This is a genomic window from Pseudomonas sp. B7 (assembly GCF_016735645.1).
Classification (GTDB): Bacteria; Pseudomonadota; Gammaproteobacteria; order Pseudomonadales; family Pseudomonadaceae; genus Aquipseudomonas; species Aquipseudomonas glycinae.
Genome location: NZ_JAERRE010000003.1, coordinates 57,672 through 166,793, shown reverse-complemented (window position 1 = coordinate 166,793; position 109,122 = coordinate 57,672). Strand labels below are relative to the sequence as shown.

Sequence of the window (109,122 nt, the reverse complement as noted above, 5' to 3'; positions counted from 1 at the left end):
CCGCTGGCGGCCAGCACAAACACGCCCGAGCAGATCGACAGCAAACGGGCGCCGCGTGAATGGGCATCACGCAATGCTTCAAGCAAGGTGTCCGGCACCGGCGCATTTCGGTCGCGCCAGCCGGGAACAATGATGGTGCGCGCCTGCGCCAACAACTCCAGCCCACCGTCGGCGAGCACCTGAATCCCGCCCATGGCGCGCATCGGGCCTTGATCGACGGCGGCGATGCAGTGCTCGTACCACGGGAAATCGAACTCCGGCCGGGCCAGGCCGAAGATCTCCACGGCGATGCCGAACTCGAAGGTGCAGAGGCCATCGTAGGCCAGAATCGCGACCAATCCAGGTGAATCAGGCATTTGGCGGAAAATTCCCGGTGAGTGTCTTGTGCGCCACTGTAGCGGCAAGCGACGGCCCGATAAAGTCTGTTCATCCCCACCGACAAAGGAGTGATTCAACATGCCCAGCCTGGTTCGCGAAATTCCTGCAGCGCCTTCGGCCATTGCCCTGATGCATTTCAGCAACCGTCTGACCTTTGAAACCGATTGTTCCGACGTCTTCAGCAGCCAGCAGGCTGGTGAGATCGATTTTGTGCTGGTCGATGTGCGCGGGCCGCTGGCCTTCGAGCGTGGTCATGTGCCGGGAGCGATCAATATTCCGGGGCGTCTGTTGACGGCAGAAGGGCTGGCGAACTACCCGAAAAACACACTGTTCGTGGTTTATTGCGCCGGTCCCCACTGCAATGGCGCCAACAAGGCCGCGGTGAAGCTGGCGGCGTTGGGTTATCCGGTCAAAGAGATGATCGGCGGGGTGACCGGTTGGCTGGATGAAGGCTTTCAGTTGAGCGTTACGGCACCGCGAGTCGCCACTGCCCCGATCGCTTGCGATTGTTGATAGCCAGAGAGTTGCCGCTTCGGCGGCACTTTTGTCGGCTTTGTCCTACAACCCGCGCACTGCTCTGACGCACACTTTTCCCAGGTGATGGCACTCGCCGATTTTCTGTAAGTATTTGTCGCTTAAAAACAATTTGCCCCGTGCGCGCCGCCATAGACTGCCGGCCACTTCGGTTTTTTTGCGCTGTACAGCCCAAGGCCGAACCTGACAATCGAAAGCTGCCAATAAAAGCCTCCGCACACGGGAGTAATAAATGAAAAAGCTGGTTATGTTCGGTGCCCTGGCACTGTCGATGTTGTCCCTGACCGCCGTGGCCGAAGACGCCAAGCCGATCCGTATCGGTATCGAAGCCGGTTACCCGCCATTCTCGATGAAAACCCCTGACGGCAAACTGGCCGGTTTCGACGTGGACATCGGCGATGCGCTGTGTGAGCAGATGAAAGTCAAATGCACCTGGGTCGAGCAGGAATTCGACGGCCTGATCCCGGCGCTGAAAGTGAAGAAGATCGACGCGATCCTGTCCTCGATGACCATCACTGACGACCGCAAGAAAAACGTCGATTTCACCATCAAGTACTACCACACCCCGGCGCGCTTCGTGATGAAGGCAGGCTCCGGCGTGAAAGACCCGCTGACCGAGCTCAAAGGCAAGAAAGTCGGCGTGCTGCGCGCCAGTACCCACGACCGCTACGCCACCGAAGTACTGGTGCCGGCCGGCATCGAGCTGGTGCGTTACGGCTCGCAGCAGGAGGCCAACCTGGACATGGTCTCCGGTCGTATCGACGCGATGCTGGCCGACTCGGTCAACCTGAGCGACGGCTTCCTGAAAACCGACGCCGGCAAAGGCTTCGAATTCGTCGGCCCGACCTACGAAGACGCCAAGTACTTCGGCGGTGGCGCCGGTATCGCCGTGCGTAAAGGCGATACCGAGCTGGCGGAAAAATTCAATACCGCCATCAACGAAATCCGCGCCAACGGCAAGTACAAGCAAGTGCAGGACAAGTACTTCGACTTTGACGTATACGGCCATTAATACGCCGTAGAAAAAAGTGGCCCCGTTGATGCGGTGGCCACTTTTTTTTCGCCCGTGATTTATCCTGTCAGCACATTTTCAATGCGGTCACTGGGTAGCAGCGACCACAGTATTTCCGGAGTTACCATGCAACGCATCGACCATCTTCTGCCCTGGAGCCATCTGGGCAGCGAACGTTCCCTGAGCGTGTTCCGTTACGGCGCCGGCCCGCGCAAGGTCTACATCCAGGCCAGCCTGCACGCCGATGAACTGCCAGGCATGCGCACCGCGTGGGAACTGAAAAAGCGCCTGGCCGAACTGGAAAGCAACGGCCAGTTGCAAGGCGTGATCGAACTGGTGCCGGTGGCCAACCCGATCGGCCTCGATCAGCATCTGCAAGGCAGCCACATGGGCCGTTTCGAACTGGGCAGCGGCAAGAACTTCAACCGCTCCTTCGTCGAACTCAGTGCGCCGGTGGCCGAGCGCATCGGGAGTCAGTTGGGCGGTGATGCCCAAGCCAACATCGCGCTGATCCGCCAGACAATGGGCCAGATACTCGACGAACTGCCGGACCCGGCCTCGCAACTGGAAGCACTGCACCGTCTGTTGCTGCGCCACGCCTGTGAGGCCGACATCACCCTCGATCTGCATTGCGACTTCGACGCCGCAATTCATATTTACGCACTGCCGCAGCACTGGCCACAGTGGCAGTCCCTCGCCGCACGCCTGAAGGCTGGCGTGGCGCTGTTGTGTGAAGACTCCGGCGGCAGTTCGTTCGATGAATCCTGCTCCTCGCCGTGGTTGCGCCTGGCCCGGGCCTTCCCGAACGCGGCGATTCCACCGGCCAACCTCGCCACCACCCTGGAGCTGGGCAGCATGGGCGACACCCGCGTCGATCAGGCTCAGGCCAACTGCGAGGCGATCCTGGGCTTTCTCGCCGAACAGGGCTTCATCAGCGGTGAATGGCCAACAGCGCCGGAAGAATGCTGCGAAGGCATGCCGTTCGAAGGCACCGAATACCTGTTCGCCCCGCATCACGGCGTGGTGAGTTTCCTGCGTGATGCCGGCGAGTGGGTCGAGCGCGGCGATGCGCTGTTCGAAGTGGTCGATCCGTTGAACGACCGCGTGACCACCGTGCGCGCGGGCACCAGCGGCGTGTTGTTCGCCATCGATCGCGGACGCTACACCCAGCCGGGCATCTGGCAGGCGAAGGTGGCGGGGCGTGAGCCGATTCGAGTCGGGAAACTGATCAACGACTGACACCCTATCCTCCGGATCACAGTGTTAGGCTCTCCCCCGAACCCTGCACTGTGTGAAGGAAGGCTTATGTTGAAGGTGTTTGCGCTATTGACGCTGCTGGCGTCCACTGCCGTTCAGGCTCAGACCTCGCTGCAAAATGATCTGCCGCTCAACTACCTGGCCCAGGTGCACCCGGACACCGAATCGCGTCCGCTGGTGATTTTCCTGCATGGCTATGGCAGCAACGAAGCAGACTTGATCGGTATGAAATTTCAGCTGCCCAAGCAGTACAACTACCTGTCGGTGCAGGCACCGATGGCATTGGGCGAAGGACGTTATCAGTGGTTTCGCAAGAAAGGTGAAGGTGCCTACAACGGCGAGACTGATGATCTGAAGGGCAGCAGCCAGAAACTGCGGGCCTTTATCGCCGCAGCGGCGCAGAAATATCACGCGCAACCGGAGAAGGTGTACCTGATCGGTTTCAGTCAGGGCGCGATGATGACTTACGAGGTCGGGTTGCGGCAGCCTGCGGCGGTGGGGGGCATTGCGGCGTTGAGCGGGCGGGTATTGCCGGTGCTCAAGAGCGAGCTGAAGTCAGAGCAACAGCATCCGCCGCTGGACATCTTCATCGGCCACGGCACGGCGGATGACCGGGTGCCTTACAGCGGTGGCACCGAAGCCGATGCGTTGTTGCAGAAGCTGTCGTACAAACCGCAATTTCATGCCTATCCCGGCGTCGGCCACAGCATCAGCACGGCCGAGCTTCGGGATTTGAACGACTGGTTGCAGCAACTCAACCCGTAAAGATCATTTTTCCTTGAGGATGGTTTTCACCAGCGCTTCGTGACCGCTCTTGTCGCTGGCCCGGGAAATCACCTGGACCAGCGCCATGCGCGTGCCGGAACCGGCCAGCAACGTGGTGTTGAGGGTCTGGCCGCCGCCCTGGGTGGCGGTGCTGTCGACCTGACGCAGACCCAGGCCATTGCCTTTGCGGGTCAGGCTCTTTTCACTGAGCTTGTTGAAGTCCGGCAGGGCCTTGCGTTGGGCGTCGATGAAATCGGAGACGGTGCCGTCCAGAAACGCACTGTCGTTGTCCTTGACGTTTTTGCCTTCGGGAATCTGGTTTTCGGCGACGATGACTACAGTCTTGGTGGCGTCGTTGCTGTACATGGTGCCCTTGGCGCCGGTCGGACCGGCCGGCAGCGGGTCGCCGACAAAGCCCTTGGGCAGGACAAAACTGAATTTGCCATCGAGCATCGAGACTTTCTCGGTGACAGCCTTCTCTTTGGCCTTGGCTGCCTGAGCATTGATGGCGCCGAAACCGGCCACCGCCGCCAACAACAGGACGACGGCTTTCTTGCTAAGCAATGACATTCGAATCTCCGAGGGATGGTCGCGCTTGGGCGGCGATCATCCCATGGTGGCGTTGGTGGACTCCAGTGCGGAATGTCAGGCCGGGCAGGAACCGCTCGTCGGAACTGTCATTTCTGTCAGGTGCCAACGCTTCCCGCGATTTTGAACAATGAATCGATGCTTATCGGTTGGCGGTAGGTACGGGGGGGGAATTGCCATGTCAGGTTCAAAATTCGTCATCAACAAAATTGAAGAAGTGGGTTATCACACCTTTATCCACGGGATTGCGCCCACCTCTGAACCTACACAAATAGAGGCGTACTACCTCAGCGGATCCGGCACATGGGAATCGCTGGGGAGCCATTTGAACTACGAAACTCAGAATTTCAATATGCAGGCCACCAATACCCCTTCAGGTGGTGGAACGTTCCCGGTGGTCGTTTGCCAGGAAAGCGACGGGCTTCCACCCAACCCATCGAGTTCTGATTATTACCTTTTTGAATTCACCGATTTTGGAAAGCGGAAATAGAGCTTCTCTCCGAATGTCGCGACCCTGAAATTACTTAAGGTGCCGTTCAGGTAAATCAGCGTGAAGTCGCTGCCGTGCGCTGCGCATTCTTCGTCGAACTCATCACCAGTCGTTTTGTAAAAATCAGCATCCCCATCGAAACCCCTACAGCCATCGCAAACCCCCACCACCCAAATCCCGGCAGCGCAATCGCCAGCACCAGACAAAACGCCGAAAACGAATACATCCCCGTCGCCGTCGCCCGCAACAACGCGGCGGTAAACGCCGGGCCACGGGTCTGTTGGGAAAACACCGCCATCACGCTGCCGAGCACCGGGAACACCGCGAGCAATCCGCTCCAGCGCTCGCCCACCGTGCTGGCCAGCATCGTCACCACCAGCGTCAACGCGGCCCCGGCGATCATCCGCCAGACCAGTTTGTCTGACTTTGGCCCCGGGCCGCTGACCAGCGGTTGCACTTTTGGAAACAGGTACGGTGCGGTAAGAAGGGCAGTTGCAGCGGCGGCAATCGAGAAGGGCAGAGAGGCTGGTATCACCGACAGAATCAGCGCCAGCACGCCCCAGACTGATAAGGAAACCAGCAACGCCAACGGCCAGTTCGCCCGCTGCGCCACCTGCGCATAAGTGATGCAAAACGCGATCATCGCAAACATGGCCGACAATGCCGCCACCGCCGATTGCGCGGCAAACGCCGGGCCCTGCTCAATGGCGAGGAAAAACAGAATCGGCCCGACCACCACCGGCAACCCCGACAGCCATCCGGCGACACTCGGGCCCCAACGCTTGCCCGCGAGGGAAATCAGCAGCAGGAAACCGGGAATCAGCAGCAGTTTAAGGATCAGCACGCAGGTGTCTCCGTCGGGGGCAGTGGGGCCACGTTAGCATTGTCATTGGCGGATTGCTGCATATGTATGCAAAACATGTATACAAAATAACAGACGTGATAGCGGACTATGCTGTGAGTGTCAGGGTTTACCGGAGTCGATACCGCGATGAGCAATACACCGAAGTGGTTGCGTGGATGCTGCGGGATCGGCTTGTGGGCCTTGCTGCTGACACCTACCTGGGCCAGCTGGCAGGACGCAGTCCCCGGCGCACAGATCATCGGCACCGGCGATTTCAGTGTGTTCGGCTTCGACGTCTACAACGCCCGGTTGTGGAGCGCGGCGCGACCGCTAGCCGACGGCCAACCCTTTGCCCTTGAGCTGATCTACCGACGCTCCATTTCCCGCGACGATCTGGTAAAGGCCAGCGTCGACGAGATCAAGCGTCTGGCCGGTTCCTCCCTCAGCCCGGTGAAATTGGCCGTGTGGCAAACCCAGATGCAGCAATCATTTGTCGACGTGCAGGCCGGTACGCGGATCACCGGAGTGTATTTGCCGGGCCAAGGCGCGCGGTTCTTTGTCGGGCAGCAGTTGCAGCATGAAATTAATGATCCGCAGTTTGCCCGGGCATTTTTTGACATCTGGCTTGACCCGCGCACGCGCAGTCCCGAGCTGCGCCAGCAATTGCTGGGCGACGCCAAACCTTGAGTCCATCACATCGGCGCTTGGGCACGCCGACTGAAACGTCTAAGCTGCGCCTTTCGACTTGTTTCTGGATGTGTTCGTGAAATTCAGTTTGCCCAAAATCGCCACTGCGCCGTTCTGCCCGCCGGAAGTGGCCGGCAGTGTCCCGGTCGATCCCAACGCCTCGTTCTTCAAACGCGTGCTGCGCTTTGCCGGCCCCGGTTTGCTGGTGTCGATCGGCTACATGGATCCGGGCAACTGGGCCACTGCCATCGAGGCCGGTTCGCGCTTCGGTTACAGCCTGTTGTTCGTGGTATTGCTGGCGAGCCTGGCGGGCATGGTTGTGCAATGCCTGTGCTCGCGGCTGGGCATCGCCACCGGGCGCGATCTGGCGCAGCTGTCCCGCGAACGCTACAGCACCCCGACGGCGCGGCTGCAATGGGTGCTGGCGGAAATCTCGATCATCGCCACCGACCTTGCGGAAGTGCTCGGCTGCGCGCTGGCGTTTCACCTGTTACTGGGTTGTTCGCTGACGTTCGGCATCGCCCTGACCGCATTCGATACGTTGCTGGTGCTGGCCCTGCAAAACCGCGGTTTCCGCCGGCTGGAGGCGATCATGCTGGTGCTGGTGGGCACCATCGGCGCGTGCTTCTTTGTCGAGTTGCTGCTGATCAAACCGTACTGGCCGGATGTCGCTCAAGGCTTCACACCGTCGCTGTCGGCGATCAGCGATGCTGCGCCGTTGTACCTGGCTATCGGCATCCTCGGTGCCACGGTGATGCCACACAACCTGTACCTGCACACCTCGATCGTGCAGACGCGGCTGATCGGCAAGGATCTGGCCAGCAAGCAGGATGCGGTGAAACTGGCGCGCATCGACACCATCGGTTCGCTGGCGCTGGCGTTGCTGGTCAACGCGGCGATCCTGATACTCGCGGCGGCCGCTTTTCATCAGTCCGGGCACACCGACGTGGTCGACATCCAGGACGCCTATCACTTGCTCGATCCACTGGTGGGCGGCGCGCTGGCCAGTGTGCTGTTCGGCGTGGCGCTGCTGGCGTCGGGGCAGAGCTCAACCTTCACCGGCACCATCGCCGGGCAAGTGATCATGGAAGGCTATCTGAATCTGCGGATTCCCTGCTGGCAACGACGCCTGATCACCCGTGGGCTGGCGCTGATCCCGGCATTCATCGGCGTGTGGCTGATGGGCGACGGCGCGGTGGGCAAGTTGCTGGTGCTGAGCCAGGTGGTGTTGAGCCTGCAATTGCCGTTTGCGCTGTATCCGCTGATTCGCATGACCAACGACAAACAACTGATGGGGCCGTTTGTGAATCGGTTACCGACGCAGGTGCTGGCGTGGGGATTGTTTGTGCTGATCAGCGGGGCGAATGCCTGGTTGATTCTGCAGCTGGCGGCCTAGCGGCCAAACGCTTCGACCACAAAATCAATGAACACTCGGGTCTTGGCCGGCAGCAAGGTTCGGCTCGGGTAGTACAACGATATTGCGCCGGCATCGCATTGCCAGTCGGGCAACAGCTGCACCAGTTCACCGCGTTCGATCTGCGCGCTGACATCCGGCAGCACCAGCATCGTCACGCCCAAGCCCAGCAGCGCGGCCTTGCGCATGGCCATCGGGTCATTCAGCACGATGCTCGGGTTGAGCAGGGCGCTGGCCTGTTCGCCGGTTTCGTTGTGCATCTGCCATTGGCGCAGGCGCCCGGTGCGCAGGCCGCGCATGACGATGCCCTGGTGATCGGCGAGATCAGCCGGATGTCGCGGCAGGGTACGGCCCGCCAGATACGCCGGCGACGCCACCGCCAGCACTTCGGCGGACGACAATGGCCGGGCGACTACGCCGGGTGTCAGCTCGAATCCGCCGCCAATCGCTACGTCGTAACCCTCGGCGATCAAGTCCACCTGACGATTTTCGAAGTGCCATTCCGGGCGAATCAACGGATAGCGCGCCAGAAACTCCGGCAATAGCGGCAGCATGTGATCGATGCCGAACGTCGGCGGCAGGCTGATCTTGAGCACGCCCGCCGGCTCTCCGCGCTCGGTCGCCACCGCAGCAATCGCGGCCTGCAAGGCATCGAGGTTGCCGCCGATACTCGCCAGAAAACCTTCACCAGCCTCGGTCAGCGACAGCTTGCGGGTCGAGCGCTGGAACAGCCGCACGCCGAGGTTGCGTTCAAGAATTGCCACGTTGCGACTGACCGCCGCCGGGGTCAGCGCCAGCAACCGTGCGGCGGCGGAGAAGCTGCCGGTCTCGGCGCTGCGGACGAAAGATTCCAGATTGGCGAGGGTTTCCATGGATTCGACCTGATAGCGATGCTTGAAGATCATTCAAGGCATTACCGGCTAATCAAGTGGGAATGGCAAGCGCAAGATTCGTTTCGAGTCTTACCTCACTTTCAGGAGAACACCATGAGCACTATCGGAATCATCGGCGCTGGCGCCATCGGTTCAGCGTTTGCCAAAGCCTTGTCGCGTCAGGGCATCCCGTTGGTCATCGCCAACAGTCGCGGGCCGGAGACCCTGGCTGAACTGGTCGCAGAACTCGGCCCGACCGCTCGCGCCGTTACCCGTGAAGAAGCCGCCGCCCAGGACATCGTGCTGGTCGCGGTGAACTGGTCGAAACTGCCAACCGCACTGGCCGGTCTGCCGGACTTCGGCGGGCGGATCGTCATCGACGCCAACAACTCGATTGAAGCTCCGTCCTTCAAACCGGTGGATTTGCAGGGGCGGCCGTCCAGCGAAGTGTTCGCCGAATGGGTGCCGGGCGCGCGGGTGGTCAAGGCGTTCAACCACTTGCTGGCGCGTTTGCTGGAAGCGGATCCGGCGTCGGAGGGCGGCAAGCGCGTGCTGTTCCTGTCCGGAGATGACGCTCAGGCCAAGGCTGAAGTGGGCGCGCTGATTGATCAGCTCGGTTTCTTCGGTATCGATCTGGGCGAGTTGAGCGTGGGTGCGCGACTGGTACAGTTCCCCGGCGGACCATTGCCGGTGCTGAATCTGGTGAAGTTCGCCTGACGGCCGGGCAAAAAAATACCCGGTGCGACGTGAGTCGTACCGGGTTTTGTTGCCAACGGGCAGTGGATATCGTGGATCCGCCGCCCGCTGTGAACTCGCTTTTGTAACTCTGCGGCCTTACGCGCGTTCCAGCGCCAGGGCCACGCCCTGACCGCCGCCGATGCACAGGGTCGCCAGACCCTTTTTCGCATCACGTTTGATCATTTCGTGCAGCAGGGTCACCAGCACACGGCAGCCCGATGCACCGATCGGGTGACCGAGGGCGATGGCGCCGCCGTTGACGTTAACCTTGTCCAGATCCCATTGCAGATCCTTGGCCACCGCCAGCGATTGCGCGGCGAAGGCTTCGTTGGCTTCGATCAGATCCAGCTGGCCGATGTTCCAGCCAGCCTTGTCCAGGCAGCGGCGAGTGGCGGACACCGGGCCGATGCCCATGATTGCCGGGTCGACGCCGGCGTTGGCATAAGCGGCGATCTTCGCCAGCACCGGCAGGCCCAGGGCTTTGGCTTTTTCGGCGCTCATCAGAATCACGGCAGCCGCGCCGTCGTTCAGCGATGAAGCGTTGCCGGCGGTGACGCTGCCGTCCTTCTTGAAGGCCGGACGCAGTTTGGCCAGGGATTCGGCGGTGGTGTCGCCGCGAGGCTGCTCGTCGACCTTGAACGCCACCGGATCGCCTTTGCGCTGCGGGATCAGGATCGGAGTGATTTCATCGACAAAGCGCCCGGTCTCAATGGCCGCAGCGGCTTTCTGTTGCGACGCGGCAGCGAAGGCGTCTTGCTGCTCGCGGCTGATCCCGTATTTCTCGACCAGATTTTCGGCGGTGATACCCATGTGGTAATCGTTGAACGCATCCCACAGGCCATCGCTGATCATGGTGTCGACGATTTGCGCGTGCCCCATGCGCAGACCGGTGCGTGCGCCCGGCATGACGTAGTTGGCCAGGCTCATGTTTTCCTGGCCGCCGGCGATGATTACGTCTGCGTCGCCGCAACGGATCGCCTGTGCACCGAGGTGCAGGGCCTTGAGGCCCGAGCCGCAGACCTTGTTCAGGGTCATGGCCGGCACGGCGTGTGGCAGGCCGGCCTTGATCGCCGATTGGCGCGCCGGGTTCTGGCCGGCGCCGGCGGTCAGCACCTGGCCCATGATCACTTCATCGACCTGAGCACCGTCCAGACCGGTCTGCTCAAGCAACTGGCGGATGACCGCTGCGCCCAGATCCACGGCGGAGACGCTGGCCAGCGATCCCTGGAAACTGCCGATCGCGGTGCGCGTGGCGGCAACAATGACGACGTCTTGCATTTTCGAATTCCTCACTCGGCAGCGAACTGCATTTCCGGTACGTGATCCGGGACGATCAGTTTACCAGCGGTTTTGGCGACGATTTCCTCGACGCTGACGCCAGGTGCGCGTTCCTTGAGGACAAAAGCGCCATTTTCGATTTCCAGGTACGCAAGGTCAGTCAGCACGCGCTTGATGCAACCGGCGCCGGTCAGCGGCAGGCTGCATTGGCTCAGCAACTTGGACTCACCGTCCTTGGACGCGTGGGTCATGATCACGATGATGTTGTCGGCGCCGGCCACCAAGTCCATCGCGCCGCCCATGCCCTTGACCAGTTTGCCCGGGATCATCCACGAGGCGATGTTGCCTTGCACGTCCACTTCGAAGGCGCCGAGCACGGTCAGGTCGACGTGGCCGCCGCGGATCATGGCGAAGGACTCGGCGGAGTTGAAAATCGATGCGCCGATGCGCGCAGTTACGGTTTGCTTGCCGGCGTTGATCATGTCGGCGTCGATGGTGTCTTCAGTCGGGAAAGGGCCCATGCCGAGCAGGCCGTTTTCCGATTGCAGCATGACTTCCATGCCTTCGGGGATGTAGTTGGCGACCAGGGTCGGAATGCCGATGCCGAGGTTAACGTAGTAGCCGTCCTGCATTTCGCGGGCGACGCGTTGAGCCATTTGTTCGCGGGTAAGTGCCATGTTCTTGTTCTCCGTCAGCCTGGATTATTTGCGGATGGTGCGTTGTTCGATGCGTTTTTCGAACGTGCCGCAAATGACCCGGTCGACGTAGATGCCGGGCGTGTGGATGTGTGCGGGATCCAGCTCGCCGGGTTCGACGATTTCTTCGACTTCGACCACGGTGATCTTGCCGGCAGTGGCGGCCAGCGGGTTGAAGTTCTGCGCGGTGTGGCGGTAGATGACGTTGCCGAAATGGTCGGCTTTCCAGCCTTTGACGATGGCGAAGTCGCCGGTGATGGACTCTTCCATCAGGTACTTGCGACCGTGGAATTCACGTACTTCCTTGCCTTCGGCGACCGGGGTGCCGACGCCAGTAGCCGTGAAGAACGCCGGGATGCCGGCGCCGCCTGCGCGCATTTTCTCGGCGAGGGTGCCTTGCGGGGTCAGTACGACTTCGATGTCGCCTTTGAGCAGTTGCTCTTCGAACAGTTTGTTTTCGCCGACGTAGGAGGCGACCACCTTGCTGATCTGGCGGTCGGTCAGCAGCACGCCGAGGCCGAAGCCATCAACGCCGCAGTTGTTGGAGACGACGGTGAGGTCGCGGGTGCCCTTGCGCTTGATCTCGGCGATCAGGTTTTCCGGAATGCCGCACAGGCCGAAGCCGCCGGCGATCACGGTCATGCCGTCTTCAAGACCTGCCATGGCTTCCTCGTAGGAATACACGCGCTTGTCGAAACCTGCCATATGCACCTCTTTTATTGTTTGTCGGGCGGCTGGCTAGCCGAATGACTGGAGTGTCGCGCTGCGGGATATATTTGTTAAGTTGATTTTTAAGGTTGATTGATTGATAAAGCTCATTAAATGTCCGCCGTGGTCGGCGGACGGATGTTCAGCTTAGTCCGTCGAGTAACACAACCATGACCATCAAGCAGATACGCGCTTTTCTCGCCGTGGCCCAAAGCCTGAGCTTTGCCGTGGCCTGCGAGCGCCTGCACCTGTCGCAATCGGCGCTGAGCCTGACCATCAAGGCGCTGGAAGAGGGCCTCGGCGGGCGCCTGTTCAGCCGCAACACGCGCAACGTGGCGCTGACCCCGGAGGGCGAATCGCTGCTGCCGCTGGCCCGGCGCCTGATCGCCGACTGGGACAATGCCGAAGACGAAATGCGCCAGCGCTTCAGCCTGCAGCGTGGGCGGGTGACGCTGGCGGCGATGCCGTCGTTTGCCGGCAATCTGCTGCCGCCGATCCTCAAGACCTTCCGCGCGCGCTATCCAAACGTCAACGTGACAGTCAACGACGTGATCAACGAGCAAGTGCTGGAAATGGTTCGCGATCGTCAGGTCGAACTCGGCGTGGCCTTCGAGCCGATGCAGAGCACTTCGCTGACGTTCACGCCGCTTTACCGCGATCGCTTTGTCGCCGTCGTGCCGCAGGATTCGCTGCTGGCCGACCGTAGCGACATTGATTGGCAGACCTTGCTGCAGGAACCGTTCATCACCCTGCAACGACCGTCCACGGTTCGGGTGATGCTGGAAGAACACCTGCAGGCCCGAGGGATGAAACTGCCGGTGGAGTTTGAAAGCCATCAACTGGCGACGGTCGGGCGGATGGTGGCGAGCGGGCTGGGCGTCAGTGCGGTGCCGGCCTTGTGTGCCGGGCAGATGCGCGAGTTGGGCGCGCATTGCCTGACCTTGCACGAGCCGGTGGTGGAGCGGGCGATTGGCGTGCTGACGGATCCGGGGAATGAACTGTCGGCGGCGGCGCAGGCGCTTTTTGACATTCTCAAGGCTGAACACTGACCTGGGCAGGTCATGAAATCAGGCGTTGTGTCAGCAACGGTAATAGCTGTTCGCAGGACGCTTCAATCTTCAAATCCAGCAACTCATCCGCCCGCGTTTTCCCCAGATTGATCGCGATCAGCGGCTTGCCCCGGTCCGCAATCACCCGGCACAGGCGAAACGCCGAATACGCCATCAGCGACGAACCCACCACCAGCATCCCGGCGGCATTTTCCGCCAGCGCCATGGCCCGTGCCGCTGTTGGCTGTGCCACGTTCTCACCAAAAAACACCACGTCCGGTTTCATCCGCTCGCCTGCGCAGTGCGGACAGTGTGGCACCTGAAAGCGCGCCTCGAACGCCGGGTCGAGCAGGGTGTCGCCGTCCGGTGCCTGCACGGCATCGACGCCCGCCAGATACGGGTTCTGCGTTTCCATCAATTGCTGAATCGAATCCCGCTCGCTGCGCTGCCCGCAATCCAGGCACAACACACGGTGCAGGCTGCCGTGCAGTTCGATGACGTCGTGACTGCCGGCCTGATCATGCAGGGTGTCGACATTTTGGGTAATCAAACCGCCGATCCGGCCGTGGCTTTGCAGACTGGCCAGCGCCTCATGGGCGGCGTTCGGCTGCGCCTGACGTACACGCGGCCAGCCGAGCATGGCCCGGGCCCAATAGCGCCGACGCGACTCCGGGGCGGCGAGGAATTCCTGGTACATCATTGGCTGCCGGCCACGGCGCACACCGTCGCTGTCGCGGTAATCCGGAATACCCGACGGCGTACTGATGCCGGCGCCGGTCAGCACAATAAAGTCGCCATCGGCCATGATTTGTTGCAGAGAGTCGAGCGGGTCGGGCAGGGGACGGTCGAGCATGATCAGCGCTCCGCAGGCTGTAAGTGCCTTGCAGGTTAGCACCGACAGACGCCTCTTTTCAGAGGCGTCCGCTGCCCGGCGGTTACTTGCGTGCCTCCAGGATCAGGTTGAACGGCGTCTGCGTCGCCCGTCGGAAGTGTTTGAAGCCCGCTTCGGTAAATACCTTGCGCAGGCGCAACTCGCCGGCCTGCGCACCTAGGCCGAGGCCCACTTCCTGGGACAGCGAATTTGGTGTGCAGATGAACGTTGACGCTGCATAAAACAAGCGCCCGACCGGTGTGATGTTTTCGTCCAGGGTGTCGTTGGCAAACGGCTCGACCAGCAGCACCGTGCCGTCGTCTTTCAGGGATTCAAAGGCGTGTTTGGCAGCTCCGACCGGATCGCCCATGTCGTGCAGGCAGTCGAAATAGCAGATCAGGTCATAGTCATCGCCGGGGTAGCTTTTCGCCGTGCCCTGGAAGAACCGCGCGCGACTGCTGACGCCGCCTTCTTCGGCCCGTTGGGTGGCGACGGTGATCGAAGGCGCGTGATAGTCGTAGCCGACGAATCGCGAGTTGGGATAGGCCTGGGCCATGATTACCGTGGATGCACCGTGACCGCAGCCGATGTCGGCGACTTTGGCGCCTGCTTCGAGTTTGGCCACCACGCCGTCCAGCGCCGGCAGCCACTCGGCGATCAAATGCCCCTTGTAGCCGGGGCGGAAAAAGCGCTCGGTGCCGGTGAACATGCACGGATGGTGATCACCCCACGGCAGGGCGCCGTTGCCGCGCATGGCTTTGACCAGTTTGTCCTTGTCATGGAAAAACGATGCCACCACGCCGAGGCCGCCGGCCACGTACACCGGCGAATCTTCCTTGGCCAGGGCCAGCGCCTGTTCTTCCGGCAAACGAAACTTGCCGTCGTGGTGTTCCATGTAGCCGGACGCCGCGTGGGCGCTCAGCCATTCGCGCACCAGTCGCGGGTTGCAGGTAGTTTTTTCGGCAAGGGTTTCGGGGCTGATCGGCTGACTGTCGGCCATCGCCCGGTAAAGGCCGAGTTCTTCGCCGACAATGACATTGGCCAGCATCGCCGCGCCGCCCATGTCGTTGACCAGTTTGCCCATGAATTCGTTGAGTCTGGCCTCGTCCATTTCATGTGCTCCTTTGACAGGATCACAGTCCGGTGGCGTTTGGGGGTCGAGGCATTCACCACCGGGCGGTGGTCGTGGAAACGGGCAGGGCGACACTGCTGTCCTGCGTCCCCCTCGACTGGGTACTGATTGAGTCTAGCCGCTGTTGGCGCCGGTGGGAGCGGGCTGCGTGGATATCGAGGCTTGTATCGTTGTGTATCGCGACGGTGCGTGGATACACAGACCGACCATTGCAGCGTTGGCCGGACACAGCGCCGATACAAACCTGCGTTGAACTGAGCCGCCCAGCCTGCCAACGAGGTGATTTCCATGAGCGCTCCCATTCAGCTGTCCGTCGAACGGCTGCACGTCAACCAGTACACCAACGGCCTGATCGGCCCAGGCCAGAAGATGCGCGGCCCGCTGGCCGACGGCGGCACGCTGGTCACGGGGACGCCGCCGGGGTGCTGGGGGCCGATGATCACGCCGTCATTCGAGGGCGGCCATGAAGTGACGCAACCGGTGTACATCGAAGGCGCCGAGGTCGGCGATGCGGTAGCGATCAAGATCAAACGCATGCAGGTCACGTCCCACGCCACGTCGTCAGGAGTGATGAGTTTTGTTGAAGGGCGATATCACGGCGATCCGTTCGTCGCCAAATACTGCAGCCAGTGCGGCACCGAACACCCGGCCAGCCATGTGGAGGGGATCGGCGAGGAGGCGATTCGCTGCAACCATTGCGGCGCCGAAGTCAGTGCGTTTCGCTTCAGCCACGGTTACGTGATCGTGTTCGACGCCGAGCACCAGGTCAGCCTGACGGTCAATCAAGAGGTGGCGGATCGTCTGGCCGGCAAGGCGTCGCAGGTGTCGGCGTTGCCTGAAATGGCGGCGCAGCACTCGATTCTGTCCCTGGCCCGGGCCGACATGCCCGGCGTGGCGGCGCACATGCGGCCGTTTCTCGGCAACATCGGCACCACGCCGTCGCGGGATATGCCGGACTCGCATAACTGCGCCGATTTCGGCCAGTACCTGATCGGCGCCCCGCACCGCTTCGGCATGACCCGCGAGGAATTGCATGCGGCCAAGACCGATGGCCACATGGACACCAATTCAATCCGCGAGGGTTGCGTGCTGATCTGCCCGGTCAAGGTGCCGGGCGCCGGGGTGTACATGGGTGACATGCACGCGCAGCAGGGCAACGGCGAAATCGCCGGCCACGCCACCGATTGCTCGGGGGAAACCGAGGTACAGGTGCATGTGATCAAGGGCCTGACCCTGGAGGGGCCGATCCTGCTGCAGAACCTCGACGATCTGCCGCCGATGGCCCGGCCGATGAGCGCCGAGCAACTGCGCCATGTTCGTGAACTCGGCGCCCGCTGGGGTCAGCACGAGGTTCCGGCCACCGGGCCGATCACCTTCATCGGCAGCGGCGAAAACCTCAACGTCGCGGTGGAGAACGGCCTGCAACGGGCCGCCGCCGTCACCGGCCTGCCATACGATGAAGTGCTCAACCGCGCGACCATCAACGGTTCGATCGACATCAGCCGTTTGCCCGGCACGGTGCGGGTGACGTTCCTGTGCCCGATGGACGTGCTCGATCGCCTCGGCATTGGTGACCTGGTCCGCGAGAAGTACGACCTCGCGTAACTCGCCGCTCACCAAGACGGCAGCGGGTCTGTATCCCACTGTGTACAGACCCGCCGCCGATACAAAACCCGCCACTTCCCGCGCATTGCCCACACAGCCGCGATACACCCTGCGGTTTAACTGAGCCTGTCAGTCGCCACGCCCGGCGACTCCTCAGCAGAGATCTTGCCCATGCAGATTCCCCACCCCACCTTGCAGGCCAGCGTCGGGCTCGGCTTGCGTCGCGGCTTGATGAAAGACCTGCAAGCCGCGCGCACCGGCGATTTCGACTTTCTCGAAGTGGCGCCGGAAAACTGGATCGGCGTCGGCGGTGCCCATGGCGCCGCGCTGCGTGAACTGGCCGAGCGCTATCCGTTGTCCTGTCACGGGTTATCGTTGTCGCTCGGTGGTTCGGCGCCGCTGGACGTCGATTTTCTCCGGGAAGTGCGGACCTTTCTCGATCATCACAAAGTGCCGCTGTATAGCGAACACCTGAGCTATTGCAGCGACGACGGCCACCTCTACGACCTGCTGCCGCTGCCGTTCACCGAAGAAGCGGTGCACCACGTCGCCGCTCGGGTCCGCCAGGCCCAGGACATTCTTGGCCGGCGTCTGGCGGTGGAAAACGTTTCCTACTACGCCGCGCCCCGGCAGGAGATGGACGAAGTGACCTTCACCAATGCCGTGCTGCGCGAGGCCGATTGCGACCTGCTGCTGGACGTGAACAACGTCTACGTCAACTCGATCAACCACGGTTTCGATCCGCAGACGTTCCTGGCTGCGATTGAGCCGGGCCGGGTGGTCGGCATGCACGTGGCCGGGCACTTCGACGAGTCCGACACGCTGAAGATCGATACCCACGGCGCCTCGGTCAAACCGGTGGTCTGGTCGTTGCTGGCCGACGCCTATGCCCGATTCGGTGCGCAGCCGACGTTGCTGGAGCGGGATTTCAATTTCCCGGCGTTTTCTGAACTGGTGGCCGAGTTGCAAACCATTCGCCGCCTGCAATCCGAAGGAGGCCCGCGTGGATAATCTTCTGCGGCAACAACAGGCCCTGACCCGCTATTTGCGCGATCCAGAACATGAAGCGCTGCCGTCCGGCATGAACGCGGCGCGGGTCAATGTCTATCGCGATCTGGTGTTCAACAACGTCTCGCAACTGCTGGGCGGTACGTTTCCGGTGCTGATCCGGATCATCGGCCATCAGCGCTGGCGCACATTGATCCGCGGCTTCCTTCGGGACTACCGGGCGCAGACGCCGAAATTCGGCGAGATCGCCGAGGAGTTTGTCGGTTACCTCGCCTCGGAACCGGCCGTGTTGAGCGAGGGTGACTGGCCGGCGTTCCTGGTGGAGCTGGCGCATTACGAGTGGGTAGAAATGGTGTTGCAGCAGTCCGACGCCGAAACTTTGCTCGCGAGTGATCCGGCGCACTTGCAGGAGCGGCCGTTGCGGGTTTCGGCGCTGGCCTGGCCGTTGGCGTACACCTGGCCGGTGCAGATGCTCGGGCCGGATCATCAACCGGCCACACCACCGGCCCAACCGACGCTGTTGCTGGTGCGGCGAACGGCGGACTGGAGCGTGAAGTTTTCCGAGCTGAGCCCATTGGCCTGGCGGTTGTTGCAGCGCATCGAGGAGTTACCGTTGTTGAGCGGTAATGAGCAACTGCAAGGATTGGCGTTGGAGGCGGGGTTGCCCGGAACTGCGTCGTTCATGGAAAGCGGACTGGCGTTGTTACGGCAACTGCATGAGGACGGGGTGATCGGCGTTGTCTGAGTCAGACATGAGGTTGCAGCCAGCGTGGCGGGTCAGGATGAAGGCGATAGAAGCGACGCAGTTGTTCCATGTCTTTCTCGAACCAGTCGCCCAGCCATTGGCTGTATTGCCTCTGAGCCGACGATTGCACAGAGGGTTGCCCGATGCAGTCGGACACCACCTGCGCGGCCTGCATGCCGGTCATCAAGGCCTTGAGCACGCCATGGGAAGACGCCGGGTCAAGCTGACTGGCCGCGTCACCGACCATGAAGTAGCCGTTACCGGCGACTGCCGTGCTGATCCGCCACGTTACATCGGCGCCGTGGATGGCGCCTTGCGTGGGCAAGTGTTGCAGCTGCTCTGGAATCGCCGGGCGGCGCAGGTTCGGCGCGTCGAAGGCCAGATGCGTCCAGTGCGTCAATTGCGCCTGCACGTTTGCGATCCACGTCCATCCACCGGGAACTGCTGACAAGTGCGGTGCGTGCCGATAAGCGAGTGGACAACCCCGGACGTAACCGTAGCGGGCAATCAGGCGTGGCGAACAGCGGCGGATGGTCAATCCCAGCTGTCGATGCAGCCAGGCTGACGCGCCGCTGGCATCGATCACATAGTCGGCGTGCAACGGGCCTGAATCGGTTATGACACCGCGCACGCGACTCTTCTCGCCAAGGACGGCGAGAGCGCGACACGGCTGGTGCACCATCACCCCCAACGCTGCGGCGTGCTGCAATAACGCTGTGTCCAGCGTTGCCCGGGGAATCTGAAAGCCTCGCCATGAACCCTTGTCGTCACTGCCGAAGCCTTTGAAGCGCAGCGGCCCGTTCCATTGCACCCAGTGCCCGTTGAAACGCAGCGCATCCTGCACACACAGTTGCCCGGCGACGCCCAGTTGCGCCAACACGGGTTCGATGCCTGGATGCAGGCTCTCACCGGGGCGAAATCGCGGGAATTCCTGACGCTCGATCAATGCCACGTGCAGAGCGCGTTGTGCGCAACCGATCGCTGCCGCCGATCCCGCCGGACCGCCACCGATCACCACGACATCAAAGGGCTTCAAGGGCGAGTTGCCACGCAGCATTTTCGTATTTGACCAGTATCGTTTCGGCGCTGACGAACAGTCGCACTTGTTGTTTGACTTGCACATCCCTCCATTTGAAGTCTTCGGCAGGGATGCTCATGACGCCGCGTTCGTACATCAGGAAGCGAAAGACCCAACCGCGCAACACGATGCCGACCTGCTGTTGCGCCGATTCCAATTCCGGATCGGGTCGCTGCACCTGGATGAAGGACAGCAACGGCCACGTATTACGCAAGGCCTTGTCGGTTCCCGCACCGAGTACGTTGTACACGCGGTACATCGAGAGCACCCGGTCTTGATATTCCTGCTGGGTGATTGCGCCGGTCTGCTGCAGGGAGAATCTGTTTTCAAGGGCGACTTGTGTGTAATCGCTGTATTCGTAGGCGCGATAGCGGACGAACGTCCGACCCTGATGCTGGATCAGCTGCGCGGGTGGTTGGTTGTCCCAGGCGACGGCGCTTCTTCCGGTTTCCGCATCGGTCAACGGGATAATGGTGTGCAGGCTGGAGCGGGGCTCGAAAGTGCTCGCGGAGTCGGGTGCCAGGCCTGGCCAGAAAGAGCCCAGTGCTGCGCAGATTCTGGCGTCCTCGGGAAAAGGACTGGCCATCTGGTAACCGGCGAGATGGTCGATCCAGCTACCGTCCGGGCTTTGCTCACGCACTCGGCCTACCCCCCAACCCGGGGCGAAAAGTCCGGCTTCGCCGTCCGGCAATGTGGAAGGACGGTCGATGCCGACAGGGCGTGTGCCGGTCAGCGGCCATGAGACCGACTTGCGCGGCAAACCGACAATCGCGGTGACTCCCCGATCCTCCGGGGAGAACGGCTGACCCGCGAGTGTCAGGTTGGCGCAATAACGCACATTCGATAACGCCTGCAGTCGGGCATGCCAGATGCTCAAGCCGGTGAAGGCTGGCACCTGGCTGGCCCAGTGCATCAGGCGCCGTGGGTGGCAAAACGGAAAGAAATCCGGGGTGGCAATGATCGAATAGGCAGGAATCGACTGCAGATGCCCCAGCGACGTGCAGTGCGCGCGGATGTAACCGTCGGCCGTGCCGTCCCGATGGTGCAGGGCGCGATAGCCGCCTTGCTTCACCAGCTCGGCGACACCCTCGCGGTGGTTCAGATCTTCGATGGTGCCATTGTCGTGGAGCATTGACCGACCATGGATCATGCCCCCCGAGTCCCAGGGCATCGTGAATGACAACAACTGGCCCCGGTACCAGGCCTGCTCGGCGAGCCGGGGTCTGGGCCGGGGCAGCAGTAGACTCGACCCCGATCCGCGCTCCACCTCCAGCGTTGCCAGACCATCGGTGATGACAAAGGGCGACTGGGAAATATCCGGTTCTTGCCAGCCGGTGTCGCTGTGACGCAGATGGATGTGGCGAATCTTTTCATTGATATGAAAAGCTTTGAATTTCACCTCCAGATCCAGTCCCGCAAGGCATTCCTTGCCATCGAACAGCTTGTGCATCGGCACCCAGAATTTCAGTGCGGGATCGACGTCCGGCTGAGCATCCATCGGGCCGAACTGTTCGTGATTTCCTTGGCGTTGCACGGCGATATAGGCGCTGTAATGCACCGGCATTATGCGAATGCCGTAGGGGTCGTCCTGAACGAACGGCAAGAAGCAGCGCAGCTTGGGGGCGTACAGGGCGCTGGTATTGCCCACACGCGCAATACCGCTGCGCGAGTAACACAGATCGGCGTGCTCACCATGCACCGTATCGGCGGCGCAACGGTACTCGCTGGCAAACACTGCCACGGCCAGCGGTTCGCCCTGGGCCTTTCGCTGCAAATCCTTGAGCGAGGGTGGACGGACGCCGAAGACGTAGTTCAGAACAGCCCGGATCTCGACAGGGGTTGGATAGGTTTGCAGGGGCTGACCACTTGCATCGCGCGTGACCCTCGGCGACGCCAGCGCATGGAAGAGCAGGCTTTGAGCAGGCCGGGCAGGTTCGATCGCCCGATCGCCGGCCGGGCCAAAGTCTTCAAAACCGGGAAGTGACCGGTCGATACGCAATGGTTTGAGCAGTTCGTCCTTGAGCGGTACGGCGAGAATATCCAGACCATGAGCCAGCATCAGCGAGTGCCAGCCGCCCGGCGCGAGCCGCCGACAGGCTTGAGTGACAGAATCGAGCAGAGACATGGTTCACCACGCGACGGCTGAGCGAGGTGTCATCCCACAATAATTCTGCCTGGCCGGCTACTGTCAGATCTGACAGTAGCGACCGCTGGTGCTCAGCTCAATGGCAGTTTCAGCTCCGCACACAACCCGCCACCTTCGCGATTGCTCAGCGTCAGCGAACCGCCCAGCGCCAGCGCCAGTTGCTGAGCGATCGCCAGCCCCAGCCCGGTGCCGCCGGTGCTGCGGTTGCGCGAGTTTTCCACGCGGTAGAAAGGCTCCATCACCTGGGCCAGCTCTTCTTCGGCGATGCCCGGGCCGCGATCCATGACCTTTATCGACAGACTGCTCTTGTCGCGTTGAATCAGCAGCTCGGCAGCCCCGGCGAACTTCAGCGCGTTGTCGGTCAGGTTGACCAGCACCCGGCGCAACGCGTGGGGGCGGGTGTCGATGACCGCGTCACTCTTGCCGCTCAACTGCACTTCCTTGCCCATGTCCTGATAGTCGAACACCAGGCTGTCGAGGAACGAGTCCAGATTGGTGCGTCGGCTTTCTTCAGTCGAGCCGTGGATGCTGCGGGCGTAGGCCACACCTTCGCGCACCAGATGCTCCATCTCACCGAGGTCGCTCCACAGTTTGTCTTTCTCGGCGGAATCGTCCATGAACTCCGCCCGCAGTTTCATGCGGGTGATCGGGGTTTGCAGGTCGTGGGAAATCGCCGCCAGCAGTTGCATGCGCTCCTTCAGGTACGCGGCGATGCGCGCCTGCATCGAGTTGAAAGCGCGGGCGGCGTAAGCCACTTCGTTCGGGCCTTTTTCGTCGAGGTTGATCGGGTGCGCGTTGGGGTCGAGGGTTTCCACGGCGTTGGCGAGGCGGGTGAGGGGGCGGATGGCGATGCGCACCGCCAGCCAGGTGCAGGCGAGCATCAGCGCCAGTTGCCCGAGCAATACCACCGGCAGCCATGGCGACAGCGGCACCATCGACGGGCGCACATCGATGGTCACCGGGCTGCCGTCGCTCAGGCGCAGGTGGCCTTGAAAGTGTTTTATCGGGCCGGGAATATCGGTGAACGTCAGCGGATAGGCCTCGCCAATTGCGTCGGTAATCGAGGTGACGGCAATCGGCACGTCCTGCGGGTCCAGCGGCGTGCCCGGTTCGCCTTCGCTCAGCAGATAACCGTAGTTCTTGCGCGCCAGGCGTTTGAGCCACATCGGGCGTTCTTCGGCGGGCAGCCGATCAAGAATGGCAATCGAGGTCGAGACGTCGGTTTCGAGGTTGCCGAGCATGGTGTTTTTCGCGCTTTCGTAGCGCTCGTAATACTGCGCGCCGAACGACAGCGCCTGAGCGAGGATCAACCCGATCAGAAAAATCAGCGACAAGCGCGAGGCAAGGGTGCGCGGCCAGCGCAGGGCGAGATTCATGCGGGGGCTCCGAGGACTTCGACCGGCAACGAGAACACATAGCCTTCGCTGCGCACGGTCTTGATGTAGGCCGGTTCACGGGCGTCATCCAGCAGGCGCTGGCGCAGGCGACTGACCAGCAGATCGATGGACCGGTCGAACAGATCGGCGTCACGGCCCTGGGTCAGATTCAGCAATTGATCGCGGCTCAGCACCCGTTGCGGATGGTCGAGGAACACGCGCAACAGACGGTATTCCGCGCCACTCAGCGCGACCATGGTGCCGTCCTTGTCCAGCAGATGCCGAGCCGATGTGTCGAGCTGCCAGCGACCGAACGCCAGCAGCCGACCGCTTTCGGTGACCACCAGGTTCGGCGGCAGCATCCGGGTGCGGCGCAGCACGGCATTGATCCGCGCCAGCAGTTCGCGGGCGGCGAACGGTTTGGTCAGGTAATCGTCAGCGCCCATTTCCAGACCAAGGATGCGGTCGGTTTCATCATTGCGTGCGGTGAGCATCAGGATCGGCGTGGCTTTGTGTTTGCCCGAGCGCAATTCGCGGCACAGCAGCAGGCCGTCGTCGCCGGGCATCATGATGTCGAGCACGATCAGGTCGACGGTGTTGGCTTCCAGAAAGCTGCGCATCTGCCGGCCATCGGCAACCACCGTGGTGCGCAGGCCGTTCTTCTTCAGGTAATTGCCGACCAGTTCGCGAATCTCGCGGTCGTCGTCGACGATCAGGATGTGATCGACATGTTCCATGGGGCCAAACCTCAATCAAAGGGGATTGCCGGGCAGTCTATCGAGCCTGCGCGAGGCCGCCTGCCTGCCTTTGTATTGCAGTGTATCCAGCGCTGTGACGGATACACGCCGACGCAAAAAGCGGATTTTTACAGGGTTTTGTATCGCTGTGTATCCCGGGCGCGCGCGGATACGTAGCGATTTATACACGGCATTTGCCGACACATGCGCGATACCTCGCGAGCTTTAAATGAGCTCCATCGAGGCACACACAGAACGCCTCGGCCCAATCAACGATTCAACCATTGAAGCCCCGAGGAAAACGCCATGAACACCAAGACCAAATCGATCGCTGCCGCTTGCCTGTTTGCCGCTCTGAACATCTGCACCCTGTCGGCCCGCGCCGAAGCCGATGTCACCCCGCAAACCTACTCCTACGGCAGCCACCTGGACATCCAGAAAGTGGTGTCGCTGAAACAGGACAACTCGATGACCTGCGGCATCGTCGACGCCCGCCTGACCTACCTCGACTCGGCCGGCAAGACCCAGGTGCTCGACTACCGCAAATTCGCCGACGGCTGCAACGAAGACAACTGATTACCCACCTCTATAAAAGGAACATCGCCATGAACAACGTATCGCGCTATCTGACCGCTGTTGCCTTCTCCCTCGCCGGCGTCGCAGCCCACGCCAACGCTGCCGTCGAACAGAACAGCTGTGGCAGCAGCACCTGCTTCCAACTGGCTCCGGTGGCCAAGCCGGTCAGCGACGGCCTGATCGCCGCCGATGGCGCCAGCCGCACGCCACAGGGGCAGACACTGGCCGCCGACGGTTCCAGCCGCACACCGCAGGGGCAAATGGTCGCCGCCGACGGTTCCAGCCATACGCCGCAAGGCCAGATGGTGGCTGAAAACGGTGCCAGCCGTACGCCACAAAGCCAATGGCTGGACAGCCAGACGGTTTGAGGATTGAAGGGGGCTGCCCGTAACGGGCGCCCCCCGAACCACTCAACAGACCACCCCTCATTCAAAAGGTGAACCTCATGTTTCTCATCGCTTTCCTGGGCGGTCTGTTGACTGTCCTCAGTCCCTGCATCCTGCCGGTGGTGCCGTTTCTGTTCGCCGGAGCCGACCGCACCCGTTCTTCGATCCTGCTGACCCTCGGCGGCATGGCCCTGACCTTTGCCCTGATCTCCAGTCTGGCGGTGGTCAGCAGCGAGTGGGTGATTCAGGCCAGCAACACCGGTCGCCATATCGCGCTGGCGGTAATGGTGCTGTTTGCGCTGTCGCTGATTTCCGCGCGTATCGGTGACTGGCTGGCCCGGCCCTTCGTGCTGCTGGGCAATCGCCTCGACCCCGACGCCCGGAAAAAGACCGGACCCATGGCCTCGATCATGATCGGTGTCGCCACCGGTCTGCTGTGGGCGCCGTGCGCCGGTCCGATCCTCGGCGTGATCCTCACGGGTGCCATGCTGCAAGGCGCCAACGCCCAGACCAGCCTGTTGCTGCTGGCCTACGGTGTGGGCAGTGCGCTGTCGCTGGGGACGCTGATTTTCGCCGGTCGCGGTCTGGTCAATCGGCTGAAACCGTCGATTCCGTTCACCGGCTGGTTCCGCCGCGGCGCGGGTGTTGCGGTGCTGGCGACGGCGGCGGTGATCGCCACCGGTGCCGACAACCTGCTGCTGGCCAACACCTCGTCCCAAGGCGTGGCATCGGTAGAGAAAAGCGTGCTGGAAAACGTGCCGAAGGTGGTGGACTACTTTGTCAGCAAAGTCCGTGCAGACTCGACTGAAGACGAGGCGAGCAAAGGCGCGATGCCATCGCTGTCCGGCGCGGTGCAGTGGCTGAACTCTCCGGAACTGAGCGCTGAGTCCCTGCGCGGCAAAGTGGTGCTGGTGGACTTCTGGACCTACGACTGCATCAACTGCCAGCACACCCTGCCGTACGTGAAGGAGTGGGAGAAGAAGTACGGCAAGGACGGTCTGGTGGTGATCGGCGTGCACACCCCGGAATACGGTTACGAGCGGATCATCGACAACGTCAAGGATCAAGTGCACAAGCTCGGCATCACCTACCCGGTGGCCATCGACAACAACTACGCGATCTGGCGCAACTTCGATAACCAGTACTGGCCGGCGCATTACCTGGTCGACGCCAAGGGCCAGGTGCGTTACACCCACTTTGGCGAAGGCAGTTACCAGGCGCAGGAGCAGATGATTCAGCAACTGCTCAAGGAGGCCAAGGCGCCGGCTGCGTAAACCGCAAAACTCAATGGCTCACAGGTCGCGCACCATGAGCCATTGTTCGTTGCCCCAGGCGTGAAAACGCTCCAGCACCGTCCAGCCGCGTTTGGCGTAATAGTCCCGTTTGTTCTGGGTGTGCAGGTAGAAACGCGGCAGGCCCCGGTGTTTCGCTTCTTCAGCGATTCCCGCGATCAACCTCTCTGCCAGGCCCTGGCCGCGTGATTCGGGGCTGACCAGCACACAGGCCAGCCACGGCTCCAGATCCGGTCGAAGGGCAAGGTCCGCCCGGGCCAGTGCCGCACCGCCCAGCAGTCGATCCCCGTCCAGCGCAATCAGGCAACGCCAGTCACCATTGGTCTGGCCCTCGGCAAATTCGCGCTGCCATTCGGCCAGTGGCTGCTCGGCATATTCGTAGTGAAACTGGCGGTGGATCCATGCCGCGTAGGTGTCGCTGTGCTGCATGTGATCGGTGAGCCATTCGAAGCGCAAGGACATGATCGAATTCCGTTTCGGGAGAGGGTCTGCATGAGAGCCGATCAGCCGGCGCGTTGGCAACCCCCCGACAGTGTTTCGGGGCCTTTACAAAATCCCGCCACTCATCGGCCAACGCCCGGTTTCACGGGCTCTCCGGACGATTGGCAGGGACGCCGCACGGCGCCCGCGCGATAGTGGGCGAGCAGGGCCGCCACGGCTCTGACATCCATAAAAAGAAAGCGAGGTTGCCATGCCGAAGTTCGTGATTGAACGCGAGATTCCAGGAGCCGGAAAGCTATCGGAGCAAGAACTCAAGGCCGTGTCGCAAACGTCCTGCAACGTGCTGCGTGAACTCGGACCAGAGGTGCAGTGGCTGCAGAGTTATGTGACGGCCGACAAGATCTATTGCGTGTACATCGCACCCAACGAGGAACTGGTGCGCGAACACGCCAAGCGTGGGGGATTTCCGGCCAACAGCGTGTCCCGGGTGACGAGCATCATCGACCCGACGACCGCCGATTGACCCCTCTGCCGTGGAGCCCCCATTCATGAGTACCCCTATTGATCTCACTGCCCTGAAGGAACGCCAAAGAGTCGCCTGGGCCAGTGGCGACTACGCCGTGATCGGCACCACCTTGCAGATCGTCGGCGAAACCCTCGCCGAAGCCTGCGACCTGCGCTGCGATGAAGAAGTGCTGGACGTTGCTGCCGGTAACGGCAATGCCACGCTGGCGGCGGCGCGCCGGGGTTGTCTGGTGACGTCCACCGACTATGTCGCGGCGCTGCTGGAACGCGGCCAGGACCGGGCGCGCGCCGAGCATCTGGACGTGACCTTTCAGGTCGCCGATGCCGAAGCGCTGCCGTTTGCCGACTCCAGTTTCGACGCGGTGCTGTCGACCTTCGGCGTGATGTTCGCCCCGGATCAGGCGAAGGCGGCCAAGGAGCTGGCGCGGGTCTGCCGCCGTGGTGGCCGGATCGGCCTGGCCAACTGGACACCGGAAGGTTTCGTCGGCCAGATGTTCAAGACCCTCGGGCGCTATCTGCCACCGCCACCCGGTGCGCAACCGCCCTCGAACTGGGGCGCGGAAGCCTGGCTGCATTCGCATTTCGACGATCGCCAGTTTCAGTTGCAGGTGACTCGGCGCCATTTCAACTTCCGCTATCGCTCGGCGGCGCATTTCATTGATGTGTTTCGCCACTGGTACGGCCCGGTACACAAGGCGTTCGCGGCGTTGCCGCCGGAGAGCGGGCAGGCGCTGGAGACGGATCTGACGCTACTGATCGACGGGCTGAACCGGGCGGGGGCGGAATCGATGGTGGTGCCGAGTGAATATCTGGAGGTCGTCATCACCAAGCGCTGAAACCATTGTGGGAGCGAGCTTGCTCGCTCCCACAGGGATTGCGACAGGGCTTCTATTTCAGATGCGCACCGTCAAACCACTCCAGCGCCGTGCGCCAGATGCAGATGCCGAGAAAGTACGCCGACGCCAGCAGCCACAGGCCCATCACCAGCGGGTTGATCACCGGGTGGTTCAGCACCAGCGACAGACTGCACAGCAGCCAGATCGCCGTCACCGCAATGTTGATCGGCATGAACCGGCGTACCCGGAAAGGATGGAGGAATTTCATGCGGGTCACGGTCAGCAGCGCCAGGCCGATCACCGTCAGGAAGGTGAGCCACGGCCCCGGATCGATGATGTACAGACACAACGCAACCACGTTCCAGGCGGCGGGGAAGCCGACGAAATAGTTGTCCTTGCTCTTCATGTTGACGTTGCAGAAGCAGAACAGTGACGACACCAGAATCAGCGATACGGTCAGCAGCAGGGTGTAGTCGGGCAGGGGAATGTAGCGATAGATGAACAGCGCCGGAATGAACACATAGGTCAGGTAATCGATCACCAGATCGAGGATCGATCCGTCGAAACTCGGCAGCACCGACTGCACGTTGACCTTGCGTGCCAGCGCCCCGTCGAGGCCGTCGACGATCAGCGCCACGCCGAGCCACATCAGGCAGTGGATTGGCTGGTTTTCCAGCAGGGCAAGGGTGGCCAGAAAAGCGGTGACCACGCCGGTCGCGGTGAAACCATGGGCGCCCCAGGCCTTGAGCCTGGCGATGTGGACGGTCGATATCACGAAGGCGTTCTCCAGAAAATGCAGCAAGCCGCGTAAACCCTTGGGCAGCAAGGGCGGCGACCAACCGGGTCGGGGTTGCAGCTATCGACCGGTCGGGCCGGGTCAAGGTTCACCCATTCGTGAAGATTAGCTGGCCGGGGAAAAATTTCTCTGGAGAATCACTCGCCCATGGCCACGTCAGCCCAACGGTGCTGGCGCAACGCATCAGGAGGGCTATCGTTGCCTGACGCAGTCATACCCCTTTGCCTGAGGACGACGTCATGAACACCAGCGATCTGCTCGAACAACTGCTGCGAGGCCAGGCCTCGGCGGGACAACCAGGTGGCGCGTCGGCCGGCGGGGGAGCGGGTGGGCTTGGCGGGTTGCTCGGCGGTCTGCTGGGCGGCGGCAGTGGCGGCGGTTCTGCTGCCGGAGGGCTGGGTGGCCTGGGCGGGTTGCTTGGCGGATTGCTCGGCGGTGGCGGGGCGCTGGGCGGCGGGACGCAGCGTCGTTCCGGCGGCACCAATTACGCAGCACTGGCCTCGCTGGGCATGATGGCCTTCCAGGCGTATCAGGCCTGGCAACGCAGCCAGGCTTCTGCTGCGCCGCAGCAAACCCCGCAAACCGCGGATCTGCTGTCGGGCCCGCAAGTCGAAGAACACAGCCACGCCGTCCTGCGTGCGTTGATCGCGGCGGCCAAGGCTGACGGGCGGATCGACGAGTCGGAAAAACACCTCATCAGCAGTGAAATCGGCAGGCACACCGATGACCCGAACCTGCAGCAATGGCTCGACGACGAGGTCGCCAAACCACTGGATCCCACCGAAGTGGCGCAGGCGGCGCAGAACGATCCAGCCATGGCCGCCGAGATGTACCTGGCCAGCGTGATGCTGGTCGACGATCAGCAGGACGCCGAGCGCAATTATCTGGATGAACTGGCAGCGGCGTTGCAGATTGACCCGGAGTTGCAGGTTCACCTCGAACAGCAAGCCAAAGGCACGGCCTGACCCTCTCATCCCACAGCCTTCGACCGCTCTGTTCAAGCAAGGAGCGAGCCGAAGGCTCCGTCCGTCAGGGCAATTTTCAAGCCGATTGAATTTTTGACGCGCCAAGCCTCTCTGCTTCATTAGAGGCGAGTGACTGAGCGTCCTGCCAATCGATCGAGAATATTGCCATGACTGTCCTGACTCACCTGCAAGCTGCCCCCGCCCCATCGCGTCCGCTCGATTCTCTGGATGGGTTGCGGCGTATCCATGAAGCACTTTTAGCCGACGAACATCCTCAGCCGCTGGCGCGCGCCTTTCTGGAAGATCAACTGCTGCAAGCCGCGCAGTTGAAGGATGAGCTGCCATCGGACCCCGCGCAGTGGCATGCCTGGGTGGCTGAGCACTGTGCCGATGTCGCCCGGCAATACGCCGACTACCTGCAACAACGCAAGGCTGGAGGCGCACGGCAGTTCTTCAGTTGCAAGGCTCATGCGCTGTATTTCCTGCAAGCGGTGGCGCCGACCAAGCTGGTTGATGGCGCCTGGCTCTACGGCTTGCTCGGACAGTGGCGCGATCCGCGCTTCAGTAGCCTGATCAGCACTTATCTGGAAGAACTGGGCGAGGGCAATCCGGCGCAGAACCACGTCGTGATCTACCGCCAGCTGCTCGCCGAACAGGGCCTCGAGCCCAGCAGTCCGCTGCCCGACGAACGCTATCTGCAAGGCGCGCTGCAATTGGCCCTGGGTGCCGGCGGCATGGATTTTCTCCCGGAGGTGATCGGTTACAACCTTGGTTACGAACAGCTGCCCCTGCACCTGTTGATCAGCAGTTACGAGCTCAGTGAGTTGGGGATCGATCCTTACTACTTCACTCTGCACGTGACCATCGACAACGCCAGCACCGGCCATGCGCAAAAAGCCGTTCAGGCCGTTCTCGATCTGCTGCCTCTGGAAGCCAATCGCAGCGATTTCCTGCGCCGGGTCTCGCTGGGTTATCGGCTCAATGATCTGGGGCAGGGCACCCGCGCAATCATCGAGGGGTTCGATCTGGAGCGCGAATTGTTGGCGATGCTTGAACGCAAGTGTCCGTTCGCTCAACACATGCACTCCGACTATTGCCGCTTCGAAGGAAAGACCGTCAATCAATGGCTGGCCGACCCGCAGCAGTTGCCCGGCTTCCTGCAAGCCTTGCAGGACAAGGGCTGGATCAAGCGCAACGAAGATCCGCAGGGCAGCCGCTTCTGGCAATTGATCCATGGCGATGGTGCGGCGATGTTCGGCGTGTTCAGCGCCTATGAAAAACAACTGGTGCATGACTGGATTGCCGGTGACTGGATTTCTGAGGACAAACCCGTCGCGTTCCGCCGCCGCCCCTCGGTCCCCGCGCCGATCGAGGTGCCCGAACAGGACACCGATGTGCAGCGCCTCAGTGCGGCGCTGCAAGGGCAGGACGCTCACACCCAAATCGCAACGTTGATCCCGTGGCTCGCACCGTCGCGCCATGCACATCCGGCCGGGCTGCTCGCCACTCGCCGATTCATCCAACTCAAATCCGGCCTGCGTTAAGGAAGTCATCAATGAATCAGGAAGAACAACTGTCCGCCAACGATCTGGTGCTGGTGCAACTGGGGCGGCGCCTGCAGGCCGACGGCTATCGTTTCATCACCCCGACGCCGCTGACCCATCAACGGGTCAACCAGCGTGACGAAGGGCAGGCCGCCGATGGCCTGCGGGATGTGTTCGGATGGTCGCGTCCTTTCGAACCGGGCCTTCTGTCTGCCGATGAACAGCGGCAATTGCAGGAAGCCCAGGTGATCGATGAGTTCGACGGGCGCTTGAAGAGCCGGGTGCGCTGGTCGACCCTGGATGACTTGATTTTCGTGCATTCCGGATTCCCCACCGAAGCCGCCGACTCAGTGTTCTTCGGCCCGGACACCTATCGCTTTGCTCAACTGATCCACAGCCATTTGCAGCAGAACTTTGCGCCCATCCATCGGGCGGTGGACATCGGTTGTGGCGCCGGAGTGGGCGCGATCCTGATCGGCCGTGCCCGGCGCGAAGCGCAAGTGCTGGCGGTGGATATCAACCCCGCTGCGCTGCGCCTGACCACGATCAACGCGGCGCTGGCCGAAGTGGCCAACGTCGAAGTGCGCGCCAGTGATGTGTTGCAGGGCGTCGACGGCGAATTCGACCTGATCGTCGCCAACCCGCCCTACATGGCCGATCCGGCCGGGCGAGCTTACCGCCACGGTGGCGGGACGCTGGGGGCGGGCCTGTCGCTGCGTATCGTCGAACAGGCGCTCAATCGCCTGACCCTCGGCGGCTCGCTGGTGCTTTATACCGGTGTGGCGATGGTCGATGGCCGCGATCCCTTCCTCGATACCGTAGTGCCACGATTGGATGAAAAACGCTTCGGCTGGACCTACCGCGAACTCGATCCCGATGTGTTTGGTGAAGAGTTGCTGAATCCAGGCTATCAGCGCGTCGACCGGATTGCCGTGGTCGCACTGACGGTGACTCGAACAGGCTGAAACAAGGCAGGTGCAGGATGAGCAGGAATCTCGACGACTACAACCGGATGCGCGACTTTTCAGCGACCTCTGAACCGGCGGCTGGCCACCGCCGGGGCAAGAAACCCGCCGGCGACCACGCCCTGCAGTTCTGCATACAAAAGCACGACGCCTCGCATCTGCATTACGACTTTCGCCTCGAGCTCGACGGCGCGCTCAAGAGCTGGGCGGTGCCCAAGGGGCCGTCGCTGGATCCCAAGGTCAAGCGGCTGGCGGTGCACGTTGAGGATCATCCGCTGGACTACGCGACGTTCGAGGGCAGCATTCCCGAGGGGCATTACGGCGCCGGCGATGTGATCGTCTGGGATCGTGGCGTGTGGATTCCGTTGGAAGACCCGGAGAAAGCCTACGCCAAGGGCAAGCTCAAATTCGAACTGCAAGGCGAGAAGCTCGCCGGGGTGTGGAACCTGGTGCGCACCCACATGCCGGGCAAGAAAGAGCAGTGGTTTCTGATCAAGCATCAGGACGGCGCCGCACGCCCGCAAAGCGATTACGACGTGCTGGTCGCCGAGCCCGACAGTGTGCTCAGCGAGCGCACGATCGTCGACAAACCCCGGCTTAGTGCGAAGCAGGTCAAACCCCTTCAAGGCCCGGCGAAAGCACCCCGCAAGTCGGCCTCGGGCAAGCTCACCGGGGCGCACAAGGCCAAAATTCCCGCGCAGCTCAAACCTCAACTCGCCACCTTGGTGGAGAGCGCGCCGGAGGGCGATTGGCAATACGAAATCAAGTTCGACGGTTATCGGATCATGGCGCGCATTGATCAGGACGAGGTGCAGTTGTTCACCCGCAATGGCCATGACTGGACGCACAAGTTGCCAAAGCAGGCGCAAGCCCTGGCGGCGCTGGGCCTGGAGTCGGCGTGGCTGGATGGTGAGATGGTCGTCGCCGATGCGGACGGCGTGCCTGATTTTCAGGCCCTGCAAAACGCGTTCGATTCGGGACGCAGCGAAAACATCGTCTATTACCTGTTTGATCTGCCGTATCTGAACGGTGTCGACCTGCGCGAGGTGGCGGTGGAGGAACGGCGCGCAGCGCTGGCCACCGTTCTGAAAACCCATCAAGACCCGCTGCTGCGTTTCTCCGAAGCGTTCGACGAAACCCCGCAGGCGTTGCTCAACAGCGCCTGTCAGATGCGCATGGAAGGCCTGATCGGCAAACGCCTCGGCTCGCCTTACGTGTCGCGCCGCAGCAGCGACTGGATCAAGCTCAAGTGCAAGCATCGCCAGGAATTCGTGATCGTCGGCTACACCGATCCGAAAGGCGCGCGCAGTTCGTTCGGCGCACTGTTGCTGGGTCTGCATGATCGTGACAGCGGCGAGTTGCGGTACGCCGGCAAGGTCGGCACGGGATTCAATGAAACCACCCTCAAGAGCATCCTCGCGCAGCTCAAACCGTTGCGAGTGAAAAAACCGGCAGTGGCCAACCCGCCCACAGGGTTCGAGGCCAAGGGTGTGCACTGGCTCAAACCGAGTCTGCTGGCGGAAGTGGCGTTCGCCGAAATGACCCAGGATGGCTCGGTGCGCCATGCCGTGTTCCATGGCTTGCGCGAGGACAAACCGGCCAAGGATATCACCGAGGAGCGCGCCAAACCCATGAACACTTCAAAGACTGAATCTACCGCCCCGTCCCAATCCGGGCTGGCCGACGGCAAGGTGCGGATCACTCATCCCGACCGGGTGATCGATGCCAGCAGTGGCACCACCAAAATGCAGCTGGCCGAGTATTACGCCAGCGTCGCCGAATGGATTCTGCCGCAGCTCAAGGATCGCCCGGTGGCGCTGGTGCGCGCGCCGGACGGCATTGCCGGTGATCTGTTTTTCCAGAAGAACGCCGAACACCTGGCGATCCCCGGCATCCGCACACTCGACAAGGAGCTGACCGGCCAGCCGGTGATGCTGATCAACAATGCCGAAGCCTTGATCGGCGCGGTGCAGATGAGCACGGTCGAACTGCACACCTGGAACGCCACCACGACGGATCTGGACAAGCCCGACCGCTTTGTCCTCGACCTCGACCCGGACCCGGCGCTGCCCTGGAAAAGCATGATCGAAGCCACGGCACTCACCCTGACCGTGCTGGATGAACTGGGCCTCAAGGCGTTTCTCAAGACCAGCGGTGGCAAGGGCATTCATCTGGTGGTGCCGCTGACCCGCAAGCATGGCTGGGACGAGGTCAAGGATTTCAGCCACGCCATCGTCACGCACATGGCGAAATTGTTGCCGGAGCGTTTTTCTGCGGTGTCCGGGCCGAAAAACCGTGTGGGGCGGATCTTCATCGATTACCTGCGCAACGGGCTGGGCGCCACCACCATTTGCGCCTACGCAGCGCGTACCCGCGAAGGATTACCGGTGTCGGTGCCGCTGTTTCGGGAAGAAGTCGGCGAGATCAAAGGCGCCGATCAATGGAACGTACACAACGTTCACGAACGGCTCGCGGAAGTAGGCGATGAACCTTGGGCGGACATCAAGAAAACCCGGCAAAGCATCACGGCCGAGATGCGCAAGCGGGTGGGCATGAAGAAATGATCAGGTGCCGCGCAGCAAGTCGTGGGCGTTGAGCAGGTCGAAGGCGACTTGCGGATTGTTTTCCAGGCCACGGCGGATGGCGGCGGGGATGGTTTTGCGAGTTTTGCGGCAGAGTCCCGGAAGCTCTTGGACTTCGATTTCGATGCCTCCGCGCACCGTCCGCACCTCACCGAACTTCGGGGCGATCAGCACGCGAATCCCGAGCTGATCGAACATCCTTCCTTGCAGACGCTCGAGGTCGGCCAGGTCTTTCAGGTTTTCCAGACGTTCAAGCAGTCGCTTCTCTTCCTCGCGGGTCAGCAGCAGGATGCGCACGTCCGCGCCGGGCGTATCCAGCAGCGGATCACGCCCGCAGATGCAAAGACCCGGCGGGCAAGGGGAGCGAAGGGAGGCGGAAATCGTCATGGCCTCCATCATAGAGGCCGTTCGACGGTTTTGCCCATGGTCGTTCGCCAGCCGTCCATCGGCAGGGCGTAACGGTGGCAAGTCCGTCAGCCACCATCATCATCGAACGTGCCGTGGTTACTGCGACAGACCTTCGTACTGAACCAGAATGGCATTGGCCAGCTCTTCATCGCTGGCGTTCAGGCCGGGATTGTCCTGACGCACCTGTTGCAGCACCGATTCCAGGTACACGCCACGGATCGTTCCGCCGCTGGCGACGAATGCGGACAAGTCGTCACGGGCCGGAATCACCATTTTGTGATCCTTGAAGGTCGAGTACAGCGACGCGGAAACCCCCGCTGAAGTAGCCACATCTCCCGCATCCACGCGGGCGAATGCCGAACCGAAAGGCAGGCACAGCATAAGAGACGAAACGAGTAATAAACGGCGCATGACGGTGTTCCTCCAGCAGCGTGAAGCGAAAAGGAATTACCACATAATGTGAGAGGTGCCGGACAGCCCGGGAGTTCCATGCGCCATGCCGGGCGGTAGTGGCCGTAGAACGAGAACCGTCGCACAGTCCGCGTTTTTACCGAATGTAACGACATACCCTGCGACGCTCTAAAGCGGCGGATTCACGTAAATAGGCTTAACTGAAGCGTTGAAAGGCGCCGCGTGGCGCAGCCTGGGAGGAAATCACGGTGTCGATCAAACTGCGTTTGGTGTTGCTGATTGCGACCAGCCTGCTGACGGCGTTGATCGTGAGTCTGGTCAGTTACGTCGGCAATCAGCGGATGGCTTCGGCGGTCAGTGACAACGCGGTCAGCATGAGCGCGCTGCGCAATCACATGGAAGCCGACATGATGCATGACGCCCTGCGTGCCGATGTGTATTCGGCAATGCTGGTTGGGCTGAGCAAAAGCACCAGTTCGGCGGACGAGGTGCGCAGCTCCGTCGAAGAGCATGCGGCGCATTTTCGCGAGGTATTGGGTGAAAATCTCAAGTTGCCGGTGAATCCGACGATCAAGTCCGCGCTGGAGCAGATCAAGCCCAGCCTCGACACCTACATCAGCGCCGGGGAGCAGATCGTCGGTCTTGCACTGGAAAACCCGGACAGCGCCCAGCAGCATCTCGGCACCTTCAGTACGGCGTTCAGCCAGCTCGAAGAACAGATGGCCGCCCTCAGCGAGCTGATCGAAACCAATACCCGGCAGACCAGCGAAGGCACCGAGGCGGCGATCCACAATGCCAATGTCGCGCTCGGTATCGTCCTCTTTGCCAGCCTGTTGCTGCTGTTGTTTCAGGGCCGCTGGGTGATCCTGAGCATCATGGGGCCGCTGAAGTCAGCCAGTCGTATCGCCGAAAGCATCGCCCACGGCAACCTCAGCGAACCGATCGCCGAACCGTCCGGCAAGGACGAAGCCAGTGCGCTGATCCGCACGCTGGCAACCATGCAGCGCGACCTGCGAGACATGATCGGTGTGGTGCGAAGCAACGCCCACGGCGTCAGCGGCATGAGCGAGCAACTGAGCCACGGCTGCCATCAGGTGGCCGACAGCAGTCAGCAACAAAGCACCGCCGCCGGCACCATGGCGGCTGCCGCAAGCCAGATGACCGCCAGCATCGAGGAAATCACCCGTCACGCCGAGCGCGCGTTGAACATGGCCAGCCAGGCCGAGTCACTGGCGAAAAACGGCGGGCAGGTGATCCATCAAGTGGTCAGCGATATGGACGACATCGCCCGTTCCGCCCAGCAATCGGCACAGGTGATCCGCACCCTGGATCAGGAATCCGAAGGCATCTTCAATATCATTCAGGTGATCAAAAGCATCGCCGATCAGACCAATCTGCTGGCGCTCAACGCAGCCATCGAGGCCGCTCGGGCGGGCGAGCAGGGCAGGGGCTTTGCGGTGGTGGCCGATGAGGTGCGCAACCTGGCTGCGCGCACCAGCGCCTCGACCCAGGAAATCGCCGCGATGGTCGCGCGCATCCAGAACAGCACCCGCGAGGCCGTCAGCAGCATGGAGGCCGGTGTCGCCCAGGTCGACAAGGGCATGGCGGTCACCGCCGACGTCGAACGCGCGATCCGCGAAATCCTCAAGGCCACCCTGAGCACTACGCAACTGGTCAACGACATTACCCGCACCATCGGCGAACAGAGCCAGGCGAGCAACGAGATTGCCCATCAGGTGGAGATGATCGCGGGCATGTCGGAGGGCAATAGCAAGGTGATCGGCGAGACGGCGAATACCACGGATGAACTGTCGAGTCTGGCGGGGCGGCTGGCGCAGTCGGTGGATCGGTTCAGGTTATAGGAGCGGACTCTGCCGTCTCTTCGACGGCAGAGCTCATGCATCAGAACTTGTACGCCTGACGCCCCACCAGCAACCACTTGCCAGCCTGCTTCTGCCAGATCTGGAAGTTCTCGATTTCCGTCGGCACAACCTCCGTGCCTTTCAGTGCCTGCGCCGAGAAGTGATGGCGCACCAGCGCGGTGTCCCCGGACATTGTGATGGTCTGGTTTTGCATCTCCAGGGTCTTGAACGCGCTCTTGCCGGTTTCGATATCGGCGATGAAGGCTTTCTTGTCCTGGATCTTGCCGCTGGAGTGGCCGTAGGTGAGGTTGTCGGCGGTCAGGGCGTTCAGTTCGGCGATGTTCTTGTGCAGCATCGCCTGGGTCAGGTGATCGACGGCCTGGGCGACGTCCTGTTCCGCCGGGGCGGCGGCGACGTAACCGCTGAAGAGGCAGACGAGACCGAGCAGCAATCCGGATTTGTTCATGGGTATTCCTTGTTGTTGTAGGTGATGAAAACGACTGGGTAATTTGTCAGTCGTCGTACAACTTAGCAGGAATGGGCCGGCGTTAGAAAGCGTTTGAAGAGCTTGTTGAAAACTATCCGGTCGCGAACAGACGCGCGGGTTTGCCATGACGTGATATTCTTCGCGCCACTTGTTTTGACCCCATTCAGTCTGGCGCGCTTTTCGGCGGGCCAGACAGAACCCCTGTCGCTCAAGTAGCTGAAGCCAATAATGATAAGAAGTCAGTTCAGAAGGGACATATAACTGAGGTCGACGCAGCCTGTCGGCCTTGTGTGCCCACCCGTCAAAATTGAAGTGTGCCGGAACCCGCGACGCTGGCCTGAGTGTCGCGAAAGAGGGGACCTCATACGTACAACAGCGGCGGGCGGAAGGCGTTTTATCATAGGTGCAACAGATGTTTAAGAAAGTGAACACAGCCTTGCTGGGGCTGGCTTTGGCGATGGGGATGTCTTCCGCCAATGCCGAAGAAGCAAAGAAAGTCGACGTCCTGCTGATCGGCGGCGGCATCATGAGCACCACCCTGGGTGTGTGGATCAATGAGCTGGAACCGACCTGGTCGATGGAAATGGTCGAGCGCCTCGACGGCGTCGCCCTGGAAAGTTCCAACGGCTGGAACAACGCCGGTACTGGTCACTCCGCCTTGGCCGAGCTGAACTACACCCCGGAAGACGACAAGGGCAATGTCACCATCCCGAAAGCCGTCGAGATCAACGAAGCGTTCCAGGTCTCCCGTCAATTCTGGGCCTGGCAGGTTCGTCAAGGCGTCCTGAAGGACCCTCGTTCGTTCATCAACACCACTCCGCACATGAGCTTCGTGTGGGGCGATGACAACATCAAGTTCCTGAAAAAGCGCTACGAAGCCCTGCAAGCGAGCCCGCTGTTCGCCGGCATGCAGTACTCCGAAGACCCGGCTGTGATCAAGAAGTGGGTCCCGCTGATGATGGAAGGGCGTGACCCGAACCAGAAAATCGCGGCCACCTGGAGCCCGCTGGGTACCGACATGAACTTCGGCGAAATCACCCGCCAGTTCGCCGGTTACCTGCAGACCAAGCCCAACTTCAACTTGAAGCTGTCCAGCGAAGTGCAGGACATCACCAAGAATGCCGATGGCACCTGGCGCGTCAGCTACAAGAACCTGAAAGACGGCACCAAGACTGAAACCGACGCCAAGTTCGTGTTCATCGGCGCCGGCGGCGGTGCCCTGCACCTGCTGCAGAAGTCCGGTATCGAAGAAGCCAAGGAATACGCTGGCTTCCCGGTAGGCGGCTCGTTCCTGGTGACCGATAACCCGGCCATCGCCGAACAGCACCTGGCCAAGGCTTACGGTAAAGCTTCGGTTGGCGCGCCTCCGATGTCCGTTCCGCACCTGGACACCCGTGTCCTGGACGGCAAGCGCGTCATCCTGTTTGGCCCGTTCGCGACTTTCAGCACCAAGTTCCTGAAAGAAGGTTCGTACCTGGACCTGCTGACCAGCACCACCACCCACAACATCTGGCCTATGACCAAGGTCGGCATCAAGGAATACCCGCTGGTCGAGTACCTGGCCGGTCAACTGATGCTGTCGGATGAAGACCGTCTGAACGCGCTGAAGGAATACTTCCCGAACGCCAAAGCCGAAGACTGGCGCCTGTGGCAAGCCGGCCAGCGCGTGCAAATCATCAAGCGTGATGAAGCCGCTGGCGGCGTGCTGAAACTGGGCACCGAAATCGTTGCTTCCAAAGACGGCTCCATCGCCGGTCTGCTGGGCGCATCCCCAGGCGCGTCGACTGCTGCACCGATCATGCTGAGCGTGCTGCAGAAAGTCTTCAAGGACAAAGTCGCCAGCCCTGAGTGGCAAGCCAAGCTGCACCAGATCGTTCCAAGCTACGGCACCCAGCTGAACAACGATCCAGCCAAAGTGGCTGAAGAGTGGGCTTACACCGCCAAGATCCTGCAACTGCCAACTCCTCCGGTGATTGGCCAGGCTGCAGCTCCAGCGGCGGACGCCTCGGCTGAAAAAGCCCCGGCTCCGAAAGAAAGCGCTGCACGTGACATGGCTCTGTAATCCAGAGGCCTGACACACGAAGCCCACTGAACCGGTGACGGTCAGTGGGCTTTTTTGTGTGCGGGTTTCAGGCCTTGGCGGCCGCCAGATAAGCTCCCAACCGCCGTCCCATCTCTTCGCCCAGCGCCTGCAACCCGCTGAGCGGCCGCACCATTACCTCGAACTCGACGATCTTGCCTTGTTCATCGAAGCGGATCATGTCGATGCCCTTGAGCTCTTTAGCTCCGACTTTGGCGCTGAACTCGAGCACCACATTCATCCCATCGGACGTCGCCAGTTCACGGTGGTATTTGAAGTCTTCGAACACATTGAACACGGTATTGAGGATCATCGAGACCACCGGCGCGCCTGGATAAGGCGTGTGGGCCATGGGCGAGCGGAACACCGCTTTAGGATCGAGCAATTCGGGCAGGGCCTTGAGGTTGCCGGTGCGGATCATCTCGTGCCAGCGGTTCAGGGATTCGGCGGCGTTGGGGTGCAGGTTCAGGTCGGACATGGTTTCACTCCTGTATTTTTGTTGTTCTTGGCGCGGCGCCCATGACTCTAGATCAAAGCGGCGCAATGGAAACCCTCTGTACCGATCTGAATATCGACCCATACGCCAGTCCGATCCATCTGATCCGCTTTTTCCTGTCGAATCTGCATCTGTAACCATCTCAGCCATACGCCCAAAATGGCCCTGCCGTTCGGCCATACGCGACGCGCTTCATTCCGGAGCGCCCGGTGCGCCGGACATTCAGTATTCAGGAGGCCTTCATGGCTAAGATGGCGATTTTCCTCGGCGGCTTTCTTGTGTTGACCATCATGATCGGCGTCCTTGCCACGATTTCTCCGGTCTGACGATCAGCCGTCGAGTTGCGACTTGCAGCGCTGCTCGACGATTTCGGATGGAACCGGATCAGGGCGCTCCGAACAGCATCGTCCAGTAAACCCCTTCATCACTGCGCGCCTCACTGGCAAACCCCGCGCCGACCTGGGTGAACATCGGGTTCATCAGGTTGGCGCAGTGTCCGGGGCTGGCCAGCCAGCCGGCCATGGCCTTGCCCGGTGAGCTTTGTCCGGCGGCGATGTTTTCGCCGATCTGCCGGCCACGGTAGCCGGCTGCACGTGCGCGATCTGCCGGGCCGTCGCCGTCCGGGTCGCGGTGAGCGAAATAGTTGCCGTAGGCCATTGCCTTGCTGTGGCCCTGAGCGGCGGCGCCGAGCGCCGGGTTCCAGCTCAAGGGCCGGGCGGCGGCGAAGCGCTGGCGACCACACATGCGCGGGCGGGCGCGGGCGGCATTGACCTCGGCCAGCAAGGCCTTGCCGACGCTGCGGTTGTCGCCGACGCGGCTGTCGAGCACCGGCCGGGCCAGCACCACTTGCCATTCGCTGCGGGCACGGCTGATGCCGATGTCGGCGTATTGACCGTCGAGCAACGCGCCGCAGTAATCGTCTTGCAGCATTTCGAACGCCTCTTCGGCGTCCTGTGCGCCGACGATTCGGATGCTGCGCACCGCCACGGCGGCATAGCCGGAGTCTTTCAATCGTTCGCGCAATCCACCGCCGTAGCCATAGCCGACCGGCAACGCCAGATTCGACTTCAGCGTCAGCGGCGCCAGCCGTTGGGCCGGGCGCCGGTCACAACGTTGCGGATGGGCGCGGTAGTCGTTGATGGCGGCCACCAGTTGCCGCTCGGCGCCGGCGTGGGCAGAGAGAGAAAACAGGGGAGAAAGGATCAACAGGCACAGCGAAACGAAGCGAGACGAACGTACGGCGTGGCGCATGGGACGCAAAGCTCTGAACAAAGACAGCACTGAAGGAAAGTGAACCGCAGAACGCGGCGCGGGTAGGACTGACCTTTTTGCACTTGGTTCACGAGGCGGCGCCGGGTTTCTACGGCTGCCGACGAAGTGCTCAGCGATTCAACACATCCTGCATCCATTGCAGATATTGCGGCCGTTCGGAAATCGAATTGTGCGTCGCGTTCGCCACCACTTTGAGCGTGGCCACACCGCCGGGAAAGCTGTGCAGCAAGCGTTCGGTGCTGGACCGTGGAATCACCTCGTCATCGCTCGCCGCCAGCAGCAGCGTCGGCACGCGGATGTGCGCCGCGTACTGGCCGGACCGGAAACGATCCTTGAGCAACCACTGCACCGGCACCCACGGGAACTGGCGGGCGGCGATTTCCTCGAGGCTGTTGTAGGGCGTGACCAGAATCAGCCGCTGCACCGGCCGCTGGCTGGCCAGCCGCACCGCGACCCCGGAACCGAGGCTGCGCCCCAGCAGCGCAATCTGCGGATGACTGGCATACACCTGATCGAACAGCGCCAGCGCATCCTCGGCAATTGCCGCTTCGGAGGGCGAACCACCGCTGCCGCCAAAACTCCGGTAATGCAGCAAATACAACGAATAGTCGGCAAACGCCTCGGAAAACTCCTGCAGATTGCGCGAAACATCTTCGGCATTGCCGCCGAAATAGATCAGTGCTTTGGGCCCGGCGCGCTCGCGCACCGTCACGCGAATCTCGGCGTCGGGCATGGCCAGCGTCAACCGCGACTCTGGCGAATCGAGGCTGGCGGGCTGGGGAAAATAGATCAGCGCCCGCTGAAAAACGAACAGCGCCGCGCACAGGATCAGGTACACGGCGAGGATCAACGCGACGAGTGACAACAGGGTTCTGGACATTCGACTAACTTTAATCGGGCGTGCAGGTTGGCTGTCGCAGTGTAGTCCAACGGTGTTGCGGGCTGCGTCAAAACACAAGGTGCAACAGATCCACAGGGCAAGGGCGCCAGCATGAACCACACTGAGGGGTATTCCCGCCGCCGGTTGCTGACACTGGCAGCCGGGGTGTCAGCGGTTTTCACCTTTGACCGGGCGCTGGCCGCCATTACGTCGCCGAACGCCACAGGAGCCCAGACCATGCAGACCCGCGCCATCCCTTCGAGCTCCGAGCCACTGCCGCTGGTGGGGTTGGGCACTTATCGCGGTTTTGACGTCGCCCCCGGGGATCCGGTCTACAAGCAATTGCCGGCGGTGCTCGGCGAGTTGTTCAAAAAGGGTGGAACGGTGATCGACAGCTCGCCCATGTATGGCCGCGCCGAGGAAACCACCGGTGAATTGCTGTCGATCCACGAACCGCGCTCGCCGGCGTTTCTGGCGACCAAGGTCTGGACCCGTGGCCGCGAAGAGGGCATCGCGCAGATGGAGCAGTCGTTCAGCCTGCTGCGCACCGAGCGCATCGACCTGATGCAGATCCACAACCTGCTCGACTGGCAAACCCATCTGCCGACCCTGCGCGAATGGAAAGACCAGGGCCGCATCCGCTACATCGGCATCACTCACTACACGCCGTCGGCCTATGACGAAGTCGAAGCGGTGCTCAAGGCCGAGCCGCTGGACTTCCTGCAAATCAACTACGCACTGGATGATCGCGGGGTCGAGAAGCGTATCCTGCCGCTGTGCCGCGAACGGGGGGTGGCGGTGATCTGCAACCGGCCGTTCGGCGGCGGCGACCTGCTCGCACGGCTCAAAGGTAAACCGCTGCCGGGCTGGGCGGCGCAAGTCGGGGCCAAGAGCTGGCCGCAACTGGCACTGAAGTTTCTGCTGGCGCATCCGGCGGTGACTTGTGTGATTCCCGGCACCCGCAATCCGTTGTACATGGCCGACAATGCCGGCGCCGGGTTCGGGCTGATGCTGACCGATGCGCAGCGTCAGCAGTTGATTGGGCTGGTGAGTTAGCTATCTCCCGGTGTGATTAGCGCACTAGCACCCCATGCTAATGCGCTACCGGTTTCAGATCATCGGGGGCAACGCATCAAGAATCTTGTCCAGGGTAATCGGATACTCCCGCGCCCGCGCGCCCGTGGCGTTATAGATCGCATTCGCCACCGCCGCACTCACGCCGCAAATCCCGAGTTCACCCACCCCCTTGGCTTTCATCGGCGATGAGATCGGGTCGGTTTCATCGAGGAAAATCACTTCCTGATGCGGGATGTCGGCATGCACCGGCACTTCGTAGCCGGCCAGGTCATGGTTGACGAAAAAGCCTTGGCGTTTGTCTACCGCGAGCTCTTCCATCAAGGCCGCGCCGACGCCCATGGTCATGGCACCGATCACCTGGCTGCGGGCTGATTTCGGATTGAGAATCCGCCCGGCGGCGCAGACTGCGAGCATCCGGCGCACGCGGACTTCGCCGGTGGCGGCATCCACCGCGACTTCGACGAAGTGCGCGCCGAAGGTCGATTGCTGGTACTGCTTGGCGAGGTCGGCGAATTCGATGCTGTCCTCGACTTCGATCGCGGCGTGTTTCGCGGCGTCACGCAACGGCACGTTCTGGTTGCCCAGCCGCACGAGGCCGTCGACAAACTGCGCTTCACCCGCGTTCATGCCCAGTTTGGTTGCGACCGCTTCGCGCAGTTTCATGCACGCTGCGTAGACCCCGGCGGTCGAGCAATTGGCGCCGAACTGGCCGCCGGAGCCAGCTGACACCGGGAAATTCGAATCGCCGAGTCGCACCACCACATCGTCCAGGCTGACCCCCATCATTTCCGCTGCAGTCTGGGCAATGATGGTGTAGCTGCCGGTGCCGATGTCGGTCATGTCGGTTTCAACGGTGATCTTGCCGTCGCGCTCCAGTCGTACCCGTGCGCCGGACTTCACCAGCAGGTTGTTGCGAATCGCCGCCGCGACGCCCATGCCGATCAGCCAGCGACCTTCGCGACGGCTGCCGGGCGTCGCATTGCGCTTATCCCAGCCGAAGCGTTCGGCACCGGTTTGCAGGCATTCGATCAGGCGCCGCTGGGAGAACGGCCGCTCGGTTTTCACCGGATCAACCTGGGTGTCGTTGAGGATGCGGAACTGGATCGGATCGAGTTTGAGCTGTTCGGCCATCTCGTCCATGGCGATCTCCAGCGCCATCAGCCCCGGCGTTTCACCGGGCGCGCGCATGGCGTTGCCTTCCGGCAGATCCAACGGCGCCAGGCGCATGGTCACCAAACGATTTTCGGCGGCGTAGAGCAACTGACTCGGCTGCGCTGCAACCTCGACCTTGCCGTCGGCGAGGTTGCCCGACCAGCCTTCATGGGCGATGGCGGTGAGTTTGCCGTCCGCCGTGGCGCCCATGCGAATGCGTTGAATGGTGGCGGGGCGGTGGGTGGTGTTGTTGGCGATCTGCGGACGGGCGAGGGCGACCTTCACTGGCCGGTTCGCCAGCCGTGCGCCAAGGGCGGCGAGGATCGCGTCGGCACGAATGAACAGCTTGCCGCCGAAACCGCCACCAATGTACGGCGAGATCAACCGCACGTTTTCCTTGGGCAGGCCGAGGGTGGCGGCGATGTCGCCGACGCTCCAGGCGATCATCTGGTTGGAAGTCCAGAGCGTCACCTGATCGCCTTTCCAGGCGGCGAGTGTCGCGTGAGGCTCCATCATTGCGTGGGATTGATCCGGCGTGGTGTAGGTCTGGTCGAACTGCACCGGCGCGGCGGCGAAGGCGCTGGCGAAGTCGCCGTGCTTGACGTCCGGCAGATCGTCTTTCGGTTCCACACCCTGATCGCGCACGCTGGCCAGATCAAACTGACCTTTGTCGGCCGCGTATTCGACGTTGACCAACTGCGCGGCGGCCCGCGCCTGTTCGAAGGTTTCGGCGACCACCAGCGCCACAGCCTGGTGATAGTGCTGAACTTGCGGCCCGGCCAGCAGGTGCGCGGCGTTGTATTGGCCTTTGCCGAGCTTGCCGGCGTTGGCGGCGGTGACGATGGTCAGCACCCCCGGCGCGGCGCGGGCAGCCTCCAGATCGATGCGGGTGATGCGACCCTTGGCGATGGCCGAGCCGACCATCACGCCGTAGGCCTGATTTTTCACGGCTTCGTGTTGCTCGTAGGCGTAAGGCGCCTGGCCGCTGGTCTTCAGCGGGCCTTCGATGCGGTCGGTGGGTTTGCCGATGACGTTCAGCTGATCAATCGGGTTGGTCGTGGCGGGCGTGTCGAATTTCATGCTTCGTCCCTCGTTTGGGCCAGCACTGAGGCAATCGTGCGCTCGACCAATGTCACTTTGAACTGGTTGTCAGCGGTGGGCGTGGCGCCGTCGAGCAGTCGCGCGCTGACGGCTTTTGCGCCTTGCGGCAGCAACGCTTCCGCCGCTTCGACCCGCCAGGGTTTCGGCGCGATGCCGCCGACGGCAACGCGACCGCTGCCATCCTTCAGCAGGATCAGGCCGACGGACACCAGGGCGAAGGCGTACGACGAGCGGTCGCGCACCTTGTGATAGACATGGGTGCCGCCCACTGGCGCGGGCAGGGTGACGGCGGTAATCAGCTCGCCCGGCGTCAGGCTGGTTTCGACATTCGGGGTGGTGCCGGGCAATTGATGGAAGTCCGCGATGGCGATGCGTCGAGTGCTGCCATCAGCCTTGATCGTTTCGATCTGAGCATCCAGCGCACGCATCGCAATCGCCATGTCACTCGGATGGGTCGCGATGCAGGCGTCGCTGACACCGATGATGCCAAGTTGTCGACTGACACCGCCAATCGCCGCGCAACCACTGCCGGGATTACGTTTATTGCAGGCCTGATTGGTGTCGTAGAAATACGGGCAGCGCGTGCGCTGGAGCAGATTGCCGGCGGTGGTCGCCATGTTGCGCAACTGGCCCGATGCGCCGGCGAGCAAGGCGCGGGACAGCAGCGCGTAGTCTTTCCGGACGCGGCTGTCGGCGGCCAGATCGGTATTGCGCACCAGTGCGCCGATGCGCAAGCCGCCGTCGTCGGTGGCTTCGATCCGGTCGAGCCCCAGGTGATTGACGTCTATCAGCTGCTGGGGCGTTTCGATGTCGAGTTTCATCAAGTCCAGCAGATTGGTGCCGCCGGCAATGAAACGTGCGCCTTCGATTTGCGCGGCTTGGGCAGCAGCTGCGGCAGGGGAGTCGGCGCGGCTGTAATTGAACGCTCTCATGCTGGCACCTCCGCGACTTCGCTGATGGCTTCGATGATGTTCGAGTAGGCGCCGCACCGGCAGATGTTGCCGCTCATGCGTTCCTGCAATTCGCTGGCGATCAGTTGCGGTGCTTCGGTGAGGCTGGCGCTGGCGTGGCTGGGGATGCCGTCGCGGATTTCCTGGAGCACGGCGACCGCCGAACAGATCTGTCCCGGCGTGCAGTAGCCGCACTGGTAACCGTCATGCTTGATGAACGCCGCCTGCATCGGATGCAGGTGGTCCGGCATGCCGAGGCCTTCGATGGTGGTGACTTTGGCGCCGTCCTGCATCACCGCCAGGGTCAGGCAGGAATTGATTCGCCGGCCATCGACGATCACCGTGCAGGCGCCGCACTGGCCGTGGTCGCAGCCCTTTTTGCTGCCAGTCAGCTGCAGGTGTTCGCGCAGGGCGTCGAGCAGGGTGGTGCGGGTGTCGATCTCCAGCGTCTGCGGCTTGCCGTTGACTTCGATGGTTACTTTGGCCATGGCCGGTTGCTCCAGGCTGGCCGCGTAGGCCTTGAGGTTGATGAAAGGGGGCATCGCGAACGCAGTCGCGGTCACGGCCCCGAGAATCAGGAAACGGCGTCGGGAAATCGCCAACGGCGGATGGTCGTTCATGGCTGGGCTTCCTCTGATCAGGTCGGCAGGTTGCAAATGACCCGCCAAGGCACGCCGGCGTGGTAGCCAGTCTTGGTCTGTTCTAGGAGTGACCGCAGGGGGGAGGAAAAGGTTTTGTCGGATTTTGCTTCAGGCAACGCCATCAAACGGCCACTGGATGGACGGTCTGGACGTGGTTGGCAGGGCGATGAACGGTCATTGGTGGCCAGTGAATCAAAGCCTTTTTCCCCGGTCGTATCTGCGGCAGCGCGCACTGCGCCTTTAAGGTGTGGGCAGCGCTGACTGTTTTCGTCGTCAAGACCTTGGTTTTAGGAAAATCTGAATGAAGCGTGCAACAAGCCTGCTGCTGACTGTTTCCGCCGCCGTACTGCTGGGCGGCTGTGTGGCGGATTTCGATGATGACCATCGCCATGGCCGGCATTACGACCGCGATCATGGCCGTTACTACGATCATGACCGACGCTGGGACGACCGCGACTACGACCGCCGTGACGGGCGTCGCTACTACCGTGACCGGGATGATGATTGATCAAAGCTGAACAGGCAGGTTTTGAGGGAATGGACGCAATAGTGGCGATTCAGTAGCATCGCGGCTTTTCCCGGCCTTTCCCTCAAGGATGAACATGCCAGTCACTTCGCTTCTTCGCCGGTCTTCGGCATTTTTCGGCTTGATGGTGTCCCTCTCGGGGCTTGTCGGTTGCGCGCTGACAGGAACCTATCAGGACGCCACCGGGCCCGACGCCGCCAAGATGCGTTTTGTGGCCAACACTGACAATGCCACCGTCAATTACTTCGACGCCGAGCATTGCGATGGCATGACCACCGGCATCCTGAACAATTTATTTGTCAGAGACAGTCCGCGGCGGGTAGGCATGACCGTGGCGCCTCCAGAGAAGGCCCGTGGTTATCTGGAAGTGAAGTTACCGCCCGAAAAGGAAGTGTTCCTGCAGGTCAATACCCAAGTGGGCTATGGCGTGTGTGGCGCGGTGTTCAGTTTCAGGCCTGAGCGCGCAACGGAGTATGAACTCACCTTCGAACTCAAGGGCAGCCAATGCTCGACATTGATGCAGCGCCTGCAACGGGTTGATGGCAAGGATGTGCGTACACCCGTCACTATCAGGCGCGATGGATTTGCCGCTTGCGAGGGTCGCAACCCGATCTTTCCGAAACCACCCGCGCTGCTGCCCGATACGCCGGAGCGCACGGCAATGATCGACCGGATCATCGACGGGAGTGCTTTCGTACTCATGAAGTCCGGGTCGGATCAAAAGCCTGTAGCAGCCTTTACTCCCGAAAAACTTGATGCGCTGATCAGCGAGCGCAAGGTCAAACTGGGTTTTGACATGCCAGAGGATTACTGGACGTTGTATCGCCAGAACCTGATCGAATTCGGTAATGAGACGGCGGCCGCTCAAGCTCAAACTCTGGAGCGCTCCACCAATGAGTATCGGCAACGTCTGCGCAGCGCTGAAGACAAGCAACTCAGAGAGTGGTCCCGTGCTGACGATTCCTCTGGCAAACCTGGCAACGCAGCGCCGGCCGATCAGGAAAAGTCGATGATTGTGTATTACTTCCAGACGTCCAGAGCCGTGACATTGGAAGCGGTGAACCATCACATGGACCGCATGGCAAAAATGGATGCGCAATACAACGTTTGCACGCGCTATGCCGAGTGCTGGAAACGCTGATGGGTCAGGCACATCCAGTGCAATGGACTGGCCTGTTCCAGTCGGCGTGTTCAGTGATGCGAATTAAAAATGAGCGCTCGCCCGGACGCTGGATCGCGCAGGCACTGAGGCCTCGATGTCCAGCAAATGGGTGGCGAGAATGTCGCTCAGAAAACGGAACTGATCGTTGAGGCCCACCACTTCATTGCTGAAATGATTGCTGGCGGCGGGCATCAACAGATCTTCAAAAGCTTCGTCGAACACCAGCGCTTGTGTCTTGCGCGACACGGCGTGCTGATCGTAGTAGTTGCTGCCGAAGACCGGGAAACTCACGGCGAGGGTGACGGTATTGATCATGATGTGAACTCCTCGTGCTGTGTGTTTCGGATGGGTTAATCGTGCCTTTGGCGAGCGGTCGGCGGAAGGCAATCGTCGCAATGGTGAATATCGACGCCATTGATGGTTGGACTGATGCAGCCCTGACCAGCGGATAAACGGCGCACCGCACGCACCTATACTCATGTCATCTCCCCCGGATTCTTCAGGTATCCTGCCCGAAGAACAGATAAGGACCGCCACCGTGAACCTGCGTGCGCTGCTCGTCGCAGCACTGGTGTTGCTGGCCGGCTGCGCCACCACGGCGCGGGCCCCGGTGAGCGCGCCGGCGGTGGTGGTCTCGCCGGCCACCTGGCAGCAGATCGACCGGGAAATCGTCAACGCCTCCCGGCAGGCCACCGAGCAGGTCAAGGTGTTCGCCCGTGGTTCGATGGAACATTGGCGCATTCGGGTCTATGAGCAAACTGAAGAAAATTTCATCCCGTGGTTCAGCAGCTACTGGACCCAGGAATGGCTGTCGATGAAGGTCAGCTGGTACACGATCAGTGCCAGCGGCGAGCAGGACACTTCGGCCAAGCGACTGGCGGATTACCTGCTGGAGCAATATCAGGAACGCGTGCTGGCGCCGGTGGCGGTGGAGATCGACCCGGACGCGATCCTCGGCCAATCCACCGCGTTTTACGCGCAACTGATGGCGCAGCAGATGCCGGTCATCGCCCAGCGCCACGGCGTGCCCATTGCCCAGCTCAACGGGCGATTGCAGAAAATCCCCGCCATCGCCCTTGGTCCGCCGCCGGCGCGGGACGCCTCGCTGTACCAGGTTGTCAGCACTGAGCCGTTGAACACGCTGCCGGCCTACGCCGCGTTGATCGACAAGATCCACACTGATGGCGGCTCGAAAGGCGTGGCCTCGACTGAATCGGCCATGGCGCCGGTGGCCAAGCGCGCCAGCCAGCGCATGGAGGCGGAAATGGCCCCGCGCGGCGCTGCCAGCGCGGTGGCGGCAGCGGCAGGCAAACTGGCCGGGGCGCTGATTTCGGTCGGCGTGGCGGGCGTGCGCGCAATCATTCAGGCCAACGACCGCCCGGACAGTGAAGCGCTGATCCGCAGCAGCCTGGGCAACACCTTCGACAAGGCCTGGCTGAAACTGGTGCAAAACCCGACCACCGGCGTGATGGCCGGCACGCTGCACATGGCGGCGCAGGTCGAGGGTAATCTGGGCGGGCGAGATGAACCGTCGGTCGGGTTGGGCGTCAACCGTGTCGAATGGCGGTCGCCCGAGTCGACTACCCAGCAGATCGAACCCACCCTGCAAGGAGAATGATCATGGCTTACATCGATGTTTTCGTGGCGCCCGTGCCGAATGCCAACCGGGAACAGTACAAAAAACACTGCGAAATCGCCGCGAAGCTGTTCAAGGAATACGGCGCGCTGGAGGTGATTCAGGGCTGGGGCGATGACGTGCCGGACGGCAAGGTCACCTCTTTCCCGATGGCAGTGAAACTCAAGGAAGGCGAAACCGTATCCGCCGGCTGGCTGGTCTGGCCGGACAAGGCCACCCGCGACACCGGCATGGCGAAAATGATGGAAGACCCGCGCATGCAACCGGACGCCAATCCGATGCCGTTTGATGGGCAGCGGATGATCTTCGGTGGCTTCAAGGACATTCTCGAGCCTTGATGCCGCGTTGCCGGGTCACTCCGCCGACGGGGTGATCCGGCAGCCTTTGCGGTTGCGAATCTGCTCGTCCGTCGGCCGCTCGCGGACGAATTCGAAACGCGGCTCTCCTTCGCTGTAATGCACCAGCCAGCCCCATTCCAGTTCGCTCTCATCCTGTCCGGGATTCGGCGGTCGGGCCCACCAGGGTTCTTTGCTGAGGATCTCGCGCATGACGTCCTCCGGTTGATGGCAATCGTTGAACTATAAACCCCATGCCGAGAGTCGCCAGAAACGGGCGTGTAGAATCCAGGGATCTCGACGAACGAAGGAGCGGGGCCATGACGGACGAAACGCGCGGGGATCAACCGGTCAAGCGGCTGTTTTTCGCCCTGGACTGCCCGCCGGCGCAGCGCAAGGCGATTGCCCAGTGGCGCAGCGAACTGGGTTTGCGTACCGGCAAGCCGGTGCCGGCCGACAACTTTCACCTGACGCTGCTGTTTCTCGGCGCGGTGCCGTTGGCGCAGATTGGCGAAGTCTGCGAGGCGGCGGCGAAGGTGCGAACACCGGGGGAGGGGCTGAGGATTTCGCTGGATCGGTTGCAGGTCTGGCGCCGTGCCGGGGTGTTGTCGCTGGCGCCGGAGCAGGCACCGCAGGGATTGCTGCGGCTGGTGTATGCACTGGAGCAGGCGATGTTGCCGTTCGGGTTTGAAGAGGCGACGCGCGAGTATCGTCCGCACCTGACACTGGCCCGGGACTATCGGGCGCCGGAACCGGAATCCGCCACGCCGCCGGAGTTCTTCCTGCGGGCCGAACGCTTTGCGCTGTTCGAATCCCACAAGGGTCGCTACCGCTCGCTGGCCGACTGGCCACTGATCTGAGCCACAAAAAAAGGCGCCCGAGGGCGCCTGAATTCACCTGAACCGAGGAGAGCCAGGTGAGGCCGTTCAGAGCAGGGGGCAGCGGTGGTAAGGCGCTGCATGAACGGAAATCGATGTGTGTTTATTTGCCGAGTTTCACGCGGGTCCAGCCCCGGGTCATGATCCGCTGGGTGGCAATCGGTTGATCCGGCACCGCATACAGTGTCGCCATCACTTCCTGCGACGGGTACGAGCCCGGATCGTTGCGGATCGCTTCGTCCACCAGCGGCGTCGCCGCTGCGTTGGCGTTGCTGTAGCCGTTGCTGTTGGTGATCTCGGCGATGATGTCCGGGCGCATCAGGAAGTCCATGAACAGGTAGGCGTTCTCAACGTTCGCTGCATCGCGCGGGATGGCGACCATGTCGTAGAAGCTGCCGGCACCTTCCTTGGGAATGCTGTAGTCGATCACGACGTTGTTGCCCGATTCAACCGCGCGGGCCTTGGCCTGCAATACATCACCGGAGTAACCGACTGCCACGCAGATGTTGCCGTTGGCCAGGTCCGAAATGTATTTCGAAGAGTGGAAATACGCCACGTTCGGGCGAATCTTCATGAACAGCGCCTCGGCTTCCTTGATGTGCGCGGCGTCCTTGTCGCTCACCGGATAGCCCAGGTAGTGCAGGGCGGCCGGGATCATTTCGGTGGGCGAGTCGAGGAAGCTGATACCGCAGGCCTTGAGCTTCTCGGCGTTCTCCGGTTTGAACAGCAGGTCCCAGGAATTGGTCGGCGCATTCTTGCCGAGCACTTCCTTGACCTTGTCCGGGTTGAAGCCGATGCCGATCGAACCCCACATGTACGGGAACGCGTGGGCGTTGTCCGGATCACTGGCGGAGGCGTTTTTCAGCAGCACCGGGTTGAGGTTTTTCCAGTTTGGCAGTTTCGATTTGTCCAGGGTCTGATAGACCCCGGCCTTGATCTGCTTGGCCAGGAAACTGTTGGACGGCACCACGATGTCGTAGCCGGATTTACCCGCGAGCAGACGCGCCTCAAGGGTTTCATTGCTGTCGAACACGTCGTAGGTCACGCGGATGCCGGTCTCGTCCTCGAACTTCTTGACGGTGTCCGGGGCGATGTAATCCGACCAGTTGTAAACGCGCAGCACCTTGTCGTTGGCCTGGGCGCCCGTGGCGATTGCGCCCAATAAGGACAGTGTCAGCAGAGTCCTGCCAAACATTTTCATCGGTGAAACTCCATTCTTTTTATTCAGAAGCTTTTAAGCAAAAGCGCAAAGCCGTAAAACGCGACGGCCTCAGGCCGTCGCTGCTACTCGTTGAGGTTGCGGTTGCTGCCACGATTCGTTGGCGGTCTGATCCATCGCTTCCTGAATCGCCCGCTTGCGGTTGGCTTCTGCCTTGCGGCCGAAGTACCAGACCAGGAAGGTCACCAGCGACACCGCCAGCAGAATCAGGCTGGCCACGGCGTTGATCTCGGGCTTCACACCCAGACGCACGGCCGAGAAGACTTCCATCGGCAGGGTGGTGGAGCCAGGGCCCGACACGAAGCTCGCCAGCACCAGGTCGTCCAGCGACAGGGCGAACGACATCATGCCGCCCGCTGCGAGCGACGGCGCGATCATCGGGATGGTGATCAGGAAAAACACTTTGAACGGTTTCGCGCCCAGATCCATCGCCGCTTCTTCGATCGACAGGTCCAACTCGCGCAAGCGGGCGGAGACTACCACCGCCACATAAGCGGCACAAAACGTGGTGTGGGCGATCCAGATCGTGACGATGCCACGCTCCTGCGGCCAGCCGATCAGTTGCGCCATCGCCACGAACAGCAGCAATAGCGAGAGACCGGTGATCACCTCAGGCATCACCAGCGGCGCGGTGACCAGACCACCGAACAGCGTACGACCCTTGAAGCGGGTCACGCGGGTCAGCACGAACGCAGCGAGGGTGCCCAACGCTACGGCGGCAATCGCGGTGTAGCAGGCGATTTCCAGCGAGCGCACCACCGAGCCCATCAGTTGGGTGTTGTCGAGCAGGCCGACGTACCACTTCACCGACCAGCCGCCCCAGACCGTCACCAGTTTGGAGGCGTTGAACGAGTAGATCACCAGAATCAGCATCGGCAGATAGATGAACATCAGGCCGAAGATCAGCATGAACTTTGAAAATCCGAAGCGTTTCATCCCCGTCCCTCCATCTCTTTGGCCTGGCTGCGGTTGAACAGCAGGATCGGCACAATCAGGATCAACAGCATCACCACCGCCAGAGCAGACGCCACCGGCCAGTCGCGGTTATTGAAGAACTCTTGCCACAGCACGCGACCGATCATCAGGGTCTCCGGGCCGCCCAGCAGTTCCGGAATCACGAACTCGCCCACCACCGGAATGAACACCAGCATGCAGCCGGCGATGATGCCGTTCTTGGCCAGCGGCACGGTGATTTTCCAGAAGTTGTTGAAGTTGCTCGAACCCAGATCCTGCGCGGCTTCCAGCAGGCTGCCGTCGTGCTTCACCAGGTTGGCGTAGAGCGGTAGCACCATGAATGGCAGGTAGGCATACACGACCCCAATGTAGACCGCCGTGTTGGTGTTGAGGATCTCGATCGGGTGATCGGTGAGCCCGGTCCACATCAAAAATGCGTTAAGCAGACCGTTGTTGCTGAGGATGCCCATCCACGCGTAAACGCGGATCAGGATCGCGGTCCAGGTCGGCATCATGATCAACAGCAGCAGGACGTTTTGCGCTTCCTTGCTGGCCTTGGTGATCGCGTAGGCCATCGGGAAACCGATCACCAGGCACATCATCGTGCTCAGTGCCGCGACCTTCAGCGAACCGAGGTAGGCCGACAGGTACAGCTCGTCCTCGCCAAGCATGGTGTAGTTGCCGATGTTCAGCAGCAGCTGGAATTTCTGTTCGGCGTAGGTGTAGATCTCCGAGTACGGCGGGATCGACAGCGCGGCTTCCGAGAAGCTGATCTTCATCACCAGGAAGAACGGCAGCATGAAGAACAGGAACAGCCAGATGAACGGAATGCCGATGACGAACTTTCGCCCGCTGGGCACCAGGCGCAGGAATTGCTGATTGAAGGTTCTCATGAGCGCAGTACCACGCCGCTGTCGTCTTCCCACCAGACGTAGACCTTGTCGTCCCAGGTCGGCCGCGCGCCACGACGTTCGGCGTTGGCCATGAACGACTGGACGATCTTGCCGCTCGGCAACTCGACGTAGAACACCGAGTGACCGCCGAGGTAGGCGATGTCATGCACCTTGCCTTCGGACCAGTTGTAGCGGGTCTCCGGCTTGATCGTGCTGACCAGCATTTTTTCCGGGCGGATCGCGTAGGTGATCGACTTGTCCTGCACCGACGTGCTGACGCCATGACCGACGTAGATCTTTTGCTGCAAGTCCGGACTGTGAATGATCGCGTGACCTTCAAGGTCCTCGACCACGGTGCCGTCGAAGGCGTTCACGTTGCCGATGAATTCGCAGACCATGCGACTGACCGGCGCTTCATAGATGTCGACCGGGCTGCCGATCTGGGCGATCCAGCCCAGGTGCATGATCGCGATGCGTTCGGCCATGGTCATGGCCTCTTCCTGGTCGTGGGTCACCATCACGCAGGTCACGCCGACGCGCTCGATGATTTCCACCAGTTCCAGCTGCATTTGCGAACGCAGCTTTTTATCCAGCGCGCCCATCGGTTCGTCGAGCAGCAACAGTTTCGGCCGCTTGGCCAGGGAGCGGGCGAGGGCCACGCGCTGACGCTGACCGCCGGACAGTTGATGCGGGCGACGCTTGGCGTATTGGGTCATATGGACGAGGCGCAGCATTTCTTCGACGCGAGCGTCGATTTCGCTGGCCGGCAAACGGTCCTGCTTGAGGCCGAAGGCGATGTTCTGCGCCACGGTCATGTGCGGGAACAGGGCGTAGGACTGGAACATCATGTTGATCGGCCGCTCGTACGGCGGCATGTCGGTGATGTCGACACCGTCGAGCAGAATGCGTCCTTCAGTCGGCCGTTCGAAACCGGCGAGCATGCGCAGCAGGGTCGATTTGCCCGAGCCGGAGCCGCCGAGCAGGGCAAAGATTTCGCCCTGATGGATCTCCAGGGACACATCGTCCACCGCCGTGGTTTCGTCGAACTTCTTGGTGACTCGATCGACCTTCACCAGAACCTTTTTCGGTTGCTGATGACCTTCAAGAGCCTTCCTGTAAGTGCTGGAGGCGTTTGCCATGTGAAACTCCCAACAGGTTTCAGTCGCCGGGCCAACGCGGCCTGGCTTAAGAGTGGATTGCAGACCCGCACCGTGCGGGTTGTTCGGCGCCGCCGTCCTGGCTGCCGGGTGGTGCTTTTTGTTTTCGCGGTGTGTTGCTGATCGCGGATGACGGATGCGCAAACGCGCAGCCGCCGACCCCGCGGGGGCAGTAAATGGTTTTGCAATCGTTGGGTGGCGTCAGCGCTGGTTGCGTCGCGCCGCACGCTGGCGGCAAGCCTCGCCGAACGCCTGGAAAATCCGCAGGTAGTTCGGGTTGTCCAGCACTTGCCATTCCGGGTGCCATTGCACGCCGAGGGCGAAGGTCGGGCTGTGCTCCACCGAGACCGCCTCGATCAGGCCGTCCGGCGCCAAGGCTTCGGCGCGCAGGCCGGGAGCGAGGCGGTCGATGCCCTGACTGTGAATCGAGTTGACCTGGAATTCACCCGGCAGCTCCAGCGCTTCGAACACGCCGCCGGCCAGCACCGTCACGGCATGGGCCGGGGCGTACTGTACGGCGACATCCGGGCTGTCGGCTTCGCGGTGATCGAGCATGCCCGGCAACTCATGCACCTTCTGGTGCAGGCTGCCGCCGAACGCCACGTTCATTTCCTGGAAACCCCGGCAGATGCCGAGTACCGGAACGCCCGCCGCGATGGCTGCACGCAATAAAGGAAGGGTAGTGGCATCCCGCGCCGGATCATGATCCGTGCCGGGAGCGCTGTCCGGGCCCTGATAGTGGAAAGGTTCCACGTTGGACGGCGAGCCGGTCAGCAACAGACCGTCGAGCTGACCCAGCAGGTCATCGATTTCAGTCAGTTGGCCAAGGGAAGGAATGACGACGGGCAACCCCAGCGCCGCAACGCTGACAGCGCGAACGTACTTGTCGCCGCTGATGTGATAGGGGTGCAGGCCAATCTGTTTGACGCACGCAGTAACGCCGATCAATGGCTTGAATGCCATTTTTATTCACCTCGAAGTTTGACACTTGAACGAGCTTTTCCGGAGCTTAGCCTCGTTGATTTTAATTAACAACTCCCATGTAAAAAATTCTAAACGCCGTTCATCAAATCTTCATGATCCGCGGGCCTCTGGCGCCTGCATTGGCACGAGAGTGTTAAAAAAAGCCCGAAAAATAAACGCTGAGCGGCCCTGTGTTCGCTATTGACTTCACTTTGCCGTTCGGGTTGACTGGCTCGGCGAAACAGCAGTGAACATAATAATTAACAGCTAAATAGGTGCATCATGTCGGTCCCTCTGCGTGCCGTTCAACTCAACGAAGCAAACGCATTCCTTAAGAAACATCCTGAGGTTTTGTACGTCGACCTTCTGATTGCAGACATGAACGGTGTGGTGCGCGGCAAGCGCATCGAGCGCACCAGTCTTCACAAGGTTTACGAGAAAGGCATCAACCTGCCGGCCTCGCTCTTTGCCCTCGACATCAACGGCTCCACGGTGGAAAGCACCGGCCTGGGCCTGGACATCGGCGACGCCGACCGTATCTGCTACCCGATCCCTGGCACCCTGAGCATCGAGCCCTGGCAGAAGCGCCCGACCGCACAACTGCTGATGACCATGCACGAACTGGAAGGCGAGCCGTTCTTTGCCGACCCGCGTGAAGTGCTGGCCAACGTGGTGCGCAAGTTCGACGCATTGGGCCTGACCATTTGCGCCGCGTTCGAACTCGAGTTCTACCTGATTGACCAGGACAACGTGAACGGCCGTCCGCAATCGCCGCGTTCGCCGGTTTCGGGCAAGCGTCCGGTGTCGACCCAGGTCTATCTGATCGACGACCTCGACGAGTATGTCGACTGCCTGCAAGACATCCTCGAAGGCGCGAAAGAGCAGGGCATTCCTGCCGACGCCATCGTCAAGGAAAGCGCCCCGGCGCAATTCGAAGTCAACCTGCATCACGTGTCTGACCCGATCAAGGCGTGCGACTACGCCGTCCTGCTCAAGCGTCTGGTGAAGAACATCGCCTACGACCACGAGATGGACACCACCTTCATGGCCAAGCCGTATCCGGGCCAGGCGGGCAACGGTCTGCACGTGCACATTTCGATTCTGGACAAAGAAGGCAATAACATCTTCGCCAGCGAGGATCCCGAGCAGAACGCCGCGCTACGCCACGCGATCGGCGGTGTGCTGGAGACCCTACCTGCGCAAATGGCCTTCCTGTGCCCGAACGTCAACTCGTACCGCCGCTTCGGCGCGCAGTTTTATGTGCCGAACTCGCCGAGCTGGGGTATCGACAACCGCACCGTGGCCGTCCGCGTTCCGACCGGTTCGCCGGATGCCGTGCGCATCGAACATCGCGTGGCCGGTGCCGACGCCAACCCGTACCTGCTGATGGCTTCCGTGCTGGCCGGTATCCACCACGGCCTGACCAACGAAATCGAGCCGGGCGCCCCGGTCGAAGGCAACAGCTACGAGCAGAACGAACAGAGCCTGCCGAACAACCTGCGCGACGCCCTGCGTGAGCTGGACGACAGCGAAGTCATGGCCCGCTACATCGACCCGATGTACATCGACGTATTTGTCGCGTGCAAGGAAAGCGAGCTGGCCGAGTTCGAAAACTCGATCTCTGACCTTGAGTACAACTGGTATCTGCATACGGTGTGATTCTGAAAAGCCCCTCACCCTAACCCTCTCCCCGAGGGAGAGGGGACTGACCGAGTTGTCTCGGGATTTCCGGCGACCTGACCGATCCAATCGATTATGGATTCGGAAGAGATGTTTCAGGTCGGCGGAGCTCTCCAGCATTCCCCGGTCGGTCCCCTCTCCCCCCGGGAGAGGGCTAGGGTGAGGGCAGCCATCTCAAGCCGAACACACACACACCAGACACCCCCAAATTCCCCCGCGTCGAGCCACCACCATGACAACGACCCGCAACGACTGGGAACAACGCTTCCAGTCCCTGACCCTCGAATCCCGCGCCTTCATCAATGGCGAATACCGCCCGGCCATCAGCGGCGAGACCTTCGAATGCCTGAGCCCCGTCGACGGCCGTTTCCTGGCCTCCGTGGCCAGCACCGATGAAGCCGACGCCAACCTCGCCGTTGAAGCTGCGCGCCAATCCTTCAACGCCGGCGTGTGGGCCAACAAGGCCCCGGCCGAGCGCAAGCGCATCCTGATTCGCTTCGCCGATCTGATCCTGCAACACCAGGAAGAACTGGCGCTGCTCGAAACCCTCGACATGGGCAAACCGATCAGCGACTCGATGAGCATCGACATCCCGGCGACCGCCAACGCGATCCGCTGGAGCGCCGAAGCGATCGACAAGATCTACGACGAAGTCGCCGCCACCCCGCACGACCAACTCGGTCTGGTCACTCGCGAACCATCGGGCGTGGTTGCTGCGATCGTGCCGTGGAACTTCCCGCTGATCATGGCCAGCTGGAAATTCGCCCCGGCGCTGGCGGCGGGTAACTCGTTCATCCTCAAGCCTTCGGAAAAATCCCCGCTGACCGCGATCCGCATCGCGCAACTGGCGCTGGACGCGGGCATTCCGAAAGGCGTGTTCAACGTCCTGCCAGGCTTCGGCCACACCGTCGGCAAGGCGCTGGCGCTGCACATGGACGTCGACGTGCTGGCCTTCACCGGCTCCACCGCGATTGCCAAGCAACTGATGATTTATGCCGGCCAAAGCAATATGAAACGCGTCTGGCTCGAAGCAGGGGGCAAGAGCCCGAACGTGGTGTTTGCCGACGCTCCGGACTTGCGCGCGGCAGCACAAGCGGCGGCCGGCGCCATTGCGTTCAACCAGGGCGAAGTCTGCACCGCCGGCTCGCGCCTGCTGGTGGAGCGTTCGATCCGCGAGCAATTTATCCCGCTGCTGGTGGAAGCGCTGCAAGCGTGGAAACCGGGGCACGCCCTGGATCCGGCGACCACTGTCGGCGCCGTGGTCGATCAGCGTCAACTGGACAACGTGCTGCGCTATATCAGCATCGGTCGGGAGCAGGGTGCCGAGCTGATCGCCGGCGGCCGACGCACCCTCGAAGACACCGGCGGCACCTACATCGAGCCGACGATTTTTGACGGCGTGACCAACGCCATGACCATCGCCAAGGAAGAAATCTTCGGCCCGGTGCTGTCGCTGATCACCTTCGACACCGTCGAGGAAGCGCTGCACATCGCCAACGACAGCATCTTCGGCCTGGCCGCCGGGGTCTGGACCAGCAATCTGAGCAAGGCCCACACCTTCGCCCGTGGCCTGCGCGCCGGCAGCGTGTGGGTCAACCAGTACGACGGCGGCGACATGACCGCGCCGTTCGGTGGCTTCAAACAGTCGGGCAACGGTCGCGACAAATCGCTGCACGCGTTCGACAAGTACACCGAGCTGAAAGCGACCTGGATCAAGCTCTAATTCTATTTACAACGGTGGACGCCGGTTTTTCCGGCGTCCCTCGGAGAACAATAATGAAACAACAACACGTCAACAGTTATTACGCCGCCACCCGCAACGAAGTCATCGACTTCCCGACGCTTGAAGAGTCGGTGGAGTGCGATGTCTGCATCATCGGCGCCGGCTACACCGGCCTGTCCTCGGCACTGTTCCTGAGCGAAGCCGGCTACAAGGTGACGGTGCTGGAAGCGGCGAAAGTCGGCTACGGCGCCAGCGGTCGCAACGGCGGCCAACTGGTCAACTCCTACAGCCGCGACGTCGACGTGATCGAAGAGCGCTACGGCGACAAGACCGCCGAAATCCTCGGCAGCATGATCTTCGAAGGCGCCGACATCATCCGTTCGCGCATCAAGGAATACGACATCAAATGCGACTACCGCCCGGGCGGCATTTTCGCAGCGATGAACAACAAACAGCTCAAGGGCCTGGCCGAGCAAAAACGTAGCTGGGAACGTTACGGCAATAAGAACCTGAAGATGCTCGACGCTGCGGACATCCGCCGCGAAGTCGGCTCCGACGCCTACGTCGGTGGCCTGCTGGACATGCAGGGCGGCCACATTCACCCGCTGAACCTGGCCCTCGGTGAAGCCGCGGCCATCGTGCGTCTGGGCGGCAAGATCTACGAGCAGTCCGCTGCGGTGGAAATCAAGTATGGCGAGCCCAACGTCGTGCGCACCGCCCAAGGCCAGGTCCGCGCCAAGTACCTGCTGATCGCCGGAAACGCCTACCTGCCGCAAGGCCTCGACAACCGCGTGACCGCCAAGAGCATGCCGTGCGGCTCGCAGATCTGCGTCACCGAACCGTTGACCGAGAAACAGGCCCGCAGCCTGATCACCAACAACTATTGCGTCGAGGACTGCAACTACCTGCTCGACTACTACCGCCTCACCGCCGACAACCGTCTGCTCTACGGCGGCGGCGTGGTCTACGGCGCCCGCGAACCGGACGACATCGAAACCCTGATCCGCCCGAAGATCCTCAAGACCTTCCCGCAGCTCAAAGACGTGAAAATCGATTACCGCTGGACCGGCAACTTCCTGCTGACCATGTCGCGCATGCCGCAATTCGGCCGCATCGAGAAAAACGCCTACTACATGCAGGGCTACAGCGGCCACGGCGTCACGTGCTCGCACCTGGCCGGCAAACTGATCTCGGAAATGATCCGCGGCGACGCCGAACGCTTCGACGCCTTCGCCTCCCTGCCACACATGCCGATGATCGGCGGCCGTACCTTCTCGGCCCCGCTGACCGCCCTCGGCGCCGTGTACTACTCGCTGCGCGACCGTTTCGGCATTTGATTAACCTCGCCGGTGGCCCCCCCAAAAAAGGGCGCCGCCGGCTTTTTCTTGTGCCGTCCATCGAACCTGCTGAGCAACACCGACAAACGTGATTTAATAGCCGCCTTTCACGGTTCCGGGACACGGGAGCAACGTGATCCGCGCGCCTTGCGCGGCACCCGCCACCCACCCCCATCGCCCTTAAGTCGTTCTCACATAAGGCTGTCATGGATACGGGTTCTCGACTCAAACTAGTACGCGAAAGCTACAAACTCTCCCAGCGCGAGCTGGCCCGGCGTAGCGGCGTGACCAATGCCACCATCTCCCTGATCGAACAGAATCGTGTCAGTCCTTCCGTCAGCTCACTGAAAAAGCTGCTCGAAGGCATCCCGATGTCCCTGGCCGACTTCTTCACCTTCGACCAGCCGCCCCGCGAACACCAATACGTCTTCCGCGCCAACGAACAACCCGACCTCGGCCGCCACGGCCTGCGCCTGCTGCTGATCGGCGCCTCGGTCCCCAGCCGCCAGATGCGCTTGCTGCGCGAGCAATACGCACCGGGCGCGAGTTCCGGGGAAGAGCCGATTGTTCACGCGGAAGGTGAGGAGTGTGGGTTGGTGACGCGCGGCACCGTGGAGTTGACGGTGGACGGGCAGGTGAGTGTGTTGAGTGCGGGGGATGGGTATTACTTCCCGACGACGCTTCCGCACAAGTTCCGGAATATCGGGGCGGATGAGGCGGAGATTATTAGTGCGAATACGCCGGCGAATTTTTAGCGTGCAGCCGTAGTTGATTCAGTATTTTTAATGGAAGGCGTTTCTCGAGTGAAACGCCTTCCAGTTGTGAGCGCTATTTTTCGACTGTGGTGGAGGGAGTGGAGACTACTTTGACTTCAAGAGCTCCTAACTGCGTCAGGTTTGAGTCGAGTATTCCAAGAAAGTTGATAACGTGCTGCCCATAGATTTCAGTCGCTCTCTGTGAGTTTGTTTTTGCCTCGTTAGTTTCTTTCATGACTGAGCCAAGATTATCAAATACGCTGCTTTTGTTATTGAAGAACTTGGTTGCTTCCCCTTGTAGTACAACGGTTGACGCATTTGCTCTAAAGGCTTCGCCCCAGGCTAGCATCAAGCTGCTTTCTTGACCGCGACTCTCTTTTGATTGGCTGTCAGTTGGGTTAAGTTCGAAATTTGCAAGCAATAAAAGTTGTTGTGCTGTTGCTTTTCCATAATACCGACTAACTTTGAAGTAAAGGACTATAAGGTTTTTGTGCCAGTCTCGTTCAAAGGTCGAGAATTTTGTGAAGGCCTCGGAGGCCAGGAAATCATCCCAGCCTTTCTCGGATTTTCTCGCCGCATCATTAAAACGTTGAAGCTCTTCATAGCTTTTTATAAGAAGTTGTGTCGTTTCTTGTGCAGTTTGCTGAGCACCATCTACAAACCGTTGCCGATCAGATCGTTCGTTGGCTTTCGCTGATTCTGACGCAGTGTAATACGCGCCCAGGGATGCTGTGACTATCGCAGTCAGTATGGAGGTTGCCAGGTTTAAGGAAATAGTATTCATGATGTTTGAATCGGAATTGTTTTTGGTCAGCTGCATATTGGGTTTGGATCTATGCGGGAAAGTTTGGGTTTTAAACTATCTAAATGATGAGTTTCGTAGTTGATTACGTGATCGCTACCCTGCGTCGTTCAATCACTCTAAATACATCGCGCACGTCCTGAACCAGGATTCTGGCTGTAGTGGTAACTATGTTGATGTCTTGTTCGGCGTGGTCTGGGAGGTGGATGCAGGCCATGAGGTCGAGGTATTTGAGCACTGCGCTCAAGCGTTCGCTGGCGCAGGCGTGGAGGTCACTCAGTGGCGCGTCGGCATCGATGAACAGAACGGGGTGGTCAGTGGCGGGGTGGGACATTGGGGCGTAGTTGCACTGCGGTGACTTACTTGTCATGGGTAAAAATCCTTAGCTCAGAAATTAATAATCACCGCTCGCTGCGAAACGAGTTGGGTGGCAGTTATGCGCGGGTTCGCAGACCGAGGAGCTAAGACCCGGCAGACCCGAAGGTCTCCCACGCACAACCGCCATGAAAATGAAGCACAGGCAAGTAGCCGGGCCGCATTGTGCCGGGTGTGGACTTAGCTCGCTAGGGCTGCGAAACCCTATCGCCAAATTCGTTCAGCGACAGACCCACTCTAGGTACCGATTCCCATCGTCGCAATCAGACTGTAGGACGTGAAATCACCACGTGTGGCCAGCGGTTTTGCTCCCGTTCGGTGGCGTAACGCGCGTAAATCAAAGGCTGCGGTGTATCAGGGAAAAATGACTTGCTCGGTTTCGGCCCGCTTCGCAGCCCCACAAGAACAAGCTCCCTCACCACGCGGAGCAATTTCCTACGGCGTTTTCAGATCAAAAAACTCATCACACATTCCAGTCCCGGAACTTTCCCCAAAACCGATGTCAATTTGATGGCGTGTCGCGACGCTCATTCATCGGCTCAAGCAGTGCCAGGCTGGTTCCTGGTCAACCATGGAAGTGTGTGATGAGACTATTACTCGCAATGTTGTTGATGTTCAGCGGCTACAGCTTTGCCAGTTGCGGCAACATTGATGACCACGATCAGCGTGCCTATTGCAATGCAAGGGAGAGCGGCAGCAGTTGCGGCAACATCGACAATCACGATTTGCGGGCGGCATGTAACGCGGAGATGGGCGGCAGTTCCTGCGGCAACATTGACGACCATGACCAGCGCGCCTACTGCAACGCCAAACAGAGCGGCAGCAGTTGCGGCAACATCGATGATCATGACCTGCGTGCGCGGTGCAACGCGGAGCAGGGTGGCAGTTCCTGCGGCAACATCGATGACCATGACCAGCGTGCCTACTGCAATGCCACAACGGGCGGCAGCAGTTGCGGGAACATCGACAATCATGATTTGCGCGCGCGGTGTGAGGCCATGAAGCGCTGATCTGGTTTTGATTGCTTTACCCAATGCCAGGCTGTTTCCCGGCAAGCTCAAGGAAGTGTGAGATGAAACTGATTCTTGCGATGTTGTTGCTGTTCAGCAGTTACACGTATGCCAGTTGCTCCGGTATTCAGGATTCCGATCAGCGCAACTATTGTCAGGCTTTGCAGGAGGGCAGCACGTGTGGGGCCATTCACGATCGTGACCTGAAGGCCTCCTGCGAGGCGCAGAAGGGCAGTACTTGCGGTGGCATCTATGATCATGATTTGCGCAACTATTGTGAGGCCATGAAGGGAAGCACCTGCGGAAGTATCAATAATTCGGATTTGCGCGCAGCGTGTGAGGCTGAAAAAGGCAGTACCTGTGCGCCCATCAATGACCACGATCAGCGAGCATTCTGCGAGGCTAAAAAGGGCAGCACCTGCGCAGGGATCAATAATTCGGATCTACGCAATCAATGTGAAGCCATGAAACGCTGATCCATCGGCCTCATTCCAAACGCAAAAAGGGACACCCAACGGGGTTCCTTTTTTATGGGTGCCTGAAACGGATTTCCCGGACCACCCAGTCAAACTTTTCACTTGCCACGCCCGGGCTCATCACCAAAGGTTCCCCCCACCAGCACCACGTCGTAGACTGCGAAACAAGTTGTAACGCCTCTCCCACGGACGGAACCGCGCATGATTCAAATCGGCAGCCGCAACAACGCCCCCACGCCGCAGCACAAAACCCAGGACATCTATATCTTCAGCATCGACCTGTCCCGACCGGCGAAGCCGTTCTGTTTCGAGCAATCGATTGGCGGCGGGCATGTCGAGCAGGGCGGTGCGCGGTGGTTGGCGCTGGATGAGCTGGATGGCTGGCCCGGTGAATGGCGTGAGCATTTGAAGAAGGCCGGATGTGCCTGGGTGGTTGAGTTGATGGACGCTCATTCGGGGGAGAGTCAGGCTGATCTGGTCTCGCTGATCCTCCAGCGCTATGCCGAGCCGGCACAGCCAGCCGGGCGTTTGCAGGCGATTGGGCGCTGGTTCAAGCGCCACTTCTATATTGGCGGCCGGTACGGCGTCTGACCCGAGGAAACCCCCATGACTCAGACTCTGGAACGCGCCATCGCGATTGCCGCCACGGCTCACGCGGGGCAGCTGGACAAGGGCGGTGCGCCGTATATTTTGCATCCGCTGAAGGTCATGTTGCGCATGAGCAGCCTGGAAGAGCGCATCGTCGCGGTGTTGCACGATGTGGTCGAGGACTGCGGCATCAGCCTGGAGGATTTGCGCAAGGAAGGCTTCAGCGAAGCCGTTTTGTCCGCCATCGAAGCGGTGACCAAAGTGCCCGGCGAGTCCTACGAGGACTTCGTCGAGCGCGCGGCGCAGAACCCGATCGGGCGGGTGGTGAAACTGGCGGATCTGGAAGAGAACAGCGACCTGTCGCGGATTGCCTCGCCGAGTTGGGAGGATCTGGAGCGGATCGAAAAATATCGGCGGGCGATTGGACGGCTGCGCGCCTGACTTAACTGAAAAGCACCTTGAATAGCCAGGAAGGCGACCATGAAATCCATTCTGTGTTTGTTGATTGCTGCCGGCTTCGGCGCGCTGTTGCAGTTCGAAGGCGTGCCCCACGGTTTACTGCTGGGCTCGATTCTTGTCACCGCACTTGTCGTCACTAAATTTGGCATCGCACCGGCGACGCCTTATGGTCTGGGTTACATCCAGGTCACGCTGGGTATCGCCACCGGGTTGATGTTCGAAGCGTGGGACAGCGCGACGGTCTCGACGATGTTGCCAAGCCTCGGCGTATTGCTGCTGTGCCTGGCAGTGCAAGTGGCGCTGGCCGCCTGGTGGCTGTCGCGCGGGGCAGGGTGGAATCGCACGGATGCCTTGTTGGCCGTTTATCCGGGTGCGCTGGCGGCGGTGTTCGATTTGCTGGAATCGCATCAGGCGTCGAGCAAGGTGATCATCGTGCACTTGATGCGGCTGCTGCTGATCACGGTGCTGGTGAGTTTGCTGATTCCCGGAACGGCACCGGTTGCCGTGACCGAAATTGATCCCTTGTCCACGGGCATGGCGTTGACCGTGCTGGCAGTGATCGGTTTGAGCGTGGTGGTCGGGCGTTTGCTGCTGGCCGTTGGCGTGCCGGCGCCGTTCATGTTGACGGCAATCATCATCACCGCCGTATTCGTGAAATCAGGATGGCTGCAGGGCTTTCACATGCCGGATTGGAGCCTGAATCTGGCGGCGCTGATTCTGGGTGTGCGGATCGGTTCGCGATTCCAGGGATTGGGCCTCGCGGAACTGGGACGTCATGGCCGCACGGCGCTGGTGTCGGTGGGTTTGATGATTCTGGTCGCGGCGGTTTTTGCATTGGCGGCGGCACGGTTGCTGGGCAGCGATGCGTTGTCGCTGTGGCTCGCCTACATGCCGGGGGCCATCGAAACCATCGCGATTGTGGCGTTCGCCGGCGGGCTGAATGTGGTGTTTATCCTAACTCACCATCTGGCGCGGATGGTGGTGTTGCACTTTGCGCCGGCGTTGTTGGTGCAGGTTCGGCGGGTGAGAGAAGGGGTGTGATCCAGGCTATGCTGGTTTTTACGGATAATCAGTGCCACCGTTTGGATAACGGCATCGACAAATTCGCCGAGCGGTTAGATCGACCCCTTTGAAGAAGCCATATTTCTGAAAGGCCAAAATCGAATAGTTCGAACAGCTAGGTTCGAATCTACATGCCGATCTCAGCCTTTCAGGCGCCATTTTCTGATAGCAACGGATTGCCAATATGGCGATGGGGACCATCATGCAGGCTTGCGTAGGGAAATGACGTAATACTCGGTCAGTACGTTTTTCTTACCCAGCAGCGCATCGAAGCACCCTGGTTTGACAGAAACTCCAATGGTATCGATTCGGTAAAACTCCCAACCGTCTTCTGCGTGGGAGTTCACTACGTTCTGAAGGTAGGCTGCGGCTTCATTCCCACGGTGCTCTTTGGCACGAACTTCAATGTTTGGTGGGACCTGAACCATTTTATATACGTACATCCTTGCTCATCCTTTCCATCGCTGCATTCCGAATGAATGACAGAACCCAACGTTTATACTCAATTTGATATCTCTTGGCCATCACTCGCTCAGCGTTGCTGGATTGGTCGTGAACTACACTCCCAGATTACCCCGCCCCACAGGCAACCCCGCCGCGTCGGAGGTCATCATGTTCCGCCATTCACTGTTCATCGCAGCGTGCCTGTGCGCCACACAGGCCAGCGCTGAATCCGTCGTCCCGCTCAAGGGCCAGACTTCCCAGCAAACCCAGATCGACATCAACGATTGCCATTCGATCGCATCCACCTCAACCACGTCGACACCCCAGGCCGGCGGTCGGTTGAAGGGCGCCGCAGTGGGTGCCGCTGCCGGCGCTACTGCCGCTGAAGTGCGCGGCCGTCAACACGACGAGTTTTACGAAGCCGTGGACGATGACCGCAAGCAGGATTATCGCCAGAGCCGAGCCAAAGAGACGGCTGCCGCCGGTGCGGTGGTCGGCGGTGCACGGCAGCGGCAGGATCGGCGCGAACAGCGGCGGACCGATGCTTCAGCCAGTTCAAGCGCCTACACCGGTTGCCTGCAAGGGCGGGGTTATCAGGTCACGCCCTGACGGCTTTCCCGGTGCGCGACGAGCAGGTGCATCATCACGCCGCTGTAGAGCGTCACCAGAATGAACAACCCCATGCGCACCGCGAAGGCGGTGTAGACGTCTTTGCCCGCTGCACTGTCCTCCACCGACTGGCCGAGCAGGATGATCATGGTGATCAGGGTGTTGAGCCAGAACCCCGGCGTGAGTTGCGTCGGGTGCAGCCGATAGAGTTTGCGCGCCATAAACAGCCCGAACAGCAGCATCCACAGAAAGAACATCCACAGGTGCACGAACAGGCTCAACGCGCACCAGAACAGCACCGCCAGCAGCCCGCCCAATAAGGTCGAGCCGAGCAATTCGCGCCCGGCGTGATGGGTGCGGGTGGTGGTGCTCTGTTGGCCGAGGCTGACGGCTTTGAGGATGATCGGCAGGTAGCTGGCCGGGTCGATCAGCACCAGCAGGAAGGTCGGCAGCACGATCAATGTTGCGCGCATCGCCACGCGGGGCAGGTCTTCGGCGGGCAGGGCGGGAGCGGGTGGTGGCGCGGGGCTGTTGGCCGGTTCCGGGAACAGGACGTGGCTCAGGCCGACGATGACGACGGCCAGCAACAGGCCTTTGACCAGCGCGCCGATCACCGCCATCGCCAGCTCGAATGAGGCGAAACCGGCGGCGGAGATCATGGTCATGCCGATCACCAGAAACGTCATGATCAGCACGTTGCCGCCGCGCAAGCCGTAGGTGAACACCAGAAACAGCCCAATAGCGATCAACAGCACGCCGCACACCGGGTAATAACGCAGCAACGGCACCAGCAACAGGCCGAGGCTGGTGGTGAATGCGGCGACCAACGTCAGCACCAGCGCCATTTTCACCGGCAACGGCCGAGGCATGCTGGCCAGCAGCAACACCGCGAGCACTGGAGACAAAAACGACAGCGGCAAGGCGAGGCCGTAACTGGCGGCGGTGCACAACGCCGTGCCGCAAGCCAGGCGCAAGGCCCGTTGCGCCGGAACGCTGCGCTCAATAGGCATACGACAGCCAACTCATCAACCAGACAAACATCCGCCCGAGTGGATTGAGCAGATTGCCCTCGCTCGGAAACGCCATGACTTCCGCCTGCCCGCCAGCGCGAATCGAACGACTCTCGAACAGGCGCTTTTTCGCCTCTTCGCTGAACTCGATGATCACCGGAAAGCGCTGGGCCGGACGTAGCCAGTCGCGACTGTTCTGGATCGTCGGCAGTGTTCCGGGCGGCGGCGTCTGGCCGACGCTGACACCGTAACCGATGCTGCGTACCCGGCCGTCGAGCACTTCGCCGGGCAGGGCGTCGAGGATGATCGACACCGGCGTGCCGGGCTTGATCCGGCCGAGGTTGTTCTCGGTGAGGTCGGCGCTGATCCACACGTCCTGGATCGTGATCAGGGTCATTACCGGACTGCCGACAGCGGCGAACTGGCCGACGTCGGTGCGCAGGTCGGTGATCAAGCCCGCCGAACGCGCGCCAATGCGGGTGTTGGCCAGATCCAGTTCGGCCTTGGCCAGCGTGGCGGCGGCGCTGAGCAGCTTGGCGTTGGTGTCGGTGTTGCCGCCTTCCTGCTCCTGCGCACGCAGCACTTCGGCCCGGGCGGCGGCGACCTGGCTGACCGCCGCTTCGTGGTTGGCCCGGGACACTTCCAGCAGCCGAACCGAAACGGTGCCCGGATCTTCTTTGTACAAACCTTCCAGCCGTCGATTGTCCTGGCGCGTTTTGAGTTCATTGGCTTGCGCGGCACGCAACGATGCCTGAGCCGACGCGATGCCGGCGGTGCTGGCGCCGACCGTGCGCCGGGTGTTTTCCAGATCGGCGCGGGCCCGGTCGACGGCGATCTGCAGCGGCTGCGGATCGAGCTCGAAGAGAATGTCGCCGGCCTGCACGTCCTGATTGTTGCGCACGTTGACCTTGATCACCCGGCCCGCGACTTCCGCCGCCACCGGAATCACGAACGCGCCGACCCGCGCCTGCTGCGTGTAGGGCGTAAAACGGTCGGCCAGCAGATACCAGACCAGGCTCAGCACAATCACCAGCAGCACCCAGCGGATGCCTTTTTTCGCCGGATCCGGCGGCGCTTCATCACTCATGGCGGTCTACCTGCGAGGGAATCGGATAGGTCGGTCGGGGCGGCGGGGCGCTCAGCAGATCGCCCCAGTCGGTGCGTTGCTGCATCTGCTGTCGGGTCGCTGAATCAATCTGCGGTCCGGCGCTTTGCCAGCCACCACCGACGGCGCGGTACAAAGCGATCAGATTGCTCACGGCGTTGCTGCGGCTGACCAGATAGTTGTCCTGTAGCTCCAGCAATGCGCGCTGGGCATCGAGCACCCGCTGAAAATCCGAATAGCCTTCGCGATATTGGGTGTTGGCCAGCACCAGCGAACGCCGCGCCGCGCCTTCGGCCTCGCCGAGAATACGCTCGCGTTCCAGCGCCTTGGTCAGGCCGCTGGCGGCGTCGTCGGCTTCACGGGCAGCCTGGCGGACTTTGTCGCGATAGGCCTCGATCAGTTGCTGCAACCGCGCATCCTGCACGCGGATGTTGTTGTGGATGCGGCCGTAGTCGAACAGGTTCCAGCGCAGGCTCGGGCCACCGATCAGGTCGAGGCTGCGCGGAGTGGCGCCGAGGGTGTCGCTGGACCAGACGATGCTGCCGAGCAAGGTCAGCGAGGGATAAAGGTCGGTTTCCGCCACGCCGACCAGCGCCGATTGAGCGGCCACGTTCAGCTCCGCCGCGCGCACATCGGGACGGCGCAGCAACAGGTTGGCCGGGACATCCTGCAACACCGCGCGATCCACCAGTGGAATCAGCCCCGGTTGTTCCGCCAGAAACGCCGCGCCACCGGGCGGCTGGCCGACCAGCACCGCCAGCGCGTTGCGGGTACGCAGCAATTGATCTTCGAACGCCGGAATGCTGCTCAGGGTGCCGAGGTATTGGGTCCTGGCCTGTTGCAGGTCGAGTTCGGCGGTCTGGCCGCTGCGAAAGAGTTTTTCGGTGATTTCGAAATTGCGTTTTTGCTGGGCGGCGTTTTCCCGGGCGACCCGCAGCCGGGCTTCGGTGGTGCGCAGGGCAAAGTAGGTGTCGGCCACTTGGGCGCGTAATAGAACGAGGGCGTCTTCGTAGTTGGCCTGGGCGGCGAAGTAGCTGGCGTCGGCGGATTCGATGGCGCGGCTGAAGCGACCCCAGAAATCCAGTTCCCAGCCGACATCGAACGCGGCGCTGTGCTGCCAGAAGTGCAAGTCCTGCGGATTGCTGCCGCCGGACTGGTGGCGGTCGATGTACAGGCTGTCGGCGCTGGCCTGTTGCAGTTGCGGGTAGCGACCGCTGTCGGCGATGCCCAGTTGCGCGCGGGCTTCGAGGACCCGCAGGCCGGCGATCTTCAGGCTGCTGTTGCGGGCTTCGGCGTCGCTGATCAAGCGGTCGAGCACTGGATCGGCAAACACCTGCCACCACTGGCGCAGGTCCGGCACTCTGCCGCGTTCGCTGGCCTGCTCCAGTGCCGGACTTTGCCATTGCTTGCTCCAGTCCTCCGCCGGCGGCTGGAAATCCGGGCCCAGCCGCAGGCAGCCGCCAAGGCTCAGCGCACCGAGCAACAGCAGGTGGCCGGGACGGATCAGCAGGGCTGGCGTTGCAGGCATACCGGGAGGCCCCAGCGGGAAATGTCACTGGAGCATAGACTGCAGATTGCGGGTTGTTGGAAGCAATCAGCTGCTACGCTTTTTCAGGCGAACGCCACCGAACTCCGCCCCGGATAAAAAGGTAGGAAGCCATGGACACTGCTCAAGAACCGCTTGCCCCCACCAGCGCCAGTTGGAGATTCAAGGTCGGCGTGGCAATCATCTGCCTGATGCTCGGTTCGTGGCTGATGGTGCCGATTGCTGCCGCCCTCGACGTGCCGGGCTCGAAAGTCGCGGCGCTGACCGGGGTGTTGTTCATCAGCAATAAAGTGCTGTTGCTGCTGGTGATCGCGGTGATGGGCAAGGCCGGGTTCGCCGAACTCAAGCGCACGATCGGCCACTATATTTCCGGCGTGATTCCGACCCCGGTGGCCGAAGTCAGCCCGATGCGCCACAAGATCGGCGTGGTGATGTTCTGCCTGCCGCTGCTGTCGTCCTTCCTGGAACCGTATTTCGATAACTTCTTCCCGGGCGTACGGCCCAACCTCTGGCAGATGCAGGCGCTGGGCGACTTGATGTTCGTCGGCAGCTTTTTCGTGCTGGGCGGCAATTTCTGGGACAAGGTGCATGCGCTGTTCGTGCGCAAGGCGCGGGTGGTGGCGGAGTGATCGCCGATCGAGCATTGATTTCGATCAGGCATGCCCAAGCGCGATGGCAAACGATACGACGACCATGCAGGCAAATGCGAAATTGAGGTTCATGGGGTATTCATCCTGGTCCTTTTGAAAGTGGGGCCATTCTGCCGGGGTGGGGTGAAAAGAAAAAATTCGGCTTCGTGATTCCAATGATCGAAGCCATTGATACCTGCGTTGTGTTTACCGACCGGCTTGGCTAATCTCGCCAAACCTGCAACGACAAGCACAAACAGGCAAAACCATGCACGATCATTCCGCTTCCGAGCTTCCCTCCCTGCGCCGGCAGAAAATCCTTCTGATCCTCGAACGTGACGGCAAGGTCATGGCGTCCGAGTTGAGCCAGCATTTTGCGGTGTCCGAAGACACCATCCGCCGCGATCTCGCCGAGCTGGACAACGCCGGACTGGTGCAGCGAGTGCACGGCGGCGCGCTGCCGAGGCCCAAGGACACCGGCAAGGATTACTTCACCCGGCTGGACGAGATCGACGAGGTGAAAATCCGTCTGGCGCAATTGGCGGCGCAGCAGGTGCGCAACGGGCAGACGGTGATGTTCGACTCCGGTTCCACCTCGTTGCAGGTGGCGCGTTCGTTGCCCAGGGACATCAGCCTCACGGCGGTCACAGCATCGCCGATGACGGCGATTGCGTTGTCCGAATACCCTGGCATCAAAGTGATTCTGGCGGGCGGGCAGCTCAATCCGAAAACCATGTCCGCCGGCGGTCACGAGGCGCTGCGGCTGCTGTGGGGGATCAAGGCGGATCTGGCGATCACCGGGGTCTGCGCGATTCATCCGGAGGTGGGCATCACCTCGCTGCATTTCGATGAAGTGCCGGTCAAACAGGCGCTGCTCGACTGTGCGACGCGGGTAATTGCCGTGACCACGGCGGATAAGCTCGGCGCGGTGGAGCCGTTTGTGGTGGCGCCGTGCGAGCGCTTGCACACGCTGATCACCGAACGGCATGTGGCGTCGGGGAGTGTCGAGGATTATCGGCGGTTGGGGATTGAGGTGGAGCAGTTGCCCGACTGAGGTTTTGCGGCAAAAAAGACCCCATCACTGGCGATGGGGCCTGTTCGATCAGCGCAGTTTTTCCAGCATCTGGTAGTACCACATGCCGGCCGCCAGCATCGGATTCCCCAGCAGATCGCCCATCGGCACGCGAATGTGCGAGCACGCGGCAAACGTGTCGAACTGCTGCATCTGCCCGGTGATCGCCCGGCTCATGATTTCACCCATGATGTGGGTCGTAGCGATGCCGTGGCCGGAGTAGCCCTGGCAATACCAGACGTTGTCCGAGAGCTTGCCCAGTTGCGGGATGCGGTTGATGACGATGCCCATCGCGCAGCTCCACTGGTAATCGATCTTCACCCCTTTGAGCGCCGGGAAAGTCTGTTCGATGCACGGCCGCAGTTCGCCGGCGATGTCCCGTGAGTCCTTGCCGCTGTAGTTGGCGCCGCCGCCGAACAGCAGGCGACCGTCGGCGGTGAGGCGGTAGTAATCGAGGACGAAGCGGCAGTCGTAAACGGCGAGGTCTTCAGGGTTGATCTGTCTGGCCAGATCGCCCAATGGTTCGGTGGTGACGATGCCGCCCATGGCCGGGAAGATCTTGCCCTTGAGCTGGCCCGGCTCGAGCTTGTGGTAGACGTCGCCGGCCAGCAGCACCTGATTGGCGTCGATCCGGCCGTGGGTGGTGCGCACGCCGGGGCTGTCGCCGTGAATGATCTCCAGCACTTCGCTGTTTTCGAAGATCAGCGCGCCGTTGCTTTCCGCCGCTCGCGCTTCACCGATGCACAGGTTGAGCGGGTGCAGGTGCATGTTGCGAGTGTTTTTGATTGCGCCGTGATAGAGCTCGCTTTGCAGCAGGTCGCGCACCTGGCTGCGATCGAGCAGGCTGACTTCATCACCCATGCCGCGACGCACGGCTTCGTCGTAATCGCTGCGCAAACCGGCCATGTGGCTCGGCTTGTAGGCGGCGTGCAAATGGCCGTGCTTGAGGTCGCAATCGATCGCGTATTTCTCGACGCGCTGTTTGATGATTTCGTGCCCACGCCAGCGCAGGTGCCAGATAAAGTCATCGACCTCGTCGCCCAAGGTGTTGCGCATTTGTTTGCGCATCGCGCCGTCGCCGGACAGGCTGCCGGTGACCTGCCCGCCATTGCGCCCGGTGGCGCCCCAGCCGATCTTGTGGCTTTCGACGATGGCGACTTTCAGGCCTTTCTCGGCCAGCTCGACGGCGGTGGCGACGCCGGTGAAACCGCCACCGATGATCACCACATCGACCTTGTGCCGACCTTGCAGGGTCGGGTAGTCAGTGTCGCGGTTGAGGGTCGCGGTGTAGTAGGAATTGCTGCGTTCAGTCATGTCGGTATCCAGGGCAAGAAGAGGAAAAAGGATCAGGCTTCGGTCAGATACCAGCGCCAGTCCTGCTCACCCACTTCAGCCATGAACTGCCGGTATTCCGCGCGTTTCACCGCCAGATACACCCCGAGGAATTCCTGCCCCAGCGCATCCCGCGCCCACACCGAGTTTTCCAGTGCCGTGAGCGAGGTCAGCCAATCGGTCGGCAGCAGCTCTTTCGCCTGCGCGTAGCCGTTGCCTTCCACCGGCTCGCCCGGATCGATGTCGTCTTTTATCCCGCGATGAATGCCCGCAAGGATCGCCGCCGCTGCCAGATACGGGTTGGCATCGGCGCCGCAGATGCGGTGTTCGATGTGCCGGGTGTTGGCCGGGCCGCCGGGCACGCGCAGGCTGACGGTGCGGTTGTCGACGCCCCAGGTCGGCGCCAGTGGCGCGTAACTGTTGGCCTGGAAGCGACGGTAGGAGTTGGCGTTCGGGCAGAACAGCAGCAGCGAATCGAGCAGGGAAGCGAGCATCCCGCCAATCGCCGTGCGCAACAGCGGGGTGCCGGCCGGGTCCTCGGAGGCAAACAGATTGCGTCCCTCGGCATCGGCGAGGCTGACGTGCATGTGCATGCCGGTGCCAGCCAGGTGATCGAACGGCTTGGCCATGAACGTCGCCTGCATCCCGTGCTTGTGCGCCACGGCTTTGACCAGTCGTTTGTAGCGCACGGCCTGGTCCATCGCCTCCAGTGCATCGCCGTGTTCGAGGGTAATTTCCACCTGGCCCGGCGCGTATTCCGAGATCGCCGTGCGCGCCGGAATGCCGTGCAGTTTGCAGGCGCTGTAGAGATCGGCGAGGAACGGTTCGATCTGTTCCAGCTCACGCAAACCGTAGACCTGCGTGTGTCTCGGTCGACCACCGTCGGCATCCAGCGCCGGTTGCGGGCGACCGTTGTGATCGCGTTTGGCGTCGAGCAGATAGAACTCCAGCTCGCAGGCCATTACCGGGTGGTAACCCTCGGCTTTCAAGCGGTCGATGATCTTGATCAACAGGTGACGCGGGTCGGCAATGCTCGCCGGCATGCCTTGTTCCGGATGCATGCTGACCTGCACCGCAGCAGTCGGAATCTGCCGCCACGGCAGGCGTACCAGACTGCCTTCCAGCGGGTAGGCGCGGCAGTCGATGTCGCCGACGTCCCACACCAGACCGGAGTTCTCCACGTCTTCGCCGTGCACCGTCAGGCCGAGGATGGTGCTTGGCAGCGGGCGGCCACTTTCGTATACGGCGAGCAGTTCTTCGCGGTGCAACAGCTTGCCGCGGGGCACGCCGTTGGCGTCGAGGATGAACAGCTCGATCATGTCGATGTCGGGGTTGTGCTCGAGAAAGCTGCGGGCGTCTTCAATGGCTGCGAATTTCATAATCAATCACTCACGATGGCGCCGCACAGGCGCGCAGATTCGGGCCGGACGCAGCGCGGCAAAAGGCGCGGGCGTCCTGGCAGGGATATCGAAAAAAGAGGGGGAGCTGTCGCGATTTTTTACCGGCGCGATCAGACGGGCAGGCAGATATCCGGCGGGCGTGCGGAGTGACGCAGCTTGGAGCGGCTCAGGGCCATGGGGAGATTGACGATGCGATTCATGCGCGGCCCCTGTGAAGGAGGGCGCACAGTACAGAGACGTTCAACGATTCTGATTGTTGGAGTGACGTGCTCATGACGCGTGTTTCCGTTGGCGGAAAACGTCGGCGGCGGGAGTGTCCCGCCATGCCGGTGTGGCTGGATAGTAAGGGGGAATCCCCGGACAAGTAAACGCCTGTTTCCGGGAGCTGTCGCGGGCCCCCGGTTCAGCGCAGCAGGTAAAACCCCAGCCCGACGAGGGCGCAAACGATCAACACCTCGATTACCCCGCGCTTGAAAAAGAACAGGGCGACGGCGGCAGCCAGGGCCAGCAGGATCGAGAAAACGTCCGGTTGCCCGGCGAATCCATTGGGCCAGAACACGTGCCAAGCAAAGAAACACGCCAGATTGAGGATCACCCCGACCACCGCTGCGGTGATCGCGGTCAGTGGCGCAGTGAATTTCAGTTCGTTGTGCGTCGACTCCACCAACGGCCCACCGGCGAGGATGAACAGGAACGAGGGCAGGAAAGTGAACCAGGTCACCAGTGTCGCCGCCAGCGCGCCGGCGGCGAATGCGTGTTCCGGGCCGAATGTCGGTTGCACGTAAGCGCCGACGAACCCGACAAACGCCACCACCATGATCAGCGGTCCCGGCGTGGTTTCGCCCAAGGCCAGGCCGTCGATCATCTGCGTCGGCGTCAGCCAGCCGTAATGCCCGACCGCGCCCTGATACACGTAAGGCAGCACGGCGTAGGCGCCGCCGAAGGTGAGCAATGCCGCTTTGGTGAAGAACCAGCCCATCTGCGTAAAGGTGCCGTCCCAACCGAACAACGTGGTCAGCAGTGCCATGGGCAGACACCACAGCAGCGCACCGATCAGCGCCAGACGCAGCAGCCTTGGCAAGTTGAACTGCGCATGTTCGGGCGGCGGTGTGTCGTCATCGATCAGCGCCGGGCCGAAGGACTTTTCGCTGCCGCGATGGCCGCCGTTGCTGAAGCGCTGCGGCGCCCAGCGTCCGCCAAAATAGCCGATCAGTGCTGCGCCGAGCACGATCAGCGGGAACGGCAGGTTGAAGGCAAAAATCGCCACGAACGCTGCCCCGGCAATCGCCCATAGCCAGCTGTTTTTCAAGGCTCGCGAACCGATGCGATGGGCCGCGTGCAACACAATCGCGGTCACCGCCGGTTTGATCCCGTAAAACACCCCGGCTACCGCCGGCACGTCGCCAAGCGCAATATAAATCCAGGAAAGAGCGATCAGGATCAGCAGCGAAGGCAACACAAACAACGCCCCGGCCAGCACGCCGCCAGGGGTGCGATGCAGCAGCCAGCCGATGTAGGTCGCCAGTTGCTGGGCCTCCGGGCCGGGCAGCAACATGCAGTAGTTGAGCGCATGCAGGAAGCGCCGCTCGGAGATCCAGCGCCGGCGCTCCACCAGTTCCTGATGCATGATCGCGATCTGCCCGGCGGGGCCGCCGAAGCCGATGCAGCCGAGTTTCAGCCAGAAGGGCCAGGCCTGGCGCAGGCTGATGGGTTGAGGGCGATGCAAATCCTTTGGTGTTTGGCTCAAGTGTGGCTCCACGTTCGAATCGGCGGGAGCTGCTATCTAATCAGGCTTTTGTCGCATTCGACAGTACCCGGTCAGGCATGCGCCAGACTCCAGCGAAACGCCGCATTCCGATCACTCTCCCGCGCCTCGACCCAATGCGAACCCTCTGGCGTGGTCTCACGTTTCCAGAACGGCGCGTGGGTCTTCAGCACATCCATGATGAACGCACAGGCCTGGAACGCCGCATGCCGATGCTTGCTGCTGACGCCAACAAACACGATCGGTTCGGTCACCGACAACGCACCGACCCGATGCACAATCTCCACCGCCAGCAACGGCCAGCGCTCGCGAGCCTGTTCGGCTATCTGCTCCAGAGCCTTCTCGGTCATGCCCGGATAGTGCTCCAGAAACAGCTCGGTCACCGACTGCCCGACGTTCAGATCCCGCACATAACCAATGAAATTCACCACCGCGCCCACCCGTGGATTGCGCGCATGCAGGTCGGCAATCAACTGACCGGCATCGAAGCCTTTACGCTGGACTCGAACACCCATGTCTCAACCCCCCGTGACCGGCGGGAAAAACGCAATCTCGTCGAAGTCCTCAATGGCCTGATCCGGCTGACACAGCTCCTGATTCACCGCGCACATCAGGTTGCCGGCACCGAGCACTTCACGCCAGACATCGCCGCGCTGCATCAGCATTTGCCGCACATCTTCGACACAAGCGAGGGTGTCGCTGGCCGGAATCTTTTCACCGCCCAGATTGAGCCGGTCACGGTAGCTGGCGAAGTAGTTGATCAGAATCATTGCGGGTTCTCCCATTGAAAGTGGCCGGAGCGGCCGCCCTGTTTGCTCAGCAGGCGGATGTCGCCGATAACCATCGCCCGGTCCACCGCCTTGCACATGTCGTAGATGGTCAGCGCGGCGACGCTGGCGGCGGTCAGGGCCTCGAGTTCGACCCCGGTCTGGCCGGTGAGGCGGCAGGTGCTGGTGATCTGCACGCGATCCGGTTCACAGGCCTTGAGTTCGACGTGGATAGAGCTGAGCAACAGCGCATGGCACAGCGGAATCAGCTCGTGGGTGCGCTTGGCGGCCTGAATCCCGGCGATCCGCGCCACGGCGAACACATCGCCCTTGGGGTGGCCGTTGGACTGGATCATTTGCAGGGTTTGCGGACGCATCTGCACCCAGGCCTGGGCAGTGGCTTCGCGGCGGGTCGCGGCTTTGTCGCTGACGTCGACCATGTTGGCGCGGCCCTGATCGTCGAGGTGGGTGAGGGTGTTGCTCATGCGGTGGGCTCCTGGATCGGGCTGTAGATTCGCGGGGCGTTGTGGTGCGGGACGTGGATCAGGTTCAGGCGGTGCTTGAGCGCCCAGCGCACCGTAAGTGCAGTAGGGGCGGACAGGCTGACGAGGGTGCCGAGGCGTGCGCGCACGGCTTTGTGGATCAGTTCGAGGCTGCAACGGCTGGTGACCACGACGAAGCCCTGGCGCGCATCGAGACCTTCGAACTGCAAGGCGCCGATCAGCTTGTCGAGGGCGTTGTGGCGGCCGATGTCTTCGCGGCACAACAGCGCTTTGCCGTCGGCGTCGAAGTACAGCGCCGCGTGCAGGGCACCGCTGCTGCGTGCCAGTTGCTGGGCCTGCTCGATGCGCTGGCGGATGCCGTTGAAATGCGCGGCCGGTGGCAACGGTGTCGGGGTCAGGATCTCCAGTTGCGGCAGCGCCTGCTCAAGGGCTTCCACGCCGCAGAGGCCGCAGCCGCTGGTGCCCGCCATCTGCCGGCGATGATCCTTCAGAGCCCAGAACGCGCGGCTGGAAATCTGCACGTCGGCCTGGCAGGCCTGGTCGAAATGGGTCAGGCGGATGTCGTGGATATCGTCGAGGCGGTCGACAATGGCGTTGCTGAGGCTGAAGCCGCGAATGAAGTCCTCGATGTTGCCCGGCGAGACCATCATCACCGCCTGATTCAGTCCGTTGTAGCTGATGGCCAGGGCGATTTCCGCCGCCAGCGCCGCGTGGGACACCGGCGCGTCGTCGAGGTATTCGCGGTAGGCCACTTGCGCCGGTTGTGGCGCGGGGGCGTTGGCGTCGCCCGGTTCGATGAGTTGTTCAACTTGGCACAGCATCTTGAAAAGTCCCCGAAGCGCTGAAGTGGGTTCAGGCTACGGGGCAGGGAAAAGTGCGTCCAATCGCTTGTTCCGATGCAGTGATTGGATTGGTCGATGACCGCAGGCGGACCTGAAGTCGTTGCACCGAAGTGCAACGTTTCAGGCAACTTGGGGAGGGTTAAACGGCGGGCGCCTCGATCCCGAACATCTTGCGCGCCTCGGCAAAACACTTCTCGGCGATCGCCGAGCGCGGTTCGGTCTTGCGCATCACCAGCCCCAGGGGCGCGAGCACGCTGGCATCCGGCAGGTTGATGAAGGCCAGGTGTTCGATCGGCTCTTCCAGACCGCTGTCCAGCGGCATGATCGAGCAGCAGAAGCCTTGGTGAATCGCCTGCAGCAGTTGGTAGGTCGAGTCGCTTTCCATGATCGGCTGCGGATTGAGTCCGCGACTGCGGAAACTCAGGTCGATGGATTTGCGGTAGTGCATGCCGGTGGTGATCATCCCCAGCGGCAGTTCGGCGGCGTCCTCCCAGCTCATTTCCGGGCCTTCGAAATGGAAGTGACGGGTGTCGTAGAGCAGGCCGACGCGGGTTTCGCCAATCTCGAAGAACTCGAAATAGTTCGGGTTGACGTGGTCCAGATAACACACGCCCAAGTCCAGCTGATTGTTACCCAGACCTTCGATGATCTCGTCCGAACTCAGCGACGACAGGCTGTATTTCAGCTCGGGAAATATCCCTGACAAACCCTGAATGTAATTCACCGGATTGAAGTTGCTCAGCGGCACCAGCCCCAGGCGCAGGCTACCCACCAGTTGTCCGCGGCAGGCCGCCGCTTCGGCAAACAACCCGTCATGGGCAGCCAGCAACGTGCGGGCCCAGGCCAGGACGCGCTCGCCGGCCTGGGTGAAACCTTCGAAGCGCTGGCCGCGATTGACCAGCACCAGATCCAGCTCGTCTTCCAGATTGCGCAGGCGCATCGACAGGGTCGGCTGGGTGATGTGACAGCGCGCGGCGGCCTGGCCGAAGTGGCGGGTTTCGTCCAGCGCGATCAGAAACTTGAGTTGTTTGATGTCCACGACGGCACCTGCTCGATTGAGAATTTTGATTGAGTATTGACGCAGATGCGTACGGCGCACGGAAAGCGCAGGGAGCGACGATCCCACTGAGGGATTTTTTCGTCCAATCGGCAGTGTTTACGAGCCTATCGAGGGTTTCGATGACCCCCGGTTTTATTGGCTCGGACAGCGGTCGAGGGGCTGAAAAAATTCACCGATAGAGCAGGTCGATAGTGTGGTTGGCCAGAGTGATTAGACAGTCCTCACAAGCGGCACTTAGGCTCGTCATCCATTGAATTGACGACGGCCGGAGAGTGCCATGAGTGTTAAATCGGATGCCTTGTTCGTTCCCCTGAATATTGCCGTGCTGACGGTCAGCGATACCCGCGATTACGCCAATGACACCTCCGGCCAGTTGCTGGTCAGCCGTCTGCTGGAGGCCGGCCACACCCTGAGCGAGCGCAACTTGCTCAAGGACGACCTGTACAAGATCCGCGCCCAGGTCGCGCACTGGATCGCCGACGACAACATTCAAGTGGTGCTGATCACCGGCGGCACCGGTTTCACCGGCCGCGACAGCACCCCGGAAGCCGTGGCCTGCCTGCTGGACAAGCAGATCGACGGTTTTGGCGAACTGTTCCGCGCCATCTCGATTCTCGACATCGGCACCTCGACCGTACAAAGCCGTGCGCTGGCGGGCTTGTCCAACGGCACGCTGGTGTGCTGCCTGCCGGGCTCCACTGGCGCTTGCCGCACCGCGTGGGAAGGCATCCTCGCCGAACAACTGGATAACCGTCATCGCCCTTGCAACTTCGTTCCGCACCTCAAACCGGTGCAAGCCTGCGGGCCGCGCGGATGAGCAAGCCGGGGTTGATGCCGGTCGAGGACGCCCTCGACCAACTGTTGGCGATGGCCGATGAACAACGTCTACCGGACAGCGAATCGGTGCCGCTCAATGAAGCGCGCGGGCGCGTGCTGGCCAGCGATCTGGTCGCCACACTCGATCTGCCGCCGTGGCCGAACAGCGCCATGGACGGTTATGCCTTGAACCTCCCCGACCTGCATCGCCAGCCGTTGAGCGTGTCACAGCGGGTCTACGCCGGGATGGCGCCGGACGCCTTGCTGCCCGGCACCTGCGCACGGATTTTCACGGGTGCGCCGTTGCCGCCCGGTGCCAATTGCGTGGAGATGCAGGAAAACGTCGAGGTGCTCGAAGACGGCCGCGTACGTTTCCTGCAACCGCTTAAGGCCGGCCAGAACATCCGCGCCCAGGGCCAGGAGAACCGCGTCGGCGACACCTTGCTGCGCGCCGGCAAACGCCTCGGCCCGTTCGAACTGGCCGTCGCCGCCGGGCAGGGCATGACTCATTTGCCGTTGGTGCGTCGTCCGCGCGTGGCGTTGCTGTCGACCGGTGATGAGCTGGTGGAACCTGGCCAGCCGCTGCGTCCCGGCAGCATCTACAACAGCAACCGCACCTTGCTCGACCACTGGTTGCGCGAACTGGGTTGCGAAGTGATCGACGCCGGGATTCTGCCCGATCGCCCGGCGCAGACCCGGCTCAAACTCGAGCAACTGCAAGTGGCGGCCGATCTGATTCTGACCACCGGCGGCGTGTCTGCCGGCGATGCCGACTGCCTCGGCCAAGTGCTGCGCGACAACGGCAAACCGCTGCTGTGGAAACTCGCGATCAAGCCCGGTAAACCGCTGACGGTCGGGCATTTCGGCTCGGTGCCGGTGATCGGCCTGCCGGGCAATCCGACCTCGGCGCTGGTGACCTTCGGCCTGCTGGCGCGCCCGTACCTGCTGCGCATTCAAGGCGTGGAAGAGGTGATGCCGCTGAGCTTCACGGTCAACGCCGGCTTCGATTGGCCGAAGCCCGGCAGCCGTCGCGAATACCTGCGGGTACGCCTGGAGGGCGGGCAGGCGGCGCTGTATCCGAACCAGAGTTCCGGGGTTCTGCTCGGCGCGACCTGGGCCGACGGATTGGTGGAAATCCCCGAGAACAGCACCTTGCAGAGGGGGGCTCCGCTGCGTTTCATTCCGTTCAGCGAGCTGTTCTGAGCGCGATCAACAATCTGTCGAAGACTGGGGGCGGCTACCGGGTCAATTTCAGCCGTTCGTGCCACTGAGCGATGGATTCTTCCGGGTAGACCTCGAATTGCTGATCCGTGGCGCTCGCCTGCACTTCGACCCACGGGGCTTTCGAGCCGAGCATCAGGTGGGTGTGTTCCGGCGGCACCGGCAATGGCGTGTCGATGGCCGAGGCGAAGGGATGGATCAGCTCTGGCCATTCCGGGCTGAACAGCCACAGGCCGCTGCCGCACTGCGAGCAGAAGTGCCGTTCGGCGCTGCTGCGGTGGGCGCGGGCATCGCCTTCGTCTTTCATTTTCGCGTGGTAGATCGTGATGTGTTTGCGCCCGCGCACCTTGAGGCTGGCTGCGTCGCCGCCGAGGTTGATCGCAAAGCCGCCACCGCCCTGGGTCTTGCGGCAGATCGAGCAGTAGCAGCGCTGATAAGGGTAGGGGTGGGCGCTGTCGAGGGTGAATGAAACCGCGCCGCAGTGGCAGGAGCCTTCGAGGTGCATGAGGGGGTCTCCGGTGTTTTTGTCGGTGCGGTTCAGCCTAGAAGAGATCTCTTGCCTGTGCCGCCGCTATGGACGCCTGCGAAAAGCCCGGTCAGCATGTCCGCAAAAAAGGGATCCACACCCATGCGCCGACTACCTTCCCTGGCCGCCCTGCGAACTTTCGAGTGTGCCGCCCGCCACGCGCATTTCGGCCGCGCCGCCGCTGAACTGTGCGTCACCGACAGCGCCGTCAGCCATCAGATCCGCCAGCTCGAAGAGCAACTGGGGGTGTCGCTGTTCATCCGCGAGGGCCGACAGATTCGCCCGACCATCGCCGCCGGGCGCTTGATGCAGAGCCTGCAACAGGCCTTCGAACTGATCGGCGATGCCTGCGACGAGTTGCGCGATCCGTCCTCGCTCGCCGTGTTGCGGCTGGCGGTCACGGCGGAGCTGGCGCAGAAGTGGCTGATGAACCGTCTCACCGATTTCTACGCGCGTTATCCGCACATCACCTTGCACCTCTACGAACAACCGATCGACGCCACGGCGCCCGGCGAAGACATCGATCTGGCGATCACCTACGGCACCGGCCCGGTGGACAGCAGCGCGTATTTCGTCCGTCCGTTGCCGGCGTTGCAGTTCTTCCCGGTGTGCAGCCCCGGCCTGTTCAACCAGGGCATCCTGAAAACCCCCAAGGACCTGGCCCGGCATTGCCTGTTGCATGACGATCAGGACGGCAAGACCTGGACCGCGTGGCTCACCAGTCATGCCGGCGATTTGCGCCCGGAACGACAGTTGTATTTCGCCCACGCCGGCCTGGCGCTGGAGGCGGCGGCGCAAGGGCAGGGCGTGGCAATGGGCGACAACCTCACGGCGCAGGAGGACTTGCAGAACGGGCGTCTGGTGCGACCGTTCACCTCCAGCATGACCGCGCTGGGGCAGTATGCGCTGGTCTGCGAGCGGGTGCGGCTGGAGCGCCCGGCGGTGGCGCAGATGCTGGAATGGTTCAACGATCAACTGGCGGATTGATGAGTTGAATTCAACTGTTCCGAAATAATCATCGTTGGCGGGCCGACTGCCCGGGACCGTAGCCTGAGGTCATTCCCATCCCGATGACGAGGTTTGACCATGGCACGTTTGCTCGACACCACCCCGAAACAGGACGGCTTCCGTCTGCCCGGCGAATTCGAAGCCAAGGCCGGCTGCTGGCTCGGCTGGCCGGAGCGTACCGACGTCTGGCGCAACGGCGCCAAGCCTGCGCAGAAAGTCTGGGTGCAGATCGTCACCGCGATCTCCCAGAGCGAGCCGGTGACGGTCTGCGCATCGGCCTCCCAGTTCGCGACTGCCCGCCGCCAGTTGCCGCCACAAGTGCGGGTGGTGGAAATGACCTGCAACGACACCTGGTTCCGCGACAGCGGCCCGTGCTTCGTGGTCAACGACCAGAGCGGTGAAGTGCGTGGTGTCGACTTTGAATTCAACGCCTACGGCGGCCTCGACGGCGGGCTCTACTACCCGTGGGACAAGGACGATCAGATCGCCAGCAAGATCCTCGAAATCGAACGCTTCGACCGCTATCGCGCGCCATTGATTGCCGAGCTTGGCGGTATCCAGAGTGACGGTCAGGGCAGCATCCTCACCACCGAGCAATGCCTGCTCAACCGCAATCGCAACCAGCACCTGGGCAAGGACGAAGTCACCCGCCGGCTGACCGATTACCTCGGCGCCGAGCAAGTGATCTGGCTGCCACGCGGTTGCAAGTTCGACGAAACCGACGGCCACGTCGACGACCTCGCGTGCTTCGTGCGACCCGGCGAAGTGGTGCTGCAATGGACCGACAACCGCGACGATCCGCAGTGGGAAATCTATCAGGAGGCCTACGACATCCTGCGCAGCACCCGTGACAGCCGTGGCCGCGAACTGATCGTGCACAAACTGCCGCAACCGGACGTGCTGGAGTGGACCGCCGAAGAAGCCGAAGGCCTCGATCAGCAGGACAGCACCCACACCCGCCAGGCCGGCACCAAAATCTGTGCGTCGTACATCAACTACTACGCCGGCAACAGCTCGATCGTGGTGCCGCTGTTCGGTGATCGCAACGATCAGGTGGCGCTGGCGACCCTCGCCGAACTGTTCCCGCAGCACAAGATCGTCGGCATCGAAAACTCCCGGGAAATTCTGCTCGGTGGCGGCAATGTCGCGTGCATCACCATGCCGCAATACGCCGGCCAGAAAAAAGGAGCCTGACCATGGGCCTGCACAACCTGAGTAAAGCGTTATTGCTGGTGCTTGCACCCCTGTGTGTGCAGGCTGCCGAGACGGCGAAACCGGTGGTCAATCTGTATATCTGGGGCGAGTACCTGGCCCCGGATACCCTGAAGAATTTCGAGGCAAAAACCGGGATTCGGGTGGTCGCCGATCACTTCGACTCGCTGGAAACCGTCGAGACCAAACTGCTCACCGGCCGCAGCGGCTACGACCTGGTGCTGACCGCCGGTCAGCACCTGTCGCGGGCCATCGAGAGCGGCGCGATCCAGACCCTGAACAAGCAGCAGCTCCCGCACTTTGCCGGGGTTGGTGACGAGTTCCGTCAGCATATGGCGGTGTTCGATCCGGGCAACCGCTACGCCGGGATCTATGCCTGGGGCACCACCGGTGTCGGTTATCAGGAGGAGGCCGTGAAGCAGCGCCTGCCGGACGCGCCGAGGGACAGTTGGGCGATGCTGTTCGATCCGGCGGTGGTGTCGAAATTCGCCGATTGCGGGGTGAGCCTGCTCAACGATCCGAACGAAGTGTTCGCGGCGGTCATGAAGTACATGGGCCTGGACATCAATCGCCAGAGCCTCGACGACCTGAAACTCGCCGAACAGCAACTGGCGAAGATCCGCCCGTACATCCGCTACTTCGACAATGACCTGAACATCAGCGACCTGGCCAACGGCAACACCTGCGTGGCGATGTCGTGGAACGGCAACGTTGCCATCGCGGCAGGTCAGGCTGAAGCGGCCCGCAAACCGTTCAAGTTGAATTACCGGATTCCGAAGGAGGGCACGTTGATCTGGTTCGACGCGATGGTCATACCCAAGGATGCACCGCATCCCGAGGCCGGATTGGCGCTGATGGATTACCTGATGACGCCCGAGGTGATCGCACCGATTACCGATACGATTCATTACGCCAATGCGATTACGGCGGCGGACGGGTTGGTTGATCCGGCGATACGCAATGATCCGGGGACTTATCCGCCGGAGGCGGTGAAGGCTTCGTTGTATAGCAAGAATGACAATGGCAAGGCGTTCAACCGGGCTTTGATTCGCGCGTTCAGTCGGTTGAAATCCGGTCTGTAGCCCAAGCCCCTCACCCCGGCCCTCTCCCAAAGGGAGAGGGAGCCGACCGAGGTGTCCTGCGTCTTACATCGACCTGACACACCGTGTCGATTATGGATTCAAAAAGTCTTGGCGCCGCTGGATTCACAGTTGCCGTTTCAGGTCGGCGGAAATCGCCAATATCCCCGAATCGGTCCCCTCTACCCCCCGGGAGAGGGCTAGGGTGAGGGGCTTTTCGGCACCCGCCACAAATACCAGGCCGCCACCGTCCGAAACGGCTTCCAATCCAACCCGATCTCAATCATTTGTTTGCGCGCAGGCTGCACCTCCAGCCCCTTCAACCGCCGATACCCTTCGCGCACTCCGAAATCGTCGGCCGGCAGAATATCCGGCCGCTCCAGGCTGTAGATCAGCAACATCTCCACCGTCCAGCGCCCAACCCCGCGCAGGCTGACCAACCGCTCGATCAGCGCCTCATCCTCCATCGCCAGCGCGGTAGGGTAATCCGGCACCACACCGTCCAGGGTCGCCTGGGCAATCCCCTGAATCGTCGCAATCTTGCCCGCCGAAAACCCGCAACCGCGCAATTGATCGAAGTCCGTCGCCAGAATCTGCTCCGGACGCGGAAACGTCTGCCCGGGAAACAACCCCACCAGCCGCCCGACAATCGCATCGCCAGCCTTGGCGTGCAGTTGCTGATAGGCAATCGCCCGCACCAGCGATTCATACGGATCGCGCGTCGGATGCGGCTGATGCAGGCAGGGACCGACCGTAGCAATGTGGCGCTGCCAGTCGGCATCGAGGCTGGCCAGAAACTCGCTGGCCGGTTGGTAGGGATCGGGCATGAGTTACTTCAGCAGACCGTTGACTTCGCCATAGGTGAAGGCCTTGAGGTCATGGGTGTCGAGCTTGCCGCTGGCGAGAAAACTTTTCACCAGTGAGCCCATGGCGCCGTACAGGAACTCGGCGATGCCGGAACCGACGCTCAAGCGGCGCACGCCGAGGGTTTGCAGTTCTTCGGGGGAGGGCAGGCAAGCGAATCCCAGGACGTTGACCGGCAGGGTCGTACCTTTGCAGATGGCTTCGATTTCGTAGGCGGACGTCACCCCGGCAGCGAACAACCCATCGGCCCCGGCTGCCTGATAAAGCGCCGCGCGACGCAGGGTTTCGGCGACACGATCCTCGGCCGGCACCAGACCTTTGAGGTAAACGTCGGTGCGGGCGTTGATGAACAGCTTCACATTGCGCTTCTCGGCCACTTGCCGCGCGACCTTGATCTTGCGCACCAGCAGTTCCGGCGTGCCGCTGCCATCTTCGATGTTGATCCCGACCGCGCCGGCTGCGATAACCGCATCGATCACTTCGGCGACCCGGTCGAGGTCATCGGAATAACCGGCTTCGATGTCCACGCTCAACGGCACCTTGATGACCCGGGCAATCGATTCCACGGTGCTGATCAACCGCTCGAGCGGCAGGGTGTTGCCGTCCGGGTAACCGTGGGCCCACGCGACAGCGGCGCTGCTGGTGGCGACCGCTTTGCCACCCAGTTGCTCGACCAGTCGCGCGCCGGTGGCGTCGGCAACGTTGGTCAGGATCAGCAGGTCATCGTGGTGCAACTGGTGAAACTGAGTGTCGAGCGCGTTCATCGAAATCCCTTCTTGTCGTTGGTCAGAAAGCCAGTTGTTGCGTGAGCTGCACGGCGGCGTTCTCCAGCCGGAGCAAAAACGCCTTGCGCGGTTGCCCACCACCATATCCGGTCAACGAGCCGTCCGCACCGATCACCCGATGGCATGGCACCACGATCGACAGCCGATTGTGTCCGTTGGCCAGCCCCACTGCTCGGCTGGCGCCGGGTTTGCCCAGGCGTGCGGCGATGGTGCCGTAGGTGCTGGTTTGGCCGTAAGGGATTTGCCGAAGTTCGGCCCAGACCTGCTGGGCAAACTCGCTGCCGGGCAGGTGCAGTGGCACACTGAATTCGCTCAGCTTGCCGGCGAAGTACAGCGCCAGCTCGTTGTCGATCTGCTGCAAATGCGCGTTCTGCCCCGGTGCGACCACGTAGCCGTAGCGATTCTGCAATTCCTCGACTTCGCGGGTCAGCGCCGGGCGATCGAGAAACTCCAGCAAGACCAGCCCGCGCCGCTCGGCCATGGCAATCATAGGACCCAATGGCGTGGTCAGGCGGGTGAACAGCAGCGGTTCACTGGCCGCTGCGCGCCCCGGCGTGATGTGGAACGACTTCTGAAACGCATCGCGAAAACCACTGAGGGATTCATAACCGGAGTCGAACGCGGCATGGTCGATGGACGTGCCTTGCTTGATCCCGCCCAGCGCCACGCCGAGTCGGCGGGTGCGCAGCCACGCATGGAAGGTCATGCCGAAATGCTGCTTGAACCAGCGCCGCAGCTTCAGCGGTTCAATACCTTCGGCGAGCAATTGCGCATCGCTCCAGCGAAGTTCCGGATCGGCGTCGACCGCTTTTAGCAGCTGCTGCACCCAATCCGGGGCGATGGCCGCGGCATCCAGCGGTTTGCAGCGCAAACAGGCGCGGTAACCAGCGGACAGGCAATCGTCAGCGTGGGCGAAGAACTCGACGTTTTCCGGTTTCGGCTTGCGCGCCGTGCAGGTAGGGCGGCAAAAGATCCCGGTGGTTTTCACGGCCGTGAAAAACACGCCTTCATAGGCAGTGTCGCTTGCGAGCATGGCGCGAACCATTTCGGCGTGAGGGGGCAGGACAGCGGTCTGTATGTTCATGGGCCGAGGATAAAACCAGTTATTCGATGGCTCCACCGAAAAATCGACAGTGAATTTTCGGGCCGCTGCACTACAGTGATCGGGTCGCTACAACTCGGGAAATGAAGGTATGCCACCGTTCACGATTCACCACATCGATCACATCGTGCTGCGCGTCGCCGATCTGCAACGCAGCGTTGATTTCTATGACCGGGTCTTCGGTGCCGAAGTGGTCAAGCGCAACGAAAAGTTCGGTCTGGTGCACCTGCGCGCCGGCACGTCGATGATCGATCTGGTCGACCTCGACGGCGAAATCGGCCGCAAGGGCGGCGCCGCTGCCGGCAGCGAGCGGCGCAATGTCGATCACTTCTGTCTGCGCATCGAGCCGTTCGATGAAGCGGCGCTGATCAGTCATTTGCAATCCTGCGGCCTGACCGTCGACAAGGCCGCCACCCGTTTCGGCGCCGAGGGCAACGGCCTGTCGTTGTACTGCTTTGATCCGGACGGCAATCAGGTCGAACTCAAAGGCCCGTCCGAAGCCTAGGCCCGCTTGGCCATCAGCAACACCGAAGCCGCCGCCGACAGCAGCCCGGCGCAGCAACGGTTGAAAATCCGCTTGCCGCGCGGCTCGGCGAACCAGCGGCGCATGTGCAGCCCCATGTACGCGTAGGCGCTGATGGCGATCCATTCCAGCAACAGAAACAGCGCGCCCAGCAACATGAATTGCGGGGTGATGGCGCGGGCCGGGTCGACGAATTGCGGCAGGAAGGCGGTGAAGATAAGGATTGCCTTGGGATTTCCCGCTGCCACCAGGAATTCCTGGCGAGCCAGAGCCATAAGTCCGTTCGCCGACGCCGCAACGGCGTCTTCGGCGGCAGGATTGGCCCGCCACAGCTGCCACGCCAGGTACAGCAGATACCCCGCGCCGATGATCTTGATCCCATAGAACAACAGTTCAGAGGTTTGCAGTACCACCGCCAGCCCCGCCGCCGCGAGGGCGATCATCCCGGCGAACGCCAGCAACCGACCGACACCGGCCACGCAGGCGCGACGATAGCCGTAGCGGGTGGCGTTGCTGACCGACAGCAGATTGTTCGGCCCCGGTGCCATGTTCAGGGCGAAACAGGCGGGCAGAAACAGGGAGAGGGTGGCGATATCCATGACTCGGGCTCCGGTGACGGGAGCGTTATTTTTATCACGCGGGTGTGCGGGCCTAACCGTACAGTCAGGCGCCAGAGTCGCGGTACAGCGACTATCGGCAGTGAATTCCTTCGAACTTTCTACCGTCCGGTCAGCTCTTAACCCTTCACAGGTTGATGAATTCATCAGAGAATCCCATCTGCCGGGTCAGAAACTACCATTGCCGTGTAAGCTTTCGCGCCATGCTTCTCCATTCCCCTATGGCCCCAGGCGGCCCACTGTACGAGCGACTACATGCAAGCAAAGGCCCGCGAGGTTCATGTACCACCGGTGTTGCAAGATTTGCGCGCCGGCACGGCCGAACTGCACATTGCACTTGAAAAGCGCCTTCCTTTTTTCTCCGACACCCTTGATCTGAACGCTTTCGAGCGACTGATGCGCGCCTATTACGGCTTCTATCAGCCATTGGAAGCCGTGCTGCAGGACAGCGACGCGATTCCCGCCGATTTTGATCTGGCTTCCCGCCTCAAGGCGCCGACCCTGCAACGCGATCTGCAAGCACTGGGCGCAAATGGTGGCGATTTTCCGATCTGCCGCCGGTTGCCCGCCATCGATTCCGCCGCCGCCTGCCTGGGCGTGTTGTACGTGCTGGAAGGCGCAACCCTCGGCGGGCAGATCCTGCGCCGGGAAATCGCCACACGCCTGAGCCTTGGCGCGGACAACGGTGCAGCGTTTCTGGACATCTACGGCGCTGCCACCGGCCGTCGCTGGCGCGATTTCATCGAATACCTGGGCAGCCGCCCGATGGACGCCGACGAGCGTAAAGCCGTCGTGGCGGCCGCCCACACTACATTCAGTTGTTTCGAGCAGTGGCTCGAAAGTCAGGAGGTTCTGGTATGAACCCGCAAGACAAAGAAGCCTTTGAAGAGTTGCTGGCCAACTGCGCCGACGAGCCGATCCGCTTTCCCGGCGCGATCCAGCCGCACGGTTTGCTGCTGACCCTGAGCGAGCCGGACCTTTCGATCATTCAGATCAGCGCCAACGTCGAGACCTTGCTCGCGCGCCCGGCGCAAGAGCTGATCGGCCAGCCACTGCAAAGCCTGATCGGCGATGCCCATGCCGCGCAGGTTCGCGAAGCCTTGCAGCAAGCAGCCTTGTCCGATGCGCCGCCGCTGCACTTTCGCCTTAATGGCACGGCGTTCGAAGGCTTGCTGCACCGGCATCAGGATGTGCTGATTCTGGAGCTGGAAATCCACGTCGAAAATTTCCAGCCACGCAACGTCGCCGGCACCGAAACCCACCTGGGACGGATGCTCGCGCGCCTGCAAAAGGCCCAGAGCCTGCAAGCGCTGTACGACATCAGCGTCAAGGAAATCCAGGCCATGACCGGTTACGACCGGGTGCTGATTTATCGCTTCGAAGAGGAGGGCCACGGTCAGGTCATCGCCGAAGCGTCCGATCCGTCGATGGAAGTCTTCAACGGTCTGTTTTTCCCGGCCTCCGACATCCCCGAGCAAGCCCGCGAGCTGTACCGCACCAACTGGCTGCGGATCATTCCGAACGCGGACTACCAACCGGTGCCGCTGGTGCCCAAGTTGCGTCCGGACACCCAGACCCCGCTGGACCTGAGCTTCGCCACGTTGCGCAGCGTGTCGCCGATCCACTGCCAGTACATGAAAAACATGGGCGTGCTGTCCTCGATGAGCATTTCCCTGCTCAAGGGCGACAAGCTCTGGGGCCTGATCAGTTGCGGCAATCGCCAGCCGCTGCATGTACCGCATGAATTGCGCACGGCGTGCCAAACCATCGGCCAGGTGCTGTCGTTGCAGATCAGCGCGATGGAAGCGCTGGAGGTCAGCCGTCAACGGGAAGAAAAGCTCGAGGCGCTGGCGCTGCTCAATCAGGCGATGATCGACTCGCCACAGAACGTCTTCGATGGCCTGGCCAACCAGCCACAAGTCCTGATGGCGCTGGCCAATGCCGGCGGCATCGCGATCATCGAAGACAAGCAATTGCACCGTTACGGCAACTGCCCGGAGCCTGAAGAAATTCGGGCCCTGCACAAATGGTTGCAGGAGCGTGGCGAGCCGGTGTTTGCCAGTCATCACCTGGCCAGCGTCTACCCGCCGGCCGCGCACTATCAGCAGGTCGCCAGCGGCGTGCTCGCCATGAGCCTGCCCAAACCGGTGGACAACGGCGTGCTGTGGTTCCGCCCCGAAGTCAAAGAGAACATCAACTGGAGCGGCGACCCGCGCAAGCCGCTGGACCTGGAAAACTCCGACGCCGGCCTGCGCCTGCGGCCGCGTACTTCGTTCGAAATCTGGAAGGTCGAGATGGCCGGGATCTCCACCAAGTGGAGTCACGGCGATCTGTTCGCCGCCAACGACTTGCGTCGCTCGGCGCTGGAAAATGATCTGGCCCGCCAAGTACGCCGCGAGCAAGAAGCGGTGCGCGCCCGTGATGAACTGGTGGCGGTGGTTTCCCACGATCTGCGCAACCCGATGACCGTGATCTCGATGCTCTGCGGCATGATGCAGAAGGCGTTCAGCTCGGACGGGCCGCACACTTCGCGGCGCATCTCGACTGCGATCGACACCATGCAACAAGCCGCCGGGCGCATGAACACGCTGCTGGAAGACTTGCTCGACACCTCGAAAATAGATGCCGGGCGCTACACCATCGCGCCGCAGAAACTCGATGTCGCGCAGATGTTCGAAGAGGCGCAATCGCTGCTCGCGCCGCTGGCGCTGGACAAGGACATCAGCATCTCGTTCGAGGCCGATCCTGACCTGAGCATCCATGCCGACCCCGAGCGGTTGTTTCAGGTGCTGTCGAATCTGGTCGGCAACGCGATCAAGTTCACTCCGCGCCTGGGCACGGTCGACGTGTATGCCAAATCGGTCGGTGATGACATCGTCTTCACGGTGCGTGACAGCGGCGAAGGCATTCCCAAGGATCACTTGCCGCACGTATTTGACCGTTACTGGACGGTGAAGGAAGGCAATCCGACCGGCACCGGGCTGGGTCTGTACATCACGCAGGGCATCGTCGAGGCCCATGGCGGGCAGATCGTTGCCGAGAGTGAGCCGGGGCAGGGCAGCGAATTCCGCTTCACCGTGCCGCGTCTGGACTGAAAAAACCGATCAGCGTTGGGGGGCCTGCAACATGGCCACCCATTCTGCGGCGAATCGATGGCAGTCGCCGGGCCAGCGCGCCGTCAGCAGTTGGCCGTCGCGCACCACAAATCCTGATTGCAGTTTCTGCGCACAATCGCGTTTGGCGATCAGCGGTCCGCGTTTGAAGTCGGCTTTGTGGGCCAGCGCGGTTTTCACCTCCGCTTCAACGGTCTGCTTGTAGGTGCGGTAGTAGCGCCCCAGCCACGCAGCTGTCATCAGCCACGCCGGCAATTCCATGGTTGCCGCGAGCAACGCCGTGACCTTGCGCCCGAACAACACCGAACGCCCGGTGTCGGGGTCGAGCGTCCTCGCCAGCAACAGCACGCCATGACAGACCGCCGCCACGGGTTTTTCGGCCTTGAAAAATTGCAGGGCAATCTGCTGGGCCTGCGTGGATTCCAACAGCGTGCGCATTCCTTTGGCATGCCCGCCGGGGATCAGCAGACCATCGAAGCGGTTCGTGTCGACATCGGCATACGCCAGCGGCTGCCTGAACGCTTCGGACTCGATCATCTGCGTGTAACTGTCCAGATCGGCCTTGCGTGTCATCAGCATCGAATTCAACAGGCCGAAACCGATGTCCACCAACCGTGGGTCGGCGTGGGCGGGCAAACCTTGCGGGGTGGCAAAACGAACTTCGATGCCCGCGTTACGCATCGCCTGCCAGGGCACGCTGCTTTCGGTCGGGTCGTAATCGGCGCTGGGCAGCAGAATCAGAATCATCAAGGGCAGACTTCCTAGTCAAAAGTGATCGCATAGCCAGAGCGTAGTGGGTCTGCGCGAGCGGGGGTAATTTCCTTCAATACCGCCTGCCGTGCGCCGGCTACCGTGAGCGCCTTGTTCCTCGATTTGAAGCAGGTGTGCGATGAGTCTGATTGTGTCGATGACGGCGTTTGCCCTGGCCGCGTCCATTACTCCGGGGCCGGTGAATATTGTGGCGTTGAGTTCGGGGGCGCAGTTCGGTTTTCGCGCCAGCCAACGGCATGTGGCCGGGGCGACGCTGGGGTTTGTGTTGCTGCTGGTGTTGATGGGGCTGGGGCTGCATGAAGTGCTGGAACTGTGGCCGTCACTGACCCGTGTGGTGCAACTGGCCGGGGTGGCGTTTCTGCTGTTCATGGCCTGGAAACTGGCCACCGATAACGGTCAGTTGAATACGGGAGAATCGGGCAGGGCGCCGTCGATGCTCTACGGCGCGGTGATGCAATGGCTCAATCCCAAGGCCTGGCTGGCCTGCATGGCGGGGATGGGCGCGTTCGTCGCCGATGGCGAGGCACGGCTGGTGTGGCAGTTTGCGGCGGTGTATCTGGTGATCTGTTACCTGTCGGTGGGGTGCTGGGTGTATGCCGGGACGTTCTTGCGCGGTTATCTCGGCAACCCGGCGGGGATGCGCTTGTTCAACCGGGTGATGGCGTTGCTGTTGGCGGTGAGTGCGGGGTATCTGTTGCTGCCGTGAGTGTGGCGGGGCTTGCCTTACGAAACCGATTTTGGCCGAGGTCAGGGTTTCACAGGCGTCGGCCAGCAATTCTTCGCTGTCGATGCCGGGGGCGATGAGGTAGCGGGTGTTGGGTTTGAGCTTATCCCCGATACTGCCCCGGCGTAGCCGCCAGATGCTGCTTGAACGCCCGCTGAAAATGCGCCTGATCGGCAAACCCGGCCTCCAGCGCCACATCCGCAATCAACTGCCCGCGCCGTAAACGCTCGCGGGCAAACTGAATTCGCTGATTGACCAAAAACGCATGGGGCGTCATGCCGAAGTGCTGTTTGAAGGCGCGGATCAGGTAGGACGGTGACAGTTCGGCAGCGGCGCAGATGTCGTCGAGGCTGAGCAGGTCGGTGCAATGCTGGCGGATGAAGTCGGCGGCGCGTTCGAGTTTGAAATTCGGTTCGCGGATGGATTGTTCGATGGGGTTCAGGCGCAGTTGCAGCTCGCTGAAAAACTCCACGGCGGCGCTCTGTTTGCGCAGCACGTCTTGCTGATCGTCGACCAACACGCCGTACAACCCATTCAAGTCGCGAAACAGGCGAGCATCATTCAAGTGGGTATCGGAAAACCGCCGAAACTCAAGCTCCGCACTGAACCCCAACTGATGCTGCAGATCGGTCAGCCACGGCGTTTCCACGTACAACATCAAATACGACCACGGCTGATCATCGATCGGGTTGCACGCGTGCACGTCTCCCGGGTTCATCAGCACCACCGTGCCGGCCGCCACTTCGAACGAGGATTGCTCATGCACGTAAGTGCTGCGCCCGGCGGTGATCGCGCCGATGGAGAAATGCGCGTGGGAGTGCCGTGAATAGCAGACCTCACGCCCGTCGGCGATGGCCCGCGCCTCGATGAAGGGCAGGGCGTCGTCGCGCCAGAAGCGCGGGGCTTGTTCGGGGTTCTTGGCGGCAGCGTGTTTCATCGTTGGAGTTCTCGGCAGGCCAGTGCCCGAGTGTATTAGCTCTGGCCGGCGAAGGCTCGCTCCAGTTCGGCAATATCGAGTTTTTTCATCCCGAACATGGCCTGCATTGCCCGTTGGACTTTGGTCTGGTCGGGGTCGGTCATCATGTGCATGAACGCCACTGGCACGATCTGCCACGACACGCCGAACTGGTCCTTGAGCCAGCCGCATTGTTGCGCTTGCACCGGCCCGCCGGCGCTGAGGTTGCCCCAGAAATGGTCGACTTCTTCCTGGTTCTGGCAATTGACCTGAAACGAGATCGCCTCATTGAACTTGAACACCGGCCCGCCATTGAGCCCGGTGAAGGTGTGGCCGTCGAGTTCGAAACTGACGGTCATCACCGAGCCTTCCGGGCGGCCGTGAAATTCCTGGCCGACCTTGCTGTAGTGGGTGAGGGCGGTGATTTTCGAGTGGTCGAAGATCGAGCAGTAGAATTTCGCCGCAGCTTCCGCCTGATCGTCGAACCACAGGCACGGGGTCAGCTTTTGAAAGCGTTGCATGGCAGTCATCCTCGGCAGGTTGGACACGCTGGATTAAAAGCGTAGTCAGTCTGCGGTCAGCTGGCGGTGCCATGGGTCGAGTGGTTGGTTGTTGTGAATAAGGCGTGTAGTCGTATTGACCTTGTTCTGTGTCAAAAAGACTCTTTCGCATCTATGTCGAATTGACTCGAATCTTCGCAACTGGCTGATTTTTCTGGGCTGGAAATCTGGCACGCAAGTTGAGTTGCCTTACGTACAAACTGATCCGCTCAGGAGTACGAAAAAATGTTCACTTTCTTCGAGAATCCGCTGAACGTTCTGCACCTGTCGAGCAAAGTGCTCGTCGCCGGTCTGGTCATGTTGCTGGTCGGGATCTACGGCGCTTATCTGTATCAGGGCCACATGCCGATTGCGTTGCTGGTGGGGATGCATGCCATGACCATCGTCGGCCCGACGCTGATCAAGATTGGCTATGTGATGCGCCTGCTGTCGCAGTATCGGTTGGGCCAGTCACCCGCACTGGCGGTGGCCTGAGATGCGCAGACTCGCTGCGGCACCGCTGTTCAGCCTGGGCTTTCGGCCGCTGTTTCTGGCCGGTGCCGGATTCGCCGCGTTGGCGATTCTTATCTGGGGCCTGTGGCTTTACGGCCACTGGTTCGATCTGCAACCGGCGGGCGGTATGCTGGCCTGGCATCGGCATGAAATGCCGTTTGGTTTTGCGGCGGCGATTGTTGCCGGATTCCTGTTGACGGCGGTGCCCAACTGGACCGGGATTCCCGGCGTGCGCGGCGGGGCGTTGATTGCGTTGGTGTCGGTCTGGGTGGTCGGTCGATTGGCGTGGTGGCTGCCGTTGCCGACCGGGCTGATTCTTGCACTGCAATGGGGGGTTCTGCCGCTGCTGGCGGTGATGCTGGCGCGGGATCTGATCGCCGCGCGCAAACCCGACAATTACCCGATTGTGCTAGTGCTCGCGCTGATGGCGGGTTGTCAGGCGCTGACCTTGATTGGCTTGTTCAACGATGACGCCGGTTTGCAGCGCCAAGGCGTGCTGGGCGCGTTGTGGCTGGTGGCGGCGCTGATGACCGTGATCGGTGGGCGGGTGATTCCGTTCTTCATCCAGCGCGGCTTGAACCGTCCACCGGCGCCGACCTCCAATCCACTGCCAACCCGCTTGCTGCTGATCGGCAGCCTGCTGACCGCTGTCACTTTTGCGTCAGGCCTCAATGATTCGCCACAGTGGTGGCTGGCGGGGCTGTTCATGCTGACCGGCAGTTTGCAGTTGATGCGGCTGATCCGCTGGCATGATCGCGGGATGTGGCGCGTGCCGCTGCTGTGGTCGTTGTATCTGGCTTACGGCTGGATGGCGCTGGCAACCTGGGCCATGGCACTGTGGCATCTGGGCTTGATCGGCCAGCAAAGCCTGGCGACCCATGCATTGGCGGTCGGCGGGGTGGGCGGGTTGATTCTGGCGATGATCGCCCGGGTAAGCCTTGGGCACACCGGCCGGTTGTTGCAGCCCTCGAAAGGCATGGCGCTGGGTTTTGCGCTGGTGCTGCTCGCGGCGGGTTGCCGGGTGTTGCTGGTGCCGTTTTCCAGTCTGGGGCTGGGGCTGTCCGTGGTGCTCTGGTGCGCGGGGTTCGCGCTGTTTTTGCGGCATTACACCGGGATTCTGCTCAAGCCTAGGCTCTAGGCTATTTACCCACGACGCTCGGCAATCATCAACAACGATTGCGGCACCGGGCTTTGCGGATGCTGCGGCTCGCGCAGACTGATCAACTGAAGCCCGGCCATGTCCAGCGCATTCAGCCAGCTGGACAAGGTGCGGAAATACCACGGCATCGGCTGCCACTGGCCCTTGAAGCCATCGAAGGTTTCTTCCCGCCAGCCATCCTGATAATCACCCGCTGCCACCGACCACGGATGCAGCGTCTGGATCACCAGTGCACCGCCGGGCACGAGCAGCGCATTCATCGCCGCGAGCAGCGGGATGATGTCCTGATGCAGCAGGGAAAAATTGGCGCAGATCAGGTCGTAATCGCGGCCGATGTCGACTTTCGCCTCAACCAGATCCTCATAACTGGCGACATGCGCGGGCGATGAACCGGCCACTCGCGCGGCCTCGACCAGCGTCGGATCACCGTCCACGCCGACCGCCTCGAATCCTCGCTCGGCCAGCGCCCGCAGCAGCCAGCCTTCGCCGCATCCCAGATCGAGAACCCGTTCGGGCTGACGCCCCATCACCGCCAGCAGAATGGCCTGATCGGTCACCTGTCGACGACTCTCGATGGCGCCACTGCGCACAGCTTCGGTCCAGGCCCGGGCGTTGTGGTGCCAGCTCTGGAGGAGGATGGATTCAGGCGAGGACATTGCGAACTCCGACGTTACGGGATGCAGGCAAGGATAGGTCAGGTGTAGTCGGCCAGTTGAATCCGGTTGCGACCGCCGCGCTTGGATTCGTAGAGCGCGCTGTCACCCTGTTCGATCAACGCTGCGAGGCTGGCGGGCGGCTGATCGAACACCTTGGCGCCGATGCTCAGGGTGACCGCTTGCGGGGTGGTGTAGGTCTGGGAAGTCATCTGTTGGAACTGCTCACGCAGCGCACTGCCCAGATCCATGATCTGGGCGTGGGACGCATCGCCCAGCAGCATGACGAATTCGTCACCGCCCAGCCGTGCCGCCAGCGCGCCATTGGGCAGCACTGCGCGGATCATTTCGCTGAGGGCGATGAGCAACCGGTCGCCGGCGGTGTGGCCGTACAGATCGTTGACCAGTTTGAAGTTGTCGATGTCGATCAGCAGCAGCGCGCCGGGGCGGGCGCTGGACACTTCATCAAGCAGGCGCGGTGCGCGGACTTCCAGGGCGCGGCGGTTGTACAGCGCGGTCAACGGGTCTCGAGCGGCCAGTTCGGCAATCTGCTTTTCCCGGCGGTAGCGCTCGGTGCCGGTCATCGAAAGCGCGATCAGCATGATCGCCATCGCGCCTTCAACCAGGGAAATCTGAATGATTTCGCCGCGTAGCGACGCCAGATCGATCAACGTGCCCGGAATCACCGCGATGATCGCCTTGGTGAAATAGAACGCGCCGTGGATCAGCAACACATAACGCAATTGCACCGCGCCGACGCTCAACGATTTGCCGTGCGGGCGCAGCAACAGGCTGGCCCGCAGCATCAACGCGGCCACCAGCAGCGAGTTGGCCATCAGCATGATCTTCGACCACGACGGATCTTCCGGTAACAGCAGCAACGCCAGCCAGAGCAGGAACATCAAGTACCAGGCCCGCGACAACCGCTGCTGGGTAAATCGCGCGACCCCCAGCAGAAACAGCCAGTGCGCGACCACCAGCAGGCCGTTGGCGAACCAGATGCCGATCAGCGGATAGCCGTTGGCGCGCAACAGGGCCAGGCTCGAGCCGACGGTGATGGTGGCGAAACCGGCGCTCCAGAACAGCAGGGAAGATTCGCGGATGCTGCGCCATTCGACCGCCAGATACAGGGCGGCCGCCGCGGCCAGGGCGGTGGAGATGGTGAGCATCGTGAGAGGATCGAGCGCCATGAAAGAACGGGTCTGCCTGAGTAGTATTAATGGGCCACGATTGTAAGCGTTCCCCCAGTGGGCTGCTATTTACACTCACCGGATATTCCATTTTCAGACGAGGTGTCCCATGGATCGATTGACCGGCGGTTGCCTGTGCGGCGAAGTGCGCATCGAGGCGTCAGGGCGACCCTACAGGGTTGGCGTTTGTCACTGTCTGGATTGCCGCAAACACCAGGGCGCGCTGTTTGCCGCGTCGGCGATCTTTGCCGAGGACGCGGTGACGATCAGCGGCGAGACCCATGACTATGCGGGGCGACATTTCTGCCCGCGCTGTGGTTCGTCGGTGTTCGGCCGCAGTGGCGATGAAGTGGAGGTGAATCTGGGGGCGCTGGATGCACCGGATCAATTCCAGCCCACCTACGAGCTGTGGACCCTGCGTCGCGAGTCGTGGTTACCGGCTTTTCCATTGGCCAGACACTACGTGCGCGATCGCGAGAGAACGGGGCGAACCGAAGAATAGCCGGGGTCAGGCAGGGCGCCTGACCCCGGCCACTATCAGCCGCGAATGAACGCCAGCAGATCCGCGTTGATCGTCGGCGCCTCGGTGGTCGGCATCCCGTGGGGGAAGCCCGGATAAATCTTCAGCGTGCTGTTTTTCAGCAGTTTCGCCGACAGCACGCCGGCGTTTTCATAGGGCACGATCTGGTCATCGTCGCCGTGCATCACCAGCACCGGGATCGAGATGCTTTTGAGGTCAGCGGTGAAGTCGGTCTGGGAAAAGGCAACGATCCCGTCGTAGTGCGCCTTGGCGCTGCCGATCATGCCTTGGCGCCACCAGTTCGCAATGATCCCTTCCGATGGCTTGGCGCCAGGGCGGTTGTAGCCGTAGAACGGCCCACTGGGCACGTCGCGATAGAACTGCGCGCGATTGGCTGCCAGTTGCGCCTGAAGATCGTCGAACACCGATTTGGGCAAGCCACCGGGGCTGCTCTCGGTTTTCACCATCAGCGGCGGCACGGCACTGATGATCGCGGCTTTCGACACCCGATCCTCGCCATGCCGGGCGATGTAATGAATCACCTCGCCGCCACCGGTGGAGTGGCCGACATGCACGGCTTTCTGCGTCCCCAGATGGTTGACCACCGCCGCCACGTCGTCGGCGTAGTGATCCATGTCGTGGCCGTCCCAGACCTGGCTCGAACGCCCGTGACCTCGCCGGTCGTGGGCCACGACCCGGAAGCCCTGGGCGAGGAAGAACAGCATCTGCGCATCCCAATCGTCCGCGCTGAGCGGCCAGCCGTGGTGGAAGTGGATCACCGGGGCGTCTTTCGGGCCCCAGTCCTTGTAGAAGATTTCGACGCCGTCTTTCGTTGTGACAAATCCCATGTTCGCGACTCCTGGAAAATGTGAGAAGGCAGGTCTTGCGGTGATAACCGGAATCAACTGTAGGAGCAAAGTCGACACTTTGATCGAAGAATTCCCGAACGGTGCTGCATGACCGGTGGTCGCGGCGGCTGGTCGTCGGGGCAAAATGCGCTTAGCTGAAAGGGATAAGCCGAGGCGCGCACCGCCAACGATGGCCGTAGCAGCGCCCTTCAGAACACTGTGAGTCTGAGGAAGTCCCCGATGCTGACCTTGAATATCAATGGCAAGGATCAGGAGCTCGATGTCCCTGCGGACATGCCGTTGCTCTGGGTCCTGCGCGATGTCGCGCACCTGACCGGTACCAAATTCGGTTGCGGCATGGCCCAGTGCGGTGCCTGCACCGTGCACGTCGATGGCGCGCCGTTGCGCTCGTGTATCACGCCGGCCACGGCCGTCGCCCATGGCCAGAAGATCCTCACCATCGAAGGCCTGTCGAGCGACGGCTCGCACCCGGTGCAGCAGGCCTGGGCCGAACTGGACGTGGTGCAATGCGGTTACTGCCAGTCCGGGCAGATCATGTCCGCCGCCGCGTTGCTGGCGAAAATCCCCAAACCCACCGACAGCGATATCGATCAGGCGCTCTCCGGCAATATCTGCCGCTGCGGCACGTATCCAAGAATCCGCGCGGCGGTCAAACGTGCTGCCGACATCGGCTGAACGAAGGGAGGTGGGTGATGAATAGTCCAGTATCCCGTCGCGGATTTCTCAAGGGCAGCGCCGTGCTGGGCGGTGGTCTGGTGGTGGCGTTCGTGGTGCCTGGCGGCAACCGCTTTGCCATGGCGGCCGAGAATGAAGGCAAGGTGTTTGCGCCGAACGCGTTCCTGCGGATTGCAGCGGACAACAGCGTGACCGTGCTGCTCGGCCATTCGGAAATGGGCCAGGGCATCTGGACCGGCCTGACCATGTTGATCGCCGAAGAGCTGGACGCCGACTGGTCGAAAATCCGCGTCGAGCATTCCCCGGCTTCGGCCGCCGATTACGGCATGCCGGCGTTTGGCGGGATGCAGATTACCGGCGGCTCCACTTCAACCTGGATGGAATTCGACCGTTACCGGCTCGCCGGCGCCACCGCCCGGCAGATGCTGATCGAGGCGGCGGCCAAGCGCTTCAACGTGGCGCCGTCGACAATCCGCACCGAATCCGGCGTGGTGATTGCCGGCGACAACCGCGCCACCTACGGCGAACTGGCGGACGCCGCCGGGCAACTGCCGGTGCCGGATCCGAAGTCGATCACCTTTAAAGAAGCCAAGGACTGGAAAGTCATCGGCAAACCCACCAAACGCCTCGACACCCCGGAAAAAATCACCGGTCGCGCCAAGTTCGGTATGGACGTGCAGTTTGAGGGATTGATGACGGCGATGGTCGCTAGGGCGCCGACGTTTGGCGCCACGGTGAAATCCTTTGAAGGCGCTGATGCGTTGGCGATCCCCGGCGTGCACAAAGTGGTGCAAGTGCCGACCGGTGTAGCCGTGGTCGCCGAGCATTACTGGGCGGCGAAACTGGGGCGCGATGCGCTGAAGGTCGATTGGGACCTGGGGCCGAACGCTGATTTGAGCAGTGAAAAGCTGTTGGCGAGTTTCCGCAAACTGGCGGCCACCCCGGGCACCTCGGCGGCGCAGGCCGGCGATGCCAAGGGCAACTTCGGCAAGGCAGCGAAGAAAATCGATGTCGAATACAGTGTGCCGTACCTGGCCCACGCGCCGATGGAGCCGCTCAACTGCACGGTGAAGATCAGCGCCGACAAGTGCGAGATCTGGACCGGCACCCAGTTCCAGACCCTGGATCAGATGGTTGCCGGCAAGATCACCGGGCTCAAGCCGGAACAGGTCGAGATTCACACCGAATTCCTTGGCGGCGGGTTTGGTCGGCGGGCCAACCCGACCTCGGATTTTGTCGCCGAAGCGGTGCAAGTGGCCAAGGCTGCCGCGATGCCGGTGAAAACCGTGTGGTCGCGCGAAGACGATATTCGCGGTGGTTATTACCGCTCGATGTTCCTGCATCAGGCGAAGATCGGCCTCGGCGCCGACGGCCTGCCGCTGGCATGGCAGCATGTGCTGGTCGGGCAATCGATCATGGCCGGCACCATGCTCGAGAAAACCATGGTCAAGAACGGCGTCGACCAGACCTCGGTCGAGGGCGTTTCGGACAGCCCGTACATCAAGGGCCTGGCCCATCATCAGGTCGATCTGCACTCGCCGAGCACCGGGATCAACGTGCTGTGGCTACGCTCGGTGGGCCATAGCCACACCGCGTTTGTCATGGAGTCGCTGATCGATGAAATGGCCACGGCGGCGGGCCAGGATCCGGTGGAGTACCGACGAACGCTGCTCAAGGAGCATGCCCGGCATCTCGGCGTGTTGAACCTGGCGGTGGAGAAGGCTAACTGGAAAGCCCCGCTGCCGGACGGCCATGCGCTGGGCGTGGCGGTGCACGAATCGTTCGGCAGTTACGTGGCGCAGGTGGCCGAGGTGTCCCAGGACAATCTGGCGATCCGCGTGCATCGCGTGGTGTGCGCGGTGGACTGCGGAGTGGCGGTGAACCCGCAGAGCATCGCGGCGCAGATGGAGTCGTGTATCACCTTCGGCCTGGGCATGGCGCTGCACAGCAAACTGACCCTCAAGGACGGCCATGTCGTGCAGTCCAACTATCACGACTATCAGGTGTTGCGGCTCAATGAAATGCCGCTGGTCGAGGTGCACATCGTGCCCAGCAGCGAGAAACCCGGCGGCATCGGCGAGGCCGGTGTGCCGCCCACGGCGCCGGCGGTGGCCAACGCGGTGTTCGCCCTGACCGGGCAACGCCTGCGGGAACTGCCGCTGCAACTGTCGGGGGTGTGAGATGAAACGACATCTGTTGTTGGGCACGGTGATTCTGCTTGGGCTGGGCGGTTACGCGTCGGATCTGTTTGCCGACGATCAGGAAGCCTTGAAAGCTTTCGGCACGGTGCAGAAAGTCTTCCAGAGCCCGCGTTGCCAGAACTGCCACATTCCCGGCGATTCGCCGTTGCAGTTCGACGCCGGCATCCCCCACGCGATGAACGTGGTACGCGGCATGGACGGCAAGGGCGCCGCCGGTTTGCCTTGCGCCACTTGCCACGCCGAAAGCAATCCGCCGGCCAGTTACGGCCCCCATGCGCCACCGGGCGCGCCGCACTGGAGCCTGCCGCCGGCCGCCCACAAAATGGCCTGGATCGGTCTGCCGCCGGATCGCTTGTGCGCGATGATCAAGGACCGCGCCAGCAACGGTGACCGCGATTTCGCCGCGCTGATCAAGCACGTCAGCGAGGACAAACTGGTGCTCTGGGGCTGGAGTCCCGGGGCAGGGCGCGCGCCGGTGCCGGTGCCGCACGATATCTTCGTGACCCAGTTCAAACTGTGGGCCGATGCGGGCGGGCCGTGTCCGGTGGCCGGCGGATGAGAGGTTGAGTCATCGCTGATTCGGGCTAAGCTCAAAGGCATCGACGACAAAGGAGTGTGTGATGCTGGTACCCGGCAAACCTGCCAATGAAGCTGTCCGTATTCAAGCGTTGCAGGATCTGAAGCTGCTCGACACCGCACCGGAGGAGCGCTTCGACCGGCTGACGCGACTGGCCAAGCGTCTGTTCAACGTGCCGATCGCACTGGTCACGCTGGTGGATAAGGAGCGGCAATGGTTCAAGTCCTGCGTGGGTCTGGACACGACCGAAACGCCACGCTCTGTTTCATTCTGTGCCCATGCGATTCTCAGGGACGAGCTTATGCTGGTACCTGACGCCCGAGAGGACGAGCGTTTCCACGACAACCCTTTGGTTACCGGGGAACCGAACATCCGGTTCTACGCCGGTTATCCGCTGACCGTACCCAGCGGCAACAAGATGGGCACCTTGTGCCTGATCGACACCAAACCCCGCGATCTCGACGAAGAGGAGCGCGCCCTGCTGCGCGATCTGGCGGGCATGGCCGAGCAGGAACTGATGGCCGTGCAGATGGCGAGCATGGACGAGCTGACGCTGCTGTCCAACCGTCGCGGTTTCAAGATGCTGGCCCAGCATGCGCTCGATGCCTGCGCACGGCTGGAAAAACCGGCAACGCTGCTGTTTTTCGACCTCAATGATTTCAAGCAGATCAACGATCTTTATGGGCACGCCGAGGGCGACAGCGCGCTCAAGACCTTCGCCGATGTGCTGCGCATCGCCTTTCGCGAGAGCGATGTGGTGGGACGGCTGGGCGGCGATGAGTTTGTGGCGCTGTTGACCGGCTCAAGCCACGTCGAAACCACGGCGATCATGGCGCGACTCAAGGAAATCCTCGAAGAACGCAATGCCACGTTGCACCGGGGTTACGCGATTCGCTTCAGCGTCGGCCAGATCGAATACAACCCGCAGCGCCATGAGTCCGTGGATAAGCTGCTGGCGGATGCGGATGCAGCGATGTATGAGCACAAGCAGGCGTTGAAGCGTTGTTAGTGCGAACCCATCGCCAGCAGGCTGGCTCCCACAGAAAAAGACGATGTTAACGAAATCGCAGGCATGAAAAAGCCCGCCTGAATAGGCGGGCTTTTTATCGGCAGCGCGAAGATTACTCTTCGATGTTGCCCATGGCGGTGGTGTTGAAGCCGCCGTCCACGTACATGATTTCACCGCTGATGCCCGACGCCAGGTCGGAGCACAGGAAGGCGCCGGCGTTGCCGACTTCTTCGATGGTGACGTTGCGGCGCAGCGGGGTTTGCGCTTCGTTGGCGGCCAGCATCTTGCGGAAGTTCTTGATGCCGGAAGCTGCCAGGGTGCGGATCGGACCGGCCGATACGCAGTTGACGCGAGTACCGTCCGGGCCCAGGGAGCCGGCCAGGTAACGTACGCCGGCTTCCAGCGAAGCCTTGGCCATGCCCATCACGTTGTAGTTCGGCATGGTGCGCTCGGCGCCCAGATACGACAGAGTCAGCAGGCTACCATTGCGGCCTTTCATCATTTCGCGACCGGCTTTGGCCAGAGCCACGAAGCTGTAGGCGCTGATGTCGTGAGCGATGCGGAAGCCTTCACGGGTGGTGGCTTCGGTGAAGTCGCCGTCCAGTTGGTCGCCCGGGGCGAAGCCGACGGAGTGCACGATGCAGTCCAGGCCGTCCCACTTCTTGCTCAGTTCTTCGAAGACCTTGGCGATTTCTTCATCGCTGGCCACGTCGCACGGGAAGCACAGCTCCGGGCTCGAACCCCAGCCCTGTGCGAACTCTTCGACGCGACCTTTCAGTTTGTCGTTCTGATAAGTGAAGGCAAGCTCAGCGCCCTCGCGATGCATGGCGGCAGCGATGCCGGATGCGATGGACAGCTTGCTGGCGACACCGACGATCAGTACGCGCTTACCGGCGAGAAAACCCATGTGTTGCTCCTCTTTCAGGTTATTGCGCAGTGGCTGGTGCCAGGAAAGCGGCCTCCAGCAACTGCTGTGTATACGAATGTTGGGGGGCGGCAAAGATACTTTGCGCGTCTCCCTGTTCGACCACTTGGCCATGCTTGACCACCATCAGCTGGTGGCTCAGCGCTTTGACGACAGCCAGGTCATGGCTGATGAACAAATACGTCAGGTTGTACTTGGCTTGCAGTGAGCGCAACAGCTCCACCACTTGCCGCTGCACCGTCCGGTCGAGGGCCGAAGTCGGCTCGTCCAGCAGGATCAGCGCCGGTTTGAGCACCAAGGCCCGGGCTATGGCAATTCGCTGCCGTTGCCCACCGGAAAATTCGTGGGGGTAGCGGTGCCGGGTTTCCGGATCCAGACCTACCTCCTTCAATGCCGCAATAATCGCCGCTTCCTGCTCGGCAGCGGTGCCCATCTTGTGGATCCGCAGGCCTTCACCAACGATGTCATTCACGCACATTCGCGGGCTCAGGCTGCCAAACGGATCCTGAAACACCACCTGCATCTCCCGGCGCAACGGCCGGACTTCGCTTTGCGTCAGGCAGTCTAGCTGCTTGCCTTCAAAACGGATCGCACCTTTGCTGCCGATCAACCGCAGGATCGCCAGACCCAGGGTGGATTTGCCGGAACCGCTTTCCCCCACGATCCCCAGGGTCTGACCCTGAGGCAGGCTGAAATTGATGCCGTCCACTGCCTTGACGTGATCCACCGTGCGCTTGAGCAGGCCTTTCTTGATCGGGAACCAGACTTTCAGATCCTCGACTTCAAGCAGCGGCGCCCCGATTTTATTGCTCGCCGGGCCTCCGCTGGGCTCTGCGCCAAGCAGTTCCCGAGTGTACGGATGCTGCGGCGAACGGAACAGCTCTTCGCACGATGCCTGTTCGACGATGCAACCGCGCTGCATGACACATACACGATGCGCAATTCTTCGCACGAGGTTCAAATCGTGACTGATCAGTAACAGCGCCATGCCTAATCGGGCCTGCAATTCCTTGAGCAGGTCGAGGATTTTCAGCTGAACGGTCACGTCCAGCGCAGTGGTCGGTTCGTCGGCGATCAGCAGTTCCGGCTCGTTGGCCAGGGCCATGGCGATCATCACCCGCTGACGCTGGCCGCCGGACAATTCGTGGGGCAGGGCCTTGAGGCGCTTGT

116 protein-coding genes and 1 pseudogene (2 of these 117 running past the window's edge) are annotated in these 109,122 nt (G+C 61.7%); 58 read left to right on the top strand and 59 right to left on the bottom strand.

From position 1 onward, the window contains the following. Positions 1-356, bottom strand: the beginning of a protein-coding gene (gene ftrA, locus JKA62_RS09415; protein ID WP_201817541.1) for a transcriptional regulator FtrA. The gene continues 634 nt to the left of window position 1, outside the view; 356 of the gene's 990 nt are visible here — the first part of the coding sequence; its start codon is at positions 354-356; its stop codon lies beyond the left edge, outside the window. 100 nt (positions 357-456) lie between these two features. Between ftrA and JKA62_RS09410 the strand changes: the two genes are divergently transcribed. From JKA62_RS09410 to JKA62_RS09395, 4 genes are all read left to right on the top strand, one after another. Next, positions 457-891, top strand: a complete 435-nt coding sequence (locus JKA62_RS09410; protein ID WP_011333504.1) for a rhodanese-like domain-containing protein — start codon at positions 457-459, stop codon at positions 889-891. A 253-nt stretch (positions 892-1,144) separates the two neighbouring features. Then, the gene (locus JKA62_RS09405) at positions 1,145-1,924 is read left to right on the top strand and encodes an ABC transporter substrate-binding protein (RefSeq protein ID WP_011333505.1); all 780 of its coding nucleotides are present in this window, start codon (positions 1,145-1,147) and stop codon (positions 1,922-1,924) included. Between the two features lie 126 nt (positions 1,925-2,050). Beyond that, positions 2,051-3,163 carry a succinylglutamate desuccinylase/aspartoacylase family protein gene (locus JKA62_RS09400; RefSeq protein ID WP_011333506.1) on the top strand — a complete coding sequence of 371 codons (1,113 nt, stop codon included), beginning with the start codon at positions 2,051-2,053 and terminating at the stop codon, positions 3,161-3,163. 66 nt (positions 3,164-3,229) lie between these two features. Continuing rightward, the gene (locus JKA62_RS09395) at positions 3,230-3,946 is read left to right on the top strand and encodes an alpha/beta hydrolase (RefSeq protein WP_201817539.1); all 717 of its coding nucleotides are present in this window, start codon (positions 3,230-3,232) and stop codon (positions 3,944-3,946) included. 3 nt (positions 3,947-3,949) lie between these two features. Here JKA62_RS09395 and JKA62_RS09390 read toward each other — a convergent pair whose 3' ends face one another. Continuing rightward, positions 3,950-4,516, bottom strand: coding sequence for a hypothetical protein (locus JKA62_RS09390; protein ID WP_201817538.1), 567 nt, complete (start codon positions 4,514-4,516; stop codon positions 3,950-3,952). Between the two features lie 196 nt (positions 4,517-4,712). Between JKA62_RS09390 and JKA62_RS09385 the strand changes: the two genes are divergently transcribed. After that, positions 4,713-5,024: a hypothetical protein gene (locus JKA62_RS09385; RefSeq protein WP_201817537.1), complete on the top strand. Its 312-nt coding sequence runs from the start codon at positions 4,713-4,715 to the stop codon at positions 5,022-5,024. A gap of 55 nt (positions 5,025-5,079) precedes the next feature. On the opposite strand, the gene JKA62_RS09380 is transcribed toward JKA62_RS09385, so the two are convergent. Then, positions 5,080-5,868 carry a hypothetical protein gene (locus tag JKA62_RS09380; protein WP_041475207.1) on the bottom strand — a complete coding sequence of 263 codons (789 nt, stop codon included), beginning with the start codon at positions 5,866-5,868 and terminating at the stop codon, positions 5,080-5,082. Positions 5,869-6,015: 147 nt separating this feature from the next. On the opposite strand from JKA62_RS09380, the gene JKA62_RS09375 reads away from it, so the two are divergent. Next, positions 6,016-6,555: a chalcone isomerase family protein gene (locus JKA62_RS09375; protein ID WP_201817536.1), complete on the top strand. Its 540-nt coding sequence runs from the start codon at positions 6,016-6,018 to the stop codon at positions 6,553-6,555. A 127-nt stretch (positions 6,556-6,682) separates the two neighbouring features. Beyond that, entirely contained in the window at positions 6,683-7,951 is a 1,269-nt protein-coding gene (locus JKA62_RS09370) for an Nramp family divalent metal transporter (RefSeq protein WP_373423149.1), read from the top strand. Here the strand turns inward: JKA62_RS09370 and JKA62_RS09365 are convergent. Next, positions 7,948-8,841: a LysR family transcriptional regulator gene (locus JKA62_RS09365; protein ID WP_201817795.1), complete on the bottom strand. Its 894-nt coding sequence runs from the start codon at positions 8,839-8,841 to the stop codon at positions 7,948-7,950. The genes JKA62_RS09370 and JKA62_RS09365 overlap by 4 nt on opposite strands. An 18-nt stretch (positions 8,842-8,859) precedes the next feature. Here JKA62_RS09365 and JKA62_RS09360 point away from each other — a divergent pair, with 18 nt between their 5' ends. Further along, a complete protein-coding gene (locus JKA62_RS09360; RefSeq protein WP_236676490.1) occupies positions 8,860-9,558 on the top strand; it encodes an NADPH-dependent F420 reductase in 699 nt (232 codons plus the stop codon). A gap of 117 nt (positions 9,559-9,675) precedes the next feature. On the opposite strand, the gene JKA62_RS09355 is transcribed toward JKA62_RS09360, so the two are convergent. From JKA62_RS09355 to JKA62_RS09345, 3 genes are read right to left on the bottom strand one after another with little or no spacing between them, the layout of a single operon-like run. Further along, positions 9,676-10,857 (bottom strand): acetyl-CoA C-acetyltransferase, encoded by a 1,182-nt coding sequence (locus tag JKA62_RS09355; RefSeq protein WP_201817535.1) that lies wholly within the window; start codon positions 10,855-10,857, stop codon positions 9,676-9,678. A gap of 11 nt (positions 10,858-10,868) precedes the next feature. Beyond that, entirely contained in the window at positions 10,869-11,534 is a 666-nt protein-coding gene (locus JKA62_RS09350) for a CoA transferase subunit B (RefSeq protein WP_011333516.1), read from the bottom strand. A gap of 24 nt (positions 11,535-11,558) precedes the next feature. Next, positions 11,559-12,257: a CoA transferase subunit A gene (locus JKA62_RS09345; protein ID WP_007956274.1), complete on the bottom strand. Its 699-nt coding sequence runs from the start codon at positions 12,255-12,257 to the stop codon at positions 11,559-11,561. A gap of 173 nt (positions 12,258-12,430) precedes the next feature. On the opposite strand from JKA62_RS09345, the gene JKA62_RS09340 reads away from it, so the two are divergent. After that, a complete protein-coding gene (locus JKA62_RS09340) occupies positions 12,431-13,309 on the top strand; it encodes a LysR family transcriptional regulator (protein ID WP_201817533.1) in 879 nt (292 codons plus the stop codon). 10 nt (positions 13,310-13,319) lie between these two features. Here the strand turns inward: JKA62_RS09340 and JKA62_RS09335 are convergent, their stop codons facing one another. Both JKA62_RS09335 and JKA62_RS09330 read right to left on the bottom strand, forming a co-directional pair. Then, positions 13,320-14,162, bottom strand: a complete 843-nt coding sequence (locus tag JKA62_RS09335; protein WP_201817530.1) for an NAD-dependent protein deacetylase — start codon at positions 14,160-14,162, stop codon at positions 13,320-13,322. Between the two features lie 82 nt (positions 14,163-14,244). After that, the gene (locus JKA62_RS09330) at positions 14,245-15,291 is read right to left on the bottom strand and encodes a class I SAM-dependent methyltransferase (RefSeq protein WP_201817526.1); all 1,047 of its coding nucleotides are present in this window, start codon (positions 15,289-15,291) and stop codon (positions 14,245-14,247) included. A 309-nt stretch (positions 15,292-15,600) separates the two neighbouring features. Here JKA62_RS09330 and JKA62_RS09325 point away from each other — a divergent pair, with 309 nt between their 5' ends. The 3 genes from JKA62_RS09325 to JKA62_RS09315 all read left to right on the top strand — a co-directional run bounded on the left by JKA62_RS09325 (position 15,601) and on the right by JKA62_RS09315 (position 18,670). After that, the gene (locus JKA62_RS09325) at positions 15,601-16,917 is read left to right on the top strand and encodes an acetamidase/formamidase family protein (protein WP_201817523.1); all 1,317 of its coding nucleotides are present in this window, start codon (positions 15,601-15,603) and stop codon (positions 16,915-16,917) included. A gap of 171 nt (positions 16,918-17,088) precedes the next feature. Further along, on the top strand, positions 17,089-17,928 hold the full coding sequence (locus JKA62_RS09320; RefSeq protein ID WP_201817520.1) for an HvfB family MNIO-type RiPP peptide maturase: 840 nt from the start codon (positions 17,089-17,091) through the stop codon (positions 17,926-17,928). Then, complete coding sequence (locus JKA62_RS09315; RefSeq protein WP_201817518.1) at positions 17,921-18,670, top strand: HvfC family RiPP maturation protein; 750 nt, start codon at positions 17,921-17,923, stop codon at positions 18,668-18,670. The genes JKA62_RS09320 and JKA62_RS09315 overlap by 8 nt, the downstream gene beginning before the upstream one ends. 1 nt (position 18,671) lies before the next feature. Here the strand turns inward: JKA62_RS09315 and JKA62_RS09310 are convergent, their stop codons facing one another. From JKA62_RS09310 to JKA62_RS09295, 4 genes are all read right to left on the bottom strand, one after another. Beyond that, positions 18,672-19,706, bottom strand: coding sequence for an NAD(P)/FAD-dependent oxidoreductase (locus JKA62_RS09310; RefSeq protein ID WP_201817515.1), 1,035 nt, complete (start codon positions 19,704-19,706; stop codon positions 18,672-18,674). Beyond that, positions 19,693-21,873 carry a hypothetical protein gene (locus JKA62_RS09305; protein ID WP_201817514.1) on the bottom strand — a complete coding sequence of 727 codons (2,181 nt, stop codon included), beginning with the start codon at positions 21,871-21,873 and terminating at the stop codon, positions 19,693-19,695. The genes JKA62_RS09310 and JKA62_RS09305 overlap by 14 nt, the downstream gene beginning before the upstream one ends. 92 nt (positions 21,874-21,965) lie before the next feature. After that, complete coding sequence (locus JKA62_RS09300; protein ID WP_201817512.1) at positions 21,966-23,270, bottom strand: ATP-binding protein; 1,305 nt, start codon at positions 23,268-23,270, stop codon at positions 21,966-21,968. Continuing rightward, positions 23,267-24,007 (bottom strand): response regulator, encoded by a 741-nt coding sequence (locus JKA62_RS09295; RefSeq protein ID WP_011333526.1) that lies wholly within the window; start codon positions 24,005-24,007, stop codon positions 23,267-23,269. Before JKA62_RS09295 ends, JKA62_RS09300 begins: the two co-directional genes overlap by 4 nt. Positions 24,008-24,313: 306 nt before the next feature. Between JKA62_RS09295 and JKA62_RS09290 the strand changes: the two genes are divergently transcribed. The 3 genes from JKA62_RS09290 to JKA62_RS09280 all read left to right on the top strand — a co-directional run bounded on the left by JKA62_RS09290 (position 24,314) and on the right by JKA62_RS09280 (position 26,243). Further along, positions 24,314-24,583, top strand: a complete 270-nt coding sequence (locus tag JKA62_RS09290) for a DUF2790 domain-containing protein (protein ID WP_007956290.1) — start codon at positions 24,314-24,316, stop codon at positions 24,581-24,583. Positions 24,584-24,612: 29 nt separating this feature from the next. Then, positions 24,613-24,951 carry a hypothetical protein gene (locus JKA62_RS09285; protein ID WP_201817511.1) on the top strand — a complete coding sequence of 113 codons (339 nt, stop codon included), beginning with the start codon at positions 24,613-24,615 and terminating at the stop codon, positions 24,949-24,951. Between the two features lie 77 nt (positions 24,952-25,028). After that, complete coding sequence (locus tag JKA62_RS09280) at positions 25,029-26,243, top strand: cytochrome c biogenesis protein DipZ (protein ID WP_201817510.1); 1,215 nt, start codon at positions 25,029-25,031, stop codon at positions 26,241-26,243. An 18-nt stretch (positions 26,244-26,261) separates the two neighbouring features. Here the strand turns inward: JKA62_RS09280 and JKA62_RS09275 are convergent, their stop codons facing one another. After that, positions 26,262-26,723, bottom strand: a complete 462-nt coding sequence (locus tag JKA62_RS09275; RefSeq protein WP_201817509.1) for a GNAT family N-acetyltransferase — start codon at positions 26,721-26,723, stop codon at positions 26,262-26,264. Between the two features lie 229 nt (positions 26,724-26,952). Between JKA62_RS09275 and JKA62_RS09270 the strand changes: the two genes are divergently transcribed. After that, entirely contained in the window at positions 26,953-27,225 is a 273-nt protein-coding gene (locus JKA62_RS09270; protein WP_007957179.1) for a DUF4242 domain-containing protein, read from the top strand. Positions 27,226-27,250: 25 nt separating this feature from the next. Then, the gene (locus tag JKA62_RS09265) at positions 27,251-28,063 is read left to right on the top strand and encodes a class I SAM-dependent methyltransferase (protein ID WP_201817508.1); all 813 of its coding nucleotides are present in this window, start codon (positions 27,251-27,253) and stop codon (positions 28,061-28,063) included. A gap of 52 nt (positions 28,064-28,115) precedes the next feature. On the opposite strand, the gene pcsA is transcribed toward JKA62_RS09265, so the two are convergent. Beyond that, positions 28,116-28,838, bottom strand: coding sequence for a phosphatidylcholine synthase (pcsA, locus tag JKA62_RS09260; RefSeq protein WP_041475528.1), 723 nt, complete (start codon positions 28,836-28,838; stop codon positions 28,116-28,118). A gap of 260 nt (positions 28,839-29,098) precedes the next feature. Between pcsA and JKA62_RS09255 the strand changes: the two genes are divergently transcribed. From JKA62_RS09255 to ligD, 4 genes are all read left to right on the top strand, one after another. Further along, positions 29,099-29,824: a tellurite resistance TerB family protein gene (locus JKA62_RS09255; RefSeq protein WP_011333532.1), complete on the top strand. Its 726-nt coding sequence runs from the start codon at positions 29,099-29,101 to the stop codon at positions 29,822-29,824. 167 nt (positions 29,825-29,991) lie between these two features. Further along, complete coding sequence (locus JKA62_RS09250; RefSeq protein ID WP_011333533.1) at positions 29,992-31,368, top strand: iron-containing redox enzyme family protein; 1,377 nt, start codon at positions 29,992-29,994, stop codon at positions 31,366-31,368. Between the two features lie 11 nt (positions 31,369-31,379). Further along, positions 31,380-32,333 carry a methyltransferase gene (locus JKA62_RS09245; RefSeq protein ID WP_201817507.1) on the top strand — a complete coding sequence of 318 codons (954 nt, stop codon included), beginning with the start codon at positions 31,380-31,382 and terminating at the stop codon, positions 32,331-32,333. Positions 32,334-32,350: 17 nt separating this feature from the next. Next, positions 32,351-34,897, top strand: a complete 2,547-nt coding sequence (ligD, locus tag JKA62_RS09240) for a DNA ligase D (RefSeq protein ID WP_011333535.1) — start codon at positions 32,351-32,353, stop codon at positions 34,895-34,897. Here the strand turns inward: ligD and JKA62_RS09235 are convergent, their stop codons facing one another. Both JKA62_RS09235 and JKA62_RS09230 read right to left on the bottom strand, forming a co-directional pair. Then, complete coding sequence (locus JKA62_RS09235) at positions 34,898-35,302, bottom strand: hypothetical protein (RefSeq protein WP_181457918.1); 405 nt, start codon at positions 35,300-35,302, stop codon at positions 34,898-34,900. 117 nt (positions 35,303-35,419) lie between these two features. Continuing rightward, positions 35,420-35,734, bottom strand: a complete 315-nt coding sequence (locus JKA62_RS09230) for a DUF2388 domain-containing protein (protein ID WP_011333537.1) — start codon at positions 35,732-35,734, stop codon at positions 35,420-35,422. 248 nt (positions 35,735-35,982) lie between these two features. On the opposite strand from JKA62_RS09230, the pseudogene JKA62_RS29235 reads away from it, so the two are divergent. Continuing rightward, positions 35,983-36,741 (top strand): annotated as a pseudogene (locus JKA62_RS29235) (MCP four helix bundle domain-containing protein); the annotation flags it as partial. Next, complete coding sequence (locus JKA62_RS29230; protein WP_442962197.1) at positions 36,733-37,596, top strand: methyl-accepting chemotaxis protein; 864 nt, start codon at positions 36,733-36,735, stop codon at positions 37,594-37,596. The pseudogene JKA62_RS29235 and the gene JKA62_RS29230, both read left to right, overlap by 9 nt. Before the next feature lie 40 nt (positions 37,597-37,636). Here the strand turns inward: JKA62_RS29230 and JKA62_RS09220 are convergent, their stop codons facing one another. Further along, positions 37,637-38,062 (bottom strand): nuclear transport factor 2 family protein, encoded by a 426-nt coding sequence (locus JKA62_RS09220; protein WP_201817501.1) that lies wholly within the window; start codon positions 38,060-38,062, stop codon positions 37,637-37,639. Between the two features lie 433 nt (positions 38,063-38,495). Here JKA62_RS09220 and mqo point away from each other — a divergent pair, with 433 nt between their 5' ends. Beyond that, positions 38,496-40,145 carry a malate dehydrogenase (quinone) gene (gene mqo / locus JKA62_RS09215; protein ID WP_011333540.1) on the top strand — a complete coding sequence of 550 codons (1,650 nt, stop codon included), beginning with the start codon at positions 38,496-38,498 and terminating at the stop codon, positions 40,143-40,145. Positions 40,146-40,212: 67 nt separating this feature from the next. Here the strand turns inward: mqo and JKA62_RS09210 are convergent, their stop codons facing one another. The 3 genes from JKA62_RS09210 to JKA62_RS09200 all read right to left on the bottom strand — a co-directional run bounded on the left by JKA62_RS09210 (position 40,213) and on the right by JKA62_RS09200 (position 42,811). Further along, positions 40,213-40,641 (bottom strand): nuclear transport factor 2 family protein, encoded by a 429-nt coding sequence (locus JKA62_RS09210; protein ID WP_201817498.1) that lies wholly within the window; start codon positions 40,639-40,641, stop codon positions 40,213-40,215. A gap of 402 nt (positions 40,642-41,043) precedes the next feature. Then, positions 41,044-41,910 carry a CAP domain-containing protein gene (locus JKA62_RS09205; RefSeq protein ID WP_011333542.1) on the bottom strand — a complete coding sequence of 289 codons (867 nt, stop codon included), beginning with the start codon at positions 41,908-41,910 and terminating at the stop codon, positions 41,044-41,046. Positions 41,911-42,040: 130 nt separating this feature from the next. After that, the gene (locus tag JKA62_RS09200; protein WP_201817494.1) at positions 42,041-42,811 is read right to left on the bottom strand and encodes an alpha/beta hydrolase; all 771 of its coding nucleotides are present in this window, start codon (positions 42,809-42,811) and stop codon (positions 42,041-42,043) included. 111 nt (positions 42,812-42,922) lie between these two features. On the opposite strand from JKA62_RS09200, the gene JKA62_RS09195 reads away from it, so the two are divergent. Beyond that, positions 42,923-43,867, top strand: coding sequence for an aldo/keto reductase (locus tag JKA62_RS09195; protein WP_201817491.1), 945 nt, complete (start codon positions 42,923-42,925; stop codon positions 43,865-43,867). 54 nt (positions 43,868-43,921) lie between these two features. Here JKA62_RS09195 and paoC read toward each other — a convergent pair whose 3' ends face one another. Genes paoC through paoA form a run of 3 tightly spaced genes read right to left on the bottom strand, consistent with a single transcriptional unit; the run spans position 43,922 to position 47,711 of the window. Next, positions 43,922-46,120 (bottom strand): aldehyde oxidoreductase molybdenum-binding subunit PaoC, encoded by a 2,199-nt coding sequence (gene paoC, locus JKA62_RS09190; RefSeq protein WP_201817488.1) that lies wholly within the window; start codon positions 46,118-46,120, stop codon positions 43,922-43,924. Next, entirely contained in the window at positions 46,117-47,073 is a 957-nt protein-coding gene (locus tag JKA62_RS09185; RefSeq protein ID WP_201817484.1) for an FAD binding domain-containing protein, read from the bottom strand. Before JKA62_RS09185 ends, paoC begins: the two co-directional genes overlap by 4 nt. Beyond that, positions 47,070-47,711, bottom strand: a complete 642-nt coding sequence (paoA, locus tag JKA62_RS09180; protein ID WP_011333547.1) for an aldehyde dehydrogenase iron-sulfur subunit PaoA — start codon at positions 47,709-47,711, stop codon at positions 47,070-47,072. Before paoA ends, JKA62_RS09185 begins: the two co-directional genes overlap by 4 nt. A gap of 322 nt (positions 47,712-48,033) precedes the next feature. Between paoA and JKA62_RS09175 the strand changes: the two genes are divergently transcribed. After that, positions 48,034-48,240 carry a hypothetical protein gene (locus JKA62_RS09175; protein ID WP_011333548.1) on the top strand — a complete coding sequence of 69 codons (207 nt, stop codon included), beginning with the start codon at positions 48,034-48,036 and terminating at the stop codon, positions 48,238-48,240. A 94-nt stretch (positions 48,241-48,334) separates the two neighbouring features. Continuing rightward, on the top strand, positions 48,335-49,399 hold the full coding sequence (locus JKA62_RS09170) for a hypothetical protein (protein ID WP_236676489.1): 1,065 nt from the start codon (positions 48,335-48,337) through the stop codon (positions 49,397-49,399). 63 nt (positions 49,400-49,462) lie between these two features. Here JKA62_RS09170 and JKA62_RS09165 read toward each other — a convergent pair whose 3' ends face one another. Then, complete coding sequence (locus tag JKA62_RS09165; protein ID WP_039770930.1) at positions 49,463-49,735, bottom strand: hypothetical protein; 273 nt, start codon at positions 49,733-49,735, stop codon at positions 49,463-49,465. Positions 49,736-49,958: 223 nt separating this feature from the next. On the opposite strand from JKA62_RS09165, the gene JKA62_RS09160 reads away from it, so the two are divergent. Both JKA62_RS09160 and JKA62_RS09155 read left to right on the top strand, forming a co-directional pair. Continuing rightward, complete coding sequence (locus JKA62_RS09160) at positions 49,959-51,038, top strand: hypothetical protein (protein WP_011333551.1); 1,080 nt, start codon at positions 49,959-49,961, stop codon at positions 51,036-51,038. A gap of 2 nt (positions 51,039-51,040) precedes the next feature. Next, entirely contained in the window at positions 51,041-51,394 is a 354-nt protein-coding gene (locus tag JKA62_RS09155; RefSeq protein WP_011333552.1) for a DUF1428 domain-containing protein, read from the top strand. A gap of 15 nt (positions 51,395-51,409) precedes the next feature. On the opposite strand, the gene JKA62_RS09150 is transcribed toward JKA62_RS09155, so the two are convergent. Beyond that, entirely contained in the window at positions 51,410-51,604 is a 195-nt protein-coding gene (locus JKA62_RS09150; RefSeq protein WP_007957125.1) for a hypothetical protein, read from the bottom strand. A 107-nt stretch (positions 51,605-51,711) separates the two neighbouring features. On the opposite strand from JKA62_RS09150, the gene thpR reads away from it, so the two are divergent. Next, on the top strand, positions 51,712-52,251 hold the full coding sequence (gene thpR, locus JKA62_RS09145; protein ID WP_201817479.1) for an RNA 2',3'-cyclic phosphodiesterase: 540 nt from the start codon (positions 51,712-51,714) through the stop codon (positions 52,249-52,251). Between the two features lie 121 nt (positions 52,252-52,372). Here the strand turns inward: thpR and JKA62_RS09140 are convergent, their stop codons facing one another. The 5 genes from JKA62_RS09140 to JKA62_RS09120 form a co-directional block, all read right to left on the bottom strand. Further along, on the bottom strand, positions 52,373-53,470 hold the full coding sequence (locus JKA62_RS09140; RefSeq protein WP_011333554.1) for a polyamine ABC transporter substrate-binding protein: 1,098 nt from the start codon (positions 53,468-53,470) through the stop codon (positions 52,373-52,375). Positions 53,471-53,539: 69 nt separating this feature from the next. After that, positions 53,540-54,424, bottom strand: a complete 885-nt coding sequence (locus tag JKA62_RS09135; protein ID WP_011333555.1) for an ABC transporter permease subunit — start codon at positions 54,422-54,424, stop codon at positions 53,540-53,542. Then, on the bottom strand, positions 54,421-55,302 hold the full coding sequence (locus JKA62_RS09130; RefSeq protein WP_170929740.1) for an ABC transporter permease subunit: 882 nt from the start codon (positions 55,300-55,302) through the stop codon (positions 54,421-54,423). Before JKA62_RS09130 ends, JKA62_RS09135 begins: the two co-directional genes overlap by 4 nt. 29 nt (positions 55,303-55,331) lie before the next feature. Next, positions 55,332-56,474 (bottom strand): polyamine ABC transporter ATP-binding protein, encoded by a 1,143-nt coding sequence (gene potA / locus JKA62_RS09125; RefSeq protein ID WP_007957110.1) that lies wholly within the window; start codon positions 56,472-56,474, stop codon positions 55,332-55,334. A 219-nt stretch (positions 56,475-56,693) separates the two neighbouring features. Next, on the bottom strand, positions 56,694-57,455 hold the full coding sequence (locus JKA62_RS09120; protein WP_201817477.1) for a gamma-glutamyl-gamma-aminobutyrate hydrolase family protein: 762 nt from the start codon (positions 57,453-57,455) through the stop codon (positions 56,694-56,696). Between the two features lie 282 nt (positions 57,456-57,737). Here JKA62_RS09120 and JKA62_RS09115 point away from each other — a divergent pair, with 282 nt between their 5' ends. The 4 genes from JKA62_RS09115 (at position 57,738) to JKA62_RS09100 (ending at position 62,950) form a co-directional block, all read left to right on the top strand. Further along, a complete protein-coding gene (locus JKA62_RS09115) occupies positions 57,738-59,114 on the top strand; it encodes a glutamine synthetase family protein (protein WP_011333558.1) in 1,377 nt (458 codons plus the stop codon). Between the two features lie 253 nt (positions 59,115-59,367). Then, positions 59,368-60,858 carry an aldehyde dehydrogenase gene (locus JKA62_RS09110; protein WP_011333559.1) on the top strand — a complete coding sequence of 497 codons (1,491 nt, stop codon included), beginning with the start codon at positions 59,368-59,370 and terminating at the stop codon, positions 60,856-60,858. A gap of 53 nt (positions 60,859-60,911) precedes the next feature. Continuing rightward, on the top strand, positions 60,912-62,195 hold the full coding sequence (locus JKA62_RS09105) for an NAD(P)/FAD-dependent oxidoreductase (RefSeq protein ID WP_201817476.1): 1,284 nt from the start codon (positions 60,912-60,914) through the stop codon (positions 62,193-62,195). Between the two features lie 206 nt (positions 62,196-62,401). After that, a complete protein-coding gene (locus JKA62_RS09100) occupies positions 62,402-62,950 on the top strand; it encodes a cupin domain-containing protein (protein ID WP_011333561.1) in 549 nt (182 codons plus the stop codon). A 73-nt stretch (positions 62,951-63,023) separates the two neighbouring features. Here JKA62_RS09100 and JKA62_RS09095 read toward each other — a convergent pair whose 3' ends face one another. Both JKA62_RS09095 and JKA62_RS28915 read right to left on the bottom strand, forming a co-directional pair. Then, the gene (locus JKA62_RS09095) at positions 63,024-63,770 is read right to left on the bottom strand and encodes a hypothetical protein (protein ID WP_201817475.1); all 747 of its coding nucleotides are present in this window, start codon (positions 63,768-63,770) and stop codon (positions 63,024-63,026) included. Between the two features lie 67 nt (positions 63,771-63,837). After that, positions 63,838-64,122: a hypothetical protein gene (locus JKA62_RS28915; RefSeq protein WP_011333563.1), complete on the bottom strand. Its 285-nt coding sequence runs from the start codon at positions 64,120-64,122 to the stop codon at positions 63,838-63,840. Positions 64,123-64,711: 589 nt separating this feature from the next. Between JKA62_RS28915 and JKA62_RS28910 the strand changes: the two genes are divergently transcribed. The 5 genes from JKA62_RS28910 to JKA62_RS09070 all read left to right on the top strand — a co-directional run bounded on the left by JKA62_RS28910 (position 64,712) and on the right by JKA62_RS09070 (position 67,701). Then, entirely contained in the window at positions 64,712-65,137 is a 426-nt protein-coding gene (locus tag JKA62_RS28910; protein WP_041475210.1) for a hypothetical protein, read from the top strand. A gap of 62 nt (positions 65,138-65,199) precedes the next feature. Then, on the top strand, positions 65,200-65,613 hold the full coding sequence (locus tag JKA62_RS09085; protein WP_041475211.1) for a hypothetical protein: 414 nt from the start codon (positions 65,200-65,202) through the stop codon (positions 65,611-65,613). A gap of 201 nt (positions 65,614-65,814) precedes the next feature. Then, complete coding sequence (locus JKA62_RS09080; protein WP_011333566.1) at positions 65,815-66,204, top strand: hypothetical protein; 390 nt, start codon at positions 65,815-65,817, stop codon at positions 66,202-66,204. A gap of 15 nt (positions 66,205-66,219) precedes the next feature. Continuing rightward, a complete protein-coding gene (locus JKA62_RS09075; RefSeq protein WP_201817473.1) occupies positions 66,220-66,642 on the top strand; it encodes an HD domain-containing protein in 423 nt (140 codons plus the stop codon). A 39-nt stretch (positions 66,643-66,681) separates the two neighbouring features. After that, positions 66,682-67,701: an AbrB family transcriptional regulator gene (locus JKA62_RS09070; RefSeq protein ID WP_201817472.1), complete on the top strand. Its 1,020-nt coding sequence runs from the start codon at positions 66,682-66,684 to the stop codon at positions 67,699-67,701. Positions 67,702-67,719: 18 nt separating this feature from the next. Here JKA62_RS09070 and yidD read toward each other — a convergent pair whose 3' ends face one another. Together yidD and JKA62_RS09060 are read right to left on the bottom strand one after the other, a co-directional pair. Beyond that, entirely contained in the window at positions 67,720-67,923 is a 204-nt protein-coding gene (yidD, locus tag JKA62_RS09065) for a membrane protein insertion efficiency factor YidD (RefSeq protein WP_084777083.1), read from the bottom strand. After that, positions 67,923-68,165, bottom strand: a complete 243-nt coding sequence (locus tag JKA62_RS09060; protein WP_011333569.1) for a hypothetical protein — start codon at positions 68,163-68,165, stop codon at positions 67,923-67,925. Before JKA62_RS09060 ends, yidD begins: the two co-directional genes overlap by 1 nt. Positions 68,166-68,334: 169 nt before the next feature. On the opposite strand from JKA62_RS09060, the gene JKA62_RS09055 reads away from it, so the two are divergent. Then, complete coding sequence (locus JKA62_RS09055) at positions 68,335-68,775, top strand: YMGG-like glycine zipper-containing protein (protein WP_201817463.1); 441 nt, start codon at positions 68,335-68,337, stop codon at positions 68,773-68,775. On the opposite strand, the gene JKA62_RS09050 is transcribed toward JKA62_RS09055, so the two are convergent. From JKA62_RS09050 to JKA62_RS09040, 3 genes are read right to left on the bottom strand one after another with little or no spacing between them, the layout of a single operon-like run. After that, on the bottom strand, positions 68,760-69,785 hold the full coding sequence (locus JKA62_RS09050) for a DUF2955 domain-containing protein (RefSeq protein ID WP_201817461.1): 1,026 nt from the start codon (positions 69,783-69,785) through the stop codon (positions 68,760-68,762). The two genes, JKA62_RS09055 and JKA62_RS09050, sit on opposite strands and share 16 nt — an antisense overlap. After that, entirely contained in the window at positions 69,775-70,872 is a 1,098-nt protein-coding gene (locus tag JKA62_RS09045; protein ID WP_011333572.1) for an HlyD family secretion protein, read from the bottom strand. Before JKA62_RS09045 ends, JKA62_RS09050 begins: the two co-directional genes overlap by 11 nt. After that, the gene (locus JKA62_RS09040) at positions 70,865-72,418 is read right to left on the bottom strand and encodes an efflux transporter outer membrane subunit (protein ID WP_201817458.1); all 1,554 of its coding nucleotides are present in this window, start codon (positions 72,416-72,418) and stop codon (positions 70,865-70,867) included. The genes JKA62_RS09045 and JKA62_RS09040 overlap by 8 nt, the downstream gene beginning before the upstream one ends. Positions 72,419-72,549: 131 nt before the next feature. On the opposite strand from JKA62_RS09040, the gene JKA62_RS09035 reads away from it, so the two are divergent. Further along, a complete protein-coding gene (locus JKA62_RS09035) occupies positions 72,550-73,065 on the top strand; it encodes a transporter suffix domain-containing protein (RefSeq protein WP_011333574.1) in 516 nt (171 codons plus the stop codon). Positions 73,066-73,333: 268 nt separating this feature from the next. Then, complete coding sequence (locus JKA62_RS09030) at positions 73,334-74,119, top strand: DeoR/GlpR family DNA-binding transcription regulator (RefSeq protein WP_011333575.1); 786 nt, start codon at positions 73,334-73,336, stop codon at positions 74,117-74,119. A gap of 48 nt (positions 74,120-74,167) precedes the next feature. Here the strand turns inward: JKA62_RS09030 and JKA62_RS09025 are convergent, their stop codons facing one another. The 8 genes from JKA62_RS09025 to JKA62_RS08990 form a co-directional block, all read right to left on the bottom strand. After that, positions 74,168-75,451: an NAD(P)/FAD-dependent oxidoreductase gene (locus JKA62_RS09025; protein WP_011333576.1), complete on the bottom strand. Its 1,284-nt coding sequence runs from the start codon at positions 75,449-75,451 to the stop codon at positions 74,168-74,170. 32 nt (positions 75,452-75,483) lie between these two features. Next, positions 75,484-76,848 (bottom strand): glutamine synthetase family protein, encoded by a 1,365-nt coding sequence (locus tag JKA62_RS09020; protein ID WP_201817449.1) that lies wholly within the window; start codon positions 76,846-76,848, stop codon positions 75,484-75,486. Positions 76,849-77,272: 424 nt separating this feature from the next. Beyond that, positions 77,273-78,616, bottom strand: a complete 1,344-nt coding sequence (chrA, locus tag JKA62_RS09015) for a chromate efflux transporter (RefSeq protein ID WP_201817446.1) — start codon at positions 78,614-78,616, stop codon at positions 77,273-77,275. Positions 78,617-78,687: 71 nt separating this feature from the next. After that, a complete protein-coding gene (moaE, locus tag JKA62_RS09010; RefSeq protein WP_011333579.1) occupies positions 78,688-79,149 on the bottom strand; it encodes a molybdopterin synthase catalytic subunit MoaE in 462 nt (153 codons plus the stop codon). Positions 79,150-79,152: 3 nt separating this feature from the next. After that, the gene (locus JKA62_RS09005) at positions 79,153-79,404 is read right to left on the bottom strand and encodes a MoaD/ThiS family protein (RefSeq protein WP_007957033.1); all 252 of its coding nucleotides are present in this window, start codon (positions 79,402-79,404) and stop codon (positions 79,153-79,155) included. Then, complete coding sequence (gene moaC / locus JKA62_RS09000; protein ID WP_011333580.1) at positions 79,401-79,886, bottom strand: cyclic pyranopterin monophosphate synthase MoaC; 486 nt, start codon at positions 79,884-79,886, stop codon at positions 79,401-79,403. The genes JKA62_RS09005 and moaC overlap by 4 nt, the downstream gene beginning before the upstream one ends. After that, positions 79,883-80,725 (bottom strand): formate dehydrogenase accessory sulfurtransferase FdhD, encoded by an 843-nt coding sequence (gene fdhD / locus JKA62_RS08995; protein WP_201817444.1) that lies wholly within the window; start codon positions 80,723-80,725, stop codon positions 79,883-79,885. Before fdhD ends, moaC begins: the two co-directional genes overlap by 4 nt. 160 nt (positions 80,726-80,885) lie before the next feature. Further along, positions 80,886-81,785, bottom strand: a complete 900-nt coding sequence (locus JKA62_RS08990) for a LysR family transcriptional regulator (protein WP_085708636.1) — start codon at positions 81,783-81,785, stop codon at positions 80,886-80,888. A gap of 298 nt (positions 81,786-82,083) precedes the next feature. Here JKA62_RS08990 and moaB point away from each other — a divergent pair, with 298 nt between their 5' ends. Further along, positions 82,084-82,623 (top strand): molybdenum cofactor biosynthesis protein B, encoded by a 540-nt coding sequence (moaB, locus tag JKA62_RS08985; RefSeq protein WP_201817442.1) that lies wholly within the window; start codon positions 82,084-82,086, stop codon positions 82,621-82,623. Beyond that, positions 82,620-83,825, top strand: a complete 1,206-nt coding sequence (locus JKA62_RS08980) for a molybdopterin molybdotransferase MoeA (protein WP_011333584.1) — start codon at positions 82,620-82,622, stop codon at positions 83,823-83,825. The genes moaB and JKA62_RS08980 overlap by 4 nt, the downstream gene beginning before the upstream one ends. Before the next feature lie 34 nt (positions 83,826-83,859). Here JKA62_RS08980 and JKA62_RS08975 read toward each other — a convergent pair whose 3' ends face one another. Further along, positions 83,860-84,348, bottom strand: a complete 489-nt coding sequence (locus JKA62_RS08975; protein WP_201817440.1) for a GFA family protein — start codon at positions 84,346-84,348, stop codon at positions 83,860-83,862. Positions 84,349-84,471: 123 nt separating this feature from the next. Between JKA62_RS08975 and JKA62_RS08970 the strand changes: the two genes are divergently transcribed. The 3 genes from JKA62_RS08970 to JKA62_RS08960 all read left to right on the top strand — a co-directional run bounded on the left by JKA62_RS08970 (position 84,472) and on the right by JKA62_RS08960 (position 87,671). Further along, positions 84,472-85,356 carry a LysR substrate-binding domain-containing protein gene (locus tag JKA62_RS08970; protein WP_201817439.1) on the top strand — a complete coding sequence of 295 codons (885 nt, stop codon included), beginning with the start codon at positions 84,472-84,474 and terminating at the stop codon, positions 85,354-85,356. 99 nt (positions 85,357-85,455) lie between these two features. Next, positions 85,456-86,571: an agmatine deiminase gene (gene aguA / locus JKA62_RS08965; protein WP_011333587.1), complete on the top strand. Its 1,116-nt coding sequence runs from the start codon at positions 85,456-85,458 to the stop codon at positions 86,569-86,571. Positions 86,572-86,573: 2 nt separating this feature from the next. Beyond that, positions 86,574-87,671: an extracellular solute-binding protein gene (locus JKA62_RS08960; protein ID WP_201817437.1), complete on the top strand. Its 1,098-nt coding sequence runs from the start codon at positions 86,574-86,576 to the stop codon at positions 87,669-87,671. A gap of 197 nt (positions 87,672-87,868) precedes the next feature. Here JKA62_RS08960 and JKA62_RS08955 read toward each other — a convergent pair whose 3' ends face one another. From JKA62_RS08955 to JKA62_RS08945, 3 genes are read right to left on the bottom strand one after another with little or no spacing between them, the layout of a single operon-like run. Continuing rightward, positions 87,869-88,495 carry a DNA-3-methyladenine glycosylase family protein gene (locus JKA62_RS08955; protein ID WP_201817434.1) on the bottom strand — a complete coding sequence of 209 codons (627 nt, stop codon included), beginning with the start codon at positions 88,493-88,495 and terminating at the stop codon, positions 87,869-87,871. 3 nt (positions 88,496-88,498) lie between these two features. Continuing rightward, positions 88,499-89,296 carry an isocitrate lyase/PEP mutase family protein gene (locus tag JKA62_RS08950; protein ID WP_011333590.1) on the bottom strand — a complete coding sequence of 266 codons (798 nt, stop codon included), beginning with the start codon at positions 89,294-89,296 and terminating at the stop codon, positions 88,499-88,501. A gap of 22 nt (positions 89,297-89,318) precedes the next feature. Next, positions 89,319-90,401, bottom strand: coding sequence for a bifunctional transcriptional activator/DNA repair enzyme AdaA (locus JKA62_RS08945; RefSeq protein ID WP_011333591.1), 1,083 nt, complete (start codon positions 90,399-90,401; stop codon positions 89,319-89,321). A 109-nt stretch (positions 90,402-90,510) separates the two neighbouring features. Between JKA62_RS08945 and JKA62_RS08940 the strand changes: the two genes are divergently transcribed. Further along, positions 90,511-90,924, top strand: a complete 414-nt coding sequence (locus JKA62_RS08940) for a VOC family protein (RefSeq protein ID WP_011333592.1) — start codon at positions 90,511-90,513, stop codon at positions 90,922-90,924. On the opposite strand, the gene JKA62_RS08935 is transcribed toward JKA62_RS08940, so the two are convergent. After that, on the bottom strand, positions 90,921-91,541 hold the full coding sequence (locus JKA62_RS08935; protein ID WP_011333593.1) for a LysE family translocator: 621 nt from the start codon (positions 91,539-91,541) through the stop codon (positions 90,921-90,923). The two genes, JKA62_RS08940 and JKA62_RS08935, sit on opposite strands and share 4 nt — an antisense overlap. A gap of 273 nt (positions 91,542-91,814) precedes the next feature. On the opposite strand from JKA62_RS08935, the gene JKA62_RS08930 reads away from it, so the two are divergent. Together JKA62_RS08930 and JKA62_RS08925 are read left to right on the top strand one after the other, a co-directional pair. Further along, the gene (locus tag JKA62_RS08930; protein WP_011333594.1) at positions 91,815-92,420 is read left to right on the top strand and encodes a biliverdin-producing heme oxygenase; all 606 of its coding nucleotides are present in this window, start codon (positions 91,815-91,817) and stop codon (positions 92,418-92,420) included. Beyond that, the gene (locus tag JKA62_RS08925) at positions 92,417-94,654 is read left to right on the top strand and encodes an ATP-binding protein (RefSeq protein ID WP_011333595.1); all 2,238 of its coding nucleotides are present in this window, start codon (positions 92,417-92,419) and stop codon (positions 94,652-94,654) included. Before JKA62_RS08930 ends, JKA62_RS08925 begins: the two co-directional genes overlap by 4 nt. Positions 94,655-94,663: 9 nt before the next feature. On the opposite strand, the gene JKA62_RS08920 is transcribed toward JKA62_RS08925, so the two are convergent. After that, positions 94,664-95,419 carry a type 1 glutamine amidotransferase domain-containing protein gene (locus tag JKA62_RS08920; protein ID WP_011333596.1) on the bottom strand — a complete coding sequence of 252 codons (756 nt, stop codon included), beginning with the start codon at positions 95,417-95,419 and terminating at the stop codon, positions 94,664-94,666. Positions 95,420-95,561: 142 nt separating this feature from the next. Between JKA62_RS08920 and JKA62_RS08915 the strand changes: the two genes are divergently transcribed. Beyond that, on the top strand, positions 95,562-96,149 hold the full coding sequence (locus tag JKA62_RS08915; protein WP_011333597.1) for a LysE family translocator: 588 nt from the start codon (positions 95,562-95,564) through the stop codon (positions 96,147-96,149). A gap of 121 nt (positions 96,150-96,270) precedes the next feature. On the opposite strand, the gene JKA62_RS08910 is transcribed toward JKA62_RS08915, so the two are convergent. Further along, positions 96,271-97,104, bottom strand: coding sequence for a helix-turn-helix transcriptional regulator (locus tag JKA62_RS08910; protein ID WP_011333598.1), 834 nt, complete (start codon positions 97,102-97,104; stop codon positions 96,271-96,273). Between the two features lie 35 nt (positions 97,105-97,139). Continuing rightward, positions 97,140-97,643, bottom strand: coding sequence for a VOC family protein (locus tag JKA62_RS08905; RefSeq protein WP_041475212.1), 504 nt, complete (start codon positions 97,641-97,643; stop codon positions 97,140-97,142). A gap of 264 nt (positions 97,644-97,907) precedes the next feature. On the opposite strand from JKA62_RS08905, the gene JKA62_RS08900 reads away from it, so the two are divergent. Both JKA62_RS08900 and JKA62_RS08895 read left to right on the top strand, forming a co-directional pair. Then, positions 97,908-98,156 carry a hypothetical protein gene (locus tag JKA62_RS08900; protein WP_011333600.1) on the top strand — a complete coding sequence of 83 codons (249 nt, stop codon included), beginning with the start codon at positions 97,908-97,910 and terminating at the stop codon, positions 98,154-98,156. A 1-nt stretch (position 98,157) separates the two neighbouring features. Further along, complete coding sequence (locus JKA62_RS08895; protein WP_201817431.1) at positions 98,158-99,312, top strand: NnrS family protein; 1,155 nt, start codon at positions 98,158-98,160, stop codon at positions 99,310-99,312. Positions 99,313-99,317: 5 nt separating this feature from the next. On the opposite strand, the gene JKA62_RS08890 is transcribed toward JKA62_RS08895, so the two are convergent. After that, on the bottom strand, positions 99,318-99,989 hold the full coding sequence (locus JKA62_RS08890) for a class I SAM-dependent methyltransferase (RefSeq protein WP_201817428.1): 672 nt from the start codon (positions 99,987-99,989) through the stop codon (positions 99,318-99,320). A 38-nt stretch (positions 99,990-100,027) separates the two neighbouring features. After that, on the bottom strand, positions 100,028-101,176 hold the full coding sequence (locus JKA62_RS08885) for a GGDEF domain-containing protein (protein WP_011333603.1): 1,149 nt from the start codon (positions 101,174-101,176) through the stop codon (positions 100,028-100,030). A gap of 109 nt (positions 101,177-101,285) precedes the next feature. Here JKA62_RS08885 and JKA62_RS08880 point away from each other — a divergent pair, with 109 nt between their 5' ends. Continuing rightward, positions 101,286-101,678, top strand: a complete 393-nt coding sequence (locus JKA62_RS08880; protein ID WP_201817425.1) for a GFA family protein — start codon at positions 101,286-101,288, stop codon at positions 101,676-101,678. Positions 101,679-101,713: 35 nt separating this feature from the next. Here JKA62_RS08880 and JKA62_RS08875 read toward each other — a convergent pair whose 3' ends face one another. Continuing rightward, positions 101,714-102,544 (bottom strand): alpha/beta fold hydrolase, encoded by an 831-nt coding sequence (locus JKA62_RS08875; protein WP_011333605.1) that lies wholly within the window; start codon positions 102,542-102,544, stop codon positions 101,714-101,716. A gap of 240 nt (positions 102,545-102,784) precedes the next feature. On the opposite strand from JKA62_RS08875, the gene JKA62_RS08870 reads away from it, so the two are divergent. The 4 genes from JKA62_RS08870 (at position 102,785) to JKA62_RS08855 (ending at position 107,027) form a co-directional block, all read left to right on the top strand. Beyond that, on the top strand, positions 102,785-103,240 hold the full coding sequence (locus JKA62_RS08870; RefSeq protein ID WP_007956954.1) for a (2Fe-2S)-binding protein: 456 nt from the start codon (positions 102,785-102,787) through the stop codon (positions 103,238-103,240). A 17-nt stretch (positions 103,241-103,257) separates the two neighbouring features. After that, on the top strand, positions 103,258-105,420 hold the full coding sequence (locus JKA62_RS08865) for a xanthine dehydrogenase family protein molybdopterin-binding subunit (RefSeq protein WP_011333606.1): 2,163 nt from the start codon (positions 103,258-103,260) through the stop codon (positions 105,418-105,420). Position 105,421: 1 nt separating this feature from the next. Further along, positions 105,422-106,000 carry a hypothetical protein gene (locus tag JKA62_RS08860; RefSeq protein ID WP_011333607.1) on the top strand — a complete coding sequence of 193 codons (579 nt, stop codon included), beginning with the start codon at positions 105,422-105,424 and terminating at the stop codon, positions 105,998-106,000. A 61-nt stretch (positions 106,001-106,061) separates the two neighbouring features. Continuing rightward, positions 106,062-107,027, top strand: coding sequence for a sensor domain-containing diguanylate cyclase (locus tag JKA62_RS08855; protein ID WP_011333608.1), 966 nt, complete (start codon positions 106,062-106,064; stop codon positions 107,025-107,027). Between the two features lie 112 nt (positions 107,028-107,139). Here JKA62_RS08855 and fabI read toward each other — a convergent pair whose 3' ends face one another. Beyond that, positions 107,140-107,934: an enoyl-ACP reductase FabI gene (gene fabI, locus JKA62_RS08850; RefSeq protein ID WP_003202751.1), complete on the bottom strand. Its 795-nt coding sequence runs from the start codon at positions 107,932-107,934 to the stop codon at positions 107,140-107,142. A gap of 19 nt (positions 107,935-107,953) precedes the next feature. After that, on the bottom strand, positions 107,954-109,122 hold the 3' portion of the coding sequence (locus tag JKA62_RS08845) for an ABC transporter ATP-binding protein (RefSeq protein WP_011333609.1). Its footprint extends 442 nt past the window's final position; only the last 1,169 of its 1,611 coding nucleotides appear in the window; its start codon lies off the right edge, out of view; the stop codon is at positions 107,954-107,956.

What these genes read in the sequence shown, in the direction of transcription:
- JKA62_RS09070 (WP_201817472.1), top strand. Translation starts at nt 66,682, where the DNA reads ATGAAATCCATTCTGTGTTTGTTGATTGCTGCCGGCTTCGGCGCGCTG.
- JKA62_RS09220 (WP_201817501.1), bottom strand. Translation starts at nt 38,062, where the DNA reads ATGAACAAATCCGGATTGCTGCTCGGTCTCGTCTGCCTCTTCAGCGGT.
- JKA62_RS09290 (WP_007956290.1), top strand. Translation starts at nt 24,314, where the DNA reads ATGAACACCAAGACCAAATCGATCGCTGCCGCTTGCCTGTTTGCCGCT.
- JKA62_RS09330 (WP_201817526.1), bottom strand. Translation starts at nt 15,291, where the DNA reads ATGGACGAGGCCAGACTCAACGAATTCATGGGCAAACTGGTCAACGAC.
- JKA62_RS09055 (WP_201817463.1), top strand. Translation starts at nt 68,335, where the DNA reads ATGTTCCGCCATTCACTGTTCATCGCAGCGTGCCTGTGCGCCACACAG.
- JKA62_RS08890 (WP_201817428.1), bottom strand. Translation starts at nt 99,989, where the DNA reads ATGTCCTCGCCTGAATCCATCCTCCTCCAGAGCTGGCACCACAACGCC.
- JKA62_RS08980 (WP_011333584.1), top strand. Translation starts at nt 82,620, where the DNA reads ATGAGCAAGCCGGGGTTGATGCCGGTCGAGGACGCCCTCGACCAACTG.
- JKA62_RS09170 (WP_236676489.1), top strand. Translation starts at nt 48,335, where the DNA reads ATGCCAGTCACTTCGCTTCTTCGCCGGTCTTCGGCATTTTTCGGCTTG.
- JKA62_RS09410 (WP_011333504.1), top strand. Translation starts at nt 457, where the DNA reads ATGCCCAGCCTGGTTCGCGAAATTCCTGCAGCGCCTTCGGCCATTGCC.
- JKA62_RS08910 (WP_011333598.1), bottom strand. Translation starts at nt 97,104, where the DNA reads ATGAAACACGCTGCCGCCAAGAACCCCGAACAAGCCCCGCGCTTCTGG.
- JKA62_RS09115 (WP_011333558.1), top strand. Translation starts at nt 57,738, where the DNA reads ATGTCGGTCCCTCTGCGTGCCGTTCAACTCAACGAAGCAAACGCATTC.
- JKA62_RS09075 (WP_201817473.1), top strand. Translation starts at nt 66,220, where the DNA reads ATGACTCAGACTCTGGAACGCGCCATCGCGATTGCCGCCACGGCTCAC.
- JKA62_RS08960 (WP_201817437.1), top strand. Translation starts at nt 86,574, where the DNA reads ATGGGCCTGCACAACCTGAGTAAAGCGTTATTGCTGGTGCTTGCACCC.
- JKA62_RS09155 (WP_011333552.1), top strand. Translation starts at nt 51,041, where the DNA reads ATGGCTTACATCGATGTTTTCGTGGCGCCCGTGCCGAATGCCAACCGG.
- JKA62_RS09165 (WP_039770930.1), bottom strand. Translation starts at nt 49,735, where the DNA reads ATGATCAATACCGTCACCCTCGCCGTGAGTTTCCCGGTCTTCGGCAGC.
- moaC (WP_011333580.1), bottom strand. Translation starts at nt 79,886, where the DNA reads ATGAGCAACACCCTCACCCACCTCGACGATCAGGGCCGCGCCAACATG.
- JKA62_RS08855 (WP_011333608.1), top strand. Translation starts at nt 106,062, where the DNA reads ATGCTGGTACCCGGCAAACCTGCCAATGAAGCTGTCCGTATTCAAGCG.
- JKA62_RS08880 (WP_201817425.1), top strand. Translation starts at nt 101,286, where the DNA reads ATGGATCGATTGACCGGCGGTTGCCTGTGCGGCGAAGTGCGCATCGAG.
- moaB (WP_201817442.1), top strand. Translation starts at nt 82,084, where the DNA reads ATGAGTGTTAAATCGGATGCCTTGTTCGTTCCCCTGAATATTGCCGTG.
- JKA62_RS09025 (WP_011333576.1), bottom strand. Translation starts at nt 75,451, where the DNA reads ATGACTGAACGCAGCAATTCCTACTACACCGCGACCCTCAACCGCGAC.
- JKA62_RS09360 (WP_236676490.1), top strand. Translation starts at nt 8,860, where the DNA reads ATGCTTGAAGATCATTCAAGGCATTACCGGCTAATCAAGTGGGAATGG.
- JKA62_RS08975 (WP_201817440.1), bottom strand. Translation starts at nt 84,348, where the DNA reads ATGCACCTCGAAGGCTCCTGCCACTGCGGCGCGGTTTCATTCACCCTC.
- JKA62_RS09405 (WP_011333505.1), top strand. Translation starts at nt 1,145, where the DNA reads ATGAAAAAGCTGGTTATGTTCGGTGCCCTGGCACTGTCGATGTTGTCC.
- JKA62_RS09080 (WP_011333566.1), top strand. Translation starts at nt 65,815, where the DNA reads ATGATTCAAATCGGCAGCCGCAACAACGCCCCCACGCCGCAGCACAAA.
- JKA62_RS08875 (WP_011333605.1), bottom strand. Translation starts at nt 102,544, where the DNA reads ATGGGATTTGTCACAACGAAAGACGGCGTCGAAATCTTCTACAAGGAC.
- JKA62_RS08860 (WP_011333607.1), top strand. Translation starts at nt 105,422, where the DNA reads ATGAAACGACATCTGTTGTTGGGCACGGTGATTCTGCTTGGGCTGGGC.
- JKA62_RS09345 (WP_007956274.1), bottom strand. Translation starts at nt 12,257, where the DNA reads ATGGCAGGTTTCGACAAGCGCGTGTATTCCTACGAGGAAGCCATGGCA.
- JKA62_RS09335 (WP_201817530.1), bottom strand. Translation starts at nt 14,162, where the DNA reads ATGCTCGACCGTCCCCTGCCCGACCCGCTCGACTCTCTGCAACAAATC.
- JKA62_RS09210 (WP_201817498.1), bottom strand. Translation starts at nt 40,641, where the DNA reads ATGTCCGACCTGAACCTGCACCCCAACGCCGCCGAATCCCTGAACCGC.
- fabI (WP_003202751.1), bottom strand. Translation starts at nt 107,934, where the DNA reads ATGGGTTTTCTCGCCGGTAAGCGCGTACTGATCGTCGGTGTCGCCAGC.
- JKA62_RS09350 (WP_011333516.1), bottom strand. Translation starts at nt 11,534, where the DNA reads ATGGCACTTACCCGCGAACAAATGGCTCAACGCGTCGCCCGCGAAATG.
- JKA62_RS09045 (WP_011333572.1), bottom strand. Translation starts at nt 70,872, where the DNA reads ATGAGTGATGAAGCGCCGCCGGATCCGGCGAAAAAAGGCATCCGCTGG.
- JKA62_RS08970 (WP_201817439.1), top strand. Translation starts at nt 84,472, where the DNA reads ATGCGCCGACTACCTTCCCTGGCCGCCCTGCGAACTTTCGAGTGTGCC.
- JKA62_RS28915 (WP_011333563.1), bottom strand. Translation starts at nt 64,122, where the DNA reads ATGACAAGTAAGTCACCGCAGTGCAACTACGCCCCAATGTCCCACCCC.
- JKA62_RS09295 (WP_011333526.1), bottom strand. Translation starts at nt 24,007, where the DNA reads ATGGAACATGTCGATCACATCCTGATCGTCGACGACGACCGCGAGATT.
- JKA62_RS09120 (WP_201817477.1), bottom strand. Translation starts at nt 57,455, where the DNA reads ATGGCATTCAAGCCATTGATCGGCGTTACTGCGTGCGTCAAACAGATT.
- JKA62_RS09100 (WP_011333561.1), top strand. Translation starts at nt 62,402, where the DNA reads ATGGATACGGGTTCTCGACTCAAACTAGTACGCGAAAGCTACAAACTC.
- JKA62_RS09085 (WP_041475211.1), top strand. Translation starts at nt 65,200, where the DNA reads ATGAAACTGATTCTTGCGATGTTGTTGCTGTTCAGCAGTTACACGTAT.
- JKA62_RS09365 (WP_201817795.1), bottom strand. Translation starts at nt 8,841, where the DNA reads ATGGAAACCCTCGCCAATCTGGAATCTTTCGTCCGCAGCGCCGAGACC.
- JKA62_RS08955 (WP_201817434.1), bottom strand. Translation starts at nt 88,495, where the DNA reads ATGCCCGATCCCTACCAACCGGCCAGCGAGTTTCTGGCCAGCCTCGAT.
- JKA62_RS09095 (WP_201817475.1), bottom strand. Translation starts at nt 63,770, where the DNA reads ATGCAGCTGACCAAAAACAATTCCGATTCAAACATCATGAATACTATT.
- JKA62_RS08925 (WP_011333595.1), top strand. Translation starts at nt 92,417, where the DNA reads ATGAACCCGCAAGACAAAGAAGCCTTTGAAGAGTTGCTGGCCAACTGC.
- JKA62_RS09270 (WP_007957179.1), top strand. Translation starts at nt 26,953, where the DNA reads ATGCCGAAGTTCGTGATTGAACGCGAGATTCCAGGAGCCGGAAAGCTA.
- JKA62_RS09265 (WP_201817508.1), top strand. Translation starts at nt 27,251, where the DNA reads ATGAGTACCCCTATTGATCTCACTGCCCTGAAGGAACGCCAAAGAGTC.
- JKA62_RS09395 (WP_201817539.1), top strand. Translation starts at nt 3,230, where the DNA reads ATGTTGAAGGTGTTTGCGCTATTGACGCTGCTGGCGTCCACTGCCGTT.
- JKA62_RS09005 (WP_007957033.1), bottom strand. Translation starts at nt 79,404, where the DNA reads ATGATTCTGATCAACTACTTCGCCAGCTACCGTGACCGGCTCAATCTG.
- JKA62_RS09280 (WP_201817510.1), top strand. Translation starts at nt 25,029, where the DNA reads ATGTTTCTCATCGCTTTCCTGGGCGGTCTGTTGACTGTCCTCAGTCCC.
- JKA62_RS09060 (WP_011333569.1), bottom strand. Translation starts at nt 68,165, where the DNA reads ATGTACGTATATAAAATGGTTCAGGTCCCACCAAACATTGAAGTTCGT.
- JKA62_RS09105 (WP_201817476.1), top strand. Translation starts at nt 60,912, where the DNA reads ATGAAACAACAACACGTCAACAGTTATTACGCCGCCACCCGCAACGAA.
- JKA62_RS08935 (WP_011333593.1), bottom strand. Translation starts at nt 91,541, where the DNA reads ATGGATATCGCCACCCTCTCCCTGTTTCTGCCCGCCTGTTTCGCCCTG.
- JKA62_RS09300 (WP_201817512.1), bottom strand. Translation starts at nt 23,270, where the DNA reads ATGAATCTCGCCCTGCGCTGGCCGCGCACCCTTGCCTCGCGCTTGTCG.
- JKA62_RS08930 (WP_011333594.1), top strand. Translation starts at nt 91,815, where the DNA reads ATGCAAGCAAAGGCCCGCGAGGTTCATGTACCACCGGTGTTGCAAGAT.
- JKA62_RS09255 (WP_011333532.1), top strand. Translation starts at nt 29,099, where the DNA reads ATGAACACCAGCGATCTGCTCGAACAACTGCTGCGAGGCCAGGCCTCG.
- JKA62_RS09235 (WP_181457918.1), bottom strand. Translation starts at nt 35,302, where the DNA reads ATGACGATTTCCGCCTCCCTTCGCTCCCCTTGCCCGCCGGGTCTTTGC.
- paoA (WP_011333547.1), bottom strand. Translation starts at nt 47,711, where the DNA reads ATGAACGACCATCCGCCGTTGGCGATTTCCCGACGCCGTTTCCTGATT.
- JKA62_RS08940 (WP_011333592.1), top strand. Translation starts at nt 90,511, where the DNA reads ATGCCACCGTTCACGATTCACCACATCGATCACATCGTGCTGCGCGTC.
- JKA62_RS09340 (WP_201817533.1), top strand. Translation starts at nt 12,431, where the DNA reads ATGACCATCAAGCAGATACGCGCTTTTCTCGCCGTGGCCCAAAGCCTG.
- JKA62_RS09035 (WP_011333574.1), top strand. Translation starts at nt 72,550, where the DNA reads ATGGACACTGCTCAAGAACCGCTTGCCCCCACCAGCGCCAGTTGGAGA.
- JKA62_RS09175 (WP_011333548.1), top strand. Translation starts at nt 48,034, where the DNA reads ATGAAGCGTGCAACAAGCCTGCTGCTGACTGTTTCCGCCGCCGTACTG.
- JKA62_RS08885 (WP_011333603.1), bottom strand. Translation starts at nt 101,176, where the DNA reads ATGGCGCTCGATCCTCTCACGATGCTCACCATCTCCACCGCCCTGGCC.
- JKA62_RS09020 (WP_201817449.1), bottom strand. Translation starts at nt 76,848, where the DNA reads ATGAAATTCGCAGCCATTGAAGACGCCCGCAGCTTTCTCGAGCACAAC.
- JKA62_RS09375 (WP_201817536.1), top strand. Translation starts at nt 6,016, where the DNA reads ATGAGCAATACACCGAAGTGGTTGCGTGGATGCTGCGGGATCGGCTTG.
- JKA62_RS09305 (WP_201817514.1), bottom strand. Translation starts at nt 21,873, where the DNA reads ATGTCTCTGCTCGATTCTGTCACTCAAGCCTGTCGGCGGCTCGCGCCG.
- potA (WP_007957110.1), bottom strand. Translation starts at nt 56,474, where the DNA reads ATGGCAAACGCCTCCAGCACTTACAGGAAGGCTCTTGAAGGTCATCAG.
- JKA62_RS09355 (WP_201817535.1), bottom strand. Translation starts at nt 10,857, where the DNA reads ATGCAAGACGTCGTCATTGTTGCCGCCACGCGCACCGCGATCGGCAGT.
- JKA62_RS09250 (WP_011333533.1), top strand. Translation starts at nt 29,992, where the DNA reads ATGACTGTCCTGACTCACCTGCAAGCTGCCCCCGCCCCATCGCGTCCG.
- JKA62_RS09140 (WP_011333554.1), bottom strand. Translation starts at nt 53,470, where the DNA reads ATGAAAATGTTTGGCAGGACTCTGCTGACACTGTCCTTATTGGGCGCA.
- JKA62_RS09400 (WP_011333506.1), top strand. Translation starts at nt 2,051, where the DNA reads ATGCAACGCATCGACCATCTTCTGCCCTGGAGCCATCTGGGCAGCGAA.
- JKA62_RS09320 (WP_201817520.1), top strand. Translation starts at nt 17,089, where the DNA reads ATGCAGATTCCCCACCCCACCTTGCAGGCCAGCGTCGGGCTCGGCTTG.
- paoC (WP_201817488.1), bottom strand. Translation starts at nt 46,120, where the DNA reads ATGAAATTCGACACGCCCGCCACGACCAACCCGATTGATCAGCTGAAC.
- JKA62_RS09040 (WP_201817458.1), bottom strand. Translation starts at nt 72,418, where the DNA reads ATGCCTGCAACGCCAGCCCTGCTGATCCGTCCCGGCCACCTGCTGTTG.
- JKA62_RS09385 (WP_201817537.1), top strand. Translation starts at nt 4,713, where the DNA reads ATGTCAGGTTCAAAATTCGTCATCAACAAAATTGAAGAAGTGGGTTAT.
- JKA62_RS08915 (WP_011333597.1), top strand. Translation starts at nt 95,562, where the DNA reads ATGAGTCTGATTGTGTCGATGACGGCGTTTGCCCTGGCCGCGTCCATT.
- JKA62_RS28910 (WP_041475210.1), top strand. Translation starts at nt 64,712, where the DNA reads ATGAGACTATTACTCGCAATGTTGTTGATGTTCAGCGGCTACAGCTTT.
- JKA62_RS09195 (WP_201817491.1), top strand. Translation starts at nt 42,923, where the DNA reads ATGAACCACACTGAGGGGTATTCCCGCCGCCGGTTGCTGACACTGGCA.
- yidD (WP_084777083.1), bottom strand. Translation starts at nt 67,923, where the DNA reads ATGGTCCCCATCGCCATATTGGCAATCCGTTGCTATCAGAAAATGGCG.
- JKA62_RS09275 (WP_201817509.1), bottom strand. Translation starts at nt 26,723, where the DNA reads ATGTCCTTGCGCTTCGAATGGCTCACCGATCACATGCAGCACAGCGAC.
- JKA62_RS09030 (WP_011333575.1), top strand. Translation starts at nt 73,334, where the DNA reads ATGCACGATCATTCCGCTTCCGAGCTTCCCTCCCTGCGCCGGCAGAAA.
- fdhD (WP_201817444.1), bottom strand. Translation starts at nt 80,725, where the DNA reads ATGCTGTGCCAAGTTGAACAACTCATCGAACCGGGCGACGCCAACGCC.
- JKA62_RS09390 (WP_201817538.1), bottom strand. Translation starts at nt 4,516, where the DNA reads ATGTCATTGCTTAGCAAGAAAGCCGTCGTCCTGTTGTTGGCGGCGGTG.
- JKA62_RS09200 (WP_201817494.1), bottom strand. Translation starts at nt 42,811, where the DNA reads ATGTCCAGAACCCTGTTGTCACTCGTCGCGTTGATCCTCGCCGTGTAC.
- ligD (WP_011333535.1), top strand. Translation starts at nt 32,351, where the DNA reads ATGAGCAGGAATCTCGACGACTACAACCGGATGCGCGACTTTTCAGCG.
- JKA62_RS08900 (WP_011333600.1), top strand. Translation starts at nt 97,908, where the DNA reads ATGTTCACTTTCTTCGAGAATCCGCTGAACGTTCTGCACCTGTCGAGC.
- JKA62_RS09285 (WP_201817511.1), top strand. Translation starts at nt 24,613, where the DNA reads ATGAACAACGTATCGCGCTATCTGACCGCTGTTGCCTTCTCCCTCGCC.
- JKA62_RS08905 (WP_041475212.1), bottom strand. Translation starts at nt 97,643, where the DNA reads ATGCAACGCTTTCAAAAGCTGACCCCGTGCCTGTGGTTCGACGATCAG.
- JKA62_RS08870 (WP_007956954.1), top strand. Translation starts at nt 102,785, where the DNA reads ATGCTGACCTTGAATATCAATGGCAAGGATCAGGAGCTCGATGTCCCT.
- JKA62_RS08920 (WP_011333596.1), bottom strand. Translation starts at nt 95,419, where the DNA reads ATGATTCTGATTCTGCTGCCCAGCGCCGATTACGACCCGACCGAAAGC.
- aguA (WP_011333587.1), top strand. Translation starts at nt 85,456, where the DNA reads ATGGCACGTTTGCTCGACACCACCCCGAAACAGGACGGCTTCCGTCTG.
- JKA62_RS09325 (WP_201817523.1), top strand. Translation starts at nt 15,601, where the DNA reads ATGAGCGCTCCCATTCAGCTGTCCGTCGAACGGCTGCACGTCAACCAG.
- JKA62_RS08895 (WP_201817431.1), top strand. Translation starts at nt 98,158, where the DNA reads ATGCGCAGACTCGCTGCGGCACCGCTGTTCAGCCTGGGCTTTCGGCCG.
- JKA62_RS08950 (WP_011333590.1), bottom strand. Translation starts at nt 89,296, where the DNA reads ATGAACGCGCTCGACACTCAGTTTCACCAGTTGCACCACGATGACCTG.
- JKA62_RS09230 (WP_011333537.1), bottom strand. Translation starts at nt 35,734, where the DNA reads ATGCGCCGTTTATTACTCGTTTCGTCTCTTATGCTGTGCCTGCCTTTC.
- JKA62_RS09135 (WP_011333555.1), bottom strand. Translation starts at nt 54,424, where the DNA reads ATGAAACGCTTCGGATTTTCAAAGTTCATGCTGATCTTCGGCCTGATG.
- thpR (WP_201817479.1), top strand. Translation starts at nt 51,712, where the DNA reads ATGACGGACGAAACGCGCGGGGATCAACCGGTCAAGCGGCTGTTTTTC.
- JKA62_RS08945 (WP_011333591.1), bottom strand. Translation starts at nt 90,401, where the DNA reads ATGAACATACAGACCGCTGTCCTGCCCCCTCACGCCGAAATGGTTCGC.
- JKA62_RS09150 (WP_007957125.1), bottom strand. Translation starts at nt 51,604, where the DNA reads ATGCGCGAGATCCTCAGCAAAGAACCCTGGTGGGCCCGACCGCCGAAT.
- JKA62_RS09245 (WP_201817507.1), top strand. Translation starts at nt 31,380, where the DNA reads ATGAATCAGGAAGAACAACTGTCCGCCAACGATCTGGTGCTGGTGCAA.
- JKA62_RS09185 (WP_201817484.1), bottom strand. Translation starts at nt 47,073, where the DNA reads ATGAGAGCGTTCAATTACAGCCGCGCCGACTCCCCTGCCGCAGCTGCT.
- moaE (WP_011333579.1), bottom strand. Translation starts at nt 79,149, where the DNA reads ATGGGTGTTCGAGTCCAGCGTAAAGGCTTCGATGCCGGTCAGTTGATT.
- JKA62_RS09050 (WP_201817461.1), bottom strand. Translation starts at nt 69,785, where the DNA reads ATGCCTATTGAGCGCAGCGTTCCGGCGCAACGGGCCTTGCGCCTGGCT.
- JKA62_RS08865 (WP_011333606.1), top strand. Translation starts at nt 103,258, where the DNA reads ATGAATAGTCCAGTATCCCGTCGCGGATTTCTCAAGGGCAGCGCCGTG.
- JKA62_RS09110 (WP_011333559.1), top strand. Translation starts at nt 59,368, where the DNA reads ATGACAACGACCCGCAACGACTGGGAACAACGCTTCCAGTCCCTGACC.
- JKA62_RS29230 (WP_442962197.1), top strand. Translation starts at nt 36,733, where the DNA reads ATGCAGCGCGACCTGCGAGACATGATCGGTGTGGTGCGAAGCAACGCC.
- JKA62_RS09205 (WP_011333542.1), bottom strand. Translation starts at nt 41,910, where the DNA reads ATGCGCCACGCCGTACGTTCGTCTCGCTTCGTTTCGCTGTGCCTGTTG.
- mqo (WP_011333540.1), top strand. Translation starts at nt 38,496, where the DNA reads ATGTTTAAGAAAGTGAACACAGCCTTGCTGGGGCTGGCTTTGGCGATG.